This is a genomic window from Cohnella sp. GCM10012308 (genome assembly GCF_042649185.1).
In the GTDB taxonomy this organism is placed as follows: Bacteria; Bacillota; Bacilli; order Paenibacillales; family Paenibacillaceae; genus Cohnella.
Genome location: NZ_JBHRYU010000004.1, coordinates 57672 through 173014, shown reverse-complemented (window position 1 = coordinate 173014; position 115343 = coordinate 57672). Strand labels below are relative to the sequence as shown.

The 115343-nt window shown below is 60.2% G+C and carries 90 protein-coding genes, 1 pseudogene and 1 riboswitch (2 of these 92 cut by a window edge); of the genes and pseudogenes, 54 read left to right on the top strand and 37 right to left on the bottom strand.

What is annotated here, in order from left to right:
* Positions 1-412 carry the beginning of a response regulator gene (locus ACFOTD_RS07605; protein WP_378117335.1) on the bottom strand. Its footprint begins 1196 nt before the window's first position, so only the first 412 of its 1608 coding nucleotides appear in the window; it begins with the start codon at positions 410-412; its stop codon lies off the left edge, out of view.
* 37 nt (positions 413-449) lie between these two features.
* Complete coding sequence (locus ACFOTD_RS07600) at positions 450-2228, bottom strand: histidine kinase (protein WP_378117333.1); 1779 nt, start codon at positions 2226-2228, stop codon at positions 450-452.
* A 149-nt stretch (positions 2229-2377) separates the two neighbouring features.
* Between ACFOTD_RS07600 and ACFOTD_RS07595 the strand changes: the two genes are divergently transcribed.
* Positions 2378-3319 (top strand): ABC transporter permease, encoded by a 942-nt coding sequence (locus ACFOTD_RS07595; RefSeq protein ID WP_378117331.1) that lies wholly within the window; start codon positions 2378-2380, stop codon positions 3317-3319.
* Positions 3320-3335: 16 nt separating this feature from the next.
* Positions 3336-4208 carry a carbohydrate ABC transporter permease gene (locus ACFOTD_RS07590; RefSeq protein ID WP_378117329.1) on the top strand — a complete coding sequence of 291 codons (873 nt, stop codon included), beginning with the start codon at positions 3336-3338 and terminating at the stop codon, positions 4206-4208.
* Between the two features lie 813 nt (positions 4209-5021).
* Here the strand turns inward: ACFOTD_RS07590 and bglX are convergent.
* Entirely contained in the window at positions 5022-7229 is a 2208-nt protein-coding gene (bglX, locus tag ACFOTD_RS07585; protein ID WP_378117327.1) for a beta-glucosidase BglX, read from the bottom strand.
* Positions 7230-7529: 300 nt separating this feature from the next.
* Between bglX and ACFOTD_RS07580 the strand changes: the two genes are divergently transcribed.
* The 7 genes from ACFOTD_RS07580 (at position 7530) to ACFOTD_RS07550 (ending at position 16382) form a co-directional block, all read left to right on the top strand.
* Positions 7530-8507: a LacI family DNA-binding transcriptional regulator gene (locus tag ACFOTD_RS07580; RefSeq protein WP_378117325.1), complete on the top strand. Its 978-nt coding sequence runs from the start codon at positions 7530-7532 to the stop codon at positions 8505-8507.
* Positions 8508-8568: 61 nt separating this feature from the next.
* Complete coding sequence (locus ACFOTD_RS07575) at positions 8569-11364, top strand: glycoside hydrolase family 3 C-terminal domain-containing protein (protein ID WP_378117323.1); 2796 nt, start codon at positions 8569-8571, stop codon at positions 11362-11364.
* A 132-nt stretch (positions 11365-11496) separates the two neighbouring features.
* Entirely contained in the window at positions 11497-12897 is a 1401-nt protein-coding gene (locus ACFOTD_RS07570; RefSeq protein ID WP_378117321.1) for a spore germination protein, read from the top strand.
* A 23-nt stretch (positions 12898-12920) separates the two neighbouring features.
* On the top strand, positions 12921-14120 hold the full coding sequence (locus tag ACFOTD_RS07565) for a Ger(x)C family spore germination protein (RefSeq protein ID WP_378117319.1): 1200 nt from the start codon (positions 12921-12923) through the stop codon (positions 14118-14120).
* A complete protein-coding gene (locus tag ACFOTD_RS07560; RefSeq protein WP_378117317.1) occupies positions 14117-14338 on the top strand; it encodes a hypothetical protein in 222 nt (73 codons plus the stop codon). The genes ACFOTD_RS07565 and ACFOTD_RS07560 overlap by 4 nt, the downstream gene beginning before the upstream one ends.
* Positions 14339-14361: 23 nt before the next feature.
* On the top strand, positions 14362-15462 hold the full coding sequence (locus tag ACFOTD_RS07555; protein WP_378117315.1) for a GerAB/ArcD/ProY family transporter: 1101 nt from the start codon (positions 14362-14364) through the stop codon (positions 15460-15462).
* Between the two features lie 83 nt (positions 15463-15545).
* The gene (locus ACFOTD_RS07550) at positions 15546-16382 is read left to right on the top strand and encodes a DUF2935 domain-containing protein (RefSeq protein ID WP_378117313.1); all 837 of its coding nucleotides are present in this window, start codon (positions 15546-15548) and stop codon (positions 16380-16382) included.
* Between the two features lie 39 nt (positions 16383-16421).
* Here ACFOTD_RS07550 and ACFOTD_RS07545 read toward each other — a convergent pair whose 3' ends face one another.
* The 10 genes from ACFOTD_RS07545 to ACFOTD_RS07500 form a co-directional block, all read right to left on the bottom strand.
* Positions 16422-17768: an LLM class flavin-dependent oxidoreductase gene (locus tag ACFOTD_RS07545; protein WP_378117311.1), complete on the bottom strand. Its 1347-nt coding sequence runs from the start codon at positions 17766-17768 to the stop codon at positions 16422-16424.
* Positions 17769-17798: 30 nt separating this feature from the next.
* The gene (locus tag ACFOTD_RS07540; protein WP_378117309.1) at positions 17799-18674 is read right to left on the bottom strand and encodes an ABC transporter permease; all 876 of its coding nucleotides are present in this window, start codon (positions 18672-18674) and stop codon (positions 17799-17801) included.
* 1 nt (position 18675) lies between these two features.
* Positions 18676-19470 carry an ABC transporter permease gene (locus ACFOTD_RS07535; protein ID WP_378117307.1) on the bottom strand — a complete coding sequence of 265 codons (795 nt, stop codon included), beginning with the start codon at positions 19468-19470 and terminating at the stop codon, positions 18676-18678.
* Between the two features lie 10 nt (positions 19471-19480).
* Entirely contained in the window at positions 19481-20626 is a 1146-nt protein-coding gene (locus ACFOTD_RS07530) for an aliphatic sulfonate ABC transporter substrate-binding protein (protein WP_378117305.1), read from the bottom strand.
* 27 nt (positions 20627-20653) lie between these two features.
* Positions 20654-21418 carry an ABC transporter ATP-binding protein gene (locus tag ACFOTD_RS07525; protein ID WP_378117303.1) on the bottom strand — a complete coding sequence of 255 codons (765 nt, stop codon included), beginning with the start codon at positions 21416-21418 and terminating at the stop codon, positions 20654-20656.
* Positions 21419-21674: 256 nt separating this feature from the next.
* Entirely contained in the window at positions 21675-22289 is a 615-nt protein-coding gene (locus tag ACFOTD_RS07520; protein WP_378117301.1) for a TetR/AcrR family transcriptional regulator, read from the bottom strand.
* Between the two features lie 657 nt (positions 22290-22946).
* Complete coding sequence (locus ACFOTD_RS07515; RefSeq protein WP_378117299.1) at positions 22947-24293, bottom strand: glycoside hydrolase family 5 protein; 1347 nt, start codon at positions 24291-24293, stop codon at positions 22947-22949.
* 58 nt (positions 24294-24351) lie between these two features.
* Positions 24352-25197 (bottom strand): carbohydrate ABC transporter permease, encoded by an 846-nt coding sequence (locus ACFOTD_RS07510; RefSeq protein ID WP_378117297.1) that lies wholly within the window; start codon positions 25195-25197, stop codon positions 24352-24354.
* 17 nt (positions 25198-25214) lie between these two features.
* Positions 25215-26102: a carbohydrate ABC transporter permease gene (locus tag ACFOTD_RS07505; RefSeq protein ID WP_378117295.1), complete on the bottom strand. Its 888-nt coding sequence runs from the start codon at positions 26100-26102 to the stop codon at positions 25215-25217.
* A gap of 72 nt (positions 26103-26174) precedes the next feature.
* Entirely contained in the window at positions 26175-27467 is a 1293-nt protein-coding gene (locus ACFOTD_RS07500; RefSeq protein ID WP_378117293.1) for an ABC transporter substrate-binding protein, read from the bottom strand.
* A 274-nt stretch (positions 27468-27741) separates the two neighbouring features.
* Here ACFOTD_RS07500 and ACFOTD_RS07495 point away from each other — a divergent pair, with 274 nt between their 5' ends.
* The 6 genes from ACFOTD_RS07495 to lepB all read left to right on the top strand — a co-directional run bounded on the left by ACFOTD_RS07495 (position 27742) and on the right by lepB (position 33581).
* Entirely contained in the window at positions 27742-29268 is a 1527-nt protein-coding gene (locus ACFOTD_RS07495; protein WP_378117291.1) for a sensor histidine kinase, read from the top strand.
* 94 nt (positions 29269-29362) lie between these two features.
* Positions 29363-30082, top strand: a complete 720-nt coding sequence (locus ACFOTD_RS07490; RefSeq protein ID WP_378117289.1) for a response regulator — start codon at positions 29363-29365, stop codon at positions 30080-30082.
* A 914-nt stretch (positions 30083-30996) separates the two neighbouring features.
* Positions 30997-31482, top strand: a complete 486-nt coding sequence (locus tag ACFOTD_RS07485) for a hypothetical protein (RefSeq protein ID WP_378117287.1) — start codon at positions 30997-30999, stop codon at positions 31480-31482.
* Positions 31483-31530: 48 nt separating this feature from the next.
* Positions 31531-32298 carry a hypothetical protein gene (locus ACFOTD_RS07480; protein ID WP_378117285.1) on the top strand — a complete coding sequence of 256 codons (768 nt, stop codon included), beginning with the start codon at positions 31531-31533 and terminating at the stop codon, positions 32296-32298.
* Between the two features lie 92 nt (positions 32299-32390).
* Entirely contained in the window at positions 32391-32984 is a 594-nt protein-coding gene (locus tag ACFOTD_RS07475; protein ID WP_378117283.1) for a hypothetical protein, read from the top strand.
* Between the two features lie 24 nt (positions 32985-33008).
* Complete coding sequence (gene lepB / locus ACFOTD_RS07470; RefSeq protein ID WP_378117281.1) at positions 33009-33581, top strand: signal peptidase I; 573 nt, start codon at positions 33009-33011, stop codon at positions 33579-33581.
* A 36-nt stretch (positions 33582-33617) separates the two neighbouring features.
* On the opposite strand, the gene ACFOTD_RS07465 is transcribed toward lepB, so the two are convergent.
* The gene (locus ACFOTD_RS07465) at positions 33618-34265 is read right to left on the bottom strand and encodes a response regulator (protein WP_378117279.1); all 648 of its coding nucleotides are present in this window, start codon (positions 34263-34265) and stop codon (positions 33618-33620) included.
* Positions 34266-34411: 146 nt separating this feature from the next.
* On the opposite strand from ACFOTD_RS07465, the gene ACFOTD_RS07460 reads away from it, so the two are divergent.
* Genes ACFOTD_RS07460 through ACFOTD_RS07450 form a run of 3 tightly spaced genes read left to right on the top strand, consistent with a single transcriptional unit; the run spans position 34412 to position 37494 of the window.
* Positions 34412-35971, top strand: a complete 1560-nt coding sequence (locus ACFOTD_RS07460) for a sensor histidine kinase (protein WP_378117277.1) — start codon at positions 34412-34414, stop codon at positions 35969-35971.
* A complete protein-coding gene (locus ACFOTD_RS07455) occupies positions 35964-36392 on the top strand; it encodes a response regulator (protein WP_378117275.1) in 429 nt (142 codons plus the stop codon). Before ACFOTD_RS07460 ends, ACFOTD_RS07455 begins: the two co-directional genes overlap by 8 nt.
* The gene (locus ACFOTD_RS07450; RefSeq protein ID WP_378117274.1) at positions 36379-37494 is read left to right on the top strand and encodes an HD-GYP domain-containing protein; all 1116 of its coding nucleotides are present in this window, start codon (positions 36379-36381) and stop codon (positions 37492-37494) included. The genes ACFOTD_RS07455 and ACFOTD_RS07450 overlap by 14 nt, the downstream gene beginning before the upstream one ends.
* 329 nt (positions 37495-37823) lie before the next feature.
* Here the strand turns inward: ACFOTD_RS07450 and ACFOTD_RS07445 are convergent, their stop codons facing one another.
* Complete coding sequence (locus ACFOTD_RS07445) at positions 37824-38708, bottom strand: LysR family transcriptional regulator (protein WP_378117272.1); 885 nt, start codon at positions 38706-38708, stop codon at positions 37824-37826.
* A 136-nt stretch (positions 38709-38844) separates the two neighbouring features.
* On the opposite strand from ACFOTD_RS07445, the gene ACFOTD_RS07440 reads away from it, so the two are divergent.
* Complete coding sequence (locus ACFOTD_RS07440) at positions 38845-40077, top strand: MFS transporter (protein WP_378117270.1); 1233 nt, start codon at positions 38845-38847, stop codon at positions 40075-40077.
* A 309-nt stretch (positions 40078-40386) separates the two neighbouring features.
* Here the strand turns inward: ACFOTD_RS07440 and ACFOTD_RS07435 are convergent, their stop codons facing one another.
* A complete protein-coding gene (locus ACFOTD_RS07435; protein WP_378117268.1) occupies positions 40387-41088 on the bottom strand; it encodes a glycosyltransferase family 2 protein in 702 nt (233 codons plus the stop codon).
* 155 nt (positions 41089-41243) lie between these two features.
* Positions 41244-41324, top strand: a riboswitch (cyclic di-GMP riboswitch).
* A gap of 225 nt (positions 41325-41549) precedes the next feature.
* Here ACFOTD_RS07435 and ACFOTD_RS07430 point away from each other — a divergent pair.
* Positions 41550-43715 (top strand): putative bifunctional diguanylate cyclase/phosphodiesterase, encoded by a 2166-nt coding sequence (locus ACFOTD_RS07430; protein WP_378117266.1) that lies wholly within the window; start codon positions 41550-41552, stop codon positions 43713-43715.
* Positions 43716-44214: 499 nt separating this feature from the next.
* Here ACFOTD_RS07430 and ACFOTD_RS07425 read toward each other — a convergent pair whose 3' ends face one another.
* Positions 44215-44841 (bottom strand): TetR/AcrR family transcriptional regulator, encoded by a 627-nt coding sequence (locus tag ACFOTD_RS07425; protein WP_378117264.1) that lies wholly within the window; start codon positions 44839-44841, stop codon positions 44215-44217.
* A 121-nt stretch (positions 44842-44962) separates the two neighbouring features.
* On the opposite strand from ACFOTD_RS07425, the gene ACFOTD_RS07420 reads away from it, so the two are divergent.
* From ACFOTD_RS07420 to hmpA, 5 genes are all read left to right on the top strand, one after another.
* Positions 44963-45532, top strand: a complete 570-nt coding sequence (locus tag ACFOTD_RS07420) for a cysteine hydrolase family protein (RefSeq protein ID WP_378117263.1) — start codon at positions 44963-44965, stop codon at positions 45530-45532.
* A gap of 52 nt (positions 45533-45584) precedes the next feature.
* Positions 45585-46808 carry a multidrug efflux MFS transporter gene (locus ACFOTD_RS07415; RefSeq protein ID WP_378117261.1) on the top strand — a complete coding sequence of 408 codons (1224 nt, stop codon included), beginning with the start codon at positions 45585-45587 and terminating at the stop codon, positions 46806-46808.
* A 401-nt stretch (positions 46809-47209) separates the two neighbouring features.
* The gene (locus tag ACFOTD_RS07410; protein ID WP_378117259.1) at positions 47210-48238 is read left to right on the top strand and encodes an ROK family transcriptional regulator; all 1029 of its coding nucleotides are present in this window, start codon (positions 47210-47212) and stop codon (positions 48236-48238) included.
* Between the two features lie 78 nt (positions 48239-48316).
* Positions 48317-49519 (top strand): MFS transporter, encoded by a 1203-nt coding sequence (locus ACFOTD_RS07405; protein WP_378117257.1) that lies wholly within the window; start codon positions 48317-48319, stop codon positions 49517-49519.
* Positions 49520-49642: 123 nt separating this feature from the next.
* Entirely contained in the window at positions 49643-50893 is a 1251-nt protein-coding gene (gene hmpA / locus ACFOTD_RS07400; protein WP_378117255.1) for an NO-inducible flavohemoprotein, read from the top strand.
* Positions 50894-50916: 23 nt separating this feature from the next.
* Here hmpA and ACFOTD_RS07395 read toward each other — a convergent pair whose 3' ends face one another.
* Both ACFOTD_RS07395 and ACFOTD_RS07390 read right to left on the bottom strand, forming a co-directional pair.
* On the bottom strand, positions 50917-51423 hold the full coding sequence (locus ACFOTD_RS07395) for a Crp/Fnr family transcriptional regulator (protein WP_378117253.1): 507 nt from the start codon (positions 51421-51423) through the stop codon (positions 50917-50919).
* 73 nt (positions 51424-51496) lie between these two features.
* Positions 51497-51961 (bottom strand): hypothetical protein, encoded by a 465-nt coding sequence (locus ACFOTD_RS07390; RefSeq protein ID WP_378117251.1) that lies wholly within the window; start codon positions 51959-51961, stop codon positions 51497-51499.
* A gap of 195 nt (positions 51962-52156) precedes the next feature.
* Here ACFOTD_RS07390 and ACFOTD_RS07385 point away from each other — a divergent pair, with 195 nt between their 5' ends.
* The 8 genes from ACFOTD_RS07385 to ACFOTD_RS07350 all read left to right on the top strand — a co-directional run bounded on the left by ACFOTD_RS07385 (position 52157) and on the right by ACFOTD_RS07350 (position 61088).
* Complete coding sequence (locus ACFOTD_RS07385; RefSeq protein ID WP_378117249.1) at positions 52157-52648, top strand: pyridoxamine 5'-phosphate oxidase family protein; 492 nt, start codon at positions 52157-52159, stop codon at positions 52646-52648.
* A 203-nt stretch (positions 52649-52851) separates the two neighbouring features.
* Complete coding sequence (locus ACFOTD_RS07380) at positions 52852-53619, top strand: DeoR/GlpR family DNA-binding transcription regulator (protein ID WP_378117247.1); 768 nt, start codon at positions 52852-52854, stop codon at positions 53617-53619.
* Between the two features lie 203 nt (positions 53620-53822).
* Complete coding sequence (locus tag ACFOTD_RS07375; protein ID WP_378117245.1) at positions 53823-54680, top strand: DMT family transporter; 858 nt, start codon at positions 53823-53825, stop codon at positions 54678-54680.
* A 20-nt stretch (positions 54681-54700) separates the two neighbouring features.
* Complete coding sequence (locus tag ACFOTD_RS07370; protein ID WP_378117243.1) at positions 54701-55522, top strand: alkaline phosphatase family protein; 822 nt, start codon at positions 54701-54703, stop codon at positions 55520-55522.
* Between the two features lie 87 nt (positions 55523-55609).
* Positions 55610-56548, top strand: coding sequence for a metallophosphoesterase family protein (locus ACFOTD_RS07365; protein ID WP_378117241.1), 939 nt, complete (start codon positions 55610-55612; stop codon positions 56546-56548).
* A gap of 37 nt (positions 56549-56585) precedes the next feature.
* Positions 56586-57827, top strand: a complete 1242-nt coding sequence (locus tag ACFOTD_RS07360) for an MFS transporter (protein ID WP_378117570.1) — start codon at positions 56586-56588, stop codon at positions 57825-57827.
* Positions 57802-59310, top strand: coding sequence for a CehA/McbA family metallohydrolase (locus tag ACFOTD_RS07355; protein ID WP_378117239.1), 1509 nt, complete (start codon positions 57802-57804; stop codon positions 59308-59310). Before ACFOTD_RS07360 ends, ACFOTD_RS07355 begins: the two co-directional genes overlap by 26 nt.
* 116 nt (positions 59311-59426) lie before the next feature.
* The gene (locus ACFOTD_RS07350) at positions 59427-61088 is read left to right on the top strand and encodes a DUF4091 domain-containing protein (protein ID WP_378117237.1); all 1662 of its coding nucleotides are present in this window, start codon (positions 59427-59429) and stop codon (positions 61086-61088) included.
* 972 nt (positions 61089-62060) lie between these two features.
* On the opposite strand, the gene ACFOTD_RS07345 is transcribed toward ACFOTD_RS07350, so the two are convergent.
* From ACFOTD_RS07345 to ACFOTD_RS07325, 5 genes are all read right to left on the bottom strand, one after another.
* The gene (locus ACFOTD_RS07345; RefSeq protein WP_378117235.1) at positions 62061-63686 is read right to left on the bottom strand and encodes a response regulator; all 1626 of its coding nucleotides are present in this window, start codon (positions 63684-63686) and stop codon (positions 62061-62063) included.
* A gap of 30 nt (positions 63687-63716) precedes the next feature.
* A complete protein-coding gene (locus ACFOTD_RS07340) occupies positions 63717-65465 on the bottom strand; it encodes a sensor histidine kinase (protein WP_378117233.1) in 1749 nt (582 codons plus the stop codon).
* 104 nt (positions 65466-65569) lie between these two features.
* Entirely contained in the window at positions 65570-67114 is a 1545-nt protein-coding gene (locus ACFOTD_RS07335) for an ABC transporter substrate-binding protein (RefSeq protein WP_378117231.1), read from the bottom strand.
* Positions 67115-67188: 74 nt separating this feature from the next.
* The gene (locus tag ACFOTD_RS07330; RefSeq protein ID WP_378117230.1) at positions 67189-68079 is read right to left on the bottom strand and encodes a carbohydrate ABC transporter permease; all 891 of its coding nucleotides are present in this window, start codon (positions 68077-68079) and stop codon (positions 67189-67191) included.
* A 21-nt stretch (positions 68080-68100) separates the two neighbouring features.
* Positions 68101-69027, bottom strand: a complete 927-nt coding sequence (locus ACFOTD_RS07325; RefSeq protein ID WP_378117228.1) for an ABC transporter permease — start codon at positions 69025-69027, stop codon at positions 68101-68103.
* A gap of 302 nt (positions 69028-69329) precedes the next feature.
* On the opposite strand from ACFOTD_RS07325, the gene ACFOTD_RS07320 reads away from it, so the two are divergent.
* The 4 genes from ACFOTD_RS07320 to ACFOTD_RS07305 all read left to right on the top strand — a co-directional run bounded on the left by ACFOTD_RS07320 (position 69330) and on the right by ACFOTD_RS07305 (position 74772).
* Positions 69330-70328 carry a metallophosphoesterase family protein gene (locus ACFOTD_RS07320; RefSeq protein ID WP_378117226.1) on the top strand — a complete coding sequence of 333 codons (999 nt, stop codon included), beginning with the start codon at positions 69330-69332 and terminating at the stop codon, positions 70326-70328.
* Complete coding sequence (locus ACFOTD_RS07315) at positions 70325-71593, top strand: Gfo/Idh/MocA family protein (protein ID WP_378117224.1); 1269 nt, start codon at positions 70325-70327, stop codon at positions 71591-71593. Before ACFOTD_RS07320 ends, ACFOTD_RS07315 begins: the two co-directional genes overlap by 4 nt.
* Before the next feature lie 13 nt (positions 71594-71606).
* A complete protein-coding gene (locus ACFOTD_RS07310; protein WP_378117222.1) occupies positions 71607-72872 on the top strand; it encodes an alpha-L-fucosidase in 1266 nt (421 codons plus the stop codon).
* 124 nt (positions 72873-72996) lie between these two features.
* Positions 72997-74772 (top strand): glycoside hydrolase family 35 protein, encoded by a 1776-nt coding sequence (locus ACFOTD_RS07305; protein WP_378117568.1) that lies wholly within the window; start codon positions 72997-72999, stop codon positions 74770-74772.
* A 187-nt stretch (positions 74773-74959) separates the two neighbouring features.
* Here the strand turns inward: ACFOTD_RS07305 and ACFOTD_RS07300 are convergent, their stop codons facing one another.
* The 5 genes from ACFOTD_RS07300 to ACFOTD_RS07280 form a co-directional block, all read right to left on the bottom strand.
* Positions 74960-75898 (bottom strand): ABC transporter substrate-binding protein, encoded by a 939-nt coding sequence (locus ACFOTD_RS07300; RefSeq protein ID WP_378117220.1) that lies wholly within the window; start codon positions 75896-75898, stop codon positions 74960-74962.
* Positions 75899-76005: 107 nt separating this feature from the next.
* Positions 76006-76833 (bottom strand): AraC family transcriptional regulator, encoded by an 828-nt coding sequence (locus ACFOTD_RS07295; RefSeq protein ID WP_378117218.1) that lies wholly within the window; start codon positions 76831-76833, stop codon positions 76006-76008.
* A gap of 58 nt (positions 76834-76891) precedes the next feature.
* Positions 76892-77803: a sigma-70 family RNA polymerase sigma factor gene (locus ACFOTD_RS07290; RefSeq protein ID WP_378117216.1), complete on the bottom strand. Its 912-nt coding sequence runs from the start codon at positions 77801-77803 to the stop codon at positions 76892-76894.
* Between the two features lie 505 nt (positions 77804-78308).
* A complete protein-coding gene (locus ACFOTD_RS07285; protein ID WP_378117214.1) occupies positions 78309-78773 on the bottom strand; it encodes a carboxymuconolactone decarboxylase family protein in 465 nt (154 codons plus the stop codon).
* 469 nt (positions 78774-79242) lie between these two features.
* The gene (locus ACFOTD_RS07280) at positions 79243-83835 is read right to left on the bottom strand and encodes an RCC1 domain-containing protein (protein ID WP_378117212.1); all 4593 of its coding nucleotides are present in this window, start codon (positions 83833-83835) and stop codon (positions 79243-79245) included.
* 342 nt (positions 83836-84177) lie between these two features.
* Here ACFOTD_RS07280 and ACFOTD_RS07275 point away from each other — a divergent pair, with 342 nt between their 5' ends.
* From ACFOTD_RS07275 to ACFOTD_RS07235, 9 genes and pseudogenes are all read left to right on the top strand, one after another.
* Positions 84178-85206 (top strand): SDR family oxidoreductase, encoded by a 1029-nt coding sequence (locus ACFOTD_RS07275; protein WP_378117210.1) that lies wholly within the window; start codon positions 84178-84180, stop codon positions 85204-85206.
* A 135-nt stretch (positions 85207-85341) separates the two neighbouring features.
* Positions 85342-85791 carry an Rrf2 family transcriptional regulator gene (locus ACFOTD_RS07270; protein WP_378117208.1) on the top strand — a complete coding sequence of 150 codons (450 nt, stop codon included), beginning with the start codon at positions 85342-85344 and terminating at the stop codon, positions 85789-85791.
* 73 nt (positions 85792-85864) lie between these two features.
* A pseudogene (locus ACFOTD_RS07265) lies at positions 85865-86440 on the top strand (NAD(P)-dependent oxidoreductase); the annotation flags it as partial.
* Positions 86441-86638: 198 nt separating this feature from the next.
* Positions 86639-88450 carry a sensor histidine kinase gene (locus tag ACFOTD_RS07260; RefSeq protein ID WP_378117206.1) on the top strand — a complete coding sequence of 604 codons (1812 nt, stop codon included), beginning with the start codon at positions 86639-86641 and terminating at the stop codon, positions 88448-88450.
* Positions 88447-89589 carry a response regulator gene (locus ACFOTD_RS07255; protein ID WP_378117204.1) on the top strand — a complete coding sequence of 381 codons (1143 nt, stop codon included), beginning with the start codon at positions 88447-88449 and terminating at the stop codon, positions 89587-89589. The genes ACFOTD_RS07260 and ACFOTD_RS07255 overlap by 4 nt, the downstream gene beginning before the upstream one ends.
* Positions 89590-89768: 179 nt before the next feature.
* Positions 89769-91901 (top strand): hemoblobin-interacting domain-containing protein, encoded by a 2133-nt coding sequence (locus ACFOTD_RS07250; protein WP_378117202.1) that lies wholly within the window; start codon positions 89769-89771, stop codon positions 91899-91901.
* A 20-nt stretch (positions 91902-91921) separates the two neighbouring features.
* On the top strand, positions 91922-93607 hold the full coding sequence (locus ACFOTD_RS07245; protein ID WP_378117200.1) for an S-layer homology domain-containing protein: 1686 nt from the start codon (positions 91922-91924) through the stop codon (positions 93605-93607).
* A gap of 246 nt (positions 93608-93853) precedes the next feature.
* Complete coding sequence (locus ACFOTD_RS07240; RefSeq protein WP_378117198.1) at positions 93854-97003, top strand: S-layer homology domain-containing protein; 3150 nt, start codon at positions 93854-93856, stop codon at positions 97001-97003.
* Position 97004: 1 nt separating this feature from the next.
* Positions 97005-97883, top strand: a complete 879-nt coding sequence (locus tag ACFOTD_RS07235) for a GNAT family N-acetyltransferase (protein ID WP_378117196.1) — start codon at positions 97005-97007, stop codon at positions 97881-97883.
* Positions 97884-98314: 431 nt separating this feature from the next.
* On the opposite strand, the gene ACFOTD_RS07230 is transcribed toward ACFOTD_RS07235, so the two are convergent.
* Positions 98315-98932: a TetR/AcrR family transcriptional regulator gene (locus ACFOTD_RS07230; protein ID WP_378117194.1), complete on the bottom strand. Its 618-nt coding sequence runs from the start codon at positions 98930-98932 to the stop codon at positions 98315-98317.
* 177 nt (positions 98933-99109) lie between these two features.
* Here ACFOTD_RS07230 and ACFOTD_RS07225 point away from each other — a divergent pair, with 177 nt between their 5' ends.
* The 3 genes from ACFOTD_RS07225 (at position 99110) to ACFOTD_RS07215 (ending at position 102236) form a co-directional block, all read left to right on the top strand.
* Positions 99110-100291 carry a YhgE/Pip domain-containing protein gene (locus tag ACFOTD_RS07225; RefSeq protein WP_378117192.1) on the top strand — a complete coding sequence of 394 codons (1182 nt, stop codon included), beginning with the start codon at positions 99110-99112 and terminating at the stop codon, positions 100289-100291.
* A 275-nt stretch (positions 100292-100566) separates the two neighbouring features.
* Positions 100567-101100: a GNAT family N-acetyltransferase gene (locus tag ACFOTD_RS07220; RefSeq protein ID WP_378117190.1), complete on the top strand. Its 534-nt coding sequence runs from the start codon at positions 100567-100569 to the stop codon at positions 101098-101100.
* Between the two features lie 107 nt (positions 101101-101207).
* On the top strand, positions 101208-102236 hold the full coding sequence (locus tag ACFOTD_RS07215) for a M14 family zinc carboxypeptidase (RefSeq protein WP_378117188.1): 1029 nt from the start codon (positions 101208-101210) through the stop codon (positions 102234-102236).
* 115 nt (positions 102237-102351) lie between these two features.
* Here ACFOTD_RS07215 and ACFOTD_RS07210 read toward each other — a convergent pair whose 3' ends face one another.
* Together ACFOTD_RS07210 and ACFOTD_RS07205 are read right to left on the bottom strand one after the other, a co-directional pair.
* Positions 102352-103191 carry an anti-sigma factor gene (locus ACFOTD_RS07210; protein ID WP_378117186.1) on the bottom strand — a complete coding sequence of 280 codons (840 nt, stop codon included), beginning with the start codon at positions 103189-103191 and terminating at the stop codon, positions 102352-102354.
* Positions 103175-103765 (bottom strand): RNA polymerase sigma factor, encoded by a 591-nt coding sequence (locus tag ACFOTD_RS07205; protein WP_378117184.1) that lies wholly within the window; start codon positions 103763-103765, stop codon positions 103175-103177. Before ACFOTD_RS07205 ends, ACFOTD_RS07210 begins: the two co-directional genes overlap by 17 nt.
* 179 nt (positions 103766-103944) lie before the next feature.
* Here ACFOTD_RS07205 and ACFOTD_RS07200 point away from each other — a divergent pair, with 179 nt between their 5' ends.
* From ACFOTD_RS07200 to ACFOTD_RS07185, 4 genes are all read left to right on the top strand, one after another.
* The gene (locus ACFOTD_RS07200; RefSeq protein WP_378117183.1) at positions 103945-105564 is read left to right on the top strand and encodes a copper amine oxidase N-terminal domain-containing protein; all 1620 of its coding nucleotides are present in this window, start codon (positions 103945-103947) and stop codon (positions 105562-105564) included.
* A gap of 184 nt (positions 105565-105748) precedes the next feature.
* Complete coding sequence (locus tag ACFOTD_RS07195) at positions 105749-106132, top strand: RidA family protein (RefSeq protein WP_271754497.1); 384 nt, start codon at positions 105749-105751, stop codon at positions 106130-106132.
* 190 nt (positions 106133-106322) lie between these two features.
* Entirely contained in the window at positions 106323-106679 is a 357-nt protein-coding gene (locus ACFOTD_RS07190; protein ID WP_378117180.1) for an ArsR/SmtB family transcription factor, read from the top strand.
* A gap of 37 nt (positions 106680-106716) precedes the next feature.
* The gene (locus tag ACFOTD_RS07185) at positions 106717-107232 is read left to right on the top strand and encodes an SRPBCC domain-containing protein (protein WP_378117178.1); all 516 of its coding nucleotides are present in this window, start codon (positions 106717-106719) and stop codon (positions 107230-107232) included.
* Between the two features lie 130 nt (positions 107233-107362).
* Here ACFOTD_RS07185 and ACFOTD_RS07180 read toward each other — a convergent pair whose 3' ends face one another.
* Positions 107363-108406: a YheC/YheD family endospore coat-associated protein gene (locus tag ACFOTD_RS07180; RefSeq protein ID WP_378117176.1), complete on the bottom strand. Its 1044-nt coding sequence runs from the start codon at positions 108404-108406 to the stop codon at positions 107363-107365.
* 191 nt (positions 108407-108597) lie between these two features.
* On the opposite strand from ACFOTD_RS07180, the gene ACFOTD_RS07175 reads away from it, so the two are divergent.
* Positions 108598-109833: an exosporium glycoprotein BclB-related protein gene (locus ACFOTD_RS07175; RefSeq protein WP_378117174.1), complete on the top strand. Its 1236-nt coding sequence runs from the start codon at positions 108598-108600 to the stop codon at positions 109831-109833.
* 79 nt (positions 109834-109912) lie between these two features.
* Here the strand turns inward: ACFOTD_RS07175 and ACFOTD_RS07170 are convergent, their stop codons facing one another.
* The 4 genes from ACFOTD_RS07170 to ACFOTD_RS07155 all read right to left on the bottom strand — a co-directional run.
* Positions 109913-110464 (bottom strand): hypothetical protein, encoded by a 552-nt coding sequence (locus ACFOTD_RS07170; RefSeq protein WP_378117172.1) that lies wholly within the window; start codon positions 110462-110464, stop codon positions 109913-109915.
* Positions 110465-110625: 161 nt separating this feature from the next.
* Positions 110626-111543: an aldo/keto reductase gene (locus tag ACFOTD_RS07165; protein ID WP_378117170.1), complete on the bottom strand. Its 918-nt coding sequence runs from the start codon at positions 111541-111543 to the stop codon at positions 110626-110628.
* A 128-nt stretch (positions 111544-111671) separates the two neighbouring features.
* Positions 111672-114728, bottom strand: a complete 3057-nt coding sequence (locus ACFOTD_RS07160; protein ID WP_378117168.1) for a glycoside hydrolase family 2 TIM barrel-domain containing protein — start codon at positions 114726-114728, stop codon at positions 111672-111674.
* Between the two features lie 330 nt (positions 114729-115058).
* Positions 115059-115343: the final stretch of a carbohydrate ABC transporter permease gene (locus ACFOTD_RS07155; protein ID WP_378117166.1), read on the bottom strand. The gene runs 537 nt beyond the window's last position; only the last 285 of its 822 coding nucleotides appear in the window; the start codon falls outside the window, past its right edge; its stop codon occupies positions 115059-115061.

Genomic DNA, 115343 nt, shown 5'->3' with positions numbered 1-115343 from the left:
CGAACTGCGTCCGCTCCAGCGAGCTGACGCGCTCCCACTCGGCGTTCAGCTGCTCGATCGCCGCGCGGACGGCGCCGAACAGCTCCTCGTCGGTCGGCGGCTTGAGCAGGTAGTCGACCGCATGGTTGCGGACGGCTTCCTTGGCATAATCGAAGTCCGCATGGCCGGACAGGATGATGCACTTGATCCGCTTGTCGTACTCCCTAATCTTCCCGATGAGCTCGACGCCGGTCATTTCGGGCATGATAATGTCCGAGATGACGATGTCGATCGGGTGGGTATCGATAATCTGGAGCGCCTCGCGCGCGGAATACGCCTTGTGGACCTGCTCGATGCCGAGCGTGTGCCAGGGCTTGTGCATGGACAGATTGTCCACCCAGTGCGCTTCGTCGTCTACGATGAGCAATTGCATATGAAAGCACTCCTTGTCCGGTTCCGTAGGTTATGAGTCATGACGCTGGCTTCGGCATCTCCCAGACGATCTCCGAGCGGACGCCGCCGAGTTCGGATCGGGAGAAATGAAGGCTCGAACGCTTGCCGAAGCAGTGGGTAATGCGCTGGTTCGTATTCCACAGGCCTGCGCCCATGTCTTCCTCGAGCGGGCCCGTCAGCCTTTGATTCAACAGGGCTTGCCGCTCCGGGTCCATGCCCGGTCCGTCGTCGTCGACGAAGATCCGGCAGAGGCCGTCCGATATTTCGCCGCGGATGCGGATCTCGCCCGAGTCGTACGACTTGCCGACGCCGTGGATGACGGCATTTTCGACAAGGGGCTGGAGCATCAAGCGCGGGACCTGCTGGGCCAGCATTACCTCGGGCACGTCGATCGTGTAGTGAATCCGGCCGTTGCGCAGCTTCTGGATGTCCAGATAGTTCACGATGAGCTTCATTTCCTCCGCGAGGCTCGCCGTTTCTTTTTCCATCCGCGTGATGTATCGGTAATAGGCACTGAGGTTGTACCCCATCGCGACGACGGCGTCGTTCTCCTTCATCTGCGCCATGTTAATCATGTAGCCGAGGCAGTTGTACAGGAAATGCGGGTTGATCTGCGCCTGCAGCTGCTTCATCGTCGCTTCCTGGGCGCGCATCCGCTCCTGCAGCACGTTCTCGATGAGACCCTCGATCTGCCGCGACATATCGTTGAACCGGTAGAACAGGAACGTGAACTCGCCGTTCGCCTTGGCGTCGATGCGCGCCGAGAAGTCGCCCCGCTGCACCCTTTTGAGGCCGCCGATGAGCTTCACGATCGGACGCTGCACGTCCCTGTAGAGCAGGACGGAGATAAAGGTGCCGAACAGGAACAAAAGCAGCATCGACAGGTAAAAAAGGTTGCGGCTGGACGAGATCGGCCCGAGCACCTGATCGAGCGGCGCGATGTCGACGAGATAGCCGCCGAGCAGCGGGGACTTCACGAGGCTGACCAGATAGCTGTCTCCGTCCAAGCGGACCGTCTGCTGCATCGTGTCGCCCAGGCTCAGCCCGTCCAGGTAAGATCGGACCTCCGTGACAAGCTTGGCGGACGACGTACGATTGGGGATCGGGGCGCGGCCCTTATAGTAGAACAACGGATCCCCCTGACCGCCTTCCTTGTACGTGTCCAGCATATTCTGTATGTTTTCCCGGCCGAAGCTCGCTTGTACGACCAGATTGCTGCCGGTCAGCTTGTTCTGCTGTCCGAACGAGTCCGTATAAAGCCAACGGAAAGCCTTCGCTTGCCCCGAAGCCGGCGCCCGATCGTCGTAGATCCAATTGCCCGACAGGTTGCTCTCCAGATACGCTTCGTCGTACGGGGCGTCCGTGCTCGAGTTGGTCACGGCTTCCTTGTGCACCTGCGAATACACCGTGAATTCGACCGGCCAGATCGTCACGATGCCGGACTGCAGCTCCATTTTTTCCTGCAGCATGTACTTCGTCTGCATCCGGTCGTATTGGTCGTCCCAAACGCCGAGACCGTTGAACTTCTGGACGTTCGGATCCCGCGAGAACGTGAAGACGAAGTCCATCGTCTGATTGATCCGCGAGTCGATCTGGCTCGAGAGGAACGACAGCTGACTGATGTTCGAAGCCCGCATCTCCGTGCCAATGACGCGGTTCGCGACGTTGTTGGCGTAGGCGAACACGATGCCGATCGGTATGAACAGGGCGACGATAAGTCCCGTGTACTTGGCGAACATGCTCATTTTAAGCGGCCCGCCCTTCATCGAAGGGGCGCCTTCCATATTCCAGCGCATACGCGCGTTCCTCCCTCTGCTCCAATTGCTTAACAAAACCCTATCGATCCTAACAATGTCTTATAGTTGTAAGGCCTTTCCGGTTGCTACTATGGCTTAACAAGGGTTCGCTCTGTGCCCATTACTCGATATGCAAACGGGGGAGAGCTATGGAAGCAAATACATCCAAGTCCGCGGCGCGCGAGCTCAAGGACAGAAAACGCGGCTACAAGCAGCCGTGGACGCTTCACCTCATGGTGTTGCCCGCCGCCTTGATCGTACTTATCTTTTCCTACATCCCGATGACCGGGAACATCATGGCGTTTCAGGACTACAAGGCCAGGCTCGGGTTCGCCCACTCGCCGTGGGTCGGATTCAAGCATTTCCACTATATGTTCACCAATGATTACTTCGTTAAAATCATCGGCAACACGCTGCTGTTCGCCTGCTCGAAGGTCGTCCTGAACCTCATCGTGCCTTTCCTGTTCGCGCTGCTGCTGAACGAGGTGCGCAAAATGGGGCTCAAGCGTTCGATCCAGACGTTCGTCTACCTGCCGCACTTCCTGTCCTGGGTCACGCTGTCCGGCATCCTGATCGACCTGCTGGGCCAGACCGGGATCGTCAATCAACTGCTCACGCAGTTGTTCGGCATCCAGCCTATATTCTTCCTCGGAGACGGTACCTGGTTCCGGATCACGATTATCGTGAGCGACGTCTGGAAAGAGTTCGGCTTCAATACGATCATCTTCCTCGCGGCGCTGTCCAGCATCAATCCGTCGCTGTACGAGGCGGCCGAAGTCGACGGTGCTTCCCGCTGGAAGCAGACGCTCAACATTACGATTCCGTCGCTGCTGCCGATCCTTATCGTCGTCGCGACGCTGGCGATGGGCAACGTCCTGAACGCCAACTTCGACCAGGTGTTCAACCTGTACAGCCCGATGATCTACCAGCAAGGCGATATCATCGACACGTTCGTCTACCGCGAAGGCCTCCTCGGCGGACAATTCAGCTTCGCGACGGCCGTCGGCTTCTTCAAGTCGGTGATCAGCCTCATCCTGATCGTGTTCTCGTACAGGCTTGCCTACAAGTTCGCAGGCTACCGGATTTTCTAGAAAGGAGTGAAGCCTCGTGTATCATAAAACGCTATCTTACCGCGTATTCAGCGCATTCAACAATACGGTGCTCCTCGTGATCGCCGTCCTCTGCCTCCTGCCGATGTTCCACCTGCTGATGGTGTCCCTGAGCTCCAGCGCCGCGGCCAACGCGGGGCTGGTCACGCTCTGGCCCAAGGGGCTGACGTTCGACGCGTACGAGAAGACGTTCCGCAACGCCAACTTCCTCAAGTCGCTCTGGATCTCCATCGAGCGGACGGTGCTCGGCACGGCGCTCGGCATGCTCGTCAACGCGATCGCCGCGTACGCGCTGTCCAAGGACACGCGAGTGTTCCGCGCGCGCAACGCGTATCTGTGGTTTTTCGTCGTCACGATGCTGTTCCCGGGCGGGCTCATCCCGAGTTATATTTTGATCCTGAAGCTGCATCTGATCAATAACCTGTTCGCGCTCATCCTGCCGGGCATGGTCGCCGTCTACAACATCATCCTGCTCCTCAACTTCTTCCGCTCCGTACCCAAGGAGCTCGAGGAAGCCGCATTCATCGACGGCGCGGGCCATGTGCGGACGTTCTGGTCCGTCTACCTGCCAGTGTCCCTGCCGTCGCTGGCGACCGTATCCCTCTTCACGATGGTCGGCCACTGGAACGCTTACTTCGACGGCCTCATCTACATGAAGGACGCCGCCAAGCTGCCGCTCGCGAGCTTCATGCAGACGATCATCGTGCAGGCGGACATGACCAAGTTCGATCCGGCCGCGATCGAAGGCCTGTCCCAGCGCACGCTGCGGGCGTCCCAGATCTTCATCGGCGCGCTGCCGATCCTGATCGTGTACCCGTTCCTGCAGCGCTACTTCGTCAAAGGCATCGTCATCGGCGCCGTCAAAGAGTAACAGGCAGTAAATGCGCGTCCGGCTGAGCCTGGCGCGCTTTTTTGCGTGCAGCCACGAGTGTGCGACGGTCCTCCGCGGAAGCGGGGGCTTCGATTGCCGCCTCGGCGCGCCGTTGCACGGAAAAACCGTGTAACTCCGCAGCAATCATCGTCCGGGCACGCCGTTGCACGGAAAAACCGTGTAACTCGGCAGAATCCATCGTCCGGGAGTGCCGTTGCACGGAAAAACCGTGTAACTCCGTAGCAACCGTCGCTCGGGAGCGCCGTTGCACGGAAAAACCGTGTAACTCCGTAGCAACCGTCGCTCGGGAGCGCCGTTGTACGGAAAAACCGTGTAACTCCGCAGAAACCATCGTCCGGGAGTGCCGTTGCACGGAAAAACCGTGTAACTCCGCGTAATGCTGCCCGATAATCGCAAAAAGGCATCAACGCCACATCAATGGCGCTCCCGGCTGTAGCGATAGGCGCAAATGGGCGCTAACGCCTTCTCCGAAGCGCTCAGGAAGGTACCGATAAGAGCCAAAAGGCACTAACGCCGCCTCCACGGCGCTCATGAAGGGGGCGATCATCGCATAAAGGCACTAACGCGGACTGTGATGTCACTATCTTCTCCGCAGAACCGCCACCCGAAGCGCCTTTATGCAGGTAAACACGCCTAACTCCAGCGCTGGTGAGGGAGCGCAGTTGTGAGCGTATGACGAGGATTGCTTTGCCGTCCTAGCCAGCCCGAAACTCGCGGCCCGAAACTTCAGCGTAGCCCATTACTTCTGCAAAGGAAAGCCCTCAGGAGCGCGCTCCGAGGGCTTTCCTTTATTTACTTGACGAGCTTGAACGGCAGCGACGCGACGTCGCGGCTGTTCGGGCCGACCATCGCGAGGAACGCGCCGGCGTCGCTGGCGAGCGTCAGGTCCGCGTGGTAATACCGCAGCTGGCTCTCGCTCAGCTCGAACGCGACCTCGGCGCTCTCGCCGGGCTGCAGCTCGATCTGGCGGAAGCCCTTGAGCTCCTTGACCGGCCGGACGATCTCGCCCGCGATGTCGCGGACGTAGAGCTGGACGGTCTCGATGCCGGCCACCGCACCGACGTTGGTGACGCGCAAGCTGACCGTGATCGGCGCATCCGGCGTAATTACGTCCGCGGACAGCGCGGCTTCGCCGTATTCGAACGCGGCATAGCCCAGGCCGTAGCCGAACGGCAGCAGCGGCTCGTTCGGGATGTCCAGGTACTGGGACACGTAGCGGACCTGCGCGTCCGGCGCGCCTTGAGGACGCCCCGTATTAAAGGCGTTGTAATACACCGGCACCTGGCCGACACTGTGCGGGAACGACATCGTCAGGCGGCCAGACGGATTGGCGTCGCCGTAGAGCAGGTCGGCCACCGCCGTGCCGCCTTCGGAGCCGGGGAACCATGCTTCCAGCACGGCATCCGCTTCGTCGATGACGCCGTGCAGGTCGAGCGGCCGTCCGTTGAACAGCACGGCCACGACCGGCTTGCCGAACGTCTTGACGCGGCGGATCAGCGCGAGTTGCGCCTCCGGCAGGCGGATGTCCGCCCGGCAGCCGGCTTCGCCGCTCATGTCGGAGTGCTCGCCGAGCGCGAGCACGATGACGTCGGCGTCCCCCGCGGCGGCCGCGACTTCAAGCAGCTGCGCCTCGGTCGAGTCGGTCTCGATGCCGCAGCCTTCGGCGACGGTCACCGCGCCCGGCGTCGCCGCCTTGGCGCGGATCGCTTCGGACACGCGGACGACCGCGTCCTGCGATCCGGTCCACGACCAAGGCCCGAGCAGGTCGCCGTTGCGGGCGAACGGACCGATGACCGCCACCTTGCGCGCAGGCGAGAGCGGCAGGACGCCGTCGTTTTTCAGCAGCACGCAAGACTTGTGCGCCAGCTCCAGCGCAGCCGCGCGGTGCTCGTCGCTGAATACGACTTCTTGCTCGCGCTCGGGATCGGCCGCCCGGTACGGATTTTCGAACAAGCCGAGCTTATCCTTGAGCTGCAGGATGCGCATGACCGCTTCGTCGATCAGCGCCGCGTCCAATTCGCCGGCTTCGATGAGCTCGGACAGATGCTTGGCGTAGCACGACGTCATCATCTCGATGTCTACGCCGGCCTTCATCGCCTTCAGCGCGGCTTCGCGCTCATCCTCGGCGATGCCGTGGGCGATCAGCTCCTTGACCGCGCCCCAGTCGGAGATGAGTATGCCGTCAAAGCCCCATTCCTCCCGCAGCAGCTTCCGCATGAGCGGCACGTTGCCGGTGGCCGGAACGCCGTCGACCGTGTTGAACGACGTCATCACCATCTCGCAGCCTTCGTCGAGCGCGGCCTTGTACGCCGGCAGGTAGAACTCGCGAAGCTGGCGCTCCGACAGGTCGACGGTGTTGTAGTCGCGTCCGGCTTCGGCTGCGCCGTAGGCGGCGAAGTGCTTGACGCAGGCCGCGACCCGGTCCAGATCGCCCGACAAGTCGTCGCCCTGGAACCCGCGGACGAACGCTCTCGCGAACAGCGCGTTCAAATACGGGTCTTCGCCCGTCGACTCCATCACCCGGCCCCAGCGGGGGTCGCGCACGAGGTCCACCATCGGGGCGTACGTGACGTGAACGCCGGATACAGACGCTTCCTTGGCGGCGATCTCCGCGCTGCGCTCCGCGAGCGCGAGGTCCCACGAGCAGCCGATGGCGAGCGGCACGGGGAAGATCGTCTTGAAGCCGTGCACGATGTCGGCCATCATGAGGAGCGGAATGCCGAGTCGATTGCGCTCGAGATGCTTGCGCTGGACGTTGATCGTCTCCTGCGCGCCGGCCATGCCGAGCACGGACCCGGCGTTATGAACGGTATCCTCGCCGATGCCGAGCGAGGCCATCGGGCCGGTGATCAGGCCGGCCTCCGAGGCGCCCTCGAAGAAGGGAACGGCGAGCTGGATCAGCTGGGCGATCTTCTCGTCCAGGGTCATCCGTTCAAGGTAAACGTGCAGGGGCAGCTTTTCTTGGGACGACGAGGACAAAGGAGCTTTAGGATCGGACATGACGTATATAACCCTCTTTCTGAAATGATAACGGTTTATCGAAACGTTTCTACGGATAGTATAATTCTGCTTTCGGCAGGCGTCAAACCCTATATTTTCTGTTGCTTAAGGGGCGCGTTTCAGATAAATTTAGAGAATAGCGAGCAGAAGAGGGCATGCGCGTTTCGGTTTCTGCCTTTTTTTGAATGAATTGAAACGTTTCGCGAAGTTTACTTCTACCATGTAGAACTATTGTAAAACACGCTTTCTACAACGCACGGCTTCAGCAAATCACGGCTTCGAGGAAAGGAGAGGAGCAGGTTGGTCAGCATCAAGGATATTGCTAGCACGGCAGGGGTATCGATCTCCACGGTGTCGTACGCGCTGAACGGCAGCGACCGGATTACGAAGGAAACCGCGGATCGCATCCAGGCCATCGCGGACGAGCTTGGCTACGTACCGAACCGGGCCGCCCGCATGCTGAAGAAACGGGAGACGATGCTCGTCGGCGTCTTCCTGACGGATTTCAGCGGCCATTTCTACGGGGACTTGCTGTTCGGTCTTAAAGAAGAGCTGAATCGCAGAGACTACGACTTGATCGTCTGCAGCGGCCGCCGGTCGCACCGGATGATCCCGGAGCGGGCGTTCGACGGGGCGATCATCCTCGACGCGACGTTCGCCGACGAAGAGCTGCTGGGCTACGCGGCCCGCGGGCACAAGCTGGTCGTCCTCGACCGGGAGCTCGATCACCCCAACGTCAATCAGGTGCTGCTCGACAATAAGGCCGGCGCGACGCTGGCCGTGGAGCATCTGCTCGGTCGGGGACTAAGACGGATTTGCGCCGTAGGCGGGCCCGAGTCGGCCTTCGACGCGCAGCAGCGGATGCGGGCGGTCAGGCAGGCGGTCGAGCGCGTGCCGGAGGCGAGTCTCGAGGAACTCCCGGGCGCCTTCGACAAGGCGTCCGGCTATGCCGCGGGCCCGCGGATCGCAGAGGCCGCCGGCGAGGGAGCGGTCGGCGTTTTCTGTCTGAACGACGAGATGGCGATCGGTCTATGCGACTACTTGAGGACGCAGACCGCTCTGCAGATCGGACAAGACGTACATGTGGTCGGCTACGACAATATCGAACTCGCGCAGTACATGCAACCCCGGTTGGCCACGATTGACTACTCCAAACGCAAGTGGGGAGCGCTAGCCGCCGAACAGCTGCTCAAAATGATCGAGGGCCGGCCGGTCGAGCAGGAACGGATCTACGTACGGCTGGTCGAAGGCGAATCGGTCGGAAAACATACGAGTTGAAAAACGCGACCCGCGGGCGGGCGATTCCGGCTCTGCGATTCCATCCTGAGGAGGATACAATATGACGACATCGATGATCGGCGTTCCGTTGGAAGGCTTCGCGGCGTTCAGCCGTACGGTAGCCGCGGAAGGCGCCGTGCTGCTGAAGAACGAGGGCGAGGCGCTGCCCCTGCGTCAAGGGGATAACGTCTCCGTGTTCGGGAGAATTCAAGTGAACTATTACCGCAGCGGCACGGGCTCCGGCGGCAGCGTCCACGTGGCGTATACGACGAACCTGCTTGACGGCCTTCGCGGCAAAGAAAACGTCGCTGTCAACGAGTCGCTCGCGGCCGTCTACGAGCGGTGGATCGAGCAGAACCCGTTCGACAACGGCGGCGGCGGCTGGGCGGCGGAGCCTTGGCATCAGCGCGAGATGCCGCTGACGGACGAGCTGGTGGCCGAAGCCAGGGGCGTCTCGAACAAGGCGATCGTCGTTATCGGGCGTACGGCCGGCGAGGATCAGGACAATGCGGACAAGCCGGGCAGCTACCTGCTTACGGACGAGGAGCGGGCGTTGCTCAGGCAGGTGACGGCGCGCTTCGAGCAGACGATCGTCGTGCTGAACGTCTCCAACATCGTCGACATGAGCTGGCTCGACGACGCGGCGTACGTTCATCCGATCGCCGGCGTCATCTATGCCTGGCACGGCGGCATGGAGGGCGGCAACGCGATCGCCGACGTGCTGGCCGGCGACGTGACGCCGAGCGGCAAGCTGACGGATACGATCGCTTATGCGCTCGAGGACTATCCGTCCACCCGCAACTACGGCAACGAGCTCGCGAACCTTTACCAAGAGGATATCTACGTCGGCTACCGGTACTTCGAGACGTTCCGCCCGGACCGCGTGCAGTTCGAGTTCGGCTACGGACTGTCGTATACGACGTTCGGCCTCGCGGCGGAGGACGCCCGGTTGATCGACGCCGACGGCGAAGCCGTCATCGCCGTCGACGTCGTCGTGACGAATACAGGGACCGTTTACGCCGGCAAAGAGGTCGTTCAGCTGTACGTCGAGGCGCCGCAAGGCGCGCTAGGGCGTCCGGCCAGAGCGCTCGCGGCCTTTGCCAAGACCGGACTGCTGCAGCCGGGAGCGTCGCAGCGGCTTACCGTCAGCTTCCCCGTCCGCGCGATGGCCGCTTACGACGATGCGGGCGCGACGGGGCATGCCTCCGCTTACGTGCTTGAGGCGGGGACCTATCGCTTCTACGCGGGGACCAGCGTGAAAAAGGCGGCTGCCGTCGCCTTCGAGGGGCAAGACGGCTACGTCGTCGACGCGCTTCAGGTCGTGCAGCAGCTCGAGGAAGCGATGGCGCCGATCGCGAGCCTCTCGCGGATGAAGCCGGGGGCATGCCGGGCGGACGGCTCGTACGAGCTCGCGTACGAAGACGCGCCGCGGCGCAAGATTTCGCTGGCGGACCGCATCGAGAGCCGGCTCCCGCAAGAGATCGCGCAGACCGGAGACCGCGGCTTCAAGCTGAAGGACGTCCGCGACGACAAGGTCGGCCTGGAAGCCTTTATCGCGCAGCTCGGCGACGAAGATCTGGCCGCGCTCGTCCGGGGCGAAGGCATGAGCAGCCCGCTCGTCACGCCGGGGACGGCTTCGGCCTTCGGCGGGGTGACCGACAGCCTGCTCGGCTACGGCATCCCGGTCGCAAGCACGTCGGACGGGCCGTCCGGCATTCGCATGGACAGCGGCCACAAGGCGACGCAGGTGTCGATCGGGACGCTGCTCGCGGCGACCTGGAACGCGGCGCTCGTCGAGCAGCTGTACGTCATGGAAGGCCAAGAGCTCGTACGCAACGAGATCGACACGCTGCTCGGACCGGGTCTCAATATCCGGCGGAGCCCGCTCAACGGGCGCAACTTCGAGTACTTTTCCGAGGATCCGCTCATCTCCGGCGCCTTCGCCGCAGCCTGCGTGCGCGGTATTATGAAGGGCGGCTCGAACGCCACGCTCAAGCACTTCGCCTGCAACAACCAGGAGAAGCACCGCAGCAAGGTCGACGCCGTCGTATCGGAGCGCGCGCTGCGCGAAATCTACCTCAAGGGGTTCGAGATCGCCGTCCGGGAAGGCGGCGCCAACTCGGTCATGACGTCTTACAATCCGGTTAACGGGCACTGGGCGGCTTCGAACTACGATCTGAACACGACGATCCTGCGCGGCGAGTGGGGCTTCCAAGGGATCGTCATGACGGACTGGTGGGCCGTCATGAACGACGCGGCGCAAGGCGGCACGCCCGATCGCAAGTACACGAACTGGATGGTGCGCGCGCAGAACGATCTGTACATGGTCGTCAGCAACTACGGAGCGGAGACCAACGCCTACGGAGACAACACGATCGAATCGCTGGCCGACGGCACGCTCACGCGGGGCGAGCTCCAGCGATCCGCCGCGAACATCCTCCGCTTCATTCTGCGCGCGCCGGTCAGCGCCAGGGATAAGGTCACTCAGGAGACAGTCGAGGCTTTTCAGGCGCTGACCGCCCCTGCCGCGGAGCAAGCGCAGAGCGCCCGGACGGTGGCGGACGGCGCGCAGATCGTGCCGGACGCCGCAGGCGCGACCTTCCTTCGCGTGGAGCAAGCGGGCGTCTACCGGCTGTTCGCAAGCGCCATGTCCGCCGAATCCGAGCTCGCTCAGAGCGCGAGCAACCTGACGCTGAACGGCAAGCCGCTCGCCACCGTACAGACCAACGGTACCGGCGGCGCGTGGGTAACGCTCAAGCTGGCGAAGGTCGAGCTGGCAGCAGGCCTGTACGAGCTGCGGCTGGAAGCCGTCAAGCCGGGCCTTGAGCTCGGCTGGATCGAATTCAAAAAAATATGATTGCTTGACGACTGAGGCGCCCGCGAGGGTGCCTTTATCGCGTCGTCAGCCGCCGTGTCTTTAGCATCTGGCAAAAACATGAATAAAAGCGGGTCCGGTGGAGGAAGCTACTACCAAAAAAAGGAGTTCGCCATGGAACTGGCACAATGGCTGAACGAACGTCTGAAGGACCGTCGCGACATCGTTTCTCAGCGGATCGATCAGGGCAAGTTCGCCTGCACCGTCTATTACATGGCAGAAGCCATCGATCTCGAGATGCTGCAGACGCATGTGCTGCGGACGTTGATCGCGCCTTACGCGGGCAGCGATCAAGCGAGGTTGAGTGACATTCTGGAGCACAGGTCTTATTTTCCGACGCCCTACTCGCTGACGCGTTTGCCCGAGGCGGCGCTGGAAGGGCTGCTGAACGGGCAGGTCGTGCTCTGCATCGACGGCGAGACGGCCGGCGTCCTGTTTCCGTTTAAAAAAACGGCTTCGCGGTCCGTTACCGTCTCGGAAAACGAGAAAACGATCCGAGGGCCCAAGGAATCGTTCATCGAGGACATATGGACGAATCTGTCGCTGATCCGGCAGCGTATCAAAAGCGACAATCTGATCACGGAGACGTTCACGATCGGCACCGAGTCCCATACGACCGTCATGCTGCTCTACATGAAGGGCCGCTGCGACGACGAATTGGCCGGAACGATCCGCTCGAAGCTGCAAGGGCTGAAGACGGACAGGCTGCCCGGCAGCAGTTTCCTGGAGGAAGCGCTCGACGACCGGCTGGCGTCCCCTTTTCCGAAGATGTTGAATACGGAAAGACCGGACGTGGTCGTCTCCTCTCTCTATGAGGGAAGAATCGCGCTGTTGACGGACGGCTCTCCGAGCAATCTGGTCGCGCCGGCGACGCTGCTATCCTTCATGCAGTCCGCGGAAGACTACTATCAGCGCTATTTTTACAGCAGCTGGGTGCGCGTGCTTCGCTACGTTTTTTTCGGGCTGAGCCTGATTCTGCCGTCCGCGTACGTCGCCATTACAACGTTCCATCCGGAGATGCTCCCGTACAACCTGCTGATCTCCATCGCCTCGAGCCGCGATATCGTGCCGTTCCCCGCCATCGTGGAGGCGCTCATCATGGAGGTGACGTTCGAGGTCATGCGCGAGGCGGGCCAGCGCATCCCGACGACCATCGGGCAGACGATCTCTATCGTGGGGGCGATCGTCATCGGCGACGCGGCGGTCCAGGCGGGGATCGTCAGCGCGCCGATGGTCATCATCGTTGCGTTGACGGGAATTTCCTCGTTTATCGTGCCGCACTTCTCGATGACGCTGACGGTTCGCTTTCTGCGGTTCGTCCTGGTATTTATCTCCGCGCTGTTCGGGTTGTTGGGGCTTTTAATCGGCGTCTTTTTTATCTATATTCATCTGTTGTCCATGGACTCCTTCGGCACGCCTTACCTATCCCCGTTCATCCCGTTCAAGCCGGAGCAGATGAGGGACGCCGCCGGACGCTTCCCATGGACCAAGTGGCTGGGCGGCAAACGAACCTGAGCGGGAGGAAACGGGGAATAGCGATGAGGAAACGGCGGGTAGCCCGATATACGGCGCTGAAGCTGCTTGCGGCACTCGCGTTTCTGGCGGGAACGACCGGCTGCTGGTCCAAGCAGGAGCTGAACGACCGTACCTTCGTCACGACACTGATGGTCGATCTGACCGAGCAGGGCGAAACGGAGATCACCACCATGTTCATTCTGCCGAACCGCATCTCCGTCGGGCTGGGCGCCGCACCGGGCAGCCAGAAGCCTTACGTCGCGATTTCCGGGAAAGGGCGGGACATCGCGGAGGCGTTCCAGCAGATCCAAAAAGATCTGCCGCGAAACGTCGCCTGGGGCCAGATGCGGGCCGTCATCGTGGGCGACCGTTACGCCAGAGCGGGACTGGCGCCGCTGTTCGATTATTTTATCCGTGCGACGGACTTCCGGCTTCGCGTCTACCTGTTCTACTTTAACGGCGAGGCGCGCAATCTATCCCGCCTCACGCCTGTATTCGAGCGTTTCCCCACCGAGATCTGGCGGGAGTCCGCGCATACGAAGCGGATCCCGCCGGTGAACCTCCGCGATCTGCTCTCCGCGCAGTGGAACAACTTGGGGGACGGTTATATTCCCGAATTGAGCCTGCACGAGCTTGAATTGCTAACCGAGCACAAGTCCGTGGCGTGGTCCGGGGTCGGCGGCGCGGCGCTGATGAAGGACGGTGCGGTCGTCGACAGGTTTACGCCGGAGGAGGCAGCGGGCATCTCGCTTCTAAAAAATAATACGCCGGAGATGGTCGTCGCTTCGGAGCTGCCGGAAGGCGGGTTCTTCAGCGTCAAGCTGCTGCGCGTCCAGCAGAAGACGCGGGCGATACGACGCGGCGGCAAGGTCGTCATCCAGGTATCTATCCGCGGCCATGCCGATCTGGTGTCCGTCCAGGCGAAGGTGGATCTGTCCTCGCAGGACGGCTTGAGAACGCTCGAACGGGCGCTGAACAAACGGATTCTGCAGCTGGCCCAATCCGCGGCCGACAAGGCGCAGGAAGAGCGGGCAGATGCCTATCAGTGGAGCGAATATCTACGGTACAAGTATCCGTCTTTGTGGCCGAAGGAGCCCGATCATCTGCGGGAAGAGCTGTTCTTGCGCATGAAGCCGGACATTCATGTGGACATCGTGCTGCGAAGCACGGGGATCAGCCGATCTCCCATGCTAAAGGCGCAGGCGGGAGGACTGGAGAAATGATGCTGCTGATGCTGGGGTTCGGGATTCTCTTGGGCTACCAGACGTTTCTGCTGCGTCGGGAGAACGCCGGCCGGCGAGAACGCGTTTTCGCCTTTGCCGTGACGGGACTGGTATTCGTCTTTGCGGCGTTGGCGATGCACTGGCCGGAAGGGGTGAACCCGAACAGGGCGATCCGGTTAGTCTTCGGGCCGATACAGCGCTGGATCGAAGCCAAGTAATCGGATGAGGGAGGCGGGATGCGTTGAAGCAGCGAGGTACGGTGACAGGGCTCCAGTTAGGCTCGCTTGTTTTCGTATTCGTCTTTTCCACGACAATCGCTTTCCTGCTCTCGTCGTTGGCGGCGCATGCCTCTTTTGACGGGGGAATCTGCATCTGGCTGGCCGCCGTCGCGGGAACGGCGCTTGCGGCCGCAAGTCTGCGCTTCGCGATGCGCCGGCCCGCGGAGTTCGTCGGCGTCTACGGAGCGACCATCGTGGGCAAGGCTGTTCATACCGCGATTCTACTCCTGACCGCTTTTTTCTTTTTATATCTGTCGGCCCATATCATACGTGAATTCACGGATTTCTTCGTCCCGACTTATCTGCGCGGCACGCCGCCTGTCGCCGTCTCCATTCTGGTCATGTCGGCGGCGGCCTCCATCGCCCAGAGCGGCGTCGCGGTTGCTTTTCGGTTCGCTCAGGGCTGCTTCATCTTGATCGGAGCGTTGTTTCTGATCAAGCCGCTCTTTTTTACGCCGTCGCTGTCTTCGCCGATGTGGCACGAGTTCACCCGGATCCACGATTGGAAGTCGCTATGGGGCCAGACGTTCGGGCTGATTCCCTGGTACGGCGAGCTGATCCTGCTTGCCTACATCGTGCCGCAATTAAAGACCGGCCGGCAGGCGCGGAGGGCGTTGTGGCTCGGCTCGATGGCCGGCACGTACATCCTGTTCGCGGAATTCGTCCTCATGATGCTGTTCCTGGGGCCGAAATTGTCGGCTACGCTCGTATATCCCGCGCTAGAGCTGAGCGGATTTCTGCATCTGGGCGACTTCGTGCACAACATGGACGCCATTATCGTCTCGATCTGGTTCTCGGGACTATTCATCAAGCTCAGTATCCTGTTCGCTATCGGAACGCTGCTGACCTCCCAGGCGCTCGCGCTGCCCAACTACAAGCCGATCACCTTCCCGCTGGCCGCCTTCGTCGTGGCGATGTCGGTCGTCCTAGCCAGGAATCCGGTTCAACTGGCGGATTATTTCGATAGCAGTTGGGCGACCTTCGCCTTGCTTGTCGAAGGCATGTTCTTTCTCTATCCGCTCGTCTCCTGGCTCAAAGGTCGCCGCCGCAAGCAGGGGGCGTGACGACTCAGCCCTGACTCGTCTATCGGATTGCCTGCGTTCATACACTGGTGAGAGCAAAACCTACGCGAGGAGGGCGCTCATCAATGCTGCTAGACGGGGCCGTGTCGATCAAGGAAGAGCATTTGTTCTGGCTCGAGGTGTTGGAGGATCATGCTCATTTCTTAAGGGACTACCTGTCGCCGGAAGAAAAGAGATGGTGGAGGGAGGCCGAGCGCTTCTTCCAGCCGTTCCGCGAGGCGATCTCGCAGGCGGAGGCGCTGCCGTCCTTCGAGCCCGCCGAGGCTCCGGCGATGCGGGCGTTCGCGGAGAGCGTCTATCCGCTCGCGGACGCGTACTGCCGGCTGGAAGGGCATATGCAGCATCTGCGGCTGTTCAATCAAGTGAATCTGAATCTGTCGCCGTCCTATTTTAACGGCACGATCGGCGAGAACCAGGAGTACCTGCGGCAGCTCTCCTATTGGGCGCGGGGGATGCCGGCACCGGCCTTGGGCTTGACCCAGCTGCTCGATCTTTGGATCGAGGATCAGCTGGGGCACGCGGTGCTGCTGCATGGGGTGCTGGACCCCGTCGAGCAGGCGTTGGGCGCGCAGTCGGACAAGTTCGCCACCGTCTTTTCCTCGTATATGGTCAAAAATCGCGCCATGCAAAGCTACGAACGCTTCACGGCGCCCGGGTTCCCGGCGGAGACGCGCTTTGCGGCAGAGGTGCTGGGGACGGTGCAAGAATTCTACGCGTTCGTGCAGCGGATCGTGGCCGAATACGTCGGCACCGAGCTGCTGTCCAAAGCCACGCTCCGGTTCCTCGAGCACCATTTCCCGGAGTCGTGCTACTTCATGCGCAAGCTCGCCGTCTTCGTGCCCGGGGCGCCTTCCTTCGCCGAATGTCCGTTGAGAAGGCTGTCCCGGGTGGGCGGGGCTTGAATATTGCCATGCAGGTATACGGCAATACGCCGCAAGCTATCAAGCTTGCGCGGCAGCGGACTTGAAATGGCCGATCGCCGGCCTTGGCAGGCCAAGGTGTTCGCGAAGCGTCGAACCCTCGTATTCATTACGGAACAGCCCCCTGCGCTGGAGGATGGGCACGACATGGTCGACGAAGTCGTCGAGGTCGCCCGGCAGGACGGGCGGCATGATATTGAAGCCGTCGCACCCGTATTGCAGGAACCATTCTCCGATCATATCGGCCAGCCGCTCCGGCGTACCGACGAACTGCAAGTGACCTCGCGCGCCGAGCAGCCTGCGGCCGAGTTCGAGCACGGACAGATTCTCGCTGTGCGCCAGGTCCATAATAAGCTGCACGCGGCTCTTCATGCCGTTGGACATCCCGACCGGATCGGGAATCTCGGGCAGCGGTCCGTCGACCGGATAGCCGATCAGATCGAACTGCAGCATGGCGGACAAGAAGCCCGTCGCCTCTTCCGGGCGGATGAGATCGAGCAGCTCGCGTTCCTTCCGGCGCGCTTCGTCTTCGGTCGAGCCCAGGATCGGCGACAGTCCCGGCATGATTTTCAGGCTGTCCTCCGACCTGCCGTACGCCGCCAGCTTCGCCTTCACGCTCTTGTAGAAGGCCTGCGCGCTCGCGAGCGTCGGCTGTGCGGTGAAAATGACCTCGCCGATGCGCGCCGCGAAGTTCTGCCCGGGCTCAGACGATCCGGCCTGGATCAGCACCGGGTATCCTTGCGGCGGGCGCGGGACGTTAAGCGGGCCGCGGGAGAAATGCCATTTGCCCCGGAAGTCGCTGGCATGCAGCTTGGACGTATCCGCGAACACGCCGGACTCCCGGTCCATGACAAGCGCGTCGTCCTCCCAGCTGTCCCACAGGCCGGTCACGACATCGACGAATTCCTGCGCCATCTCGTAACGGAGACCGTGCTCGGGATGCTTGTCGCGGCCGTAGTTGAGCGCCTCCGCGTCCGTCTGCGACGTGACGATGTTCCAGCCGGCCCGGCCGCCGCTGATGCGATCGAGCGTAGCGAATTTGCGCGCCGTGTTGTAAGGCTCGTTGTACGTCGTCGACATCGTGGCCGTCAAGCCGATCTTGTCCGTGACCATCGAGAGGGCCGACAGGAGCGCGATCGGATCCATCATGCCCGCCGCGGCCGCGCCAGGGTAGATCAGGTGCAGCAGGTCGGCGAAGAAGATCATGTCCAGCTTGCCGCTCTCCGCCTTTTTCGCCATCCGAACGTAGTTGTCGATATCGAACATCTGCTCCACGCCGGAATTCGGGTGGCGCCAGCCTGCGTGATGATGGCCGGTAAAGTATAGAAACGCGCCCAGATGAAGTTGTCCTCTGCTCTGAATCGCCATTGCGGTCACTTCCCATTCATGAGTATGTGGTCAGCCCTTGTGCGTATGCCGCCAGCGCAGCCAGCGTTTCTCCAGCAGCCGCACGCCCGAGTCGCACAGCTTGCCGACGAGCGCGAACAGCAGGATGCCGACGAAAACGATATCCGTCTGCGCGTACACCCGCGCGTCCTGGATCATGTAGCCGACGCCGGCGCTGGCGCCCATCATCTCGGCCACCGCCAGCATCAGCCAGGCGACGCCGGACGAGAGCCGCACGCCAAGGAGGATGTTCGGCAACGCAGCCGGCAATACAAGCTTCGTAAGCAGCTGGATCCGGGAGAATCGCAGCGTGCGTGCGACCTCGTACAGCTTGAAGTCCGCGCTGCGCACGCCCAGGAAGGTATGAAAGTAAAGCGGGAAAAACGACCCGAGGCCGATAAGCAGCCACTTGGACAGCTCGCCGACGCCGAACCATAAGATGAACAGCGGGATGACGGCCAGCAGCGGCACGGTGCGGATCATCTGAATCGTCGGGTCCAGCGCGCGTTCCGCCCATTTACCGAGCCCGGTGAACAAGCCGAGCAAGAGGCCGGTCGCGCCGCCAAGCAGGAAGCCGCCGCCTGCCCGGATCAGACTGACCCGCAGGTGCGTCTCCAGCTCGCCGGTGGCGGCGAGGCGGCCGAAGGCTGCCGCGATCGTCGACGGAGCCGGAAGCATGGAGGCGGATACCCAGCCGAGATCGGCCGCGAGCTCCCAGACGGCGAGCACCGCGAGCGGCAGCAGCCAGCCATGCGTCCAGCGGGGCAGGCGAGCGCGGGCGCGTCCGCGAAGCGGGGTCGATTCGCGAAGCGAGGTCGATTCGGGGACGGCTTCGGCAGCCGCGCCCGCGACCACGACCGGAGCAGCTTGAAGGGAAGGTTCCGCCATCTTAATCCGCTCCTCTCATCGTGTGCTGCCAGCGCAGCAGGCGCCGTTCCAGCAGCTTGACGATCTCGTCCGTGACCTTGCCGACCGCCGCGAACACGATAATGCCGACGAAGACGACGGAGGTCAGCGAGAACGACCGCGCGTCGTTGATAATATAGCCGAGCCCCGAGCTCGAGCCCATCAGCTCGGCGACGACCAGTCCAAGCCAGCTGACAGCGACCGACAGGCGCACGCCGAGGAACAGCGACGGCAGGGATGCGGGAATAATCAGTCTCGTCACCGTCTCCCAGCGGGAAAACTGAAGGACGCGTGCGACGTCGATCAGGTTCCGGTCAACCGAGCGGACGCCGAGGAATGCGTTGACGTACAACGGGAAAAACGCGCCTTTGGCGATCAGCAGGAGCTTGGACGTCTCGCCGAAGCCGAACCACAAGATAAACAAAGGGGCTACGGCAAGGTGAGGCAGCGTCCGCAGCAACTGCAGCGAAGGATCTAGCAGCCGCTCCGCCCGGAGCGAGAAGCCCACCCATACGCCGGCCGCGAGGCCGAGCGCGCCTCCGATGAGGAATCCGAGCATGGCGCGCCCGGTCGAGATCGCCAGGTTATGCTGAAGCTCGCCGGATGCGATCATCCGGCCGAACTCGCGCGCGATCTCGGCGGGCGGCGGCACGAGCACCGCGTTGACGAGCCCGTAGGCGGCGGACAGCTGCCAGACGGCGAGCACCGTCAGCGGCAGCAGCGCGCCGACGAGCGCGTTCGTCATCCGGCCGGACAGCCGGTATCTCGTTCCCTGCATCGTTGGCACCTCACTTTTGGCTGTCTTGCTGGATTTGCTTGAGCGCTTCCTCGATATACGTGTTGTCGATCACGTCTGCGACCTTCACTTGCTTGCGGATCGTGCCGAGCTCGAACTGGAAGTCCGCCGTCTTCTGCTGCTCCGCGGCGACCGCGTCCGATACCGGAATATTGATATACGTGCTGCGCGCCTGTATGCCCTTGACGACGTCCACCGGGATGCTGCGCTCCTTCGCGTAGCGGTCGTAAGCTTCGTCCTTGTTGCCGGCTTCCCACAGCCGCGCTTGCTCCAGCACCTTTAGATACAGCGTCACGAGCTCGGGGTACTTCTTCGCGAATTCGCCGCGCACGAGCTGATAGGAAGGGGACAGCACGCCTGCGCTCTCGCCGTCGGCGAGCACCCGCGCCTTGCCTGTCAGCGTATTGAGCGTGATGTAGGGATCCCATACGGCCCAGGCGTCGACCTTGCCGCCTTCGAACGAAGGCTGCGTCTCGTCCGGCTGCAGTTGAATGACCGACAGGTCGGACTCCTTCAAGCCTTCGTTCGCCAGCACGCGATAGAGGAAGTTATAGGCGTTGCTACCCTTGGTCACCGCGACCTTCTTGCCCTTCAGATCCGCGATCGTCTGGATGGCGCTGTCCTTGGGCACGATGATCGCCACGTTGTTCTTGCCCTCGAGCACCTGGGATACGATCTTGAAGTCGACGCCTGCCGCCTGCGCCGCGATCGGAGGCATATTGCCCATGCCCGCAAAGTCCAGGTGGTTCGACGCCATCGCCTCGACCATCGGCGGACCGCTCTGGAATTCGATCCATTCGACCTTCGCGCCGACCTCGGCGAAGGCGTTCTCGAACCATTTCTCTTCCTGCGCCTTGCCGAACAGGCCGCCCTTGCCCTGCACGCCGAGGCGGACCGTCAAGCCGTCATAGGACGTCGTTTTCGCCGGGTCCGCCGTAGAAGAGGCGGATTCGGCTGCGGATGGCGAGGCCGAATCCGAGTTGCTGCCGGCAGTTGCCGCTTGCGATGCGCTCGCGCTGCTTGCAGCGGGGCTGGCGTTACCGTTGCCGCTTTTGGCACCGCAGCCCGCCACGATGAATACCAATATCAGTGCCAGTAGCGTTAGCGCGCCGGACATTCCCGATTTTTTTCTGTTCATGTGTTTGAACTCCCTCTTTCATTCATTTTAGATGCCTGCGCCGAGCTGGATTCCCGGTGCCTCTACCTTTTCGAATTCGCTGAGCACCCGCGTCCGCAGCTCCTGGAACGAAGCGCCCGTTCGCTTGCGCGGATAGGGCAGGTCAATGCCGATTACGCTGTGGATGTGGCCTGGCCGCGGGTTCATGACGACGACGCGCTGGCCGAGGAATACGGCCTCGTCCAGGTCATGCGTCACCAGCAGCATCGTGGTGCGGCTGGTCTGCCAGATATCCAGCAGCGCCTCCTGCATGTGCGAGCGGGTAAACGCGTCCAGCGCACCGAACGGCTCGTCGAGCAGCAGCACGTCGGGCTTGCGAAGCAGCGCTCTCGCGATGGCGACGCGCTGGGCCATGCCGCCGGACAGCTCGCGGGGATAAGCTTTCTCGAAGCCCTTGAGCCGGACGAGCTCGATCAACCGGTCGACCTCCTTGCGGATCGCGGGATCGCGCAGGGAAAGGTTGGCCGCGATGTTGCGCTCGACGTTCAGCCAGGGGAACAGCCGGGGCTCCTGAAAAATCACGCCCTTTTCGACGCTCGGCCCCTTGATGGCCTTGCCGTTCAGGGTAACTGTGCCGCTATAAGCCGTGTCGAGCCCGGCGATGATCTTGAGCAAGGTGCTCTTGCCGCAGCCGCTCGGACCGATGAAGGTCACGAATTGCCCTTGTTCGACCTGCAGCCGGATCTGATGCAGCGCGACGATGTCCCCGGTAGGAGACGGAAACGTTTTGTTCAATCCCTCGATCGCCAGCATGCTGTCAGCTCCTTTGATTTTAATGCATTGAACCTACCCGATTACTTGGTTTTTGACATATAAAAAAAGAAAACTGAAAGTCCGGCGCATGATACGAAAACATAGGCTCATACCGTACGCGCCATAGCGGACTTCAATCTCCAGTTGGTCTGGTCGATTCATTCCGATGCACAAACCGAATATCTATTCGGGTTGTGGCTATTTTATCAACAGAGTCTGAGCGGTGTCAATACGTAATTTCAAGCGGAGCATGGCATTACGCATCTCGTGCGGCACTCCCGGCGAGAAATAGCCGTACGACGCCTTCCGCCCGTATGCCGACAGGCACCTCTACGCCAGGCGCCCGCTGCAGCGTCAGGCCCTGGATCAAGCTGACAAAATAAAGCGCCAGCTCCGTCGGGTCGCCAGGCACGACGCTGCCTTCCCGCTGGCCTTGGGCGACGATCTCCGCGACGGGACCGAGATTCGCCGTAAACCGCCCGGTGACCTCGCGGCGGAGCTGGTCGGTGGAGGTCTCGGACATTCTCGCCGTATGGATGAGCAGCGTGTAGGCCCAGCTGTTGCCGAGCGCGAGCCAGGCTTCGCTGATCGCGCGCAGCTTGTCCGCGGCGGGGAGCTGCCGTCCGGCGATCTCCGACACGAACGCGCCGTATCCGGTCTGCCCGCGCCGCAACAGCTCAGCGAAAATCTCGTCCTTGGATTTAAAGTAATGGTATACGTTGCCGACGCTCACGCCGGCGGCGGCGGCAATATCGCCGATGCTCACGGAGCCGATCCCTTTGACCGCCATGATCTCGATGGCCGACTCAAGAATATGGGCGAGGCGTTTTTCGCGCATTTGCTGGTCTTTTTCCACGTTTCTCGGTGACATGCTCATTCCTCCCGGCTTTATTATAGCGCCCTTCGGGCGATTTGCCAGCATCGAGGCGGGTCCGGGTGGCGCAAAGGCGCGGGAAGGGTGCGAGAAGGGCTCGAAGGGCACGAAAGGGACGTGAGAAGGACGCGAGAAGGGTTCGAAGGGGCGCGAAAGGGACGTGAGAAGGATGCGAGAAGGGTGCGAGGTGGACGCGAAAAGGCACGAGAAGATCGCGAGAGGGGCACGGGAACTCGGAACGCCAAAAAAGCGCCCCGCAGGGCGCTTTGCAGCAAAGAGGCCGCGGTTTACTTCTAGATCCGGACGGCGGCATTCCGTGGACAGGTAAGCGCGCTTGCGGCGTGAGGTCGACAGCCGACACGCGCCGCCGCACGGCGTGCCGGCGCTTTTCGGATGTTTTGCTGGCCGAAAAGCCTGCATTTGTACATGTATTTTCTGCCGACTGACGACGCTTGATGAAATGCCTGCAAATGTGCAGGTATATTCAAAGCACAGGCCGGAAATCCGGCAAATGGGGGAAAATACCTGCACTTTTGCATCTTTTTATCTCGAAAGGATAGAAATCGGGGGAAAAAGATGTATATCTGCAGGCATTAAGGCGAAAGAACGATCGGCCGGCGCGTCATTCTCCGATCGCGAGCCGGGGCAGCCCCATCAAACGCCCGTATACTTGCGCACCAGCACCGCCAATTCCTCGCAATAGTCGCAATGCTCCCAGCGGAACGACTCCGGCAGCCGGTAGACGGCTTCCCACGGCAGGTCCTCGAGGAACGGCTTCAGGTTCTGCTCGACGCAGACCGCCTGCATGATCGTGCGCATCCGGAATTGCAGCGGATAGCGCGCCTCCGCCGAGATTGGCTTGAAGTAAGTCTGCGCCATGTAGTCGACCAGCGCTTCGCCCTTTGCCTGCTCCTCGTGCTGGTTCCATACCTGCTTGATCTTGGCCGTGAGCAGCCGCCAAGGCGTATCTTCGCGCGGATACGCGATGCCCATGACGGCGGCGTCCTTGTACGTCCACAGCGCCCAGGAGACGTCGTGCGTCTCGCACAGCTCCAGCATGTCCTCGATGATGCTCACCTGGAAGTCGATCTCCTCCGGATTCAAGACCAGGCCGAGCTCGCCGCACCAGACGGGCTTCTTGTACTTGTCGCGGACGGCGAGCAGCTTGGCGAACGCTTCCGCGAAAATCTGCCTGCGCCTTGCGCGGGCCATCTCCGGGCTCAGCACGGCCGGCTCGTCGACGAACGGATAGAAGTGAAATTCGTACGCGACCTGCGGGTCGTCGACGGGATCGAGCATCGAGAAGTCGGTCGTAAACGCATTGCCCTCGATAAAGATGATGTGATGCGGGTCGTGACGGCGAATCTCGGCGATCACTTTGTCGTAGAATTCGTTGAACACGACGGCATCCTTCACCAGAGAAGGCTCGTTCACGATATCGTAGGCACCGACCCAGGCCCGGTCCCGGTAGCGCTTCGCGATGTGTCCCCACAAGCCGATCACGGTGTCGCGGAGAGCGCCGTATTCCCAGAACAGCGGCAGGCCGCTCGACGTATCGCAGTGCCAGTCGGGGTTCTGCCCGCCGGGTACGGAGTGCAGGTCGAGGATCGCGTAGATGCCGAACCTTTCGCACAGGTCCACGACATGGTCCAGATAGACGAAGCCTTCCTCCTTGTAGACGCCGGGCCGCTGATCGTCGATGAAGTATTTGTAGTTGAAAGGAAGACGCAGCGAGTTCACGCCGAGGCTCTTCAGGAAAGCGAAGTCGCGCTCGTCCACGAATTCCAGCAGGAAGCGGTCGAAAAACGTCGACGCGCGCTCGGCGCCGTAGACGTCGGCGAACGCTTGTTTGATCATCGTGTCGGTGCCCGGCAGCCCGATCATGAAGTGCTCCAGGTTCATCCACGAACCGAGCCCGAATCCGCGCAGCAGCACCTTTTCGCCGTTTGCCGTGAAGTCCTCGCCGCGTACCTGCAAGTAATCTTTCAAATGATCGCTCATATTTGTATGCTCCTTCTGCTTTTGCTGAGCTTTTGCTTTGCTTTGATTTGCCGTAACGCTAGTTTTTCATTCCCGTCGTCGCGACGCCCTTCGTGAAGAAGCGCTCGCCGGCGAGGAAGACGGCGACCATCGGGGCCGTTGCGAGCACCGTGCCCGCCATGAGCAGGCCGTAGTCCGTCGTATGCTCCGTCTGGAATGCCTTGAGCCCGAGCTGCAGCGTCTTGAGCCCGTCGTCCTGGATGTAGATCAAGGGCGCCAGATAATCGTTCCACATGAACGTAAAGGTGAAGATCGCCAGCGTCGACACGGCCGCCTTGGAGAGGGGCATGACGATCCGCCAGTAGATCCGCCACTCGCTGAAGCCGTCCACGCGCGCCGCCTCGTTCAGCTCGCCCGGCAGCGACAGGAAAAATTGCCGCAGCAAAAAGATGCCGAACGCGCTGAAGAGCTGGATGAGCACGTAGCCGGTATGCGTGTTGTACAGGCCGAGCTTGCTCACGATGGAGAACTGCGGCACCATGATCGAATGCCAAGGCATCATCAGATTGGTCATGAACAGGATAAAGAGGGCGCTTTTAAAAGGAACCTTGAGCTTGGCGAACGCGTAAGCCGCCATGGAGCAGATGAGCACCTGCAGCACGGTGATGAGGACCGACAGCTTCAGCGTGTTCAGGAAGTAGCGGCCGAACGGAATCGTCGTCCACACTTCCTTGTAGTTGTTCAGGTACAGGGAGCTGGGGATCCAGTTCATCGGATTGCGGAACAGGTCCACGTCCGTCCGCAGCGAGGTCGAGATCATCCACAGAAAAGGGAACAGCGCCGCGATCGAGCAGACGGCCAGCGCGAGCAGCAGGAGACCGTAGAACACCTTGTCCCTTCTCTTTGTCCCGAGGGCGTTCAGCATCGTTTTTCTCCCCCTTTCTAGTAGGTGACCCATTTTTTCTCGAGCCGGAATTGGACGATGGACACGACCATGATGATCAGGAACAGCACCGCGGACATCGCCGCCGCGTAGCCCATCCGGTAGTGGACGAACGCTTCCTGGTAGATTCGGAACACGAGCACGTTGGTCGAACGCCCCGGTCCGCCATCGGTCATGACCGACACGAGGTCGAACACCTGGAACGAGTTGATGACGGTCAGCACGAGCACCATGAACAGCGTCGGCGACAGGCTGGGCAGCGTCACGTAGAGGAACCGCTTGAAGGCGCCTGCGCCGTCGAGCTTGGCGGATTCGTACAGGTACTCGGGAATGCCCTGGATACCCGCGAGCAGGATGATCATGTAGTAGCCGAAGCTTTTCCACACGGCCACAATCACCACTGCGATGAGCGCCCACTGCGAGGACATGAGCCACTCGGGGGGATGCGCGATGCCGAAGGCCTTCAGCACCTGGTTGACCGGCCCGCGGATCGGGTTCAGCAGCAGCCCCCAGACGATCGCGACGGACACCATGGAAGTGATCTGCGGGAAGTAGAAGGCCATGCGCAAATACCTGCGCAGGTGGAGAACGGCGTTCAGGGCCATAGCCGAGAACAGGGCGAACGCCGCCGTGAGCGGCACGAACAGGAGGGTATAGATCAGATTGTTCTTGAGAGAGACGGCGAAGTAGTCGTCCTGCAGCAGCTTCCTGTAGTTGTCCCAGCCGGTGAAGTTCGGTTTAAGGTTGAAGCCCCCGTAGTCGGTGAAGCTCATGAAGAGGCCGTAGAGCAGGGGGATAAAAATAAACGCGGCGAACAGGACGAGGGCCGGCAGAATGAATAGCGTCCCCGTCGCGTAGGCTTTGAGGGGTTGCAGACGTCTGTTCATCGGCTTAACGCTCCCTTCATCGGAGAGCGGCTGCCTGCGCTCGCGCGTCCGACAGCCGCTCTGCTAACTCTTTTACTTGTCGAGAATCGGCTGGCGCTGGGCCATGAACGTCTCGATCGTCTTCTTGGCGTCCTGCTCGTGGAACAGGAACAGGTCGCGCTGCTCGCCGAACACGCCGTTTACTTCGTCGATCTGCGGGATCGGCTGATTTTCGACGATAGTCTTGGCTTCGAAGAAGGCGGCGCTGCCCTTCAGGCCTGTCGCGGTGAGGAAGGCTTCCTTGGTCTTGTCGTTCGAGTAGGCCGGCAGGACGCTCGAGTCCGCGATGATGGAGCCGCCTTGCTCGCCGGTGGCGAACTGCACGAATTTGAAGGCCGCGTCCTGGTTTTTGCTGCGAGGATTGATGCCCATGAAGGTGCTGACGCCGCCGACGGTCGTCGGCTCGTTCAGGCCCGCCGGCTGAGGCAGCAGGGTCATGTCGTAGTCGATATCCGTCTTGCCGGCCGCGATGTCCGCCTTCAGCATGTTCACGGTCCATTCCCCGTTGACCAGCATGGCGACGTTGCCGCTCTCGAACTGCTTGATCCAGTCCACGCTCTCGGCCTTCATCTGCTTGTAGCTCATATGGGACTGATCCTTTTCGTAAATGCGATCCAGATAATCGAGCCAGTCGGCGACGTCGTCCAGGTTGTCGTCCAGGATCGTGCTGCCCTTCTGCAGCGCGCCCAGCGGCGCGGTAATCCAGTCGGCGAAGTAGCCGCCCCACTGCTTGTCCGCACCCTCGCCCTTGGTCAAGGTTTTGGCCAGCTCCGCGTATTCGTCCCAGTTCAAGTTGTCCGGATAAGGAATGCCGGCCTTGTCAAAGAGTCCTTTGTTATAGAAAAGCGCCCACTGGGAGGTGCGGTACGGCAGCGCGTAATACTTGCCGTCCGTCAGCACGTTGGTGACATCCTGATAGCTGGGGCCGTAGGCGCCGATGTCCATATTCGCCTGCTTGATGCGGTCCGTGAGATCGACGAGCTGGTTTTTGGAAGCGTACAGCCCGAGGCCGGCCGTGCCGTTCATGCTGTATACGTCCATCTCGGAGCCGCCGGACAGGTTGGTCATAATCTTGGTGTTATACTCGTCCGCGTTGTTGCTGTAGGTGTTCATCTTGACTTCGATGTCGCCGTTCTGGGCGTTGAAAGCGTCCACAATCTTTTGCATGTAATCGGCTTCGTCCGTCCAGGTGTAATACTCCAACGTGACCTTCTCTTGATTGGCCTCGCCGCTGGCCGCGTCATTACCGTTGGAGCCGCAGCCTGCGGCGCCTACCGCGAGCGCGGCGACCAGCAGCAGTCCGGCCTTGCTTTTCTGTATCTTCACGTGAACCCCTCCCGCTTGTTATTTGGTGATGTCTCCATACTAGCCCGATCGCCCCGGACGCATAAGGTTGATCTTTTATCCGCCGCCCGCGGACAGGCTTCCTGCCTGCGAGACCGCGCCCGGCCGGAGACGGAACCGCTCAGGCAGCGATTTGAGCAGGCGGGGGCGAGGGGGCGGGGGGATAAAACTTCAACCTTTCCGCATGGCGCGGAAGTGTTTACAATAGATCAAATTGGACAAAAATAACGCAGGCAAACGTAAAGGATGGAGCGTCATGTTCATCTTCTTCATGTTCATCCTCTTTATTGCGATCGCGGTTTTCTGCCTGACCCAGCAGAAATACACGAAGGCGACCCTGCTCATGCTGGGCATGGGGCTTTCTTTCCTGCTGGTCGTCAGCGCGATCATGACCTATATGTCCAAGGACGCTTACTACTACTATAGCCTGTACGGCTATTTCGGCATCAGCCGCGGCGTACAGAACCAATTGATGTTTTTGCCGGTCTCCAGGTACTTCCTGATTCGCATCCTGAATCTGTTCACGATGGCGTTCTTGTATACGGGGCTGTGCTCCGCGATTTACTTTGCGTTCAACGTGTCCCCGCGGATCGGGCGGCGGATCTTGCCGCTGCTCGCCATCCCGTGCGCCGTGCAGGTCGCGCTGTACGATCCGTCTTTTTATACTGGCCTGTATTATCGGCTTTATCCCGCGCACATGACCGCCCGGGGCTTCGTATCGGCCTATGAAGCGGTCCATCATGTCACCTTCGCAGTCAATACGCTGTATATCGCGGCGGGCATTTTCCTCATGGCTTACGCCTGGTTCGATGCGCCCAAGGTCCGGCAAATCCGAAGCAACATCGGGATGATCCTGATCAGCTACGTTTCGCTGCAGGTCACCTATTACTACGTGAACTTCTGGGCGCCGGACATCCTGATCACGGTGTCGAAGGCGGCCCGGTTCATCCGGTTCAAGCCCGTCAATTTGGTCGGCAAGCCGTCGATGTACGCGCTGCTCCCTTATATCGCGGGCTTTTGCTTGTTTATCAGCCTGTACGGCATCTACAAATACGCGCGCATCCAGAACCGCATCCGCAATCAGGAGACGGTCATCTCCCGCAATATCGACTCGGCTGTGCTGACCTCGCGGGTGTTCAGTCACTATATGAAAAACGAGCTGCTCGCCATCATGGCGCAGACGGAGTTTCTAGAGGCGATGGTGGACACGTCGCCGGACGTCGTGCAGGAGGTCCGCGTCATCGAGGAACGGTGCCGGAGCATCTATGATAGACTGGATGTCGTGCATCAGAAGACGTTGAAGTCCAAAATGGAGCTGGAGCCGGTCGACCTGCAAGAGCTCGTGGCCGATACGCTGGGCGAGATGAAGCTCGCGCTCAAGCAGATTAACGTGACCTATACGCAGGGGCCGCAGCAGCTGACCATCATGGCGGACCGTTACTATTTTTCGCAGGCGCTTGAAAATATATTGTCCAATGCGGCCGATGCGTTGACGCACGTGCCGGAGAACTCGAGACGGATCGAGATCGAGATTCAGCGCAAAAACAAGTGGGTGGAGCTGATCGTCCGGGACAACGGCACCGGCATCGAGGCGGCGCAGCTCGAGCAGATTTTCCAGCCCTTTTTCTCCTCGAAGCCGACGGCGACGAATTGGGGAATGGGCCTGTCGCTCTGCCATGCCATCGTCACCACGCACGGCGGCAAGATTGCCGCGGACAGCAAGCCGGGAGAGGGGAGCGCGTTCCGCATCGTCATGCCGTTGCTCCGCACTTCCAATCGGTAGGGGAAAGCAGGCATCATGAGCGATAGGGAGGAAGCAGGCATCATGAGCGATAGGGGAAAGCAGGCATCATGAGCGATAGGGGGAAGCAGGCATCATGAGCGAACCGATCATCAAGGTGCTCATCGTAGAAGATGACAATCTGATCGCCAAGCGCTATCAGATGATCCTGTCCAAGGATCCGCAGATCGAATGCGTCGGGCGGGCGGCCAGCGGCTACGAAGGGACGATGCTCGCGGCGCTCTACCGGCCGGATATCATCCTCATGGACATCGAGCTGGAGGACAAGCAGGCAGGCATGCGGGCGACGTCGGAGATTCTGGCGTACATGCCGGAGATCAAGGTCGTCATGCTGACCGTGTGCGAGACCGACGACGCGGTGTTCCGCGCCTTCGAGCTGGGCGTCACCAACTATTTGCTCAAAAACATGCCGGCCGACGCCATCCTGAGCGCCGTCAAGGACGCCTACTACGACATGCCCTCGCTGCATGCCAACATCGCAGGCAAGATTACGCGCGAGTTCAAGCGCATCAAGACGGCCGAAGACAGCCTGCTGCGCAATTTTCATATCCTCACCATGCTCACGCCGACCGAGCTCGAGGTGCTCGACCTGCTGCTCAAGGATTACAACCGCCAGGAGATCTGCAAGATGCGCCACGTCGAGCCCTCGACGCTCAAGTCGCAGGTGCACAGCATCCTGAAGAAATTCGGCAAGGACAGCGTGCAGGAGGTGACCGCCGTCCTGCGCGAGCTGCACATCCCCGAGATTCTCGCGCAGCGGAAGGGGAGCCTGCCGGTGCGGCCGGGTGCGGAGTGAGGGCGATAGGCAAGAGCTGAGAGGACGGAGAGACGAGAGGGCGAAGCGCGAGAAGCGAGAAGACGGAGAGGCGAGAGGCGAGAAGACGGAGAGACGGAGAGACGGAGAGCCGAGAGGCGAGAGGACGCAGAGCCATCATGTTCGGGCGCGGAGCGACGCGTACGACGGAGAGCCGTCCCGCAAGTCCGATTAAGGACTGCGGGACGTTTTTTTGTTTGTGCGGTTACGTGCGGCTCGAGATGTCGGGAGTACCGTAGAACAGCAGTCCGTAAGTGTCGCCTGTTGTTCCCAGGTAGGAACAAACTCGGCCGGCCTTGCCTATGGGCGCCTGGGTGTTCCTAAGCAGGAACAAACTCGGCCGGCCTCGCGCGCTGGGCGTCTCGATGTTCCCAAGTAGGAACAAACTCGGCCGGCCCTCGCGCTGGACGTCTTGGTGCTCCTGAGCAGGAACAAACGCGGCCGAATTTGCGCGCTGGACGTCTCGGTGTTCCTGAGCAGGAACAAACGCGGCCGAATTTGCGCGCTGGGCGTCTCGGTGTTCCTGAATAGGAACAACCTCGGCCGGCCTTCGCGCTGGACGTCTCGGTGTTCCTGAGCAGGAACAAACGCGGCCGAATTTGCGCGCTGGGCGTCTCGGTGTTCCTGAATAGGAACAAACTCGGCTGGCCTTGCGCAAGGGCGCCTCGGTGTTCCCAAGTAGGAACAAACTCGGCCGGCCTTGCGAGGGAACGCCTCCTTACCGCTGACCAGCACCGCAACAAACCCACGGCACACGCGGCTTATGGTACTAAAGTCTACCATTCCACACCCTCTAAAGATCACCTGACGATTACTCTTACGAGTGAGGCGCTCGATATCCCAGCCCCTTACAATGAATTTAGCAAGACGGCGCCACAAGCTGAGGAGGGCATCCCGTGAAACGCAATCGCTGGAAATGGATCGTCGCTTCGGCGGGAATCTCCCTATCGCTGGCGGCGGGCAGCATTCACGCGGTATCCGACGAAGGACGTCCGGTGCTGAAATGGTATCAAGCGATGTCGCAGCAGACGAAGAAGGCGATCGCCGACGAAGCCGAGACGCAAACGGCGCAGGCGGCGGAACGCGCGGAGAACGCGGCGGAGCGATTGGCGGCGCAGGCGGAAGCGACGCTTACGCAAGCGGCCGAGACCAGCGGCGAGAAGGCCGATTCTGGAATCTGCTCGGCAGCAGAGGCTTATGCGAGCCAAATAAATGCGGCAGCGTCCGATCTGGGCGAGCGCGTGCTGCGCGATCGGTTCGATTCTTACGTAGCTGAGGAGACGGCCGAGAAGAGCGAAGCGCTCGAGTCGTTCGCGGCGGACACGATCGCGGAGATGACGGACGAGCTGGATGACAAGGGCGATGCAGCAAACGGGAATTAAGCAAGAACACATAAATCGATAAAAACAAAACAGAGGAGACGATAAACAATGAAACGAATCAAGAGCAAAGTAGCAGTCGGCGCAATCGTAGTCGGAATGGTCGCATCCATGGGAACCGCATTCGCGGCGACGGACGCAGGCTCGCAGCTGCAAAGCTGGTACTCCACGGCTTCCACGGCAGTAAAGGCTACTGTATCCGGCGACTTCGCCAGCTACTACAGCACCCAGAAGACCGCGCATGCGGCCACGGTCAACGGCATCAAGACGGGAGCGCAAGAAGACATCCGCGATGCAGGCAACGCGAAGACTTCCTCCGTCCAACAATCGATCAACGGCCAAGTCACGCAATATACGAACCAAATCAACTCGGCGCAAGGCGCGATCGCAAGCAGCATGCCGGGCGAGTACGACGCCTTCGTATCGACGACGAACGGCACGACCAACACGGGCGTCGCTGCAATCGGCACCGAGGACAAGAAAACGTTGAACAACGCGATCAAGAACCACAAGAATACGTACCTGAACCGCCTGGACACGAATGTCACGGCTACGAAGACCCAAGCGGTCAACACGCTGAACGCCAAGATCGCTTCGACCAAGTCCGAGCTTCAAGCGCTTCTCGCCGGCGAGCAAACGGATGCGACGGCAGAAGTGAAAGCCAACCTCGACAGCAAGCTTGCGGCGCTCGAAGCCGAGCTGACGACGTTGACGGAAGCAGGCGTCTCCGAAGCGAAGACCGCTATCGATACGAAGGGCGACCAGCTGCTGAACGACAGCCTGAACGACCTGGACGCGATCGTACAAGGCATCCAATAATACCGCGCCGCAGCGCGTAGAACGAAGGAAGCCCCGATGCGGGGCTTCCGGTTCTTTGCCGAAACGCACTTGGGAACGAAAGGAGAAGCGCGATGAGAAGCAGAAGACTAGAAAAGTCCAAAACCTACGGCATTCGGAAGAAGGTCGCAGTTGTAATTGTTTCTTTAACGGTCGCCGCAGCGGCGACGACGGGCATGGCTTATGCGGATACGGATATCGCGGGCACGCTCTCGGCCTGGTTCGGCAAAAAGACGGATATCGCCATGCAGAGCCTGGCGCAATCGGTGACGTCCGAGACCGACAAGCAAAAGGCGCGGTTAAAGGAAGAATTAAAGCTGCGACTCGAAGCCTCCTCGCTGGAACTGGACGCTTATACGGACGAGCAGAAGAGGCTATATGCGCAGGCCATCGAGCAATATGCGGACACGCTGATCGCAGGCATGAACATCGACAACGCGCAGGACCGCGAGCAGATTCAGCTCAAGCTGCTGGCAATCGCGGACAGCGCCAAGGCAGCGATGGACGCGCTGTCCGAGAGCTACGTGCCGCCGGCAGAATCCTATGTGCCGCCGGCCCCCCGGCCGTCCGGGGAAGCGCCGTCCGATGCGCAGGATGAACCGGCAGCTGCTCATACGCCGCAAATGCAAGGCTCCCCGTCCGTCGCGGACGCGGTCTACGACTCTTAATTTTCAAGGCGGTGTCTTCCGGATATGACAGAAGAAGCGGCAGTTCTGCAGACCCGCGCATCCCGGGCTTCGGCGGCCAAAAAGAAGAGCGGCGTATGGGGCTGGGTCAGATTCGCGCTGCTGCTCGCCGTTGCGATGATCGTCCTGCACAATCTTACCGGACTGACGCGCGTATCCGGCCATTCGATGGATCCGACGCTGCAGAACGGGAGCGTGCTCCTCATCAATAAGCTCTCGTTGTTCCTCGGCGCGCCCCAATACGGGGATGTCGTGATCGTCAAGGACGATCGTCTCGGTTATACCATCGTGAAGCGGGTCATCGCGGTGGGCGGGGATCGGGTCGCGATTAGAGACGGCGTTACTTACGTCAACGACGTACCTCTCGTGGAGCTGTATACATACGGTACATCGGAGGATATGGCGGAACAGACCGTCGGGATGGATGATCTGTTCCTCGCGGGGGATAACCGCACCCCGGGGGCCAGCCTCGATAGCCGGGACCCCAAGCTGGGTACGGTCCATACAAGCGAAATTAAAGGATATGCGCTGATGTCGCTGGTTCCGTTCCACAAGATCAGCAAGCCGCTGAAGCTGTAGGCTGACGGTTGCGCGGCTTGCTGTCTACCGGATTCTCTACACGAAAGCGGGCTCGAACCGGACCAGCCCTTTGGTCAGCGCGTACAACGCAACTTGCGTGCGGTCGGCGAGATTCAGCTTGCACAAAATCTGGCTGACGTGCTTTTTTACCGTGAACTCTGTAATGTACAGATCTCTGGCAATGTCCTTATTCGAACACCCCCGCCCGAGCGCGATCAGCACCTCGAGCTCCTTGGGCGTCAGTTCGGCGAAAGCCCGCTCCTCGGCCGTCGGACCGCTGTCCATCAGACAATCCATGAACATCGGATCGTAATATTTGCGTCCGCGCGCGACGACGTCGACTGCATACAGCAAATCTTCCGGAAGCGCTTCCTTGAGACAGATGCCTTCGACGCCGAGCGACTGCGCCGTCTGCAGCTCGCCGCGCGTGGCGGAAGAGGTCAGAATGAGATATTTGCACGAATAGCCGAGATCGCCTGCCTGCCGGATGAACTCCAGTCCGCTGACGCCACCGAGATTCAAGTCGACGATCGCAAGCTGGGGCTGCGTCCTTTCCATGACGGCCAGCGCTTCCTGCACGGTCGATGCCTCCCCGACGACGTCGACCTTGCCGTCCGTCGTCACGATTCCCCGGATGCCCTGGCGAACGAGCGGATGATCGTCCAGGATCATCAAATTAAGCATATGAATTTCCCCCATCCAACGGATGCGAATACTTGTGCTATAATCAATCTAGTTATTTAAGCCTACTCATACACTTGTTACCATTGTAGCTTAATAGAGACTATTTGACTATAAACAATCGGAATTTTCTGGGAGTAAATTTAATCATGTCGGTATATGGGAAATTAGGGATCTACCTCGCGCTAGGCATCAGGTGGACCCTGTTTGCGATCGGTCTGATCTTATACGCCGGCCAGGCCGAATCCGGCAGCGCGGCCATGATCGGCGCTGCCGTGCTCCTGCAGGCGCTCGGCGGCTGCCTGTGGCTCGGCAAGCCCAAGAGTCGCGTGGCGGCCGCCGCCGTATGCGCAGATCTCCTTTTTCAGCCGATTTTGTTGCATGCCGCGGGAGGCTTGTCCGGGCCGTTCGTCTTTTATAGCCTGTCAGGCCTCGCGCTGCTTAAGCCGCTTATGCGCTGGACTGCGTTTTACGCGGCGACGCTGCTCTATCTGATCGCGCTTCCCGTGCCGCTCGCACTGCTTGGCGGGACGACGGCGAACGAATACGCGTCGGCTCGGCCGGCTTATTTCACCTATATCCTCCTCTTCTATGCGTCGGCGATTATCGTTCATGCCGTGCGCAAGGGCTGGACCGCCCATCTGCGAAAATTAACCGCAATCTATGCCTCCGGCCGGTCTGCGGTCACGGATGCGGGACCATGGGCCGCGGCCCGCCATGCCGAAGATCTGCTCAAGCGGCTGCTTGGCAGGCAGGGCGTATGGCTGTGCGTCGGCGCATCCGTCGGCAGCGATCCGGATCCGAGCTGGATCCATGCGTATTACGCGAATACGATCGCCCAGGATCCGCCCGCCGCCGACAAGGCATACGCAGAGATCGTCACGCCGCTCGGAGAGACGTCCTCGACGTATGTCCGCACGCTTCGCGACCGGCGCGGCGACGCATACGGGTGGCTCCTGATCGAGGCGGAGCAGGAGGGGCTCTCGGTGCTTCACAAGGTGTATATCCAGCTGGCGATGATGAAGTTCGAAGCCGACTACGACCTGAACCTGCGGCTCGGGACTTTGCGCGACCATGCGATCGCCGCGGAGCGGAGCGCCGTCGCCCAGAAGATTCACGACGGCATCGCGCAGGAGCTGTTTTTTTGCTCGGTGCAGCTGTACCAGCTGAGAAGCGCGCTTCAGAAGGACGATGCAGGCCAAGCGCTTGGTCTGGTGACGGCGATCGAGAAGAAGGTCAAGGATAGCCATCGCGACATCCGCGGATTGATCGAGGAGCTGAAGGGCGAGAAGCGGAGGTTCAACCTGCTGGACGCCGTCGAGAAGATGCTGCGGCGGATCACGGACCGGACGGGGGTGACGCTCGTCTTCGAGAACGCCGGCAGAGCGCCTCAGGAGCGGATCGAGCTCGAGGAGACGATCTATCATTTTATCGAGGAAGCCGCGAACAACGTGATCAAGCATGCCGAAGCCGGCAGGCTCCGGGTCCGGCTGGAAGTGACGAGCGTCCAGTGGACGATCCTCGTCGAGGACGACGGCAAGGGATTCCGGCAGGATGCCGAATCGGCGGCTGCGGGCAAGCACGGCCTGCGGGGCATGGCAAGCCGCATCAAGGGGTTGAACGGCACGTTCTCGATCGAAGCGGGCGATCCGGCGGGAACGACGATTATGGCCGCGATTCCGCGGGAGAGGAGCATGGCGCATGCATAGCGTCGTGATCGCGGACGACCGCGACAGCGCGCGGAAAGGGCTGTATATGCTGCTGAACGGCAGCGGCATTTATCGCGTGATCGGGCAGGCAGCCAATGGAGACGAGGCGCTCGCGCTGGCCGTGGAACTGCGCCCGTCGCTGATGGTTACGGATTTGAAAATGCCGGGCCTGCCCGTCATCGAGGTCGCCAAACGTCTGAAGGATGGCGATCCTGCGATTAAAGTCGTCGTTCTGACGGCTTACGACGATTGCGAGGATATTTATCTGGCCGCCGGGGCGGGCGTGGACGGCTACCTGATGAAGGATACGGATCCCGAGGAAATTCTGGCGATTATCGAACAAGTCATGGCAGGGCGCGTCTTTTTTCAAACAAAAGAGAATGCGTTCGGCGCCGGGAGGGATGCGCGTGAGACTCCATAGACTGGTCATGCTGCCGGTTCACCGGCTAATCCTGGCTTTAGCCGGATGCATGAAATCCTTGGCGGCACTGGCAGGATTCGCGGACGCCGTCGTCCGGGGAGACGGCGAGTCGATGACTTACGCGGTCGTATCGGGATGTCTCGCCGTTCTGGCTTGGAGCGCGTATTATGGCTTGGGTCTCGGCGGGCGGGACGGCAAGGCCGTCAGGCTTATCTCGCTGCTGCTCGTCACGCTGCTGGCGGTCGCTGCCGCCGCATATGCCCCGCCTTGGCCCGGACCGTCCTGGGTGCCGCTTGTCTTGCTGCCCGTCGTTGCGAGCTTGCTGACGGGCGCGAAGGCATACGCCGGCTGCATGATCGTCTATTTGCCTTCGTTCGCCGCCGCGGCTTACCTGGGGTGGCCCGGCGGCGGGCTGGAAACCGGCGATGACGTCCTGTCCGCCGTCTCGCGCATATCGCTTGCCATGGGAAGCGTCGTCCTCGGCGCGATCGTTCTGACGGCGCGCCGCCAGCGCGATCGGCAGTCGGAAGCGCGGGCTCTGCGGCAGCAGCGGCAGCAGCTGGTCAACATGCTGCAATGCTTCATTTCCGTCGGAGAGCGCAAGACGCAGACCTCGCGCGCGGAGATTGAACGGATGAGCGCGCTCATGAAGGCGCTCTATGCGGAATGCGGCTGCGAGGGCGATCGGGACTGGGAGATCGAGCTGCTGTCGCTGATGCACTTCGTCAGCCGGGTGAAGCTGCCGGACTATATGTTCGAAAAGGAAGGCAAGCTGTCCGAGTTTGAGCTCGAGATCGTCAAGGAGCATTGCTTCATGGCCAAAGAGCTGTGCGAGGGCGTGCCGGGCTTCGCCGGGATCCAGACGGCCTTCCTTTACCATCACGAGCGGGTGGACGGCACCGGCTATCCTTACCGCCTCAAGGAGGACCGGATCCCGATGCTTTCCCAGATGCTAGGACTCGCGGAGGTGTTCCTGGCGATGACGACGGAGCGCTCCTATAGACGGGCGATGTCCCGAACGGAGGCCTACGAGGAGATCCGCAAGCTTTCGGGCACCGCTTTCCGGCCCGACCTGGTGGAGGCGCTCGGTAGGACGCTATAGTTGCTTTTCTTGGCGAGGGGTCATTGCTGGTAGAGAACTACGGTCGCGCATACGTGGACTCACGATCCGTTATCTACTCAGAAACCAATTCTATCGGCAAGATGGCGGACATACGGTACGTTAACGCGGCTGAAACCGGGGATTTCCAGACATCTGCGTACGAATAACAGATTCGCTGTCCGATGCGTGGCGTGTTAGGCGCTTACTTGGACGAATAGCGTATTCTGGGTCCCATCGGCGCGCCTGCAGCAGGGTCCTGGATATCTCTCCCGCATACTTGAATCAATCAACGATCGCTCTCGCCGGAGCGGTCGTTTTTTTGCGTTCGGCTACAGCTTCCCGAAAAACTGGATCGCGAACTGCCGAAAATGCACGGCGGCTTCGGACAGATAATGCTTTTTGTTCCAGGCGATGCCGAACGTCCGCCGGCAGATCGGCTCCTTAATCTTCACCTGGACGGTGTCCGGGCTCGAGGCCCGGTTGCCGAGCGAGAGCGGCAGGGTGAAGGTGATCCCGAGCCCCATCTCGACGAGCGTCTGGATCGCGCTCACTTCTTCGAGCTCGAAGGCGACATGCGGCTCGAAGCCGGCCTGACGGCAGAAGCTGTCCGTAATCTCCCGGAAGTTGGACCTTGGCGACAGCGCGATAAAAGGCTCGTCGGACGCCTCGGCGAGCGCGATGCGCTCCCGTCCGGCGAACCGGTGCCGCTTGGGCACGGTCAGGCACAGCTCCTCTTCCGCTAGCGTCAGCCACTCGATATCCGGACCTGCGATGGGCGTCGAGGAGATGCAGAAGTCGATGTCGGCATTCGCCAGCTTCGTCTTCATCTCAAGCACGGAGCCGAGCTGATGCTGGATGATGCGGACGTGCGGATGCGCGGTCAGAAAGTCCTTGAGCAGCGTCGGCAGCACATAAGGCAGGGTCACCGAGATCGAGACGACGCCGTGGTCGGGGCCAGCCATGTCCGCCAGCTCGCGCTCGCCCTCCTCCAGTTCGAGAAACGCCTGCTCGACGCGTCTTAGGTACGTTTTGCCGAACGCATTGAGCTTGACCTGCCGGCCCTGGCGCACGAACAGCGGCACGCCGAGCCGCTTCTCGAGCCGCCCGATCGCATTGCTCAGCGAGGGCTGGGAGACGCTCAGCTCCTTGGCGGCCTTCGTAATATGCTCGAGCCTCGCCACGGCCTGAAAATACTTGAGCTGCAAAAACTCCACCGAATCATCACGCTCCTTATATAGCTTTCATGTGATTAATCTATCATAAAATTAGTATTATACATGATGAATCTGCCGGGATTATAATGTTTGCACACTAGAGAAGCTTTATCAGGAGATTGGAGAGCGTTCCGCTGTGATCAAAGAGAAAATCTGGACGAGGGATTTTGTCGTCGTTTGTTTGAGCAGCTTTTTTATGTTTTTGACGTTTTATATATTGGCCACGGCCTTCCCGCTATACGTGAAGGACAGCATGCACGGCAATCAGCAGCAGATGGGCCTTGCGATTACGATCTATGTCGTCGGAGGCGTGCTGGGCAGGCCATTGTCCGGCATGTGGGCCGACCGGTTCGGCAAAAAGCGGATGACGGTGATCGGCTTGGCTATTTTTCTGGCCGCTTGTATCGCTTATTTCGGCGCAAAAGGGATGCTGCTGTTCCTCGCGGTGCGTCTTGTGCACGGGGTCAGCTATGCCGTGGCCTCGACCGCTTCGAGCGCGGCCGCCACTTCGCTCATTCCCCGTACCCGGCAGGGGGAGGGCGTCGGTTACTATAGCATGTTCATGAGCATCGCGATGGCGATCGGACCGGCGCTCGGCCTATGGCTGTGGAAGGACAAAAACGTCAACGTCCTGCTGCTCGCGGTATGCGTCATCGCGGCGTTGTCGCTCGCGTTCGCGCTGTGGATGCGGGTGACGGGAACCAAGCCGGAGCTGGCGCGGCCCGCCGCTACTGTGGCGGCGGATGCCGGACCGAAGAAGGGGAGCCTTCAATGGAGCGACGTGATCGAGCCGAAGGCGTTGCCGATCTCGATCGTCGGGTTCGTCGTATCGTTCGCGTACAGCTCGCTGTCCGGTTTCTTCGCGGCCTTTACCGAGGAGATTCACCAGACGCATGTTACGGCTTTGTTTTTTGTCGTGTTCGCGGTGATGATCGTCGCTTCCCGTCCCGTCATCGGGCGCGTGTTCGACAGGTACAAGGAGCATTACCTGTATTATCCCGGTATCGCGTTGTTCGCGATCGGGATGATTATACTCGGCCAGGCGCACTCCGCCGCGGCCGTGCTGCTGACCGGCGCCGCGATGGGCATCGGTTACGGGGCGCTCCTGCCCTGCTTCCAGACGCTGGCGATCAAGCTGGCGCCCGAGCACCGGAGAGGCAGCGCGACAGGCACGTTTTTCCTCATGTTCGATCTCGGCTACGGCGTAGGCTCCTACTTCATGGGCATGATCGCTTCCGTCTCGGACTATCGCATGATGTACGCGGGCGCGGGATCGATCGCGTTGTTGTCGGTATTGTTCTACGTCGTGCTGCACCACCGCCGGCGCACGGCGCTGCCCGCGCCGGAAGCGCAGGCAAAGACGGCGTAATACGCCGGCACCACAGGGAAAAACGGCATAATGCGCCGGTACCCGGCATTGAATCAGGCCATCCCGGAAGGGATGGCCTGATTTGCTGAACAGGATCGTCGCGCACCTGTGACTGTCCGGGCAAATAAGAATGCGCCGCATCGTTATATCCCCGCAACCGCGTCTGTCCGGGCAAATAAGAATGCGTCGCATCGTTATATCCCCGCAACCGCGTCTGTCCGGGCAAATAAGAATGCGCCGCATCGCTATTATCCCCGCAACAACGTCCGCCGGGGCGGTTAAGGTTTTACCGCAATCCGCCGCCAACGCTCAAGCCTTCCGGATCGCGTAGGAACGATACCGGTCCGTCACCGCGACGGGCGTGCTTCCTTTCAGATAGTAACGGTCTTTCACCTTCCACGTATGCGTCCTTTTGTCCTTGCGGCGGACATAGACATAGTTGTAAGGCGAGGTCGCGTACACTTTATGCCCCTTTCTCTGGCAGCTTCGCAGGAACCGCACGTCCTCGCCCAAGGAAATATCGGCGAACCGCACGTCTTTCAGCACGCGCCGGCGGAACAGGATCGTGCCCCCTTGAACGAAGTTCATGAAGCGATGCCGCTCGGCGGGAGAACGGACGATCAGCCGGCGGTTCGCGGCGAGGTAGACGAGGCAGGCGTGCTTGCCGACGACTGAGCTGCCGGTCCGCAGGAGCGCCTGTACCTGTTCGTTCAGATAATAAGGGGAATAGTAGTCGTCATGATCGAACTTCGCGATTAACGGATACTTGGCTCTGGAGATGCCGCAGTTGAGGCATTGGCCCAGAGAAATTCTCTCGGGGACTCTGTAGACGGCGACGTCCGGGCAGCGGGCCGCTTGCCGGCGCAGCGCCTTCATATCGACACCGTCTTTGTTGACGATGACGATCATTTGCTTGTGCCTATAACGCTGCCGCATATAATTGTCCAGCACGTTGGCAAAAAAATCGGGACGGTTCGTGCAGGCTACGATGGATACTCCGGGTTTGCTCAAAGCTGCTCCCCTCCGTTCATACCACATCATATGAGAAAAATCCGCGCTGCGTATTGTCATCCGCCTATCATGGAGAAAGCGGAATTTTTTCTTTTATAGGAAAAAAGTTCTATGTATTTGGGGGCAAAGATGATAGTATATAACCAGTTGAATAGGTATGAAAAAGGCAAACTCGCCGAAAGGCGAGGACGCAAAGCTACGGGCCTAAGGGAAACTACGGTCGCCGGGCTGCCAAGGAAAATCTACCGTACAAAAGGTTATTTCCGTGGGAAATAGCTTTTTGTTTTACGCTTTTTGCAAATCGATTACCTAATACGTATTTCCTCGAGTGTATCGCCGCCCAATTCTAGTCATCGTGAGGGATTACTATGTTAAGTTCTGGACGCTTGCCTTTATTTTTGCTGGGCGGATTCGCTGCTGCCATCGGATGCTGGTATTTAATTTACTGGGATGACGAATGGATGCGCGTCTTGGGCTCCAACATTTTGCAGATTACGGCAGGCGTCATCGGCGCTTGTTGGACGCTGGGGACCGGCTTGCGATCGGTCGGCAAGCGCCGGAGCTTCTGGCTGCTGCTCGGCGTCGGCTTGATGTTCAACACGCTGTCCAATTTTCAGCTTCTCTACAAGCAGCTGGCCTCTACGGCTACCGACTATTCCGTCTTTTCCTACATTTGCTGGCTGATCGCTTATTGGTTTTTCCTCGCTGCCTTGTTCGGCAAGTTCAGGCTTGTCCACGGCCATTCGGCCAGGGGCGGATATATATTCAATATCGTCGTATTTACGGTTACGGCAACCTGCGCCAGCATCCACTTCGTTATCAATCCGATCATCTCCATCGCCGACGAATCTCCGTTTGTCACAGTGCTCTCCGTCGTCTATCCCTTAGCGTCGTTGAGCATCTTTCTGATCACCCTCATTCTCTACTACTCCCTGCTTCAGCAGGGAGCGCTGAACAGCTCGATGCTGTATGTCGTCTGGGGCATGCTGTGTCAGGTGGTGGGCGATATCGGCTACGCATATCTTGCTGAGCAGCAGGAGCAGCATTCCGGCCAATTCGTGGACGTGCTCTGGGTGCTGGCATTGCTCCTGATCGGCCTGGGCGGCCGCTATGCGGGAGGGGGGCAGGACGACCCGACGCAGGAGAGCGAGCCCGAAGCGCAGATTAAGGAATCTGTCTTCCCGTATGCAAGCATCGCCGTGCTTGTCATTCTCTTCGTCCTCAGCAGCCACTGGGACTTCAACGCGCTCAGCTTCGGCCTGCTGCTTCTTTTCCTGCTGATCGTAGGGCGTCAGCTCCGCATGATGCGCGTCCTGAACAAGCTGATGGGCGAATACCGCTATCTGGCTTACCACGATCCGCTCACGGGACTGAGGAACCGCATCGGCTTCAAACAGGACCTGGAGCGGATCATCGGAAAAACCGAGGAGCGGGCGGGCCTGCTGCTGATCGATCTCGACAGGTTCAAGGTAATCAACGATACGCTCGGGCATCAAGCGGGGGACCGCATCCTGGTTCAGACGGCCGAGCGGCTCAGACGCTCCGTCGGCGCCCGTTCGCCGCTATACAGGCTTGGCGGCGACGAATTCGTCGTCATTCTGACCGATGCCGCGAATTCCTGGTGCGCTGCCGCCGCCGACCGGATTCTGGGGCAATTTCGCGAGCCGTTTCGTTTCGAGGATATCGAAATTATCGTAACGCCCAGCATCGGCATCAGCATTTATCCGGATAACGGTTGTACGAGCGACGACCTGCTGAAATATGCCGACGCGGCCATGTATCTGGCGAAGGAGAGCGGCAAAAACAGCTTCCGCTTCTACGATACGGAGCTGCACGCGATCATGGCCCGCAAGATGAAGCTGGAAAACGAGCTGAGATGGGCGATCGAGCGCCGGCAGTTCAGGCTGCATTACCAGCCGAAGGTCAACCTGCGGACCAAGCGCATCATCGGCATGGAGGCGCTGCTTCGCTGGGAGCATCCGGAGCTCGGCGTCGTTTCCCCTGCGGAGTTCATCCCCATCGCCGAAGAGACCGGCCAGATCGTCGTCATCGGAGACTGGGTGCTGGAGCAGGCATGCGCGCAGAACAAAGCCTGGCAGAACAAAGGATACCCGGCGCTCAGCGTGTCGGTTAACGTATCGGTCCGTCAGTTCCAGCATCGCGAGTACCTGATGTCGGTCCGCAGCATTCTCAGACGCACGGGCTTGTCCGCCGCGTATCTCGAGCTCGAGATCACGGAGAGCATTATGCAAAACGTGAAGGAGAGCACGGACGTGCTGCATGCGCTCAGAAAAATGGGGATCAGCACCTCGATCGACGATTTCGGCACGGGATATTCGTCGCTGTTCATTATCCCGAAGCTGCCGATCGATACGATCAAGATCGACAAGTCCTTCATCGACGATATCGACGACCGCGTTCAGCTGTCCATGCTCAAGACGATCATCGACCTGGGGCTCAGCCTTAACCTGGGCGTCGTCGCGGAAGGCATCGAGTCCGAGCATCAACGGCAGGTACTGATGGAGCATGGCTGCCCGGTGGGACAGGGGTATCTTTATTCCAGGCCGGTGAGCCCGGAGGCGTTCGAGGAGATGCTGGCTGTCTCAGAGGTACCGGAGTCAAAATAGCGGACATACGCAAGAGCGCTCTCCGACCGTCGGAGGAGCGCTTTTTTTTGGAAGATTCGCATGTATAAATTGGGCGGCAATTCACGGACAATGAAGCGCACGATGCCCGTACCGGCGTTTTTGGAGTACGGTCGTTTAAAAAGCCTGCAATTGCACATGCATTTTCTGCCGACGAGCTATACTTGATGAAATGCCTGCAAATATGCAGGAAAATGCAAGGCGCAAGTCCGAAACTCGGCTGATGAAGGAAATTAACTGCTTTTTTGCATTTATCGTGTGTGAAGAGGTCGATATCGGCATAAAAAGATGTATATTTGCAGGCATTGCGGTGAAAGATCGAAGCGAGCGACGACCGTGGGTCCATTGGAAAGGATATCGGACGAAGCATCGACAGGTATTCCCCGCAAATCAAGCTTCGGCTATCCGCCAACCTTAAAAAGAGACCGTCAGGGCGACTTTCGACTATCCCTGGCGTTTCTTCTTGTACGCTCGCGCCCAGTCAACCCTCTTCCGGGAAAAAAGTCAGGCACAACTGCTCGACGATCTCCTCCGAAGTTAGCCCGCGGACGTCGCGCTGCGCGGAGTAGGATTCGCTGCTGAGCGCCACAAGCAGCATGTCCGCCCTGAAAACGGCGGTCGCTTGCGCGGCGGCGTTGCTCTGCGCGGAACCGCGCATCTCCTCGAACTGCGCGACCAGAATCTCATGCAGCTGCCCATATAACGGGCTTAGCGCTCTCGGCCTGGCGCGGTTTGCGGGCGGCGACTCCTCGATGCCTGCCAGCAGCTGGTTTTTTTTCTCGCGGAAACCGACGAACAGGCTCACGATGCCGCGCAGCCGCAAGCTCGGCGAACCGGCGCGATGCGTCTCTAGATAAGCTTCGATATCGTCGAAAAGCAGGACAATGTTGTCCTTCATCAGGTCGAGGCACAGCTCGCTTTTGTTGCGGTACCGGCGATAGAGCGTGCCCGGGCCGATCTGGGCTTCGGTCGCGATCTGATTCATGCTGACCTGGCCGGCGCCGTGCCGGTCGAACAGCCGGAGCGCCGCATCCAGAATGCGCTGGCGGTTCTCGGCGGCATCGCGCCTCTCCGGGCGCGGAACGGCATCCTGTTCTTTATCAACCATGTGGGACTCCCCCTTCACCTGCATGCAAATCCGGGCTCGCTTGACAGCGGAGAGGTCTCCGCTTAATATCAAGTGGAGAGGTCTCCGGTTAATATTATCATGGTGCGGGAGAGTGTTCAATATGGATCTAAAATCCGGCAAGACGGCGCTGCTCGTCATGGATATGCAACAGTCGATCGTCGCGAGATACGCGATGGATGAGGAGCGGTGGCTGCCGTTCCAGACGGCCGTTCGCGCGGCGCGCGAGCACGGCGTTCAGGTCATTTACATCCGGCTCGCCTTCCGCGAAGGGTATCCCGAGGTTCATCCGGGCAACAAAATGTTCGCTGGGATCGCGCAATACGGCGGCGCGACGGTTGCGGACGCGGGCACGCAGATTCTAGATGAGGTTCGGCCCGAGCCTGGCGAGCCGGTAGTCACCAAGATTCGAGTCAGCGCGTTCGCTGGTAGCGGACTCGACGTCCTGCTCCGCGCACGCGGGATCGACTCGCTGGTCCTGTGCGGCGTCTCGACGAGCGGCGTCGTGCTGTCGACGCTGCGGGAAGCGGCAGACAGGGATTTTACCCTGACCGTACTGTCGGATGCCTGCCTCGATGCCGATCCCGAGGTGCATCGCGTGCTCACCGAGAAGGTGTTTCCGCGCCAGGCGGAAGTGCTGACCGTGGGTGAATGGGCAAGCAGGCTGCTCTAACGAAGCTCGGTGCCGGCATCCGGTCTCGCAGTGGAAAGAAGGCTAAGTAGTTATGCCGATATGGAAAAGAAACTTGTTCGTATGCTGGTTCGGGATGTTCGTCACGGGCATCGGCATGAGTCAGCTTGCACCGGTGCTGCCGCTATTTATCCAGCATCTCGGCGTCCAAGACAAAGCATACGTTTCTCAACTGTCCGGACTTGCATTCGGGATAACGTTTATCGTCTCGGCGATCTTCTCGCCGATATGGGGGCATGCGGCGGACCGGTTCGGCCGCAAGCCGATGCTGCTGCGCGCGAGCCTCGGCATGGCGATCGTCATCGGTTGCATGGGGTTCGCGCATAACGTATACGTGCTGATCGGGCTCCGGCTGCTGCAAGGTATTATTACGGGCTACGGAACGGCCTGCACGACGATGATTGCCACGCAGACGGACAAAGAAAATGCGGGCTATGCGCTTGCAACGCTCTCTACGGCGAGTATCGCGGGATCGCTGCTCGGTCCGACGATCGGCGGATTCATCGGAGAGAACTTCGGGATGCGCGACGTGTTTTTTTTCACGGGCGCGCTGCTGTTCGTCGCTTTTGTCGCGACCGCGTTGTTCGTGCGGGAATCGTTCGAGCGCGAGGACAAGGGGGTGCTGAGGTTCAAGGAAATCTGGCGCCTCGTTCCCGAGAAAAGTCTCACGCTCGTTCTGTTCGCCACCTTTTTCGTGCTAACGATCGCCCTGTACTCAGTGGAGCCGATTCTCACCGTGTATATCACGCATCTATCCAGCGGCGCCGGCCATGTCGCGCTGATCGCGGGCATTACGTTCTCGGCGTCGGGACTCGCCAACATTTTCGCAGCTCCGCGTCTAGGCAGGTTGTCCGACCGGATCGGCGCGCACAAGGTCATGCTGGCATCGATCGCCATCGCAGGCTTGCTGTTCATTCCTCAAGCGTTCGTGACCGCGCCGTGGCAGCTCATGATCCTGCGTTTTTTGCTGGGACTGACGTCCGCTGGGCTCACGCCTTCGGTCAATATATTGCTCAAAAAGATCACGCCTCAGCAGATCACCGGCCGGGTATTCGGCTTCTCCATGGCGGCGGGTTACCTCGGCGTATTTGCCGGCTCCGTGCTGGGCGGCCAGGTCGCGGCGTGGTTCGGGCTCCGGTACGTGTTCAGCTTGACCGGCGCGCTGCTGCTGGCGAACGCCGTATGGGTGTACGCGAAGGTGTATCGCAAACTGGCGGTTCGTCCAAGCGAAGCGGCAGTCGTCGTTGCGGCGAAATAAGGCCGCGGCGAATCGCTGCCGCGCAACGTAATTTTGCCCTATGCATGCCACGGCGTCGAAATAAGAATGTGGCGCATCGCTACTATGCCGGATAGACGGGAATGGTCGGAAATAACGATGTTCCGCATCGTTATTTGGTCCAAATCGCGCCACGGCGCTGAAATAAGAATGTGACACATCGCTATTATGCCGGATAGACGGGAGCGGGCGGAAATAACGATGTCCCGCATCGTTATTTCGTTCCAATCCGCGCGTCAGCGCCGGAATCAGCGTATCGAGACAAGAGGGGAACCTACAGCCCCTCTTTTTTTGCTGTTCAAAGCGCGCCGCATCTGTTAAACTTGCGAAAACTACTTATTAAAGTGTTTTAATAAGTCTTCGCAGCGAAAGGCGGTGTCCCCGTGAAGGAACGAATCGCGACGCCCAAGGACCGCAGCAGATTAATCTACAGCGGCATACGCGCCGCGCTGCTGACGCACGGCAGCATGACCAAGGTAGAGCTCAGCCATATGCTGGGCATCAGCTTCCCGACGATCAGCAAGTTTCTGTCCGACATGGAAAAGGAAGGGGAGCTGGTTGCGGCGGGACTCGACGAGTCGAGCGGCGGACGCCGGGCGCAGCGGTATGCGTACAATCCGGAGCATATGCTGGGACTCGCCCTTTTTTTGGAGAAGAACGAGACGCATTACTCGATCTTCAATTGTCTGGGCGAAGTCAAGGAACAGGGAACGACGTCCAGCCTGCTCGAAGGCGATGCAGAGACCTTGGCGGCGTACATGGAGCAGATCCTTGCCCGGCAGCCTCGCATCCGTGCCGTGGCCGTCGGGGTCCCCGGATCGGTCAACAACGGACGAATCATATTTATTCCGTGCTACGAGGCTTTCCATGATTTCGATCTGAAAGGATTCCTGGAGGCGCGCTTCCACATTCCGGTCGTCGTTGAAAACGACATGAACGCGGCCGTCCTGGGCTTCAACGAAAAGAAGGGCGATCACGTCAATCCGTCGATCGTCTACCTGTATCTCGGCCAGAACGGACCGGGCGCCGGCATTCTCGTGAACGGGGACATCGTGCGCGGGAGCACCTTTTTCGCCGGAGAGGTGTCCTTCCTGCCGCAATACGATGACCGGAACTTCACGCAGGCGCTGGATCGCGCCCATGCGTCCCCGGCGGGACGGATGAATGAAAGGGAGCTGGATGCCGTCAGCCGGATGGTCGCCTCCTGCACGGCGATTCTGAACCCGCATACGATCGTATTTTGCCGGGACGAGGTGAGCGAGACGGTGCTGGACCGGATTGCGACGCGCAGTGCCGCTTACGTGCCGCCGGCGCATCTGCCCCGCCTGACCGCGAGCGACTGGCGGCAGGATTATCTGGACGGCCTGCGCAGCCTCGGGCTCCATCGGATGATCTCCGGCGCGAGCGTATGATTGCGACTTAAAGACTTCCAGCATACAGACTTCCAAATTACAGATTTCTGCATACGGATTTAAAGGAGCAAGCAAGCGATGGCAACCTTCTTTTTATTGATTATTTATCTGGCGTTTATCAGCTTGGGCTTGCCCGATTCGCTGCTAGGTGCGTCGTGGCCGGTCATGCACGCGGACATGAACGCGCCGCTCGGGACCGCAGGCGTCCTCTATATGAACGTCGCCGCGGGCACCATCGTATCCAGCCTGGCGAGCGGAGCCGTCTTGAGGCGTTTCGGCACGGGAAAAGTCGCGGCGATCAGCTGCGTCATGACCGCGGGAGCCCTGTTTGGCTTTTCCCAGTCGCCCTCGCTGATCTGGCTCGTTCTCTTCGCCATTCCGCTCGGACTCGGCGGCGGCTCCGTCGATGCCGGGCTCAACAACTACGTGGCCGAGCATTACGAAGCCCGGCACATGAGCTGGCTGCACTGCTTCTGGGGCGTCGGCGCCACGCTGGGACCGATGATTATGGCGAGTTTTATCGGGGGAACGGGCTCGGGCTCCTGGAGAGACGGCTATCTCACCGTGGCGGGGATCCAGTTCGTCCTTGTCGTCATTTTGTTCGCGTCGCTGCCTCTATGGGACCGCGTCGCGCGGAGCCGCGCGAGCGCGTCCGCCCGGCATGCGCCGGACGAGTCAGCCCTGCCGGGCGGCGACGCCGAGACCGGACCGATCAAGCCCCTGCAGGTCAAAGGCGTCAAGCTGGCGCTCGTCTCTTTCTTGTTCTACTGCGGCGTCGAATCGACCGCCGGCCTGTGGGGCAGCAGTTATCTCGTCAGCGTCAAAGGGTTGTCCGCCGCGACCGCCGCGCAATGGGTGTCGATGTTCTATATGGGCATCACGATCGGCCGGCTGATCACCGGATTCGTCACCTTCAAGCTGGCCAACCGCGCGCTCATCCGCTACGGGCAGGCGACGGCGCTGGCCGGCGCCCTGCTGCTGGTCCTCCCGCTGCCGTCGGGCTTTTCCTTCGCCGGCTTGATGATTATCGGCTTGGGCCTCGCCCCGATCTATCCGTGCATGCTGCACGAGACGCCGGTGAGGTTCGGCAAGCGGCACGCCCCGTCCATCATGGGCTACCAGATGGCCGTGGCGTATACGGGCAGCACGCTCATGCCGCCGCTGCTCGGGTTTCTCGCCTCGCATTCGACGATCGGCATATTCCCGTATTATCTCGCACTCTCGGCCGCCGCGATGTTCTTGTTTTCGGAACGATTGAACGCTTACCTGAGAAAGGCCTGACAGGCCCCGGGCCTCTTCTTCACACATCCTTGCGAATTGGTGTGATCGAGATCACACTGACGCGGCTCCCCGCTTTTATATACTTGGTTCATCCCAAGTCCATGAGAGCGAGGAGAACCGATCATGCTGAGTTCCCGTACGATAGAGATCATCAAGTCCACGGTGCCCGTGCTCGAGCAGCACGGCACGACGATCACCAAGCATTTTTACAAGACGATGTTCGCTGCGCATCCGGAGCTGCTCAACCTGTTTAATCATGCCAACCAGAGCCAAGGCAGGCAGCAGACGGCGCTCGCCAACGTCGTCTACGCCGCAGCCCTGCATATCGACAAGCTGGAATCGATCCTGCCGGTCGTCAAGCAGATCGCGCACAAGCACCGCAGCCTCGGCGTGACGGCCGATCAGTATCCGATCGTCGGCAAGTATCTGCTGGGCGCGATCAAGGACGTGCTCGGCGATGCGGCGACGGACGATATTCTGCAGGCGTGGGCGGAAGCTTACGGCATCATCGCGAACGTCTTCATTCAAGTCGAGGAAGGCATGTACGAGCAAGCTGAAAAGCAGGACGGCGGCTGGGCGGGCTTCAGAGCGTTCCGCGTCGCGCGCAAGGCGGCGGAGAGCGACGTCGTCACGTCGTTCTATCTGGTGCCGGCGGACGGCGGGGCGGTCGCATCCTTCGAGGCGGGGCAGTATATCAGCGTGCAGCTGGACATTCCGGGCGAGGCGAACAAGCATATTCGCCAATACAGCCTGTCGGATGCGCCGGGCAAGCCGTATTACCGGATCTCGGTAAAACGGGAGGACGCGCTCCCCGGCAAGCCTTCCGGCAAAGTGTCTTCCTACCTGCACGAGCAGGTTGGAGAAGGAGATGTATTGCATTTGTCCGCGCCGGCAGGCGAGTTCGTGCTGGATCGGGCGGATACCCGGCCGCTCGTGCTCATCAGCGGCGGCGTAGGGCTGACGCCGATGGTAAGCATGCTGAAGGCCGCGGCGGAAGCGCAGCCCGGACGAGAGATCGCGTTCATCCACGCGGCGCGAAGCGGTGACGCGCATGCGCTGCGTCAGGAAGCGGAGGAAGTCGCGGCTAGCAGTCCGCGCGTGTCCGCGCACTGGTGCTACAGCCGTCCGTCGGCATCGGACCGGGAGACGGGAGCTTTTCACAAGGAAGGCTACGTCGATCTGTCCTGGCTGCAGCGGGTCGTTCCGACGACGGAGGCGAGCTTCTACTTTTGCGGACCGACCCCTTTCATGAAGACGGTGTATGCCGCGCTGCGGACGTGGGGAATCGCCGAGGAGCGGGTCCGCTTCGAGTTTTTCGGACCGTCCGGCAGCTTGCAGGAGACGGAAACGAAGACGGAGGCGACTCAAGCCTGAGGCAAGGCAGTCTCCACGCGGATTTACGGCAGCGGCTGCTGTTTGCGCAGCAGCCGGTTGACCGTCTCGCGGCGCAGCCCGACGAACTGGCCGATCTCTTCTTGCGTCAGCACGTCGGTGAGCGGCGCCGGCCCGATATAAGTCTCGAACCAGGCGGCGAGCTTGTTAAGCTTTTCGGCGGGAGAGGTCTCGGTCAGATGGTCGAACCGCTGCTGCAGCAGACTTAACCGATCCTGCAGCAGCAGCGCCACGTTCCGGTATCGCGTCGGGTCCTGTGCCAGCTCCTGATACCACTCGGCGGCCGGCAGCACGTCGATCTCGCTGGTGGAGAGCGCGACGGCCGTGCCGAAGTATGGCTTGGGGCTGATGAGCGAGTGGTGGGGGATCGTTTCTCCGGGCACGATGACGTTGACCAAATACTGCGAGCCGTCCGGATGAAGGCGAACGATCTTGAGCAGTCCGCTATTCAGATGATACAGGGGCCCCGATTCTCCTTGCCGAAACAAAATCTCGCCTTTATGCAAAATCAAGCATGCCGCCTCCGTTCAAGGGGGATATAAAAAAGCGAATGCGCCGCAGTAAGGGCGATTCGCTTTTTTGGTGTTAGCCGGACTCCGCCTGGCTGGCGCGCCGGGTCTGCACAGGGATGATACGCTCCACATGATGGGCAATCCACAGCGTGAGCACCAGCCCGATCAGGGAGACGCAGACGGACGCCGGAATGACCCAGATGTAGTCCGTATGCACGAAAAACGGGATCAGCGACACGGCGAGAATCGGCGGCGCATTCCATTTAAACCGGTTGATGAGGTAAATGACGACGAGCAAGTCGATCAACAAGGACAGCGCGCCGGGATACACGTAAGATAACGTCGTGCCGATCAAGACGGCAACAATGGCGCCGAAGGAGACTTTGCCCAGTTTGCCCGGAGAAAACGGATGCGCGATAAAAAGCAGGCTAAAAGCGCCGAGCGTCGGGAAAAATAAAGCGTGCATGGCTGGCATGTGCGACGAGAGCCAGTAAACGCCGGCGATATATAAGCAAATTGCGACAGCCTTGAGATTCAAAACGGTTCAACCTCTTCCTTTGTTCTTACCTGATCTACTTCCATGGACTTACCGAAGAATTATTTTACGCCTCAACCTTTCCGTGCGTCAATGCTTTACAGAAGATGGTTGACCAATTGGTTGAAGGGGCGGCGATTCGGTTTAAATATACGGAGAGCGCAAAAAAAAGCCCAATCCAAACGATGAGGTGAGGACATGCCAAATATTCATACGGCCAGCCAGGAAGCGATCGACAAGGTGAGAGACCTGATCAAGGGGATCGATACCGCCATGCTCACGACGGTGACGCCCGAAGGTCTGGTGTCGCGCCCGCTCAAGACGCAAGAAGTGGAATTCGACGGAGATCTCTGGTTCCTGACGTCCAAGGATACCGACAAATACGAGGAACTGCTGGAGGATCCGCGCGTAAACGTCGCTTACGTAGGCAAATCGTACGTGTCCGTGCGCGGCGAAGCCCAACTGGTGAGCGATCCGGCCAAGATCCGCGAGTTCTGGAACGTCGCCTACGAGAAGCTGCTCGATACGACGTACGACGATCCGAATCTGGTGTTGATCAAGGTCAGGGCCGAGACGGCCGAATATTGGGAAACGGGCAGCAAGATGAAGATGGTCACGCATCTGTTCCAACGGCTGACCGGTCACGACAGACCGGACTCGGATCTGAACAAGACCGTGGATTTGCACTGAGCGGACGAACCGGGGCTGTCTTGCCCGCAGTCGCATAATGTCGCGATAAAAAGAGCTAAAAGAGCTGTCCCGTCATTTATGACTGCGGGACGGCTCTTTCTATAGAAACAGGTGCAGGGATTCGTGTAGAATGGGGGGGATTGCTTCAATTCCGCAGATCGGCATACGATCATGCAGAAGTGAAGCCGAAAGGAGAGGATCGGTTGTTCGCGCAACAGAGACACCAAGCCATCGTCGACAAGCTGGCTCGCGACCGGTCGGTCCGCGCTTCCGAATTGATGGACCTGTTCGGCGTGTCCTTCGAGACGGTCAGGCGCGATCTGGAATATCTCGAGAACGAGGGCTGCCTGCAACGCGTTCATGGGGGCGCGATCGCGCGGGAATTGGATTACAGCTCGGAGATTCCGTTGCCGATCCGGGAATCGATCTACCAGGAGGAGAAGACGGAGCTTGCTCTGATCGCGGCTCGCTTCGTGTCGGAGGGCATGTCGATCGCCCTTGACGCGAGCACGACGAATCTGACCCTGGCGAAGGTGCTTAAGGCCAAGTTCAAGCGGCTGACGGTGCTGACCAATTCGCTGCCGATCGTTCAGGAGCTCATCGCCGTCCCGGACTACACGCTCGTCTTAATCGGCGGCGTCATCCGCCAGCAGGAGCAGAGCGTCGTCGGCGATCTCGCCGAAGAGTTCGCGTCGCGGTTCCACGCGGATTTGTTCTTCATGAGCTTGAGCGGCGTGACGCTGGCCGAGGGGATAACGGACAACGGCATGGGCGAGGTGCAGGTGAAAAAAATTATGTTTGCCAATGCCAAGCGAACGATCGCGCTGGGAGACAGCAGCAAGTTCGGCCAGCTCTCCTTGATCAAGGTGTGCGCCTGCTCGGAGGTCGAGCGATTCGTGACCGATTCGAGAGTCGACCGGGAGCTGGCGGAGCAGTTCAGGCAGAGCGGGCTGGAATTGATATACGAGTAAGATTCGCATAGGAGACGCTATCCGGGCAACGCGGATAGCGTCTTTTTTTGCGCTTCGTTGGGCCGGCCCTGCCGGCTGTTTCCCTAGCCTGGTATGTTTATTGTTGTGGGTTTGTGTGTGGTATGTGGTTTTATTATTTGAATGTGTGCGTTTGTGTGTTATCATGTGTGGAAAAGAAAGCGAGGAGGAGGTGACGTTCAACGATGACGATCGCTTTTATATTTGTAATGTGCTCCGGACTCGCCCATGCCCTGTGGAATCTGTTCGCCAAGCAAAGCGAGGATAAAGCGGTTTTCCTGTGGGCGATCTACGCGCCGGCCACTGTTCTCCTGTTGCCGTCGCTGATCGCGGAACTGGCGCAAGCGCGCTATGCCGCAAGCGAGTGGCTGCTGCTTGGAGCTTCTCTGGGCATGCAGGCGCTATATGCAGTGCTGCTGTCTCTGACTTACAAGGCGGGGGACCTGTCGCAGGTCTATCCGCTCATGAGAGGGATGCCTACGCTGCTCGTCCCGCTCGCGGGCGCGCTGTTGCTCGGCGAGCGCATGCCGCCCTGGGGATGGATCGGTATCGGATGCATGCTCGTCGGATTCCTGGTCATGATCGGACGCTCCCCGGGTGGCGACACGGGCAGGGAATTCCGGAAGCCGATCGCGCTGGCGGTGTGCGTAGGCCTATGCATCGCCTCATACACGCTGATCGACAAGATCAACCTGCAGCATATCTCTCCGCTGGCATTGCTGGAAGTGACCAATATCGGCTTCTTGCTGGGTCTGACGCCCGCCGCCTGCAGGCGCGGCCGCCTTCGCCGCACCCTCAGGAACCGATGGCGAACGCTGTGGTTGGGGGCAGTGCTCTCTCCTGGATCCTATCTGCTCTTCCTGCTGGCTGCGGGCAGGGCGGATGTGTCGGCCATCTCCCCGGTACGCGAGGTCGGCATCGTGTTCGGCACGCTGTTCGGCCTGTTCATTCTAAAGGAGCGGCAAGGCGTTCGCCGCGTCACGGCTTCTGCGGCAGTGGCCGCCGGGATCATCCTGGTCGCATCGTCCGCGCACGGATCGTAAAAGACGGGGGAGGAATAACGATGGAGAAAATCAACCGAGTCTTTATTATCGGATGGGACGGCGCAGGGACTTTCGTACAGGGAGCGAAGACGCCGAACCTGAATCGCTATGTATCCAAGGGCACGTTCACGTTCGGGGCGCAGACCGAGTCGCCGTCGATCAGCGCGGAGTGCTGGGGATCGCTCATGCATGGCGTGTCTCCTGCCAAGCACGGCTTGACCAACGAGAAGGCGGATAAGGAAACGTATCCGGCCGACTCGCCGTATCCATCGATTTTCCGGGTCGCGCGGGAGGCTTGGCCCGAGGCGAAGCTGGCGGCGTTCAGCGCTTGGCGGCCGATCAACGCGGGCATCGTCGAGGATGCGATCGGCGTGCACAAAGTCTCGATGAACGACGCCGAGCTGGTGCAAGCCGCAGCGGGTTACATTCGGGACAATCCCGACCTGAAGCTGCTCTATATCGAGCTCGATCTGCCGGATGCGGCAGGGCACCAGCATGGTTACAATACGCCCGGTCAGATCGCGGCGATCGAGGAGACCGATGCGAACACGGGCATTATCCTGCGCGCGATCGAGGAAGCGGGTCTGTCTGGCGACAGCCTGCTCATCTTCGTCACCGACCACGGCGGCGGCGGCGCGGACAAGTACGGCCACGGCAGCGATCACCCGATGGACAAGACGATCTACTGGGGCTGCTTCGGTCCCGGAATAGCCGCGGGCGCCGAGCTTCGGACGGCCGTCTCGATCAAGGACACGGCGGCCGTCGTCGTTCACGCGCTCGGGCTCGCAGCGCCTGAGGCTTGGGAAGCGAAGCTGCCGCAGGGATTGTTCTCGCCGCGATGACGGTGCACAGAACTTGGCCGGATGCGCGATGGGTCGTGAGCGCCGGTACGGACGGAGACCAAGAAGTTATGCCAGGGGGAAGCCGAAGTGACAAGCCGACTGCGTTATAGAGAAGACGGAACGTTTAAGATCGTGCAATTTACCGATTTGCACTGGCAGAACGGGGAGGCTGACGACAAGCGGACGGAAGCGCTTATGCGTCTCGTGCTGCAAGCGGAAGCGCCGGATCTCATCGTCTTCACGGGAGATCTCGTATACAGCGAGCATTGTGAAGATCCTAGGCGGGCCCTGCGCGAGGCGGTTCTGGCCGCAGAAGAGAGCGGCATCCCGTGGACGGCCGTGCTCGGCAATCACGATGCCGAGGCGAACGTGACGCGGGCGCAGATGCTGGATGCGCTCCTGGCGCGCGAAAATGGCCTGGCGAGCCATACGCCGGGCATCAGCGGGTTCGGCAATTATGTCTTGACGGTAGCGGCCCCGGACGGGACCGACGCCGCAGCGCTCTATTTCCTGGACAGCGGCGATTACGCCCCGCTCCCCCAAGTCGAGGGCTACGGCTGGATCCGCAAGGATCAGATCGATTGGTACGCGGCCGAATCCCGCAAGCTCGCCGCGCTGAATGGCGGGAACCCGCTGCCGGCGCTCGCCTTCTTCCATATCCCGCTCCCGGAATACGCAGCCGTGTGGGAACGCAGCGTCTGCTACGGGAGCAAGCATGAGGACGTATGCAGTCCGCAGCTCAACTCGGGTTTTTTCGCGGCGATGACGGAGATGGGGGACGTCATGGGCACGTTCGTAGGCCACGATCACATCAACGACTATTGGGGGGAGCTGCACGGCATTCGCCTCGCCTATGGCCGCGCCACCGGTTATCATACGTACGGCAAGGAAGGATTCCCCCGCGGGGCGCGGGTCATCCGGCTGACCCGGGGAGAACGCGGCTTCGAGTCGTGGCTCCGCCTGGACGACGGCAGCGTGGACATGCAGCAGGCCGAGCACCGTCCCGAATGTCAGGAAGCGCGATGATGCCGCCGCCGTACCGGGACCGTGCCGCGTGAACTTCATGGGCAAGAACGACGGGGAGCGGACGATCGCCGCGGTCGGGCTCGTGACCGCCGCCGCCTTATTGGGAGATTCGATGGTCTACATGGTGCTGCCCGTCTATTGGAGAGAGGCGGGGCTCGATTCGTTGTGGCAAGTCGGCGCGCTGCTGGCCGTGAACCGCCTCGTCCGGCTGCCGCTCAACCCCTTGATCGGCTGGCTGTACAGGCATATGTCGCTGAAAATGGGACTGTACGTCGCCGTGCTGCTCGGCGCCGCGACGACGATCGGCTACGGCGTCGGCCGCGGATTCGCCGTTTGGCTCGCGCTTCGAGCCGTCTGGGGCATCGCCTGGTCGCTGCTGCGGATCGGCGGCTATCTGACGGTCATCGAGACCTCCGACGCTTCGAACCGCGGCCGGTTGATGGGGCGATACAACGGTGTCTGGCGGCTCGGCAGCCTGGCCGGAGTCCTGGTCGGCGGTCTGCTCGTCCCGCAGATCGGCCTGCGGCCTGTCGGGATCGCGTTCGGCGCGCTGGCGCTGGTCGGACTCCCGCTCGTGGCCGCCGCGGTCCGGACGAAGGCGTCCGGGGATGCGCGGGCCGGCCTTCGCCATTCGGCGAGCCATCCGGAGGGGCCGCTGTGGACGATTCCGGTGACGAAGATCGTGCTCTGCGGACTCGTCGTCGCGTTGGCGCAGGCCGTCTTCGGAGCGACGCTGACGTATGTCATCGATAAGAACTACGCGACGGCCGCTTCGTTCGCCGGGCTCGCGGCCGGGAGCACGGCGATCGGCGGTGCGCTCACCGCCTTGCGCTGCGCATGGGAGCCGTTCTTGGCCAGCTGGATCGGGCGCCGTACGGACGGCCCGGGGGGCAGGCTGCCTTGGCTCCTGCTGTCGCTTCTGGGGGCAGCGGCCGCCTATGCGTTCATCCCTTGGGAGATGCCGCTCGTTTGTTGGGTCGCGGCCGTCCTCCTCGCGATGGCGACCGCCACGACGCTCGGCACGATCATGGACGCCATGGCGGCGGATGCCGTCCGGACCGGGTCCGCCGCCAAGGTGATGACGGCGTACTCGGTGTCGACCGACCTGGGGGCGGCGATCGGTCCCGTCGTCGTCTTCGGTGCAGTCGGCGCGCAGTATGGGCTGGAGGCAACTTATATCCTGTGCGCGATGCTGTTCATTGCGGTCGGCATGGCGTACGGAAAACCATTCATGGTACGAAGGAGAGCGGCAGATGAAATCGAATCGGATCGTTTGTGACCCGGCTCCGGAACGGACCTCGTTCCGAGTCGAAGAGCGCGCGGAGTGGCTCCAGTTTTCGTTTGAGTTCGACCGCCACGAAAGCTGGATTTTTATGAACGTCTGGGATTCGGAGGGCCGGATCCGGTTCTCTTATCTGGACGTCAACCGTGTCGGAGCGGTGACCATTCACCGGAACCCTCTGCGCACGAGCGAGCTGGCCATCCCCGGCGACATTCCGTCCGGAGAGTGGCATATCGAGTTCGTGCGGGGCAAGCCCAAGACGCTCTCCCTGACATGGAGGACGGGCAGCGGAGCGTTGCCTGAGGCGGCCGAAGGCCCGACTGAAGAAGAATGGGACGTTTGGTCCGACGGACATACCGAACATTCGGCTGGCGGCAGCGATGGCGGCGCCTACGTGCTGAACCGCTACGATTGGACCGAGAGCCGAGAAGGAGGGCGCCGCTGGTACAGGGGAGACTTTCACACGCACACGGCGTTGTCGGACGGCGAGATGACGGCCGGACAGCTGACTGGGCAGGCAGCTGTCCGCGGCCTCGATTTCTTCGCGATTACCGACCATAATATTATGCCTTACCGATGGCCGAAGAGCGGCGTGCGCGTCATCCCGGGCATCGAGATCACCTCGTTCGGCCGGGGCGACTGGAACGCGATCGGTCTGGACCGCTGGCCGGACTGGCGGCATGCGTCGCTGGACGGCGGAATCGGCACGCAGGAGGGCATGGACAGACTCATGGCCGAAGCCGGGAGGCGGGGGGCACTACGTTCGCTAAACCATCCGCTGACCGTTCCATGGGCGTGGATGTTCGCGGATACGCCGCTCTCCGAGCTGGATGCGCTGGAGATCGTCAATACGCCGACGGACGGCGCCAACACCGAGAAGATGCTCGTCGTCTGGAGCGCGGCCTGGAATGAAGGCGTTAGGCTCACAGGATTGGGCGGGTCGGACGTGCACGGCGCGCCGAAGGAAGGCGATGCGGATGCTCCGCATGGGGAGAGGATCGGCCTGCCGGCCACCTACGTCGAAGCGGAGACGCTGTCGGCATCGGCGATCGTGAACGCAGCCCGGGCCGGGCGGGCATACGTATCGCTCGGACCCGTGCTCGGAATCGAAGTCGCCGCGGGAAGGCGCCCGCTGCAGCTGGGCGGCGATACGACGGAGGCGGTGGACGAGTCGGAGGACGGGAAGGTTCGCGTCCGGCTGGCCGTAAGCGGCCTGGACGCGGGGGCGGTGAACGTCATCGAAAACGGCGGCCTTCGGTCGTCGCTCCCGATCGAAGCGCCGGATCAGACTTTCCAGATTGAGCTCGACTGGAGAGGCGAGGCCTACCGGTGGGCACGCCTTGAGATCCGCGATCCGGAAGGTGCGCTGCAAGCATTCACGAACCCTATATTCTACGGCAATCGCGACGCCGGCGTGCGGACATGGCGGGAACTGCTGGAGCGGGCAGGCTTCGAGATGCCGGTGAACGCACGGCATTAACCTGAAGAACGTATTGCATTAAACTGAAAAACGTATTGCTTTAAACTGTTGAATGTACGGCTGTATACTGTTGAATGCACGGCTCTAAACTGAAACGAAAGGCGGCTTAACGCCCTATGAGTCATAATTCGCTTCAAACCCGATGCTTAAGCTCGCTATCGAAAGTGTTCGCGGACGAGGAGCTCCGAGACGCCCGCGTCGGCCGGGGATCCGCGCTCCGGAAGGAACGATTCTCCTACCAGGTGGCTTACCGTTCGGACGCGCTGCTGAAGCCGTTGTCGACCAGCGTCATCTCCGATCTGGCGCCGCGCATCTCCGTCCGGGCCGTCGGACTCGTCCCTTCGGAGTTGCCATGCCATGCAGATCATGACGATGATGTGCTGCGGACGACGCCGGGGCTGTATCCCGACCCGCTATACCCTACTCGCGCCGGGAACGGCTTCGCTGCGCTGCCCGGTCAATGGCGCTCGCTCTGGGTGACGGTCGATATCGATGAGTCGGTCGATCCGGGCACGTACCCGATCGAGATTCGCTTCATGCAAGAAAATGGCGAAGTCGCGGGGAACGAGACGTTCGAGCTGGAGGTTGTCGCGGCATCGCTTCCGTCTCAACGACTCATCCATACCGAATGGTTCCACGTCGATTGCATCGCTTCCTACTACCGGGAGGACGTTTGGAGCGAGAGGCTATGGGAGCTGCTCGGCAAGTATATCCGGACCGCCGTCCGGAACGGCATCAATATGCTGCTGACGCCGTTATTCACGCCTCCGCTCGACACCGAGATCGGCGGCGAGCGAGCGACGGTGCAGCTGGTCGACGTCGAGCGGACCGGGGACGGCTACCGATTCGCCTTCGACAAGCTGCGGCGCTGGGTGGAGCTCTGTCTGTCGAGCGGCGTCGAGTACTTCGAATTTTCCCACCTCTTCACGCAGTGGGGGGCGAAGCACGCGCCCAAGATCATGGGCACGGAAAACGGAACCTACAAGCGGCTGTTCGGCTGGGAGACGGATGCGGGCGGGGCGGCGTACCGAGGCTTCCTGGACGCGTTCCTCCCGGAGCTGGTCGCCTTTATCGATCAGCACGGTCTGAAGGAGCGCAGCTACTTCCACATCTCCGACGAGCCGTCCATGGCGGCGCTGGAAGACTACCGGGCGGCGAGCGAGATGATTCGCGGCCATCTGGCGGGCTTCCCGGTCATCGACGCGCTGTCCGACTACGACTTTTACGCGACGGGCGCGGTCGACATCCCGATTCCGGCGAGCGATCACGTGAAGCCGTTCATCGAGCAGGGCGTGGAGCCGCTGTGGACGTATTACTGCGTTTCGCAGAACAAGAAGGTGGCGAACCGATTTTTCCACATGCCGTCCTACCGCAACCGCATACTCGGCATCCAGCTCTACAAATTCAATGCGGCCGGCTTCCTGCATTGGGGCTATAACTTCTGGAACTCGCAATTTTCCAAGTACCCGATCGACCCGTACAAGGTGACGGACGCGGGATGTGCCTTCCCGTCCGGCGACGCGTTCGTCGTCTATCCCGGCGAGGACGGACCGCTCGAATCGCTCCGGCTTGTCGTGCTGCACGAAGCCCTGCAGGATCTCAGGGCGCTGCGGCTGCTGGAGTCGAAGATCGGCAAGGAAGAGACGCTGCGGCTCGTCGAGGAAGGCTTGACGCAGGCAATCACGTTCGATGACTACCCGCGGGACGCGGACTGGCTGCTGTCGCTGCGGGAGCGGGTCAACGAGCGGATCAAGTCGAGCTTATCCGGACGCGCGTAGGCGACGGGATGCGGATACATACTCGCGCCAGCTTGCGAGTCCGTCGGGGCGATCGCCTCTCGTAGGGAAGGTGATGAAGTCAGGCGCGTGCCCAGCGGAGCAATCGCCTCTCGTAGAGAAGGCGATGTAGCCAAGCGCACGCCCAGCGTGGCCATCGCCTCTCATATAGAAGGCGATGAGGCCAAGCGCGTGCCTAGCGGAGCAATCGCCTCTCGTATAGAAGGCGATGAGGCCAAACGCGCGCCCAGCGTGGCAATCGCCTCTCGTATAGAAGGCGATGAGGCCAAACGCGCGCCCAGCGTGGCAATCGCCTCTCGTAGAGAAGGCGATGAAGCAAAGCGCGTGCCCAGCGTGGCCATCGCCTCTCATATAGAAGGCGATGAGGCCAAGCGCGTGCCCAGCGTGGCAATCGCCTCTCGTAGAGAAGGCGATGAGGCCAAACGCGTGCCCAGCGTGGCAATCGCCTCTCGTATAGAAGGCGATGAAGTCAGGCGCGTGCCCGGCGTGGCAATCGCCTCTCGTAGAGAAGGCGATGAGCCCAAACGCGTACCCAGCGTGGCAATCGCCTCTCGTAGAGAAGGCGATGAGGCCAAACGCGTGCCCAGCGTGACAATCGCCTCTCGTAGAGAAGGCGATGAAGCAAAGCGCGTGCCCAGCGTGGCCATCGCCTCTCGTAGAGAAGGCGATGAGGCCAAACGCGTGCCCAGCGGAGCAATCGCCTCTCGTATAGAAGGCGATGTAGCCAAGCGCACGCCCAGCGTGGCCATCGCCTCTAATATAGAAGGCGATGAGGCCAAACGCGTGCCCAGCGGGACAATCGCCTCTCGTATAGAAGGCGATGAAGCCAAACGCGTGCCCGGCGGAACGATCGCCTCTCGTAGTGAGACGACCCGGGTTGCGCGGCGAAAAAAAGGACCATGGAGCCATTCTCCACGGTCCTTTTTCTGCCTATCGGCCAACCATTCACGACGCTCATGTCCCGTTATCCGACGCAAACCCCGCTTGCTTGCGGAACTGCTGCGGGTTGGCGTGATACACCTTCCGGAACATCCGGGAAAAGTATGAGAAGTTGTTGTACCCGAGCGTCCGGGCGATCTCGGAGATCGGGAGCGCGGAGCGGGAGATGAGCTCCCTCGCCATCCGCATGCGTTCGCCGAGCAGGTAGTCGGTGATGCTGAGGCCCGTCTCCTTCTTGAAAAGTCGGGACAAGTACGCCGGGTTCAAGTGAACGTATTCGGCCAGCATCTCGCGGGTGACGTTCTCGCCCAGATGATCGGCAATGTAGGCGCGAAGACGCTGGACGACCGACTCGTTCTGGAACAGGCTGCGGTGAATGGCGCCGATCCACTCCGAGCCGTACTTTTCCATCTGCTCCAGCGTCCGCGGAGGCGAGGCGCCTTGCACGAGGCCGTCGCCGCCCTGCAGCAGCTGGCTGGCCGACAGCCCCTTCTTCTGCAGATGGTAATGAATCATCTGCTGGAATCCCTGGTAGAACGCCTGGAGGGCGTCCGCCCCGAACCGCCGATCCGCCCCCAGCTCCCGAAGGCTGCCGCGCAGCTCCCGGATCAGCTCGTCGGCCTTGCCGAGCTCGAGCAGCTGCGACCATACGGCGAAGTCGGGCAGCGGCGGCCGCAGGCCGGACGCCGGTTCATGCGGCAGCTCGGACAGCCGGTTGAGCTGGTTGGCTTCGCTCAGGTTGTTGAACTCCATGGCGAGGAGCGCCTTGTACATGGCGGCGAGCTCGTGCGGCGCCGTCGGCTCTCCGATGTAGCACGATAGCTGGCAGTTCAAGTACTGCCGGCAGGCCGCAATATATTCCTGGCAGGCGCCGCCGATCCGGCCCGAAGACAGCTGGGCTTCTTCGTCGGGCGAGAGGAAAAGGAGGGCGATCGTCACGCCCTGCTTCGTCTGGACGACCTCGCCCCGGGCGTCGGCAATCAGCATCTCCAGGGCCGATTGGCGAACGGCGTACTCCATGACTTCCTCGTCCCGCGTGGTTAGCTCCCGCATCCAATTTTCCACGCTGACCAGAATCGGCAGCAGCCGGTCGCCCTCGCGCAGCTGAACGCCGTATTCGGCAGCCGTCGCCGCCGCGGACGACGCGTCGATGACGACGCGCTGCGCCAGCAGGTCGTACCAGAAGCGCTCGCTCAGCAGCATTTTTTTGCGGTTCCACAGCTCGTAGTACGGCTTGTAGCTCTCGTTGCGAATCCGCTCGTTCCGGCGGCTCTCCACCGTCTCCATCGCGCGCCGGACGGTCGCCTCCAAGGCGGGGAATTCGACCGGCTTCATCATATAGTCGAAGCTGCTCAATTGAATGGCCCGCTGCATGAAGCGGAAGTCCCCGTGGGCCGTCAGGAAGATCGTCTCCGTATCCGGCGAATGCTCGTTCACCCATTCCAGCAGGTCGAGCCCGGTTCCCTTCGGCATCTCGATATCGCAGATCATGATATCGATCGTCTGCGCTTCGAAGCGGCTTATGGCTTGCTTCATATTATAGGCTTCGTAAACGGCCGCGACGCCGAGCGATTCCCAGTCGATCGCGTCCTTCATTCCCAGTACGGCATACATCTCATCGTCGACAATCAATACGTTCACGGTCAAATCCCCCCATTGATCGGTCGCTTCTTAGGCGTGCAAAAGGCTGGCGGAGGAATCGGACAGCTCGGCGGGAACCGTCAGCTCGATCAGCGCCCCGCCTTCCGCGGCGTTCCCGCACGACAGCTTCGCCTCGGGCCCGTACAGCAGCTGCAGGCGATGGTAGCAGTTCCAGATGCCGAGATGATTGCCGTCGGACCTGCGGAAGTAATCCCCGCTTCGCATGGCGTTCAGCACATCCTCCGGGAATCCGCAGCCGTTGTCGGCGATTCGGATGAGGCAGCGCCGGCCGCCTTCGGCGAGCGTCGCCTGAATCTCGATATGAAAGGGCTCCTCCATGAAGTCGAAGCCGTATTTGATCGCGTTTTCGATAAAGGGCTGCACGATCAGCGGCGGAAGCCGGACTTCGCGCGCTTCTTCCTCCAAGCCGATCCGGAACGTGATCCTGCCGGGGAAGCGAAGCTGCTGAATGCGCAAGTAGCTGTCCATATGATCGAGCTCCTCGGACAGCGTCACGAACGGCTGGTTCGTCTGCGTCGTGAACCGGAAGTACTTGACCAGATTGAGACACATCGATTGGATGATCTCGTAGTTTTTTAACTGCGCCAGGTTGTAGACGACGTTGATGCTGTTGAGCAGGAAGTGGGGGTTGATCTGGAGCTGCAGATGCTTCAGCTCGGCCTTGTGCGTCCGGATCTGTTCCTCGTAGACGTGAATCTTCAGATCCTGGATCTCATTGGCCATGCCGTTAAATGCGTCGTTCAAGGCGTTGAATTCCCTTGAGCCGGTATTGCCCAGCCGGATCTTCCAATCCCCGCGCGTCAGCGTACGCATGCCCTTGAGCAAGCCGTTCATCGGCTTGATGATGATATTGTTCAAGTAGAGCAGGTAGAGCAAGAGCAGGGCGACGGCAAAGAAAGGCAGCCAGGCGATGAACTTGCGGAACCAGGACAGGTTCTGCAGCATCCGCTCTTCGGGAATGAACGCGGCCAGCCCGACGTCCGTCGTAGCGACCGGGTTGCTGACCGCAATATAGGTTCCATGCGTTCCTCGAATCCGTTGGTAGTCCTGCCGGGAGTCGACGACGGGAACATCTTCGAGACGTTCGGCGTCGAACGTGCCCGAGATGAGCCGGCCCTGCCGGTCCGCGAAAGCGGCGAAGCCGCCCCCGCCGAGCTGGATCAGCTCGAGCGGCACCATCAGATGATCGAGACGCGCCCAGCCGCCCAAATATACGCCGTAGCCGGTATCCACGAGGCGGACCAGGCTGTCGACGTCGCCGCAGCGCAGCTCCTTCCATCCGGAGAAGCTCGGATCGCCGGGCTTCGCGGAAGCGAGCATCCCGTTCAGGCACGACTCTATCGCAGCCGTCTCCTCGTAAGAGCCGGTGTTGTAATTCGTTGCAATGAGGTCCCGGTATGCGGCATGGTAAGCGAATTGGATGTCCACGCCGCTGTTAAAGCGAATGTATTGCTGCAGGCTGTTCCGGATCCGCACCTTGGCCAGCGTATATTCGGTGGAGTCGTCGATCAACCCGTCCAGCGACAAAATGTCGGAGTTGTAGGAAGCCAGGTCGTATAAATATTTCGATTCGTTGCCCAGAACGGCCTGAATCTGGTTGGCGTAGAGGGTGATCATGTTCTTGTTGGCCTCGGCCGCCTGCCCGCGCAGCGCGTCGGAGGCCGTATGATTGCTGTATAGCAGCAGGCAGACGAGAGGCAGCGCGATCGCGGCGAAGCCGACGGTCAACATCGAGCGAAGCGATCGTTTCGGATTCATCTTCAACCCCCGGGCGTTTTCTAGTCATTATGGCACAACTCCCCGCGGGGGGACAGGAAAGAGAAAGGGAAATGGAGCTGGGGCGCGCCCCAGCTCCTGCCATCTTATTTGCCTTGCGACTTCGCCCACTCGTCCATCTGGCGCTGCTCTTCGGCGAGCACCTTCTGGAACCCTGCCGCATCCCGCTTCGCCTTGTACTTGGCGACCGTGGCGTCGACATCGACCGCGCCCGAGTTCAGCACGTTGATGAATTCTTTGTCGACGTTCTCAAGCGCCGCCTTCTCCGACTTGACCGGCGTCGGATCGAAGGTGAAGCCGAGGGCGAGCGATTTTTCGGAGCTTCCGTTGAACTTTTCGAATTGCGCCCACTTGTCCGGATCCTCGTTGGCCCACAGGTACGAGTTGAACTGATTGCCGAACATCCAGCCGCCCGGCGTCGGGTAACCCGAGTTCTGTCCGTCCACGCCTTCCGGATAATCGATGACGTTATCCGATTTTTTGACGTAGTGCTTGCCTTCGATGCCCCAATCCAGCATATTGAGCAGCTTCGAATCGGTATACAGCAGGTTCAGGAACATCATCGCCCGGTCCGCATCGCCGGAGGTGCGGGAGATGGCGAGCATGGCGCCTTGCGCTTCCCCGGTCGTCGTATACGGCACGGCCGTCTCGACTTGAACGAGCGGGATGCCGAGCTGAACGGACATCTCTTTGTCCTTGCCCGGCTTAAGCGACTGGCCGATAGCGAATGCCTTGCCGGCCTTGATCAGGTTCTGGGCCTGGTCGCTGTCGTTCGAGGTGACGACGTCCTTGTCGAACCACCCGTTTTGGTTCCACTGCCGCATCCGTTTGAAGAAGTCGATGTACTTAGAATCGGTGAGCCTGTCGATGACCTTCAGTTCCTTGCTGTCGCGAGGCAGATCGCCGTCGTAGTTGGCGGCTCCCCAGGTCTGCGAGAATTTGTTGCCGGCGATCGGGATGATGCCCGGCTCCTTCTCCTTGATTGTCTTGAACATCGCTTCCATGTCTTCGAGCGTCTTGACGCCTTCGATATTGAACTGATACTTGTCGACGAGCGACTTGTTCAGCAGGAAGCCGAAGCCTTGGGCGAATTCCTTTTTGGTCGGGAGCGCGAACAGCTTGCCGTTGATCTTGGCGCCCTTCAGGAAGTCGTCGCCGAGCACGCCGGGGATGTCCTTGCCGTTCTTCTCCATCAGATCGGACAGCTCGAGGAATTGACCCTTCGATACGTCGATGGCGTAGTTGTACCAGTTCGCCGTGAAGATCAGGTCGAACTGCTCGCCGGAGATTTTCATCAGATTCGTCTTGTCGAGCCAGGAACCCCAGTCGATCGGCTTCAGTTCGATCGTGGCGTTGATCTTCTCCGTCAAGTACTTGCTCATCTCGTCTTGAACGAGCTGCAGGTCGGCAGGGGCCGAACCGGGATAGACAAGCGTCAGCTTGTACGGTTTCAGATTCGCCGCCGTATCGTTTCCGCTAGCGGAAGCGGATGCGGTGGAACCCGCGCTGGAGCCGGCCGAAGCCGACGGCGAATTCGCCGCGGCGTTGCCGTTGCCGGAATTGTTGCCGCACGCGGACAGGAGCAGCGCTCCTCCCGCAAGGAGGGTGATGACTGCTTGCGATTTTTTCATCTGTGTCCCATTCCCTTCTCTACCTTCTAGTATTAAGCATCTATAAATCTTTGACAACGGCAGGTCGCTGGGAATTACCCTTTGACCGCGCCGCTGGTAATGCCGCTGATGTAGTACCGCTGGAAGAACGGATACGCGACCAAGAGAGGCGCGATGCCGATCATGGCGAGTGCCATGCGAATGGTCTCGGTCGGCATCTTGGACAGCAGTTCTCCCGCATTGCTCGAGGAGCTCGATTTTTCGATCAGAAACTGGACGTTCAGCAGCATCTTGGTCATCAGATACTGGATGTTCATGAGTCCGGCCTTGTCGATGAACAGCATGCAGTTGTACCAATCGTTCCAGTAGGACAGCAGATTGAAGAGGGCGATCGTCGCGACGATCGGCGCCGACAGCGGCACGATCAGCTTCAGGAAGATCTTCCATTCGCTCGCCCCGTCGATGGTGCCCGATTCGACGATCGATTCCGGTATCGTGTTGGCGAAAAAGCTGCGCATCAGCAGGACGTTGAACGCGCTCAGCAGCAGGTTCGGGACGATCATGGACATCAGCGTGTTTTTCATGCCGAACATCGTGACGTAGGTGATATACCAAGGCGCCATGCCGCCGCTGAACAGCATCGTGAAGAACAGGAAGAAGCTCAGCGTCCGCTTCAGCGGCAGCCCCGGGCGCGACAGCGGGTAGGCGAACAGGGCCGTGATCAGCACGCTCAGAATCGTGCCGATAAACGTACAGACAATGGTGACGCCGTAGGACCGGGCAATTTGCGAGAAGTCGTTGAACAGGAAGTTATAGGCGGCAAAGTTGATCTTGCTCGGGAACAAGGAGTAGCCGTGCTTGGCGATCGACTGCTCGTCGGTGATCGATACGAGGAAGACGAGTACGAACGGCAAGAGCGACGCGACGGCGAATAATACGAAGAACAAGTGTATGAATGGATTGCGCAAGCGGCTGGCAATCGGCATGCGGCATCGTGCCTCCTCTCGTTAGAATAGGGCGTCTTGCTTGCTGACTCGGCGGACGAGCAGGTTGGCGCCGAGGATCAGGAAGAAGCAGACGACGGACTGGTACAAGCCGGCCGCGGCGGACATTCCGATATCTCCGAACCCGACCATCGCCCGGTAGACGAAGGTGTCGATCGTGTTGGTCGTCGGCAGCAGCGGTCCCGAGTTCATCGGCACCTGGTAGAACAGGCCGAAGTCCGAGCGCATGATGGAGCTGATGGCGAGCAGCGTCATGACGACGATGACCGGCGAGATGAGCGGCAGCGTGATCCGGGTCATCTGCCTCCACTTGCTGGCTCCGTCGATCGTCGCCGCTTCGTAATACTCCTTGTCGATGCCGATGATGGCGGCAAAGTAGATGATGGACAAGTAACCTACGTTTTTCCAGGCGTTGACGATTACGAGAACGTAAGGCCAGTAGCGGGACTCGGTATACCAGGAGATCGCGTCCGTGCCGAACCACTTGACGATCTGCCGGTTCACGAGGCCGCTGTCCGTGTTGAGGAAGCTGTATACCAGGTACGCGACCACGACCATCGAGATGATGTGGGGGAGCAGGAAGGTGCTCTGGTAGAAACGGGCGACGAACTTGTCCTTGATCTCGTTGATGAGCAGCGCGGTCAGCAGCGCCAGGATCAGATTGAAGACGATGAACGCGACGTTGTAAGCGATCGTATTGCGCGTGATCAGGAAAGCGTCCGGGGAATTGAACAGAAACTTGAAGTTGTCGAAGCCGACGAAGGGGCTGCCCCAGATGCCCTGTACGTAGTTCAAGTTTTTGAAGGCAAGAATTACGCCGTACATCGGAATATAGTTGTTGACGATCAAGTAGACGACGCCGGGCAGCGTCATGAGCAGCAGAGCTTTGTACTTCTTGATCTGCCTCCATAGCGTTCGTGCCCGGGACACGGGCACGGCTCGGCGGAGATCCGCTTGGGTCGGGGCCGAATCTATCGTTGGTAGCGCTGCCAAATGGCTCATCCTTTCTGTGCTTCCGTTGCGGTGACTCGATTATAGCAAGGGGCCGATCGGCGTCACTACTAGGATGGTGACTTGATCTTGGCACGCTCGTGACTTGTTGCGCGATCGGCGGAACCGCGTATTGACGCGGCGGAAAGGGGCTCATATGCTAATGGCGTAACCAAGGCCGGCGGACCGGGAACGGCCGTCGGAAGCGCGGTTAAGCGATTGCGGAGGTGGCTTTTACACATATGAAATCGATGCGGTTCAAAGCGGACGGGACGTTCCGGATCGTGCAATTCACCGATCCCGAGTTCGCACATCTGGACGAGGAAGAAGCGCGGATGACCGGGATGATGCTTGAGATCATCGAAGCGGAGAAGCCGGATCTGGTCGTCTATACGGGCGACGTGATCGCTTCGGCCGGCCATGCCGATCCGGCGTCCGCGTTCCGTCGCGCCTGCGAGGTGCCGGAACGGACGAAGACAGCCTGGGCGGCGGTCTTCGGGAACCACGACTCGGAGGGGGCGGTCACGCGGGAACAGCTGCATGCCATCCAGCTGACGTATCCGCGCAATGCGGCCAAGCCGGACGCGCCTGGCGTGCATGGGGCCGGCAACTACGTCCTGACGATAGAGGGGAGGGCGCAAAGAGCCGCGGCGGCCTTGTACTTCCTCGATTCCGGCAGCTATTCGCCGCTCGAATACAGCCGGATGGGCTTCTACGACTGGATTCGCCGCGACCAGATCGATTGGTACGCGAGAGCGTCCCATCGGCTCGCCTGCGACAACGGCGGCGTTCCGCTGCCCGCGCTCGCGTTCTTCCATGTCCCGCTGCCCGAATACAACGACGTATGGGACTTCGGCGTCTGCTACGGGGAGCGCAATGCCGACTTCTGCTGCGCGCCGTGGATCAACTCGGGCATGTTCGCGGCGATGATCGAGCAGGGCGACGTCATGGGAACGTTCGTCGGGCACGACCATGGTCACGATTATTGGGGCGAGTGGCACGGCATCCGGCTCTGCTACGGACGAACGACCCGCAACGCCTATCTCGGTAAGCCCTTCCTCCCGGGCGCGCGGGTCATCGAGCTCCGCGAGGGCGAGCGGAGCTTCGACACATGGATTCGGCTCGCCGACGGCTCGGTGTTGAAGGCGCAGCCGAGACACGAACCGACGGGCCGGACGCCGCAGATCGGCGCGATGGGGACGGACAAGTATAAAAGAGCAGGGAGTGAGCCCGCAGGATGAACGGCAAGGTAACGGTCGCCCTGATCGGAGCGGGGCTGCGAGGGATTTATTATGCGTCGTACGCGATCGATCATCCGGCGGAGATGCAAGTCGTCGCGGTCGCGGAGCCGAACGCCGCGCGGAAGCATCAGATCGCGCAGGCGCACGGCATCGCGCCGGAGCTGTGCTTCGACAGCGCGGACGAGCTGCTGGCAGGTCCGAAGCTGGCGGACGCCGTGCTGATCTGCACGCAGGACAAGCAGCATTACGAGCAGGCGATGAAGGCGCTGGCTGCGGGATATCATGTCCTGCTGGAGAAGCCGATGTCGCCCGATGCGGGGGAGTGCCTGAGGCTCGGAGAGGTTGCAGCGAGCGCCGGACGGATCTTCTCGATCTGCCACGTGCTGCGGTATACCGACTTTTTCTCCACGATCAAAGCATTGCTGGACGAGGGACGGATCGGCACGCTGACGAACATCGTGCACAACGAGAATGTAGGCTACTGGCACCAGGCGCACAGCTTCGTGCGTGGCAACTGGAGCCGGACGGCGGACGCCAGTCCGATGATTCTGGCGAAGGCCTGTCACGATCTCGACATCCTGCTCTGGCTGGCCGGGACGGACTGCGTGCGCGTCTCTTCCTTCGGCTCGCTCGGCCACTTCCGACCCGAGCATGCGCCGGCCGGCGCGCCGCAGCGCTGCCTGGACGGCTGTCCGGCCGCGGACGAATGTCTCTACTACGCGCCCAAGCTGTATCTGACGGACAACACGGATTGGCCGACCTCCGCCGTCAGCGATGATCCGGGCTACGATGCACGGCATCGCGCGCTGCTCGAAGGCCCTTACGGGCGCTGCGTTTATCGCTGCGACAACGACGTCGTCGACCGTCAGGTCGTTAACCTGGAATTCGCAGGCGGCGCGACTGCCGCCTTCACGATGAGCGCCTTCACGCGGGACATCGGGCGCAGCATCAAGCTGATGGGGACGAAGGGCGAGATCCGGGGCACGATGGAGGAGGACGCGATCGAAGTGCTGCACTTCGGCACGGGGAAAACGGAGCGAATCGCCTGGGGCGGCTCCGGCGGTCACGTCGGCCACGGCGGCGGGGACGAGCGATTGATGCAGGACTTCGTCAGGCTGGTCGGCGAAGGCGGAGGATCGCGCGGCGGCCGCACCTCGGCGGAGCAGTCGGTTCAGAGCCACCTGATGGCCTTCGCGGCGGAGAAGTCGCGAACGGAAGGAAGCGTGGTCGAGCTGGCCGCGTTCGTTAAAGGATTGCAGGGATGAGGGGGATGATCGGATGAACGCAATAGAGCCGCACGCGGCCGGAAAATACGAAGGCCCGCTGCCAAGCGAAGCGCAGCTGGCCTGGCAGGACATGGAGATGGGCATGTTCTGCCACTTCGGCATGAACACGTTCTGCGATCAAGAGTGGGGAGAGGGCGCCGACCCGGCGGAAAAGTTCCTGCCGACGGCGCTCGACGCGCGTCAATGGGTGCGAACGGCGAAGCAGGCCGGCATGAAGTACTTCGTCCTGACGGCCAAGCATCACGACGGCTTCTGCCTGTGGCCGACGGCGACGACGGACTACTCCGTCGCTTCGAGCCCGTGGCGGGACGGCCGGGGCGACGTCGTGCGGGAATGCGCGGAGGCATGCCGGGAGGAAGGCGTCGGCTTCGGCCTGTATCTGTCCCCGTGGGACCGGCACGAGCCGTGCTACGCGGACCCGGCGGCCTACGACGATTTTTATGCCGCTCAGTTGACTGAGCTGCTGACCGGGTACGGCCCATTGGTCGAAGTATGGTTCGACGGCGCCGGCTCCGAGGGACGCGCGTACGATTGGGCGCGCATTATGAAGCTGGTCCGCGAATATCAGCCGGAAGCGATGGTGTTCAATATGGGCGCCCCGACGATCCGCTGGGTGGGCAACGAAGACGGCGTCGCGCCGTACCCTTGCTGGAATACGGCCGAGGCGGCGCGGCTGAGCATGTTCACGGACGCCGGGGCCGATTGGCTGGAGGATACGCCGCGGTGGATTCCGGCCGAATGCGACGTGCCGATCCGCAGGAGACAGTGGTTCTGGCATCCGGATGCCGAAGACAAGCTGCTCGCGCTCGACGAGCTGATGGACATCTACTATCGTTCGGTCGGGCGCGGATGCAACCTGCTGCTCAACATATCGCCCGACGATCGGGGGCTTCTGCCGGAGGCGGACGTTCGCCGCGTGCTCGAGCTCGCCGACGAAGTGCGGCGGCGGTTCGCGCATCCGGCAGGGCAGACGGAGGGCGAGGGGGACGAGCTGACCGTATGGCTGGACCGGGAGACGGCGCTCTCGCATCTCGTGCTGATGGAGGACATCCGGCACGGGGAGCGCATCCGCGCGTATGCGGCCGAGGCGCTGGCGGACGGGCGATGGACGGAGATCGCCCGCGGCACCGCGGTCGGTCACAAGAAGATTGACCGGCTGCCGCAGGTGAAGGCGGAGGCCGTCCGCCTGCATGTGCTTGCGAGCGAAGGCACGCCGATTGTACGGGCGATGCGCGTATATGCCGAGGGGAGGGAGTAGGCCGATGAAAGCTTCAAACGAGGCAGCATTTGTTAACGCTGCGGTATCCGCGCGAACTTCAGCGTCTACGCAGGCCGAGCCTGCTGCGAAGTCGCGCGCGTTCGAGGTGCAAGGCGATCAGTTCATGCTGGACGGCGAGCCGATTCGGATTCTGTCGGGCGCGATTCATTACTTCCGCACCGTGCCGGAATATTGGGAGGACCGGCTGCTGAAGCTGAAGGCGCTCGGCCTCAACACGGTGGAGACGTACGTGCCCTGGAACCTGCACGAGCCGCGCCCCGGCGAGTTCGAATTCGCCGGCATCGCCGACGTCTCCGCCTTCGTCCGCCTGGCCGGAAGCTTGGGACTGCACGTCATCGTCCGGCCGAGCCCTTACATCTGCGCAGAGTGGGAGTTCGGCGGACTGCCGGCATGGCTGCTGGCGGAGCCGGGCATGCGGCTGCGCTGCTACAACGAGCCATACTTGCGGCGCGTTGACGCCTATTACGATCGGCTGCTGCCAATGCTGCGCCCGCTGCTGTGCACGAACGGCGGGCCGATCGTCGCGCTGCAGATCGAGAACGAATACGGAAGCTACGGCAACGACACCGCATACCTCGCCTACTTGCGGGATGCGATGCGCGCCAGAGGTATGGACGTGCTGCTGTTCACGTCCGACGGCGAAGCCGACTTCATGCTGCAAGGCGGCATGGTGCCGGAAGCGCTGGCGACGGTCAACTTCGGCTCCCGGTCGGAGGAGGCCTTCAAGCAGCTGCGGCGCTATCAGCCCGCCGGCCCGCTCATGGTGATGGAATTCTGGAACGGCTGGTTCGATCACTGGGGAGAAGCGCATCATGTCCGGGATGCGGACAATCTGGCGCAGGAGCTGGACGCGATCCTGCGGCAAGGGGCCTCCTTGAACTTTTACATGTTTCACGGCGGCACGAACTTCGGCTTCTGGAGCGGGGCGAACCATGGCGACGCTTATGCGCCGACCGTCACGAGCTACGATTACGACGCGCTGCTGTCCGAATCCGGCCGTCCCACCGTCAAGTACGAGGCGGTCCGGCGCGTGCTGGCCAAGCATATGAAGCTGCCGGACGAGCCCCTGCCTGCCCCGATCCCCAGCCGGGATTACGGCGAGCTCGTCTTGGCCGAGCAGGCCTCGCTGTCCGGGTCGCTGGATGCGCTGTCCGCGCCGGTTAAGCGGACGACGCCCGAGCCGATGGAGAACGTCGGGCAGTCGAACGGCTTCATCCTGTACTCGACGCGGGTATCGGGCCCGCGCCCGGACAACGAGCTCGTCATTCAAGAGGTGCGCGACCGGGCGCTGGTATTCGTGGACGGGCGCTGCCTGGGCGTCGTCGAACGGGCGGACAGCGGCAGGTCGCATCCGCCGATCCGCTTCGACATTCCGCCTGAAGGCGTCCGGCTCGACATTTTGGTGGAGAACATGGGGCGCATCAATTACGGGCCGCTGATGCGCGATCCGAAGGGCGTCACCGAGGGCATCCGGCTGGGCAACCAGTTTTTGTACCACTGGGAGCTGCGCGCCTTGCCGCTGGACGATCTGTCGGGACTGGACTTCGCGCCATGGACGCAAGCGGCGCCGGAGGCCGGCGGACAGGCCGATTCGGCGGTTAAGCTCACGGAAGGCGATCCCGTCTTCTACCGCGGCACGCTGAAGGTCGCGGAACCGGCCGATACGTTCTTGGCGCTGGACGGATGGACGAAGGGCGTCGTATTCGTGAACGGCTTCAATCTCGGGAGATATTGGAGCCTTGGGCCGCAGCGCCGGTTGTATATCCCCGGACCTTTGCTCCGTAAAGGAGACAATGAGATCGTCGTATTCGAGCTGCACGGGGTGAACCGTCCTGTCGTCCGGTTCATGGACGAGCCGGACGTCGGAGACAGAGGCTGACCCGTCGAAACGCGAGAGTGATCATACTATTGGGAGCCGCGCAAGTGGAAGCTGATCCGCGGTAACCTGGGCTTCGCCTCGTGCCCCGACCGATGTATCTGCTGCTGGTTGTTGCCGTCATCGTAAAAGCGCGTATCGTTTTCCGCTGAAGGAAAACGATACGCGCTTTATTCGCGTTTTCGCCCGGCTATTCGGCTTTCGTATCCTGGAACAGCTGTTCCATGTACGCGAGGCCTTTGAACTGTCCCATCGCGAGCGGTCCCAGAATCTCCGTGTCGACAACGAACATTTTTTTGTTTTTGACGGCGGACAGCGAATTCCACACGGGATCCTTCTCCAACTGCTCGAGCGTGATCTCGCTGGTATTCGTATAGTCTTTGCCGATGAACAGGTATTCCGGATCGAGCTCGCTGATGCCCTCGAGCGTGATGTCCCCTACGTTGGACAGGCCGTCGAACGGCTTGAAGCCGAGCTTTTCGTAATACAGCGCCAGCCGCGAGCCGCTCCAGTAGGTGAACGATTTTTGCCAGGGCATGACGAACAAGGCGGTTTTCCCCTTGGCCCCCGCTTGCTCGACGACGGCGGCGGCTTCCGTTTGTTTGGCGGTAAACTTTTCGATATACGCCTCGGCTTCTGTCTTCTCTCCAATCGCATCTGCGACGCCCCGGATCGTCTCTTGCCAGTTCAACGTGGCGTTGACGGTGACCGTCTTGGCGATTTTGGACAGCTGCTCGATTTGGTCAGCTTCCGCGCTGGAGGCGATGATGAGATCGGGGTTCAAGGCGGCGATTTTCTCCAGGTCGAGCTCATCGCCCAGATCGGCGACATGTCCGTCTGCGAGAAAGGGTTCATAAACCGTGAAGTCCTTCAGCGATTTTAAGTTAACGACGCCGATCAAGTCTTCGCCCTTGCCTAAAGCAAACAGATGATCCGCGTAGGGGAAATAGGTGACGACAATTTTAGCCGGGCTCGTTTGCGATGCCGTCGGGTCGGGCGACGCAGACTCAGTCGCGCTTCCGTTGTTCGTTTGATTGAGGTTGTTCCCGTTGCCGCATCCGGCCAGCAAGACCGCGCACAAGAGTGCCAGGCCGAGCAGGACGGGCCAACGTTTTCTGATCGTATGCATTTGCTCTTCTCTTCTCCCCTGAGAATGATTTTCATTACCAAGAGAATATAGCAGAGAAGAAGCGGACATGGGAATAGAGGATTCTCAAAAAGGATATGGATTATTGCCTAAATTCGCCGGGCTTGACTCGGGGCTCTGCCGAAGTGTTTTTTGTACAGCCGGCTGAAATAAAGGGCGTCTTCGTAGCCCACGCTGGCGGCGATCTGCTTGATGCCCGCATCGCTCATCGTCAGCAGCTCCTGCGCGCGCTTCATCCGGTGCTGGATCAAATAATCGATCGGGAACACGCCGGTATGCTTATGAAATAGATAGGAAAACGACTTGGCGGACAAACCGTGCCGCTCGGCCAGCGCTGCTACGCTCAGCGATTGCATATAGTGCGAGTGGATGTAATTCCGGGCTTGTTCGATGATCTCGCGGTTGTCGTCGTTGTGCCGGTTGAGGCTCGAGGATAGCGTTTCGTGCAGGAGCATCTGGAACAAGTAACCGGTTCTGATGGCCGCGAGACTCCCCGATGCGTAAAACGACTCGCGAAGCTGGTTCAGCAGCTCGGCCATGGCAGGCGTAATGCCCGGATCCAGCTCGAAGGGCTTGTGAACCGCTGCAGAAGAGGGGTCTGGCTGCCCGGCCTCGTGCAGCGTATAGCGAACGAGAAAATATTCGAGCTCCGACGCCTCCGTCCGCATGGTCAGCGACATGCCTTCGCCTCCGTGAAGCACTTTCCCGGTTTGCAGTTCGTAGGAGGTGCCGTCAAAAATAAAGATCCCGCTTCCTCGGATGCCGAAAACGAAGCCGGGGCTTGGCGTGGGAAACGCTTGGGTATGGGACCGGAAGGTCGTATTCGGCGGAATCGCTGCGCGGAACACGCCGACGACCTTGATTAAGCTTCCGGCATATCGCTCGGCAATGGCGTTGATATCTAACAGACGGATCACCCGATTCTTCGACTGAGTTCTTGGACTAAGTGTCTACAGGCAGGTGATGGGCATCGCGTCAGCGCGAGATGCGCGTCAGCTTCTCGGGATTCGACACCATATAGATGGCGCGAATCCCGCCGAGGCCGTCGGGCTCGATCGCGAAGGCGACCGGCGTCAGGCGATCCCGCTCCAGCAGGAGCCCCGGCTGGCCGCTGATCCGCACGTGCCGCCAGCGGCCGTCGAGGGAGCCCTTCCCGGCGATGCCGGCGAAGAAGGCAGCGATGCGAGCGGAGCCCTCGATCGGGTTGATCGCCGCGCGCACGATGCCGCCGCCGTCGCTCAGCAGCACGGCATCCTCCGCGAGCAGGTGGATGAATGCGTCAGGACGTCCGGAGGCGAGCGCCTCCTCGAAGGAGCGGACGAAGCGGTCCATCGCGGGATCCGCCGATTCCTCTTGCTCCGCAGCCGGGAGATGACCGATCTTGGCGGCGGCCCGGCTGAAGATTTTGCGGCAAGCAGCCTCGGTTTTGTCCAGCAATGCGGCGATCTCGGCGTATTCGTAGCCGAACGACTCGCGCAGCACGAATACGGCCCGTTCGGGCGGCGAGCACGTCTGCAGCAGCACGAGCAAGGCATAGCCGAGCCGTTCCTGCCGGAGCATGTGCGCGAGCGGCTGGTCGGCGTCGTCCATTTCGATAACGGGCTCGGGCAGCCAAGGGCCCGGGTAGCTCTCCCGGCGGCGCGGAGCGGCCTTCATCATGTTGAGCGCGCGGTTGGTCGTCATTTTGACGAGATACGCCTTCGGGTGTTCGATCTCGCCGCCGCCGTTCAGCCGGCTGACGGCGACGAACACGTCCTGCACCGCATCCTCCGCCTCGCTCATCGAGCCGAGCATCCGGTAGGCGATCGAAGTCAGCAGCGGCTTATAATCGCGGTAGAGCCGTTCGACATCTTGGATCGCATCGCTGGTGTTCAAGCTGGTATTCAAGGGTGCCGCCTCCGTTTCTTGTTGCCTTCCCTTATCCTTATATGTTGCCTTCATTTTATCCAACTTCATCCTGCGACGCCAACAAGCCACCCGACCGGGTGGCTTAGTCTGAATGAGGCGGCTATGGGAGCCTAGGACGAGCGTGTTGTCACAAATGGCGCGTGCGGTTGGCGATAGCCGTCGTGGGCCGTCGATCTTGCGGCGAGAGGGGCGATAGGGACCGTGGATCCGCTATTTACGCCAAAATGGGCTACAGCGGCTCGATTCGGACTAAGGATTCGCTATTTCACGCAAAGTACAGTATTATGGCCCGTCAAAGCGAAGATAACGGAACAACGGTCCGACAGATACGCAAATCCGCGTTGAGGTCCGAGATAACGGAACCAGGGTCCGCTCGCCCAGCGCGAAGCGCCTGAGCGAGCGCGCTCTGTCCCCACGTCCCCCACGTCCCCCGCCGTCGCTCTGCATGACTCGCCTTTATGCTCCGCTACCCGTGCACAGCTCCTTAGGCCTGCGTCGTCTGCTTGTCGAAGCAGCCCGGGAACATGCCTGTCGCGATCGCGATGCGGTTCCAGCTGCTGATCGCGTTGACCGCCATGACGATGGCGATGTACTCGCTCTCGCTGAAGTGCCGGCGCGCTTCGTCGTAGATATCCTGCGGCACGCCGGCGTCGGCGATGCGCACGACCGCTTCCGTCAGCGCAAGCGCGGCGCGCTCCTTCTCGGTGAACTGCGGCGCCTCGTGCCATACGGCGACCAGGTTGATGCGGCGTTCGGATTCGCCCATCTTACGAAGGTCGGTCGTATGCATGTCGAGGCAGAAAGCGCAGCCGTTGATCTGCGAGGCCCGAATCTTGATCAGCTCGTAGAGCACCGGATCGAGTCCCATCTTCTTGACCGATTCCTCCAGCTTCAGCAGCGCCTGAAATGCAGCGGGATTAACCGCCTGATGGTTCATTCGCAATTGCATGTCGATTCCTCCGTTTGGCTCGTATTTGTCGTTCCTGCTATCTAAGACAACGGAGCGGCCGGATTTGTGACAGCTTGCGAAAGTTTTCGGTATCAAGCCGCGGATCGCATGTAAAATTGCGGATCGACGCTCCCAGCATCACTTACGACGTACTCGCAACGTACTCGGCCATCCCGAGGCCGATGTCCAGGTGTCGAACCTGTCGAACAAAACCGTCATCGCGCTCGATCTGTCCTTCAGTTGCTGCGATGTATACGGCAGTCTGGTATTAGGATCTGGGCATCGGCTTTTCGGATACCGCCAAGATTGCTTTTTCGGACGGTACGGTGTGGAAGAGAAAACAATGAGATTGGTCTAAACCAAACAAACGGCAGCCTCGGGCTGCCGTTTGGCGTGTTCCAGCGCTTCGTTGCGCATAGGAGGACCGTCCCCGGCGGGACGGCCGCTCTTTGCGCCGACTTGAATGTCTTTATTGTACAACCGGTACCGCAATATCGTTCGAAGGCGCCGAGATGTTGCCTACAGCATCGACTGCGTAGATAACGTACGTATCGGCCGGCAGCTTGCCAATCTCGAAGCTGGCCAGATAATACCCGTATGGAATGACGATCTTGCGCTCGCCCGCCGCTGCCAGTAATCCGGCCAAGTCGACCACCGTATATGCCTTTGGCACCAGGTAGAGATTCCCCTCTTCGCTGGAAGATGCGTTCACGCTCGATGCGCTCGCAGAAAAGCTGACGATATAAGGCGGTTCAGCATCCACTCTAAACGACAGGTATTGTTTATAAACGGCGCTCGCGTTATCCGCGTCGACAATGGTGATTACCAGTAGGTAATTGCCGCCCTCAGAGATCGTAGTTCCTGGCGAATAGGCAGCTTGGACGCCCGTTCCCGTATTTTTGAGTGTTGCCGTACTGACCGTATGCTCGGCGTCCACCCAAGCAGGGGAGACCGTCCGGTATGTGCCGCCGCTCTTCACACCGGAGATGACCACTGGCCCTGGCGCCGCAGGATCCGGGAGCAGATTCAGGCCGATGGGGCCGTTCGGAGACAGCCGGTAGCCCGCAGAGCCGTCGCCGAGCAGTCCGTCTGAAGAGTTGCCCCAGGTCCAGATATCGCCGTTCGCCGTCAAGGCAACCGTCGTGCTTCCTTCTCCGCCCGTAATGGAAAGAATATCCGTCGGAGCAGCGCCTATTTTTTGAGGCGTCGTTACTCCGTCGTCATAGTGGCCGTAGCCTAATTGCCCGCCCTGGTTGCTTCCCCATGCGTAGAGATTGCCGTTCACATCGATGGCAAAAGAATGGTAATTGCCCGCCCCGATGATTTGGATATCGGACAACCCTTCAACTTTTTTGGCCGTCAGGACCTTGGTGTTGGTCCCGTCTCCGACTTGTCCCATCTGGTTGAAGCCCCAAGCATAGACCTCTCCATCCTCGCTTAGCGCGAGGGTGTGCTGGTTACCGTTCTTAATGTCTACGATCTTCGGCAAGCCTTGAACCTGAAGAGGCTCGGCCCGAGGCGTTGTCGTGCCATCGCCCAACTGCCCGTTATCATTGTCTCCCCACGCCCAGACGGTTCCGTCCGACTTCAAGGCGACGCCTACGTTCGACCATTCGTCCTGAATCGCGATGACATGATCCAGTCCAAGCACTTGTGCAATGGAGGAGAAGTCGTAATACGAGCCCACCTTCCAAACCGTCCCGTCGCTCTTTATCGCATAGATGGAAGAGCCTTGCGAGCTGATCCTCACGACATGATCGATGCCTGCCAACTGCGCAGGCGCGTAACGATTGTAGCCCCATGCCCAAAGATGTCCGTCCGACGTCAATGCCGTCGTATGGCCTTCGCCCGCTTGAACGGCAACGATATTGGCAGGCAAGCCCGGTACCAAGAAGATGCTAGGTTGAACCGCCGTGGAGCCGTTGCCGATCTGCCCGGCATAGTTGTAACCCCACGTATAGACGCGGCCGTTCGTATCCAATACGGCGATATGAGCCTGGCTCTCGGAGATCTGGTCTTGGGGCCGCAGCGCGATCGGATCGACCGTATAGGAAGTCTCGGCCGAAAAGACGATCGAGTGGCCATCCGCGTTGACCGACTTGATCTTCAGCTTATGGGCGCCCGGCGTCAGCGCGTTCACGACGATCGTCGCGGTCGCTGCGGTTGCGGTGCCTGAGCCGATGGCGGTATCTCCGTCGTAGACAGTAATCTCATTCAAGCCTTCGATTAGATTGCCAACAGCGACAACCGGCATATAATTGGCGAGCGAGCCGTCGACTGCGATCGTCGGAATCGGCAGCACTCTCGCGTCCATAAAGACGGCGGTTGCATTGGTCAACGCGCCGACGGCCATATCGATATCCGCTTGCGTCGAGCTTGCGGCGTTCAGCGTGACCGTGGCGGCTGCGATCGCGCTCTCGAACGTGTCGTGCGCCTCCTGGGATACGTTGTATTCGTCCGAGCCCACCTCGTAGGCCGACAGCGTAGCCTCAGCTTCGCCTTTGGCGAGCTCAAGAGCTGATGTATCAATTTTAATAAACGCGTCAGTGAATTCAGAACCTGCCGCCTCCAGCCTATCGATTGCGTCGTCCACATTGGTTTGCGTCGAATAAACCGAATTCCTTGTTTCGATCGCGTCGTTGATGGCTTGTTGGTAAACGTCATACGCTTCTTGCATTACATTGCCGGCAGCTGCTCCGACGGGATGCATACTCTGCAATGCCTCGGCATTTTTGATGGCGTCTGTCAGCTCGGACATAGCGACCGAGACAAAGGCCTCGTTGAAAGTGGCGGTTGCTTCAGCGAGCGTCTCAATGGCCGCATTCACTTTCGCTTGTGTGGAGCTTGTCGCATTCTTCACGAGGACAGCCGCTTGGATGGCCTGGTTATAGGCGTCGTGCGCCGCTTGCGCTACATTGCCGTTCGCTTCGCCCACGGTGTGGGCGTCAAGCACCTTATTCGCGTCGGCGATGGCCGCGTCTAAGCTGACGAAGTCGATCACGACGATTGCGTTGTTGAAAGCGATTGTTGCCTTGGTCAGTGTGGCGACGGCTGCATCCACTTGCGCCTGCGTCGAGCTGGCAGAGCCGAGAACGACAGTAGCCTCCTCGATCGAGCTTCCGTACGCATCAAATGCAGCTTGGGATACATTCTCTGCTGCCTCTCCCACTACGCGAGCGTGCAGCAACTTGGTTGTTTCCCTGACAGCATCGGCCAACGCAGTCGTGTCTATGCTGACTATGGAGGAGATGAAGGCTGTTGTCGCTTTCTCCAGCGCCGCGATTGCCGCGTCCACCTGCGGTTGCGTCGAGCTGGCAGCTTTGCGGACGGCGGTTGCATCCGCTATTGCATCCGCGTAAGCATCATGCGCCGCTTGAGGCACGTTACCGCTGGCAGCGCCCACATGACGGTCATCAAGCACCTTCTGGGCATTTACGATAGCTGCATCCAAACCGAGGAGATTAATGACAACAATCGTATTGTTAAAGGCGATCTTCGCTTTTGCCAATGCTGCGATTGCCGCGTCCACCTGCGGTTGCGTCGAGTTCAAGCTTTCCTTTACCGCGGTCGCATCCGCGATAGCAACCGAAAAAGCATCATGTGACGCTTTAGAAACATCGCCTGCTGCGGCACCCGTTTTATGAGCGGACAGCAGCGCAGTTGCTTCGCCGATCGCTTCAGTCAATGCCGTCTTGATGACAGGGACGGGAGTTGGAGTAGCAGAAGGTGCCGCTGTCGGGGAAGCCGTCGGTGCCGGCGTCTTTGTCGTTTGGGCCGGTGTCTCGAAGGTAGAGCCCGGCGTATTGATCGTCGCCGCGACGATCGTTCCTTTTCCCAGCAGCTTGACGACCGAATCCAGCACGAGGGAGTTGATCGTCGCTCCCTGATTCAGGTTCAGCGACATTCCTGACGCTGCAGACGTCGCATTGAAATTGGAGATGCTGCCTTCAGGGACATCGATTTGAATCTGCTTGGCGCTAACGCTGACCGTCTCGAACGAGCCGAGCAGCTTGACTTGCGAACCGGCCGGCAACGAGGAGCTTATGTTGACGTTGCTGAAGCCGGAGCCGGTAGAGCCGGCGTTATTTACGATGGCCGGAGAGTTAAGGATGACAAGCGCCGTAGTCGTCGAGCCCTCGGACACGATACGAACCATGCCGGTGCCAGATTGCTTGTCGATAATGATATCGACGAGTATGGAGTTGTTAAAATGGATACTGTTCTCGCCGCCGCCCTGCACCGTGACGGTACCGGTGACCTTGACGTTTTCCAGGAAGGCGTCGCCGTCTCCGATCCCGGCCCCCAGCAGCAAGTCGCCGTTAATCGTCATGTTCTGCAGCGTTACGCCAGACGCAAGGATGGCGACGTTTTTATTTACCGTCTCCATGCCTGTCGCAGGGCCATAAACGCCAGCCTTATCGTAGGCGACCGTCTGCGACGCCTTTGCCCGATCCAATGTAACGACAGCTTCTGCGCGGGTGATCGGCGCTTCCGGCTTAAAGAGATTGTCCGCGCCGTAGCCGTTCATGATTTTCGCCGCAGCGACGGCGCCGACAGCGCCTTTGCTCCAGCTGGCGATCTTGCCGGCATCGGAGAATCCCTCCGCTCCCGCGTTGTCTGCGGACTCCAGCTTCAGCAGTCTGCTGACGACGACGGCAACCTCTTGCCGGCTGATCGGCTTGGCCGTGCCAATCGTGTTGTCCGCATAGCCGGCGATGTAGCCCGCCTTGATGGCGACTGCGACTTCACCATAAGCCCAGTTGTTCGCGGATAGATCCTTGAATGAAATCTCCGCTTTTTCCGTCAATCCGAACGAGCGATTGACCAGCGTGATGAACTCCGCCCGCGTGATCGGGCTATCCGGCTTGAAGTTCCCGTCTTGATATCCTTGGACCAGCCCTTGGCCGATCCATTGGGAGATGGTATTTTCGGCCCAATGGCCTTGAACATCCGAGGCTGAGGACGCGACAGCAGCGTTAGCCGCGCGGCCTCCAATGGAGTAGGTCGAAAGGATGAGACAAGCCATGACAATCAAAGAGATAAAGCGATTGAATTTACGCAAAGTAGCCCTCCTACAGGGTTGAGTATTGGGTATTCAGATGCTTGAATTTTCATTGTACCAACCCGGAATGATGGCTAAATGACAAACTTCGGCAAAATCAAATAAAGAGGTGGACGAGGCGTTCAAGAACTTGCCCAAAGGCGCACCATTGAAGCGTGTTGCCCGGTACGGCGACGGTCAAATTTAAACTGTTGAGTGACCTCGGCCGTCAGGATTGTGACCAAGGCGGACGGTCCGCCCGGTTTTTCGGGCGCTCGGCGACAGGACCGGCCTTCCCGGCGGCGAATATAGCTATAGACAGGTGTTATCGTTCTCTATTCCACTTCGCGGAGGTGCTTTTTGATGAAAGCGTTATTTATCGGCGGCACGGGTACGATCAGCGCGGCGATCACGAGAGAGCTGGCGTCGCAAGGCTGCGAGCTGTATCTGCTGAACAGAGGCACGCGCAACGGGGAGCTGCCCTCTAACGTCAAGACGCTCGAGGCTGACATCAACGACGAAGCGCGCGTGGCGGAACTGATCCGCGACTTGTCGTTCGACGTGGTGGCGGAATTCATCGCTTTCGTGCCTGCTCAATTGGAGCGGGATTACCGGCTGTTCGCGGGGAAAACCAAACAATTCATGTTCATCAGCTCCGCCTCCGCCTACCAAAAGCCGCTGTCCGACTACCGGATTACGGAGAGCACGCCGCTCGCCAATCCATATTGGGAATATTCGAGAAACAAGATTGCCTGCGAGGAATATCTGATGAAGCAGTATCGCGAGCAATCCTTCCCGATCACGATCGTGCGGCCAAGCCACACGTACGACGAGCGCTCGATACCGCTGGGCGTGCACGGCAGCAAGGGCTCGTGGCAGGTGGCCAAGCGGATGCTCGAAGGCAAGCCCGTCCTCATTCACGGCGACGGCACCTCCTTGTGGACGATGACGCACAACGAGGATTTTGCCAAGGGATTTATCGGCCTGATGGGCAATCTGCATGCGATTGGGGAATCGGTGCAGATTACGTCGGACGAATCGCTGACCTGGAACCAGATCTACGCGGCGATCGCGGACGCGCTCGGGGTGGAGCTGCGGGCCGTGCACGCGCCTTCCGAATTTTTGGCGGCGTGCAGCCGCGAAGACTTTACGGGCGGGCTGATCGGCGACAAGGCCAACACCGTCGTCTTCGACAATGCCAAGCTGAAGCGGCTGGTCCCTGGCTTCACGGCCGGGATCCGCTTCGATCAAGGGATCAAGCGGACCTTGGCGCATATCCTTGCGCATCCGGAGCTGCAGCGGGAAGATCCGGCATTCGACGGATGGTGCGACAAGGTCATCGAGGCGTTGGACGAAGCGGCTGCGGCTGTTAGAAAGTCGCTCGCGGAATAGCGAATCGTGCCGATGGGGAGCCGATATCGAAATGATAACGTATCGGCCCCCCTTTTTTGCGGAAACCTAAATTACCTTGCCTTGACATCCGACACGGGTTGTAACTATAATTATTACAACGAAAGGGTGTTGCTTATGCAAATCAGCAGCAGATTTTCCATCGGCGTACACATTTTGTCCTTGCTGGCGATTCGGCCGCAGGACCACCATACGTCGGAGTGGCTGGCCGGCAGTGTCGGGACGAATCCCGTCGTCATCCGCCGGGTGCTCGGTCAACTGAAGAAGGCGAGGCTCGCCAACGTCAAGGCGGGCAGCGGCGGCGCCACGCTGGCGAAGGAACTGGACGAGATCACGCTGCTCGACGTTTATCGCGCGGTTGATGTGGTTGAAGAGGACCATTTGTTTCATATGCACGAGCAGCCGAATCCGGCTTGTCCGGTAGGCGCCAACATCGAGCAGGTGCTGCGCCTGATGATGGTCAAGGCGCAAGCGGCGATGGAGGGCGTGCTGGCCGCCGTGACGATGCGAGAGCTCGTCGACGTGCTGGCCCTGGAGATCGAAGAAAAGCGTGCCGCTAACGGCTAAGCGCTTTTCTTTGTCAGAGTTGTATCTGATTTGGTTACAACAAGTCTCTGATGCATAGGCAACACATCCAGCGCGGGGGCATACGGTGACGGCCATCGTCCGCAGCGCAGCCAAGGTGGCTGACAAGGGCTGGGCGGTGCTGGAGAAGGACGTGTTCGATCTGCAGGCAAGCGACCTGCAAGCGTTCGACGCGGTCGTGAACGCGTTCGGAGCCCCGCTCGATCAGGCGCATCTGCATGCGGAAGCGGGCCGGGCGCTGATCGCGGCGCTGCAGGGAGCGCCGGATACCCGCCTCATCGTCGTTGGCGGCGCGGGCAGCCTTTTCGTCGACGAGGCCAAGACGCTTCGCGTCGTCGATACGCCAGATTTCCCCGAGATGTTTAAGGCGACCGCCTCGAGCCAGGCGCAAAATCTGCAGGACCTGCAAGCCGCGGTCAGCATCCGCTGGACGTTCGTCAGCCCGTCCGCGTTTTTCGACCCGGCAGGCAAGCGCACCGGCGCTTACCGCAAGGGAGGGGACCAACTCCTATTCAACGCGAAGGGCGACAGCTACGTAAGCTACGCGGACTATGCGATCGCGATCGTAGACGAGATCGAGCAGCCTGCGCATGAGGGCGAGCGCTTTACTGTCGTGGGCGAAGCAGAATAAGCAAGCCGGAATGTCGGCGCCTCATTTCCTTTAAAGGGAATACGGCGCCGTCTGCTTTGGTCGAAATTTGTTATTTCTCAATCGGAAAAGGGGTGTATACTGGAGAAGCGGATTTTTCGACTGGCTGCCGCTGACGACGAATCTCGCATCTTCGAACGAATATTCAGCCCCCCGGCGGCACGAGGAGTCTCCTCTTCTATGAACTTCAATTTATACTTGTCCGCTTTGCTGATCGCGTCTGCCTGCTGCTCCGCGGTGGTCGTCTACCTGTGCTGGAAAAGAAGGGAACTGCCCATCGCGCTTAGCTACGGCTTGTGCATTCTGAGCACGGCGTTTTACACGTTCGGCTATGCTTCGGAGCTTGTCAGCTCGTCGCTCGAGACCATCCGCTTCTGGCTGCGAATCGAATACATCGGCATCCCGTTCGGCACCGTATTTTGGTTCGTCATGGTCCTTCAATATACGGGGAGGCAGGCTTACATACGCAAATGGACCGTCGCCGCCGCAATGGTCATCCCCGTCATCACTTTTATCGCCCACAATACGAACGAATGGCATCATCTCTTCTACAAAAGCCTCACGCTCGATTACTCCGAGGGCTTCCCGCTGGCCCGGATCGTCAGGGGACCGTTGTACTACGTCCACGTGATATACGCTTACGCGCTCATCCTCGTCGGAGTCGTTCTTCTCCTCCGAATGCTTTTCAAGTCCGCGCCTTCCATGAAAAAGCATGTCGTTCTCATGCTCATCGGATCGCTTGCGCCCTACAGCTCTACGCTTGTTTATCTTAGCGGCGTATTGCCCACGCCCTTCGATATCTCTCCCTTCGGCTTCATCCTCTCGAACGTCTTTTTCCTGTTCGGCATCTACCAGTTCAACCTGCTCCGCCTCGCGCCGATGGCGCTGCAGAAGGTATTCGAATCCATGCAGGACGCAGTCGTCCTGCTGGACCTGGAGGACAACATTACCGGCTTCAACCAGGCGGCGGGGCGCACGATTCAAGGCTTGGGCCGCAAAAACGGCGTCGGACAACCGGCTTCGGCCGTTTTCGCAGCCAATCCCGAGCTTCTCCGCAGGATCGACTTGGCGTCTGCCTCCGAGAACAAGGAACTGTTGAGGGACGAAGCGGCAGACCGTTATTACAGCGTGCAAGTGTCGCTCGTTGCCGATTTCCGATCCCGACCTGCGGGCAAAATGCTGCTGCTGCGAGACGTAACGGACGCGGTACGCTCGGAGGAGCGTCTGCTCGAGAATGCCAGGCAGCTGCGCGAGCTGAACGCCTTCAAGGATCAAATGTTCAACGTAGTGGCGCATGATATCCGGGATCCGATGGCCGTGCTCCTGAATCTGACCGAGCTGCTGGAGGAGGAGGCATCTGTCTGCGGGGAGGATCACGAGGAGATCGTACAAGAGATGAGCCGGCAGGTGCACAGCACCTTCGCGCTCGTCGAGAGCTTGATCGAGTGGTTCCGCAGTCAACGGGGCGGCATGGTATTCGTACCGATCGTTCAGAGCCTGTCTCATTCCGTGCAGCGCAATGTCCGGCTTCTGCAAGGCCGCAGCGACGGCAAGGGCATTCGGATCGTATCCGACATCGAGCAGGACGCGTTCGTATTCGCGGACAAGGAGATGCTCGACCTGGTGCTGCGCAACCTGCTGTCCAACGCCATCAAGTTCACCGAGCTTGGCGGCGACATCCGGGTGCGGGCTTCGCTGTCGGGCGCCGTCTTCACCGTTAGCGTCAGCGATTCGGGCATAGGCATTCCCGAAGATCGGCTGTATACGCTGCTGCGAGAGGATCATGTCGTCTCTACGGAAGGGACGGCTGGCGAGCGGGGCGTCGGACTGGGACTTGCGCTCTGCAAGGAGTTCGCGCGCCTGAACGGAGGCGAGTTCTGGTTCGACAGCACGCCGGAGCAGGGCAGCACCTTTTACTTCACCGTACCCGCCGCGCAAGCGGATGTTGCGCATGGCGGCGATCTGATGGCGGCGAGGAGGGGGATCGGATGAAAGTCCTGGTGATAGACGACGAAAAAGCGATGCATCTGATCATGAAGCGCATGTTGGCCAAAATCGGCGGGGTGGAAGTCGTCGGCAGCTTCGCGGATACGGCATCGGCAGAAGCCTACTTAAAGAGCGCTGCGGTAGACCTGATTTTTATAGATATCAATATGCCGAAGGAGAGCGGGATGGCCTTCGCCCAGCGGCTGAGAGAGAGCGGCAGAGAGGTCAAGCTCGTCTTTGTGACGTCTCATACTGAATTTGCGCTGTCCGCATTCGATGTGTACGCCTACGACTTCATGGTCAAGCCTGTCGTTCAGGAGCGGCTGCAGCATACGGTCCGAAGGGCATTGGCTGAAGCGGGCGGCGGTCAGGGCGGCACGGGAAGTCGGGAAGTTCCCGGGCCACCGGTGCAGATCAACTGCCTCGGACGAATGGAGATTCGCGGGGCGGTCCGCGAACTGGTCAAGTGGAAATCCAGCAAGAGCGCGGAGTTGTGCGCCTACCTAGTGCTGCATCGCGGGAGCCTCGTCTCCCGGGCCCGACTGGTCGAAGACATCTTCGTCGGCATGCCCCGCAAAAATGCGGAGATCTACCTCAACACGACGGCTTACCAGCTTCGCAAGCTGCTTGAGGCGATCGGCATGAAGGGGAGCTTGCATTCGGATGCCAATCACTATGCATTAAATCTCACGCTGGCGGAGGTCGATCTGCACCGCTTCGAGGCAGGCTGCCGCGAGATGGCGGCCGTGGATGCGTCCAGTCTGGAGCGGGCGATCGAGCTGGAACGGACGTATACCGGTCATCTGTTCGGGGACCTCGCCTACCCGTGGGCATGGAGCGAGGTCGAGCGCATATCCCAGATGTATGCTTCGTTTGCCCGCAGGCTCGGCCAAGCACTGTTGGACAAGGGGGATGCGCAATCCGCGATCCGCCTGCTGGCGAAGCTCATGGCTCACAACGAGCTGGACGAAGACACGGTCAAGCTCTACATGAAGGCGCTGGCTTCGCAGCACAACCGCGATGCGCTGGTCCGACTGTTCACGAAGTATTCGGACATGCTGCAAGAAGAGCTGGGCGTCTGGCCGTCGGCCGAGGTGAACAAGCTGTACGGACAGCTGCTGACGCAGTTGGAGTCCGACAATTAAAGGCGGCAGACAAATATACCCTTGAAGACTCGTTCCCGCCAAGAATGAGTCTTTTTTCATATGCTTCAGGCTGGAATGGACTTTCGTCGAAGTTTGTCATTTTGCCGTCATTGACGTCGTTTATACTAAAATCTGGGCAAAAAGAATCATTAAAAACCTATAGGAGTGACCAAAAAAGAATGAAAAAAGTTTCAGTTTTTCTGATGCTGGCGTTATTGGTCTTCGCAGGATTTTCATACGCGCCTACTGCGAGTGCGAATCCGGAGCCACTCGACATCGTGCCGCCTGCGTTCGTAGGCGCTCAGAACCAAGGATACCAAGTATACTTGTACTTCGATGAAAATATCAGCCCGGTGCTTCCTGCAGATGCCGACCCTAACGATGAATCTCAGTATGAGGCGTGGTTGGATGCACTCCCGGGCCAAATTCAAATCGCACAGGACGGAGAGCACTTTGCTCCGCTGTTAAATGGCATTGCTTACACGTACCTGGGGAGCAACTACCTCCAAATTTACTATGAACAAGATCAACAGGTTATTTCCGGACCGAATACGAAAATCAAACTCGCAGCCGGACTGCTTCAAGATGAGACAGGGAATATCGCGCCTGAGATGATTCTGTCCGTCAGCGCGCCCGCCATTCAAAGCGTAACGGCCAGCAACGGCAATCGCGACATTACGGTCAAGTTCAACGGAGATGTCTATAGAACCCCATTCACCGATTCCGATCGTGACATTGCAACTATCGTGACTAGCAAAGGAAGCTATCTGGATCTTGGCGCCTCGGACAAGGCTACGCTGCAGGGAGATACGCTCACCCTTGAACTGGCAAAACCGTTATATGGCGAAACGAGCCAAATCCTCATTCGAGGCGGCACCGTTCAGGACGCAAACGGGAATTATAACACGTATGACGAAGCAACGCCTTATATTCAATTGTCCGATTCGCAAGACGATGCTACGCCTCCCAAGCTTGTCAACTATGTGTTTTCTAACGATTATCAGGATTTGACGCTGATCTTCGATGAAGACGTGCAAGTGACGGATGAGGATGCGTTGAGAGAAAGCTTAAATTGGTTTGATAGCAACCACTGGGGTTGGTACCGACTCCCTGAAGAGGCTGATATCATAGTATCCGGCTCATTGGTAACGATCCATAACGACCAACCGACGGATAGGAGCATCTACCGCGCCTATTCCCTGAGAGGCATCGCAGACCTAGCAGGCAATGCTGCTGAAGAATTCATATACACAAAGGAATTCTACTTCGAGGGCAATAACGAGATCCGGTTGGATGATTATAATGCGCATTTCAGCATGGACGGCCGCTTCCTCAACCTTTATTTCAGCGCCGATTACGATGCGCCCGAACTCGACGACGAAGCATCCGCCGTCGAGGCATTGAAGGGTAAAATCCAGATCTCCAGAGATAACTGTGCAACCTTCACCTCGCTGTCCGCAGAGGATAAGTTATTCGTTAAGTACAATCGCATCAGCGTTATTTTCAAAGACGCTGTCAAGACCGGCAGCATCCAACTGAAAATTGCCGAGGGCGAATTGACCGACCGTCATCATTATTCATCAAATGAAGACATCAACATAACCATCGCTTATAACGGCCCGGATCTTGCCGGCTATCTGTTCAGCAACGCAGACAGCGCGCTTACGTTCAACGATAATAAAGAATGGCGGAAGAACGTCAACGCTGTGACGGTCTATGACGATTATTCTGAGACAGGGCGCGTGCTCGCCGCTTCGGAATATGACCTGACGGCCGGGAAGCTGACGATTCGAAAGGGCGTCATCGCTAGAGACAGGTATTATTACGTCACGGTCGAGGCACAAGGCTACAGCGCCAGAATCTATGAAGGCTATTCGTTGAACTCCACCGACGTTTTCTATATGACGTCTCCGGCCCTGAGTACGATCGGCGGCGTGACGGCTAAGGTGTTCATCTACAATCAAGCCAACGATAAGTACAATCAAGAATATAATGGTCCTAGTCTAAAATCTAGTGGAAACCCAAGCAATAGCACGGGTACGCAATCCGTCGTGTTTGAATTGTTCGACGGCGATACGCCTGTCAGCATTGCGGCTACGGAACTGGCAGTAGGTACGGGCACTTATACCGCCAAGTTCAACGTATCGAACGCAGCGGCCAAAAATTACACAGTCAAGGCGTTCGTCGTGAGCAGCTTTGACAGCGACACCTTGAACCTGGGGATTAACCTGGGTACGGTCAAGACGCAGTCCGAGATCGACGACGCGATGATTCAGAACAGCCAAGCTACAAACAATAATAATCATCCATGAGGAAGCAGGGGAGACAAGGTTTGAAAACGCGCATGCTTCGTATATTCATGATACTGACGCTGTGCCTGGCCTTCGTGCCGGCAGCAGCGGCTTACGCCGAGAGCTCGGTCGTCTCGCTGCAGGATGTGGCGGATGTGACGGCTGGCGGACAAGTCGATATTAAAGGCGCCGCCTCGCTGGATGAGGTCATCGTCAAGGTGCTGCGTCCTGACAGCAGCGTCGTGTACTTCAATATCGTCCCGGTGACAGCCAATCAATACGCGTCTCCGTTTACGATCGGATCAGGCGAACCGGGAGGCACGTATACGGTGGTCGTCGGTCAAGGCAGCGATGTGGCCAGCAAGACTTTTAAGTTGACGGCGGGGACAATCACTCCGTCTCCAGGCGGGACGGTATCGACGCCGACGCCTCCCCCTACGTCGAATAAGGTCATCACGCCGGTAGGCGGCGCCGAACCGGTCGTCGTCGACACGAGCAAGAACAAGACCTCGACGACAGAGGTTGGCGGACGCTCGACGACCGTCGTCACGCAAGATGGCGCGTCGCTCGCGGACGCGCTGAAGAAGGCCGCGCAGCAGGACAACAAGGGCGCTGCGCCTGTCGTGTATATTGCTTATGAAGGCAAGCAAGGCGATGCCGTGCAGTTCAATCTGCCGTTCTCCGCGTTGAAGGACGCTGCCTCTTCGGGCGCGATTGTATCGCTGCAAACTGGCGAAGGCGAATACTCGCTGCCGCTCGGCGTGCTCAACTTCGACGCGATCGCAGCGAATCTAGGCGCATCGGCGCAGGACATCAACATTCAGATTAACATCGTCCCTTCTGCCGATGACATCAACGCCAAGATTAAGGCTAGCGCGGCCGGCATCGGCGCCTCGCAGCAGGGTGGCGCAATCGAGTTTTCAATCGTTGCGTCCGGCGGAGGCAAGACCTCCGAGCTGAATGAATTCGGCTCGACCTATGTATCGCGCACGGTCGTTGCATCGGGCACGATCGACGCTTCGCACGCGACCGTCGCGCTGTACGATCCGCAGACAGGCGCACTGACCTTCGTGCCCGCGCAATTCACGAAGCAGTCGGACGGCACTTCTAAGATTACGTTCAAGCGCAACGGCAATAGCATTTACACCATGCTGACGGCTACCAAGGCCTTTTCCGATCTGACCGCGCCTTGGGCCAAAGCAGACGTAGAGTTGCTGGCCTCCAAACTCGTCGTGAACGGCGTATCCGATACGCAATTCGCGCCGAACAGCAGCATCACGCGCGCAGAGTTCGCGGCGCTGCTCGTCCGCGCGCTGGGTCTCACGCCTGAAGCAACTGGCGTGGCCGGCTTCAAGGATGTCGCGTCGGGCGCATGGTATGCAGGCGCAACGGGCGCGGCCGTAAAGGCGAAGCTGATCGAAGGCTTCGAAGACGGCAGCTTCAAGCCTGGCGCCACGATCACCCGCGAGCAGATGGCGGTCATGATCTCGAGAGCAATCGCGTATGCGAAGGGCTCCGTGCCTTCGTCCTCGGAAGCCTCGCTGAGCAGCTTCAAGGACAGCGCTGCGATCGGCAGCTGGGCGCGCGCGTCCGTAGCGCAAACCGTCGATGCCGGCATCATCACCGGTATGACGAGCGACACGTTCGTGCCTGCGGCGCAGGCAAGCCGCGCGCAAGCGGCCGTCATGCTCAAGCGGTTCATGCAATATGCGGATCTGATCGACTGATCGCGCAGCATTCCAAACGGAGAACCGTCAGGATCTTATCCGGCGGTTCTTCTGTCTTTGCAAGGGGCGTCTGAGCTCTGGAAGTCGGGCGGAAGCGTTAGAGGATGGAAGCGCGTCATTATTTGTTATCGTTCAGTCATTGACGAAGATTATATTGACCTTTAGGCTTATGAATGGCCGAGACGACGCTTCGGCTCGAATCGCATTCGCAGCATCAGGACTATTCATCAAGAGGATGGGATCATATTGGCGACGAATTGGAAAGCAGCATTATTGGCAAGCTTGATCGCCACATCGGCATTCGGAGCGAGGAACGTGCTCGCCGCTCCTCTTGCTGCCGTGGAGCAGGCTTCATTAAAAGATATCGGTTCGGTGTCGGCCGATCGGCAGGCAGCTATCCGGGAAGCGGTCTCGCTTGGACTGATCAGCGGCTATCCGAACGGAGAATTCAAGCCGGAAGAGTCGCTCACGCGAACGCAATTGGCCGTGCTGCTCGCTAAAGCGCTGCATCTGCCGTTGGATACGAATGCAGAATCAAGCTTTAAGGATGTTGCCTCAGACAGTTGGAGCGCGAGTTATATTGAGGCCGTGAGCAAGGCCGGCTTGATGAACGGAACGGATTCCGGCTTCGATCCGAACCGCAAGGTTACCCGCCAGGAGCTGGCTTCCGTATTCGTGCGCGCCGTCAACGGCCTCAACACGACAGGAGGGCTCGAGACGGACCCCGCGCTTGCCTCCGAAGCAAGCGGTTGGGCGGCGGCATCCGTGCAAGCCGCGCTCCGGCTTGGTTTGATGACCCCGGAGGACGATGGCTTCCAACCGAAGCAGGCGGTAGCGAGGGCGGATATCGCGCAGTTCCTGATAGATATTTTTGCGGAAAAAGAGCTAAGCGCAGTGGTAACGAAGGTAGACGGCGACGTGATTATTGCGGACGGTAAGCCGCTGCTGGTATCGGACGGGCTGAAGCAACTTTTGCTGAATGAAGGGAATAAAGAGGCGCTATTGGGCGCCACGCTTCGGTTCAAATCAGCCGTTCGTAGCGTAAACGCGCTATCGGAGCTGGAGATCGTCGCCACAGGTACGGCAGGGACTCCGGTTAAGTTAGATACGACAGGAATGCCCGTCGGAGGTGCGCTGAAGGTATCGGGCGATCATGTAGCGATCAGCGGAGGAACGATTAAAAATCTGATCCTTCAAAATCAAGCGGCTAACGTGTCCGTCGACGCTAGCGTCGATCGTCTGGAGCTGACGGGTCAGGCGGCGACGCTGTCCGGTAAAGGCGCCTATCGCGAGATTCAGATTACCGATCCAAAAGCTAAACTGACCATCGGCAACGATGTGCGGATCGACCGGCTGGTCTTGCCGGACGGTGCCGCGCTGGCAGACATCTTCACGAATCCGAGCCAGGTTCAGACGCAGATCGGCAGTATCGTTTCGGCAAGCGGCGTTCCGGTAACCAAGCCATCGGCACCCGTATCCTACAATCCGCCGACGGCTGTGGACAAGAGCGCGTTGGGCGCTGCGATCGCCGACGCTTCGGGTTTTGCCGATGCGGCGGTGGCGGGCGAAGCGGAGGGCCAGTACCCGCAGAGCGCGATTGACGCGCTGAAGGAAGCGGTCGAAGCTGCCGGCGCAGTAAATGCCGATGCCGCGGCGACGCAGACGCAGATCGACAACGCGGCGGCGGCCTTGCGAGGCGCGCTTCTTACATTCAAGGGTGCTGTCGTGCATATCAGCACCGCGCTGCTAGGCGCAGCGATCGCCGACGCTTCGGAGCTTGCCCATACGGCGGCTGCAGGCGATGCCGAAGGTCAATACCCGCAGAGCGCGATCGATGCGCTGAAGGATGCGATCGAGGCGGCCGGCGCGGCGAAGGCGGACGTTCAGGCGACGCAGCCGCAGATCGACGGCGCCTTGATGACCTTGCGCACGGCGACTAACGTATTCAAGAACGCTGTCGTCCATGTCGGAACCGCATTGCTCGACGCTGCGATCGCCGACGCTTCGGGCTATATTGATGCAGCTGTGGCTGGCGAAGCGGAAGGCCAATATCCGCAGGGCGCGATCGACGCGCTGAATGACGCGATCGAGGCGGCGGGAGTCGTGATGGCCGATATAGGGGCAACGCAGTCTGAGATCGACAGCGCAGCCTTTACGCTGCGAGAAGCGATCGATGCTTTCAACGACACAGTCGTCCATATCGATCTGACGCAGCTGGATGCGGCGATCGCAGACGCTTCGGATCTGGCCGATGCGGCGGTCGTTGGCGATGCGGAAGGCCAGTATCCGCAGTGCGTGATCGACGCGCTGAATGACGCGATTGAGGCTGCAAGCGCCTTAAGGAACGATGTCGCGGCGACACAAGCGGGAATCGACAACGCCGAATCCACGCTGCAGGACGCCATCGATGCGTTTAACGATGCTGTCGTCCATATCGATCTGACGCAGCTGGATGCGGCGATCGCCGAGGCTTCGAACCTAGCCGATACGGCGGTGGTCGGCACCTTGGAAGGCCAATACCCGCAGAGCGCGATCGACGCGCTGAATGACGCGATCGAGGCTGCGGAAGAAGCGAAGGCGAAAGTCGGAGTAACACAGTCTGAGATCGACAGCGCGACCGGGGCATTGCAGGATGCCATTACGGCGTTTCAGGACGCTGACTCGCAATCGCTGAAGGCCTCTTTGAGTGAACGTCCATTTTATCTCAACAGCGGCAGAACAGGCACGGATGGCGACACGGTTCTGTCCACCGACATTTTCGAGCAATATAATAAGCGCAGTATTAAAAATTATTTGCAAATTAAACGCGGCGCGGTACCCGAGACGATTGAATACGATACCTTCAATAAACAGTTTACCGTAACTGAGAGCGGACACGGCGTTGTTGGAACCATCTCCGTCGAATCCACGTCCCCGCTTGTGGAGCTCACTCCGGGTGCTTCCGGGATTACCGTTCACCCGTTAGACGCCGCCACCGAGAGCACGGAGGCTGCTCTTGTGTTTCATGTCAAGCAGGGTAACGAGGAGGTCAGCCAGGTGACGCTGCCGATCGTCATGGACGAGACGGCTCCGACGTTGAGCAGCAGTGTCTACGGCAACGATCAGTTCACGCTGACGGCAAACGAATTGTTGACGACGACACCAATAGTGGGATATAGCTTGCAGGTACAGTTTTCGCAGAGCGGCAATGCCGTCGATTTCGTGCCATTGACTGCGGATACTCATTATTCCTTCAACTACGAAGATAAGCGCATTATCGTTACGTTGACAGCTGCGGCCAAACCCAGTTTTGTGCTTCAGCCGTCCAGCAAGTTCAAGATTACCGCGACTGGCATTACGGATAATGCCGGGAACGATCTTTCCGTCGATTCAACCATAGACGTACCGCAATACTGAGATGGATGCTCTGGAGATTGAGGCGATTCAGGACGCAGTGCCCGGTGTTTATACAGGCTTGATCCCCCCTGAACTAAGCCATGTGTTGCAACGGCGGCTTCCGGTTTCGTTTCTGGCGTTGGGAGCCCGTCGGGGAGCCGAGCCGGTCGGATTGGCAATTGCCGAGCGGCGTGAGGCATCCGATACGGCGGGCTTGCTCGCGCTGACCGTAACGGAGCCGGAGCGCCGCCAGGGCGTGGGGCGCATGCTTTTCGGCGAGCTCGAAAGGGTGCTGAAGCAGACAGGAACACGGTCAATCGGAGCCGAGTTTATCGGCGGTATCGACCCGGACACGACAGAGGCTGCTTTTCTGGCGGCATGCGGATTCGAAAAACCGCGACGCGGCATCCATATCTGGGGCGGCTCGACCGGGCTTCACCCGGAGATGCCGTGGGTTCATCGATTACGGCTGCCGGATGTATTTGCGGTCAGTCCCTTCAGGACGTTGACGAAGCAGGAGTATGAGGAAGTACGGCAAGGAGAGGGCGTTTGGTATACGCCAGACTATTCGCCGCTTGCGGATGAAGAACTGATCGACAAGGAACGCAGCCTGCTGCTGCGCTATGGAGGTGCGGTCGTCGGATGGATGATTTTTGAGCCGTTCGATACTCGGACGCTGCTGTTCAAAACGATGTTCGTGCATCCCCGTCATCAGCGCATGGGACGCGGCATCGCGCTGGCGGCCGAGGCGTGCAGACGCTTGGTCCGCGATCCGGCTTTCTCGGAGTGGCTCCTGTTCGTAGAAGGACGCAACGCGGATATGGTCCGTTTTTTGCACAGGCATGTTGCCTGCCCCGGCGTTCAAAAAGAAGTGCTTTGGAGAACGGTCAAGCGTCTTTGACCGTTCTTTTTGCTGCTTTTCTGCTTTAACCGCCAGCTATTTCGCTCCAGCGGGGCGTTTCCGCCCACATAAGGATGCGCCACATCGCTATCCTGTCACACCGGCGCATTTTCCATACTTATACCCATCCCAATCGGCGCCCGGGCATCAGGATAAGTGGACCGTGCGTCCGCTATTTTCGCAAAAGTGTGCATTTAAGGGGGCGTTGCGGACCGTGGATGCGTTATTCCTCCTGAAAGCTGCCCCCAAGCTGCGAATTCACGCAAATAACGGATGCTGTGTCCGGGACCGCGGCGAAAACGTAAAATAGGCACGAATAACGGATTCTGTGTCCGATAAGGACCGGAGCGGCCGCAAGAAAGGCGCACACGGAGCCCGATAAACGTAACAGGTTGCGCAGAACAGTCACACCGCGTTTTCACACCGCGCTTTTATTCCACCAACTCCGGCTTCTTCCGAATGCCGCTCGAAACGAGCGGGCCGTAGCTCATTAGGTTGACCATCATCTTGGCCATCTGCCTGGGCGCGAGCTGGCGGCCGGTGTCCAGCCAGTGCGTGACGATGCCGAAGTTGGCGGAGGCGATGTAGGAGACGAGGTAGTCGAGCGGTACGGCCCGATCTTCAGGCGACAAGGTCCCCAGCTTGGCCTGAATCCGGGTGGCGAACAACTCCCGCAGCTGTCGGGCGAAGGACAAGTCGCCTTGCTGGCCGAGCATGATGCGCAGAAATTCCCCATGCCGGGCGATTTCCTCGAAGATGGCGATGCTGACCGGATAAGGCTCCTCCTTGTCGATGTATCGGATCGCTTCCGTAATATCGAGCTTCTCGACGCAGCCGCGCACGCGGGTGAATACGTCGTCCTTCAGCTGCTGCAGCATGTGTCCCACATCCCGGTAATGCAAATAAAACGTGCCGCGGTTGACATCCGCACGGTCGGCGACGTCGGTGACCGTGATCGCATCGGCGTTTTTTTCTTGCAGCAGCGTCATGAGCGCATCGTAGAGCAGCTGCCTGGTTCGCGCTTTTCGTCTGTCCAACTTTTCCGTCATCGCGACTCCCCCGTTCTTTTTTTGCGTTAATCAACAGCTTGTCGTCGATCTGCCGATTAATGAACATCGCGTCCTTACATTGACGATTGAACGTCGCTCTCTCTTTATTATAATGAACGTAGTGAACATTAATCAACATGGTGTTCAATAAAGTGTACAAGAGGAGCGGATCGAGAGATGGCGATATTCAAACAAAAAATCGTATGGATCGGAACGTTGATCGTCCTGATCGTACTGGTCGTATTCGGAGCTGCGATGATGGGCTCGGTGCTCGGAGCCAAGCCGAAGGAGGTGCCGGTGGCGCTTGTCGTGCTTGACCAACCGGCCGAGCTGCCGGGCGGCGGGACGCTTGCTGTAGGGGAGATGCTAAAGGAGAAGCTGACGTCGAATGCGCAGCTGCCGATCGCCTGGACGGTCGTCGGTTCCGAGGCCGAAGCGCGCAAGGGGCTGGACGATCGGCAATATTACGGCGCCATGATCGTGCCGGCGGATCTTAGCTCGGGCGTCGCCTCTTTGGCCAGCGCCGCGCCGAAGCCGGCAACGGTTAAGATCATTGCGAACGAAGGCTGGAATACGCAGGCTGCCACCGTCGTAAAGCAGGGGCTCGCCCAGGCGATGCGGCTCGCCGGCGCGGAGCTGTCGAAGACGACGCTCGAGCAAATCGGCGCGCAAACGCAGCAAGTGTCCGTGACGACTGCGTCGGCGCTGCTCTCTCCTATTGTCGTACAGGAAGAGACGATGCATGCGGTAGGCGTCAATAACGCGTCCGGCAACGCGCCGGGTCTGCTCACGCAGATCATGTGGATGGGCAGCCTGGTATCGGCGCTGATTTTATTCTTTGCAGGCGGCGCAGCCATAAAGGCGGGATCGCGCCGGCCGGCCGCGATCGTCTGGCAGCCCGTCGCGGGCATCGTGCTTACCGGACTTGCTTCGGCCTTCCTCGTCTGGGAAGCGTCCTCCTGGTACGGCATGGAGCTCGCTGAGGCGACGCAAACCTGGTTGTTCCTGTGGCTCGCCGGCGCAGCCTTCTACATGATTCAAGCCGCGCTGCTCAACTGGATCGGAATGCCGGCGATGGCGATCCTGGTCCTGCTGATGTTCTTCTCGATGCCGATGCTGAACATGGCGCCGGAGTTCCTGTCGACGGCATCGCACGACTGGATCTACGCCTGGACGCCGCTGCGTTTCGCAGCCGTCGGGCTGCGGGAGGTTATGTATTTCGGCGGCATGGACGCTGTGTCCTCGAATGCCGCCGTCCTATGGAGCGTCGGAGGCGGCTTCCTGCTGCTGCTGATCGGTTCCGGCTGGAAGCGGATGAAGCCCAAGACCCAAGAGCTTCCGACGCCGGAAGCGGCCTGATCCTTCTTTACAACGGCTGAAGAACGTTTTATTCTGAATTCATATTGTATTCGGAAGGGGAATTCATCCCTTATGCCAGTTTCCTTGTAACGGACGAAGCGCGCGCAAAAATCTCGTGATTTCATAGACGGGATACGTGCGTCTTCATGAGTCGCTGCAAGGGACTTCGAGACAAGTATGCGAACGATACTTGCGGAGTGCCTTTCTTAAGGCGCTCCGCTTTTTTTGATTCTGATTCAGCCGAAAACAACGATAACCGACGAGGTGCTTCCCAAATGACACGTTCCTTTACGATAGATACCGATTCGATCCGCCTCCGCGCGTTCGCGCCGCAGGATCTGGACGCGATGCGCGCGCTTACCATGCAGACGGAAATTACCGACCTCCTGCCCGATTGGGCGATGACCGAGGCACAGCTGACAGATTTCCTGTCGTTCATCATCGGCAGCTACGCCCGCTTCGACCCGGAAGACGTGCGTATCCTGCTCGCGATCGAGCACAAGGACGACGAACGGTTGATCGGCTGGTGCGGCGTATTTCCGAACGATCTGCTGGATCCCGCGGAGCGCGAGGTGGCATATGCCGTTTCCAAGGACTATCGCAACCGCGGTTATGCTACAAGTGCTGTCCAAGCGATGCTGGCATGGATATTCCGGCATACCCGTCTCGAACGGGTAGCTGCCATCGTGAAGCCCATGAACGATGCATCTCGCAGCGTGTTGCTGAAGGCGGGGGTCAGTACCATCGATCGCCGAAGACTTCCCAACGGCCAAGAATATGACTGCTTCGAGGCGCACAGCCATCGCTGAATTGTTCAAAAACGATGCGGAAAATGGAAAGCGTCTTCGCCGGCGCTCCTGCATAATACAAAGGAACAAAACAGCGCTTACGACAACGGTCGCAGGAGGAATCGATCTTGGAGGCATCGTTCTGGAAAGGGAAGCTGACGCACATCGAGGACGCGATGGCGAATCTGAGCCTTGGCACAGCGAGCGTGCTGACCGAGTCGGCGGGAGGCCGCAGCGTCTATCTGGCCGAGTACGGCGGCAAGCAGGATTTCGGCAGGCAGGCGAACTACGGCTCGGCCTGCGGCGCGCGCGATCCGTCGAAGTATGCGAGCAAAGGCGAGGACGCAAAGCCCGTGCTTCTTATCGTCGGCGGCGTGCATGGCGGAGAGCTTGAAGGCATCGTCGGCGTGATGAATCTGATCCGTCTGCTCGAGACCGGCGAGGATTACCGGGGGCGGCGGTACGATTTCCTTTATGAAAATGCCGGCCGTTTCCGTCTCCTGCTCATTCCCTGCATGAATCCCGACGGCCGGGCGCGTCTGCCCGTCGATTCGCTGATCGGCGTGCCGTACGAGCAGTTCGTTTATTATATGCAAGGCTCCTGGAAGGACGGCTCTCTCTGCCGGTGGCCGGATTGCAAGGCGGTTCATCCGATCAAGGAAGCTTCTGCGTTCCTCGGCTCCTACTTTAACGATGACGGCGTCAACATGATGCACGACAATTTCTTCGCTCCAATGGCGAAAGAGTCGGCTGCGCTGCTCGGGCTGGCGGACCGCGAGGCGGTCGACTTCCACATGTCGCTCCACGGGGGCGCCGACACGGCCGTGCATTTTCCATGGATTCCGTATCTGCCGGTCGACGTCAAGCGCAGGCAGCAGGACTTTAACCTTCGGATGGCGGAAGCGCATCGCGTACGGGGACTGCCGTTCGACGTTGTCGAACAGATGGTGCAGGACGGGGAGACGTACCCCTATCCGTCGTTCAACCTGACTACGGCGGTCCACCATGCATGCGGGGGGCTCAGCATGACGTACGAATCCAACATGGGCATCGACGGGCCGGGACTCCGCTTTACGCCGGACGAGATTCTCGACTGTCACTTCCTGCTGTTCGAGCAAATGTTCCGGTTTGCGCTCGAGGAGCGGGCGAAGTCCTAACCAAGCAACAATCGCAAGGAAGCCGCCAGGCGCTGGCGGCTTCTTTGCGTTGTTGATGTCGGTGCAAGCGTAATCCGGACCTGCATTCTCTTAAGACACGAAGAGAAGCGGACTCTCAGGCACTAAGCGAAGCGGCCAGGACGATCTCTCCGCGCGGCTGGTCGCCGAACGCATCCGGCTCGAGCGTGATCGCCACCGTATCGTAGCCGCCGTTTTTCAGCGTGTAATAAAGGGCGCCGGTTCCCTGATCGGATAAGAAGGTGCCTGCGCTGAATTTCTCCTGGCCTTTGATCAGCCAAACTTGGTAGGCTTCGTTGCCCTGGAGCTTCGGCAGCTGTTCCGCCTGCACGAGCAGATGGGTGCCATTCTTGTCGATGACGATGGTGGCGAGGCCCGTCGCCACGATGTCCGCCGCAGCCGGATTCAGCTTGACGGCTTGGTTGACCTTCAACTCTTGAACCGGCGCGCTGCCGGCATCCGCGAGCTCGCCCCGCAGGTCGCTGACCTGTCCCCGCAGCTGGGCGGCGTACAGCAAGAGCGCGAGCAATGCCGCGACGAGCCCGGTCGTCACGAGTTTCATATATGCTGGTGTACGTCTCGCCGTTGTCGTGAAGAGGGGGGCGCTCGGAGTCGGATCTGTCTGCTGCGACGGAGGCTGTATCGATCGTCGCGCCTCGACTTGCGACTCGGGAGTCGACGCCGCCGGCTCTGTGCCTGCCGAGACATTCTCTTCGAGCACGTTGGCCAGGATTCTTTTCTTCATCCCTTCCGGAACGGGCTGAGGCTCCGCCGCCGCCGGCAGCAGGCCGACGATGTCCGCGAGCTCATGGCGCTGCTCCCGACACGACGCGCACGAGGACAGATGAGCCTCGAAGCGCAAGGCCTCCTCCTCCGTGAGGCCGCCCAGCACGTACAGCTCCAGCAGGTCGCAGGTACGATCATGAGGTTGTGTCATAGGGGGTTCGCCTCCTTTCCAAATCTCCGAGCCGGTCCTTAAGCTGCTTCATCGCCAGGCGCACCCGGCTCTTGACCGTGCCCAACGGAATGCCTTGCCGTTCGGACACCTCATGCTGCGAATAGCCTTGATAATAAATGAGGTCCAGCACCTGCTGCTGGTCGGGGTTAAGCGTCGCTAGCGCATTTTTTAACTGCTCGCCCGTCCATTTGATATCGTATTCTTCTTCGGGACCGACAGCCGTATCAGGCATCCGCGCGAACTGTTCGGCATCCGCCGTCTGGCTTGTCGTGCGATTCTGCCGCTTGCGAAGCTGATCGATCGCGATATTGCGGGTCACCGCGAAAATCCAGGTCGTCAGCTTGCCCAGCGAAGCGTCGTAGCGCTCCGGTTGATTCCATATTCGCATAAATAATTCCTGCACGACTTCTTCGGCCAACATCGCGTCTTGGGCAAACCGGTAAGCGAAGGCGTACACCGCCTTCTCGTACCTGTCGTAGAGCACTTCGAGCGCCGAGGCGTCTCGTCCGGCGATGCGCCGCATCATCTCTATATCTGACGCGATATCGTTCATCGAGGAGCTCCTTTCCTGAACTCCCATTCATTATAAAGGTTCGAAATTGAAATTACAGCGGATCACTTTTTTAAAAAAAATAGGCCCGGGCGGTGATCCGAACTTAAGCGGCGTCCGTTACACCTTGCAGAACCGTCAAGCAAGCCGGCGGCCACCTCACCGTAAAAGGAGTGTTCCTCATGAACGGACTACGCGTCAAAATCACAGGTTTGCTCTTATCGCTATTGCTGCTGGTGCCCGCTTTCGCGAGCGCGCATACAGTCAATACGAAGGGACCGACGCCCGACTTGCGCTCGGCGCTCGGCCAACTGCTCGGCGAGCATGCGCTGCTCGCGATCGCCGCGATGCAAAAGGGGTACGACGGCGCTCCTGACTTCGCGCAAGCGGCGGGCGCGTTGAATCAAAATACCGACGATCTGTCCGCCGCGGTCGCCTCCGTATACGGCGCCGACGCCGGCGCGGCGTTCAAAAAAGTATGGTCCTCGCACATCGGCTACTTCGTCGACTATGTCAAAGCGACGTCGGCCAAGGATGAAGCGGGCCGCGCCAAGGCCGTCGCCGATCTGGAATCGTACCGAATGGCGCAAGCCAAGTTTTTCGCCGGCGCCAATCCGAAGTACTTCGACGAGAAGACGATCGCGGACGGCCTTAAGATGCACATCGACCATCTGCTCGCCGCATTCAACGATTATGTGGGCAAAAACTACGCGGCTGCGTATGACGATGCCAAGACGGCTTATGCGCACATGTACATGACCGGCGATGCGCTGGCAGGAGGCATCGCGGCGCAGTTCCCGGCGAAGTTCACGGATGCCGTCGCCTCCAATCCCGCATCCGACCTGCGCTCGGCGCTGGAGCAAAAGCTTGGCGAGCATGCGCTGCTGGCGATCCTCGCGATGCAGAAGGGGATCGACGGCGCGCCCGACTTCGCAGCGGCCGCCGCTTCGCTTAGCCGCAACACCGACGAGCTGTCCGCCGCCGTTGCCTCCGTATACGGCGCGGCTGCCGGCGAAGCCTTCAAGAAGGTCTGGTCCTCGCACATCGGCTACTTCGTGGACTATGTGACGGCAACCGGCGCGAAGGACGAGGCCGGCAAAAAGACGGCGGTCGCCGAGCTGGAAGCGTACCGGATGGCGCAAGCCAAGTTTTTTGCGGAAGCCAATCCCGCGAACTTCAGCCAGCAAGCGATCGCCGACAGCCTGAAGATGCATATCGATCACCTGCTGAATGCGTTTGACGCTTATGTGGCCAAAGACTACGCCGGCGTCTATAACGACGCCCGCACGGCTTATGCCCATATGTTCCCGACCGGCGCCGTTCTCGCCGCGGGCATCGCGGCTCAATTTCCCGAGAAGTTCCACACGGCCGCGCCTGCTCCGGAGGTCATGAAGGTCTGGTTTAAGGTGGGCTCCGATCAATTGATCATCGACGACAAGGAAACGACGATGAACACGAAGCCGTATATGGACAACGGAACCAACTATATCCCGCTGCGCTATCTCGCCGAAGGCATCGGTGCCAAGGTGACCTGGGATCGTGCCGCTCAGTCCGTATGGATCGACGCGGGCGACGCCAAGGCGCAGTTCTGGGTCGGCAAAAAGTACATGGAATTGAACGGCAAGCGCATGGAAATCGGGTATCCGGTCATGCTGAAGGACAATCGCGTGCAGGTGCCGGTGCGCTTCATCGCCGAGCTGTTCGGCTGGGACGTTGCCTGGAACGCCAAGGACTGGTCGATCACGCTGACGAAGACCATGGAGACGAATGCGTCGGCCGATATGGCGGGCATGCATCACTGAAGACCGAGAAGCGGGGGAGCGATCCCTCGCTTCTTTTTTACGCAAGGGGTCGATTGCGGGCAGGTTGCGCGAAGCGCGCCGGACATATAGGATGGAAAGGAGAAGATGCGCCGCTTCCCGAGCGGAACGTCCGCAGGCAGCCGAAGGCGCTCACTTAACGAGGTATCGAGGAGGCATTCCACCAATGAACCAAGCCGTATCCACCGCCCAAGCGCCAGCCGCGATCGGGCCTTACTCCCAAGCCGTGCTCGCAGGAGGCTTCCTGTTCGCATCGGGTCAGATCCCGCTCGACCCGGCTACCGGCGCGATCGTCGAGGGCGGCATCGAAGCGCAGACGCATCGCGTGCTGCAAAACCTGAAGGCTGTCGTCGAAGAAGCCGGTCTCTCGCTCGGCGACGTCGTGAAGACGACGATCTTCCTGGACAGCATGGACGATTTTGCGAAGGTCAACGAGATCTATGCGAGCTACTTCGACGGCGGCGTGCTGCCTGCCCGCGCGACCGTTCAGGTCGGCAAGCTGCCGAAAAACGCGCTCGTCGAAATCGACTGCATCGCGCATCGCGGTTGAGCGGTAGCCGGTGTTTCTGACAGCTAAGACCGTTCTCCATGAAGCCGCCGCAAAAGGCGGCTTTTATTATATTTTAAATATTCCTTTACAGGAATATTCCTTATAGTGTATATTGTGTTCATCGGGAAAATAACCTGATGGCGAAGGAGATGAAACGCCGGGACGATCACACATTGAAGAGGTGAACGACATGTCGGGGAATCAACCGGGCATGGACATGGCGGCGCTGGGCGCGCTTGCCGAGCCGAACCGCATGCAGATCGTCGAGCTTCTGCGCGACGGCCCCCTCACGGTAGGGGAGATTGCCGACAGGCTGGGGATGCGGCAGCCCCAAGCCTCCAAGCATCTGAAGGTGCTCGGGGACAATGGAATCGTAGAAGCGAGGGCCGACGCCAACCGGCGGATTTATAGGCTGCGCCCCGAACCGTTTCGGGCGCTGGATACATGGCTAGGCTCCTTCCGCCGTCTCATGGAAGAGCGGTTCGACAAGCTGGACGACTACTTGCGGGAGTTGCAGGAGAAGGAACGAACGGAAGGGCCTCAGTAAGATCCAAATACGAATTTTAACCGAGGAGGAATTTATGATGTCTAACAATGCCATGGTGTCGAGAGTAGAGGGAGATCGGGTACTGGTGCTGGAGCGCGTATTCGACGCGCCGCGCGAGCTCGTGTTCAAAATGTTCAAGGAAGCCGAGCATCTGAAGCGCTGGTGGGGACCGCGAGGCTGGGAAGTGCCGGTATGTACCGTCGATTTTCGTCCGGGCGGCGTGTGGCACTACTGCATGAAGTGCGAAGACCCGAATCAAGGCCAGTTTTACGGCATGGAGTCGTGGGGGAAGGGCGTGTACAAGGAGATCGTCGAAGGGGAAAAAATCGTGTACGTCGACTACTTCTCCGATGCCGAGGGCGGTACTAACGAGGCGCTGCCGTCTACCGAAGTCACGATGGAATTCATCGATGCGGGCGGCAAGACGAAGCTGGTCAGCAGCAGCCTGTACGCGTCCGCCGAAGCGCTTAAGACTGTCATGGACATGGGCATGCTGCAAGGAATCACCGAGACGTGGGATCGTCTCGAGGAGCGCCTGAACGCGGTCAAGTAAATTTGCAAATTGAAGCTTGGCGAGCAAGACGGGATGAAGCAGAATGATTTTCTGCCTCATCCCGTTTGTGTTTTGAGTCGAGGTTTACCCGTTTGAGCCGGTTATTGACGCATCGCGGCGCCAACAACGCCTATCGACGCAGTCCCGCCAGATAACGCGCGTAGGCCATTGGCCTCCGATAGATACGTCTGGCGATCTCCTTATCTTCAAGCTCATTATAGAGTACCTTGTCCGGTTTGCCGTTCATCTCGATCAGCCAAGGCCGATGCTGCGGATCCAGCAGGAAGTCGACGCTCATCTCTCCGAGCGGGCCTAACCGGGCTTCGACTTCGGCGGCGGCGCGAATGCCGACGTCATGCAGCGCGTGCAAGATGCGGTCGCTCATCCAAGCAGGGAATGACCGTCGCAGCAGCTCCGTCGCGTCGCAAACGTCCTCGCAAACCGACGTATTGAAACAATCCGAATAGGCGATGCGCGAGACGAGCGTCGATGGCGCCCATTTTCCGTCCCCGTTTTTCTGCAAGAGCGCACGAATGTCAAAATGTCGGCCGTCTACCGTGGACGTCTGGATGCCTTGCTGAATAAGATAGGGCTTAGAACCGAGGAGGCCGGCAATCATCCGTATGCCTTCTCTCAACGATCTGGCGATATACTGCGGCGCAAGATGGTGCTCGCCGACGTGCACTTCGCCGCGCTCCGTGTATTCGACCCGGTACACGCCGTTGCCGCGCGCGCCATAAAAAGGCTTCAGATATAGCAGCGGGTGAAGGCCGAGCATTTCTTGCAGGGCCGTCGGCGAATAAAGGCGGCTGTCGGGGATCAGCGATCCGACCTCGGATGGCTTAAGCCACCCGTAAAGCGCCCACTTGTCGAAATAATTGACGCGGTTGAAGCAGATGCCTCCGTTCATATGCTCCTCCAGACGGAGAATGAGGTCGGGGCGATCGTTAAAAATCCGGTTATAGACCGCGTCCGGAAACGGAAATGAGTATTCCTCGCAGCGGTCTTGGTCGTACAATAGGCCGGCGATGCGCAGACGTTTCCAGTCGATGTCGTCGGGACAGAAGGCGAATAACTCCGTCTCCGGCTGATGCTGGCGTCCGTAGGCGCGCAAAATGCGCAGCCGTTCGGCCCTGTCCGGGATTAATATCCCGACAAACGGGCGAGCAGTCAAATGTACCCCCTCCTGTCCCACTGCTAATGTTAATTGATGCACGAGGCGGCTTGCCCGCATGGGACAACGGCATATCTGGCAGGAAAAGGGCGTATATATGGATAGGATCGGCGTCTTGCGGACGAACCGGCCTGGACCGTATGGACCGGGTAAGCGGTTCGCCGTCAAATCAGGGATAGGCGGGTGAGCGTATGGGAAGACAACCAGGGCCGCCGGGACCTCCGGGACCGCAAGGACCGCAAGGACCGCAAGGACCGCAGGGACCACAGGGGCCGCAAGGGCTTCAAGGCGCAAACGGGCTAACAGGGCTGACCGGGGCTACGGGCGCTACGGGAGCTGCCGGCGCAAACGGGCTCATTGGGCCGGTAGGACCGGCAGGACCGGCGGGCGCAACGGGAGCGACGGGCGATCCGGGTGATCCGGGGGCGACGGGGCCAACGGGTGCAACCGGAGCTACGGGTGCCGGCGTTACAGGAGCGACTGGCCCGACGGGGCCGACGGGACCGACAGGTCCGACGGGCGATCCGGGCGTGGCTGGTGCCGCAGGCGCAACGGGAGCGACAGGCGAAGCCGGCGCATTGGGCGCGACGGGAGCGACAGGCGAACCTGGTATAACCGGGGCAACAGGTGCAACGGGCGATGCAGGCGCTTTGGGAGCAACCGGCGCTACGGGGGCAACGGGTGCTACAGGGGCTACGGGGTCAACCGGCGACACGGGCGCAACCGGTACCACGGGCGCAACCGGTACCACGGGGGCGACGGGTTTAATAGGCGCAACCGGGGACACAGGAGCAACGGGAACAACGGGAGCCACAGGTACAACAGGCGCTACCGGCACAACGGGAACGACCGGGGCCACAGGCGTAACGGGGGTCACGGGTACAACGGGCGTGACGGGAGCGACTGGCGCAGGCGCGATCATCCCCTTTGCCTCCGGCCTGCCGGTAGCCTTGACGACGATCGTGGGCGGCTTGGTCGGCACGTCCGGCATGGTCGGCTTTGGCAGCTCGGGCGACGGCGTGAGCATCGTCGGCGGCGTCATCGATCTGACCGGCGCAGCGGGTACGCTGCTGAACTTCGCCTTCTCCGTCCCGCGGGCAGGCACTATTACTTCGCTTGCGGCCTATTTCAGCACGACGCTGGCGCTGTCCTTGGTAGGCTCGACCGTGACCATAACGGCCCAGCTGTACAGCTCAACGACGCCTAACAATACGTTCACCGCAGTTCCCGGCGCCACTGTCACGCTGGCGCCGCCGCTTACCGGCATCCTGGCCCTCGGTACCATCTCGAGCGGCCTCACGACCGGGCTCTCGATCCCGGTCACTCCAAGCACGCGCTTGCTGCTGGTCTTTTCGGCGACCGCTACGGGGCTCAGCCTGATCAACACCGCCGCAGGGTATGCGAGCGGCGGCCTGGGCATCAGTTAACGCTCAACGCAAAAAAAGGCGGACGCCGTTATGCGGCAGTCCGCCTTTTTGCCGGAACGGGGAAACGCCTCTTCCCGGCTTATCCCCGTCGATGTTTCCCGCTTTTTCTTTTCGAACCCCACTTGTTAATCGCTTTGCCGTCCGCGCCAACCGCATGCTGCTGCCGCGTCCCCCGGCTCTCGATCGCCGCGTTCGTACCGCCCGCGCTGTAGGTGCCGGCGCCGCTCGCGATCTGCGTGGCCGAAGCGTTCTGCAGCCGCTTCGCCAGCTTCACGATTTGCTCGTTAATGACGACGACAACCTCCTTGCCGCGACGCTCTGTACGCAAATGCGACTGCGGATACAAGGGGCCGCGATGCCGGCCGTTTTTCCGGCCGTCCTTGTTAACGGCCGTGCCCTCGGCGCCGACGCTCTGCTGCTGCCGCGTATACGGCGATTTGATAGCTGCGTTGCTGCCGGCCGCGCCGCTGTGTCCGGCGCCGCTAGCGATCTGCGTCGTGTTAGGCGCGTTGGTGAATTGCCGGTTGATGACGAACACGAGGCGGTCCAACTGCGAGAGCGGCGCCTTCGTGACGATCCTCCGCTTGCCCTTTTGGATGATTACCGTGATACGATCGTCCCTCTTGTACATCGATGCCAGCCCCGTTTCTCATATGGTGTGAATTATGAGTATGCGGCGAAAAAGAAGCCGGTCAGGGACAAGCGCACGTCGGGCACCAATTGGACGAAGGCGGGAGCGGGCGCGCCAAAAGCCCCGATCCGTCAGGACCGGGGCCGCATGCAAGGCAACGTTTAAGGCAGAATATTGCCGGCAGCGCGGTAAATATCGTACCACTCTTCGCGCGTCAGATGAATGTCGCTTGCCTTGACGCAGTCGCGGATGCGCTCGATGTTCATGGTGCCGGTGACCGGCTGCATGCGCGCCGGGTGGCGGAGCAGCCAGGCGATCGCGATCGTCGTGTTGCTGACCTCGTATTTCTTGGCGATCTCGTCGATCTTCGCGTTCAGCTCGGGGAACTCTTCGTTGTCGAGGAATACGCCCTTGAAGAATCCGTACTGGAACGGCGACCAAGGCTGAACGGTAATGTCGTTCAGGCGGCAATAATCCAGGATGCTGCCGTCGCGGTCAATTGCGGATTCGTTTTCCATGTTCACGTTGACGCCGTTCGAGATCATGTTGGCGTTCGTGATGCTGAGCTGCAACTGGTTCGCCACGAGCGGCTGCTTGACATGCTTTTTCAGCAGCTCGATCTGCATTGGCTTCTGGTTGGACACGCCGAAGTGGCGGACCTTGCCGGAGATCTCCAGCTTATCGAACGCTTCGGCGACTTCCTCGGGCTCGACCAGCGCGTCGGGGCGATGGAGCAGCAGGATGTCCAGGTAGTCGGTATTCAGGCGTTTCAGGATGCCGTCGACCGAGTTTAAGATATGTTCCTTGGAAAAGTCGAACGCGCCCTTGCGGATACCGCATTTGGACTGCAGAATGATCTTCTCGCGAATGTCGTCGTTCATATGAATGGCATCGGCGAAAATCTCCTCGCAGGCGCCTCCGCCATAGATGTCGGCATGATCGAAAAAGTTCGCGCCAACCTCGAGCGAAGCCTGAACGAAACGCTCGGCCTCCGCCTTCTCCAGAGAATTGATGCGCATACAGCCTACCGCGACTACGGGTACCTCGAGCGAGCTTGTCCCCAATTGAATCGTTCTCACTTCGAATGCCTCCTGCCTATGTTTAGGTATCGTTTACGGCACTATCATAACGCTTTCGCGCGAAGAGCGCCAGACGAACACGCGTTTACAAAAGCTGGGCTGCAAAATCCCGCGTCACGTGAGATGTTCTATAAGAACGAATGGATGCCGCGCAGGCGAACCATGCCCAGCAACTGCCCGACGGTCAGCGTCGCTTCGGGCTCGAAGCGGTCGCCTAAGACATAGTTCAACAACTCGCCGAACAAATATGCGGACTCGGGCCGTTTGAAGTCGGCCGGCGTCCGCCAGGCCAGCGTGGATACGAGCAGGCGGCCGGACCCGACGCGCGCTTCGAAGACGGCGGCAAGGCGCTTGATGCGGTTGAAGTTGTCCACGATCTCGACGATCGGACGGATGCCCGGCGTCGCGTCCAGACAGATGGCCGGCGTGCCGTTCAGCAGGTGGTACCATTGCCAGTCCGAGCGGCCATCGTGCGGGAAGCGTCCCAGCGCCGGGTGATCGCCGATAATCGCGCCCATCGTGCCGCCGGCCTGCTCCGAGAACATCAGATAATTCCAGAAGACGGGTAGGTACTTGGTCATAACGGCGTCGTACAGCTCCGATTCGCCGGCGAGCAGCAGCACGCGGCCTCCGGCGACCAGATGCTGGAGCACGTTGGCCGTCAGGCGTTCGACGACCGCGAGGCGGACGCCGCGACGGGCGGGATAGACGCGCGGATCGAAGCGCGCATTGGGCTCGTGGATCGCGCCGTACAGCACGGATTTCAGGGCCGGCGCGCTGGTCCATACCGCCTCTGCATCGCCGTGAGCGGCCCGGGGGAACGCCCAGAACGACCAGGCATTGCGAATCTCAGCATCGCTTTCAGCCGATCCGATGCCCGCCCACCATGCCTCGAGCACAAGCTCGGCGGCATCTGCGTCCGCGTGGCAGCCGACCTGAACGATGCCGGCCTCGGTCACTTCCCCGGCGTTTAGGCCTGCCACGGTCAGTTCCCCTTCCGCAAGCGTCAGCCCGCCCGAGGACAATCGCCATGCTACGCGTCCTTCCAATACGGGCGCCTCGCCGTAATGGGAGACGGACAATCGGACGGACACGCGCTCGCCCGCGAAAAGCGTTCGCGTGGCGCAGGACATCAGCAGTACCGTCGGTCCGTTGAAATCCAGCACGCGCTCCGGCTCGATCGTTCCTTTGCTGTCCCAGAACGCGTCTAGCAGTCCGGTCGTCGCATGGCCTTGCCCGGGAAAGTCGCGAATGTCCAGCAGCTGCACGCCCGCCGCGTCCGGCGTACGCCTCGCCCGCTCCATCGCTTCCTTGAGCGCCCGGGCCTGATGGATGCCGGTTGCATCAATGAACGCGGGCACGCGGTTCGAGAGTCCTTTTTCCTCGATCGTCTCCTCGATCGTCTCCAGCCAAGTCGGCCGGAGGACGCCCGTATACTTGGACTTCTCCGCCGGGCGCGCGTACATCGCGAACTGCGCATGCTCGTGTCCGATGATCGGCTTGGCGCTCAGCCTGGCGACGGCGGAAAAGTCGCGGTCGGTGGCGGGCATCGCAATCTCCTCGGTCTTGAGCGGCGCGTGCCAGTTGAACGACGGGATGAAGAACTCGCCCTCGCGGTCCTGCTCCGGCAGCTGCCCGAAGCCGGTATTGTCCGTCGCCAGCCGCGTCGGATCGAGCTCGCGCGCCAGCCTCACCAGCTCGTTCAGCCGCGGATGGCCGTTGTCTTCGATGAGCTCGTTGCCCATCGCGAACAGGACAAAGGACGGATGCGCGTTCAGCTGTGCGTAAATGCGCCTAAGCTCCGCTTCGAGGAAGGCGTCCACGTCGGCTGGCGGCTCGGCCCCGCGCGGCTGATAGTGCGCCGACCAATGCGGCAGCTCCGCCTGCACGAGCATGCCCGCCTCGTCGGCGGCTTCCCAGAACGGTTCGGGGGCAGTCCACCCGTGCAGCCGCACATGATTAAAGCCGTATGACTTCGCGATGCGGAATTGGCGCTCGTAATGAGCCTTATCCCAGACCGGGTACCCGGTCAGAGGGAAAATGCAGCAATCGACGTAGCCGCGCAGCCAGACGGGGCGTCCGTTCAGCAGCAGCCGTTTGCCGTCGGCTGCGAGCCGCCGCAGGCCGGGACGCCTTACCGTCCGGTCCAGCGTCTCGCCGTTTCGGACCAGCTCGAACGCGGCTTCATAAAGCTGTGGACGGGCGTCGCTCCAAAGGGCGGGCGCGTCGCCGATCTCGCAGATCAGCTCGGCGAAGAAGCTTGCAGGCGCGCCATTCGCACCGTTCGTACCGCTCGCGCTACCATCTCCACTCGCGCCACCATCGCCGCCCTCGTCGTCGCTGCAAAGCTCGCCGTAACCGCCGTGGATGCTGCTCTCGGGAGCGAGCGTCGCCGCCGCCCGGAACGTCCCGCCGTCCGGCGCGCGGAACGTCGCGACGACGGCGTCGCCCGCCGCGATCTCGCCGTCGGCTCTCACGCGGCAGCGGAAGAGGCACGCCTCCGGATCGGGCGCGATCGAGACAGCCTCGATTCGCGCGGGGGAGAGCCGTTCGAGCCGCACGCCGCCCGTAATGCCGCCCCAGGCAGTGGCCGTATGTCGCGTATGGATATGGCTGTCCGCGAGCGGCAGCCGCATCCGGTTGTCCACGCGGATGGCGAGCGCGTTGTCGCCTTGCCGGACAAGTCCTTCCAGCAGGTGCGTATGCGGTGCGGACAGGCTGTCTTGCCTGCCCGCATAGGCGCCGTTGACCCACACCTCCGTCGTCCAGCGCGCGCCCGCAATCGTCAACGCCCAGGCTGCAGCGGACAATCGATCCGCACCTTCGTCCGCACCGCCGCCCGCACCGCGGCCCCTAGCGTTCGCCACGCCGCCAGCCTCCGCGCCACTCGCTTCCCCAACGACCTCCGCCGCAGTCCCGGCCCGGTCCGCCGGCCCCCCGTGCCCGACGCAAAACGTCGTCCGATACCAAGCCGCTCCCTCGTACTCGCGCACCTTCGTCCACGTATCGATCTGCCCGTAAGGCGGCTCGTCCCCGTAGCCCTGCTCCTCCCAGGAGCCGGGCACCCGGATGACGCCTTCGCCGAAGGCGCCGTCCGGGGGTGGCGCATCCGCATACCGGTCGTCCCGATCGAGCAAGAATCGCCATTCCCCGTCTAGTTGCATATGTCGTTCGTACATTCGCATCGCGGCTACACTCCGTTCCACTGAGTAACTTTAAGTAACCTCCGCGCTTTCGGCATTCCGAGAATTGTGTCGCGGAGCCGATCGGCTGGTTTTAAGTGCATTTTTACATCTGTTTTGAGCCGAGTCCGACCGGCCGTTCAGTATAGCTGCAAATGTGCAGTTATTCGATCCGGTACGCTCTCTTGGGATGACCTTCGAGCTCGGATTAGCTGCATTTACGCAATTATCCGCGGCAAGAAGAGGCCATCCGACGCGATTAAATGCACAAATGCAGTTATCGCCGGCCAGCCTCAACATGCAGCACCCTACGTCAAAGAGGCTGCCGATCCATCAGCCCTTGACCGCTCCCGCGGTCAATCCCTTCATGAACGTTTTCGACCCCAGAATGAACAGGATCAGCACCGGCACGGTCGTCAGCGAGAGTGCGAGCATCCGCGCCGCGTAGTCGGTGCGGTGGACGATACCGAGGTTCGAGATGAAGATCGGCAGCGTATACCACTCCGATTTGTTGATCGTCACGAGCGGGAGCAGGTAGTTATTCCACGACCACAGGAAGACGAGCGTGGCGAGCGTCGCGAGACCCGGCTTCATGATCGGCAGCACGATTCGGGCGAA

Bases quoted from the DNA above. Each gene is read 5' to 3' on its own strand.
- ACFOTD_RS07575 (WP_378117323.1), top strand. From the start codon at position 8,569: ATGACGACATCGATGATCGGCGTTCCGTTGGAAGGCTTCGCGGCGTTC.
- ACFOTD_RS07505 (WP_378117295.1), bottom strand. From the start codon at position 26,102: ATGAACAGACGTCTGCAACCCCTCAAAGCCTACGCGACGGGGACGCTA.
- ACFOTD_RS07350 (WP_378117237.1), top strand. From the start codon at position 59,427: ATGAGTCATAATTCGCTTCAAACCCGATGCTTAAGCTCGCTATCGAAA.
- ACFOTD_RS07480 (WP_378117285.1), top strand. From the start codon at position 31,531: ATGAAACGAATCAAGAGCAAAGTAGCAGTCGGCGCAATCGTAGTCGGA.
- ACFOTD_RS07315 (WP_378117224.1), top strand. From the start codon at position 70,325: ATGAACGGCAAGGTAACGGTCGCCCTGATCGGAGCGGGGCTGCGAGGG.
- ACFOTD_RS07550 (WP_378117313.1), top strand. From the start codon at position 15,546: ATGCTGCTAGACGGGGCCGTGTCGATCAAGGAAGAGCATTTGTTCTGG.
- ACFOTD_RS07270 (WP_378117208.1), top strand. From the start codon at position 85,342: ATGCAAATCAGCAGCAGATTTTCCATCGGCGTACACATTTTGTCCTTG.
- ACFOTD_RS07460 (WP_378117277.1), top strand. From the start codon at position 34,412: ATGTCGGTATATGGGAAATTAGGGATCTACCTCGCGCTAGGCATCAGG.
- ACFOTD_RS07545 (WP_378117311.1), bottom strand. From the start codon at position 17,768: ATGGCGATTCAGAGCAGAGGACAACTTCATCTGGGCGCGTTTCTATAC.
- ACFOTD_RS07415 (WP_378117261.1), top strand. From the start codon at position 45,585: ATGCCGATATGGAAAAGAAACTTGTTCGTATGCTGGTTCGGGATGTTC.
- ACFOTD_RS07175 (WP_378117174.1), top strand. From the start codon at position 108,598: ATGGGAAGACAACCAGGGCCGCCGGGACCTCCGGGACCGCAAGGACCG.
- ACFOTD_RS07530 (WP_378117305.1), bottom strand. From the start codon at position 20,626: ATGAACAGAAAAAAATCGGGAATGTCCGGCGCGCTAACGCTACTGGCA.
- ACFOTD_RS07525 (WP_378117303.1), bottom strand. From the start codon at position 21,418: ATGCTGGCGATCGAGGGATTGAACAAAACGTTTCCGTCTCCTACCGGG.
- ACFOTD_RS07535 (WP_378117307.1), bottom strand. From the start codon at position 19,470: ATGCAGGGAACGAGATACCGGCTGTCCGGCCGGATGACGAACGCGCTC.
- ACFOTD_RS07310 (WP_378117222.1), top strand. From the start codon at position 71,607: ATGAACGCAATAGAGCCGCACGCGGCCGGAAAATACGAAGGCCCGCTG.
- ACFOTD_RS07405 (WP_378117257.1), top strand. From the start codon at position 48,317: ATGGCAACCTTCTTTTTATTGATTATTTATCTGGCGTTTATCAGCTTG.
- ACFOTD_RS07305 (WP_378117568.1), top strand. From the start codon at position 72,997: ATGCTGGACGGCGAGCCGATTCGGATTCTGTCGGGCGCGATTCATTAC.
- ACFOTD_RS07235 (WP_378117196.1), top strand. From the start codon at position 97,005: ATGGATGCTCTGGAGATTGAGGCGATTCAGGACGCAGTGCCCGGTGTT.
- ACFOTD_RS07255 (WP_378117204.1), top strand. From the start codon at position 88,447: ATGAAAGTCCTGGTGATAGACGACGAAAAAGCGATGCATCTGATCATG.
- ACFOTD_RS07385 (WP_378117249.1), top strand. From the start codon at position 52,157: ATGCCAAATATTCATACGGCCAGCCAGGAAGCGATCGACAAGGTGAGA.
- ACFOTD_RS07250 (WP_378117202.1), top strand. From the start codon at position 89,769: ATGAAAAAAGTTTCAGTTTTTCTGATGCTGGCGTTATTGGTCTTCGCA.
- ACFOTD_RS07220 (WP_378117190.1), top strand. From the start codon at position 100,567: ATGACACGTTCCTTTACGATAGATACCGATTCGATCCGCCTCCGCGCG.
- ACFOTD_RS07210 (WP_378117186.1), bottom strand. From the start codon at position 103,191: ATGACACAACCTCATGATCGTACCTGCGACCTGCTGGAGCTGTACGTG.
- ACFOTD_RS07285 (WP_378117214.1), bottom strand. From the start codon at position 78,773: ATGCAATTGCGAATGAACCATCAGGCGGTTAATCCCGCTGCATTTCAG.
- ACFOTD_RS07465 (WP_378117279.1), bottom strand. From the start codon at position 34,265: ATGCTTAATTTGATGATCCTGGACGATCATCCGCTCGTTCGCCAGGGC.
- ACFOTD_RS07595 (WP_378117331.1), top strand. From the start codon at position 2,378: ATGGAAGCAAATACATCCAAGTCCGCGGCGCGCGAGCTCAAGGACAGA.
- ACFOTD_RS07515 (WP_378117299.1), bottom strand. From the start codon at position 24,293: ATGAGCGATCATTTGAAAGATTACTTGCAGGTACGCGGCGAGGACTTC.
- ACFOTD_RS07490 (WP_378117289.1), top strand. From the start codon at position 29,363: ATGAGCGAACCGATCATCAAGGTGCTCATCGTAGAAGATGACAATCTG.
- ACFOTD_RS07355 (WP_378117239.1), top strand. From the start codon at position 57,802: ATGAAATCGAATCGGATCGTTTGTGACCCGGCTCCGGAACGGACCTCG.
- ACFOTD_RS07510 (WP_378117297.1), bottom strand. From the start codon at position 25,197: ATGCTGAACGCCCTCGGGACAAAGAGAAGGGACAAGGTGTTCTACGGT.
- ACFOTD_RS07540 (WP_378117309.1), bottom strand. From the start codon at position 18,674: ATGGCGGAACCTTCCCTTCAAGCTGCTCCGGTCGTGGTCGCGGGCGCG.
- ACFOTD_RS07360 (WP_378117570.1), top strand. From the start codon at position 56,586: ATGGGCAAGAACGACGGGGAGCGGACGATCGCCGCGGTCGGGCTCGTG.
- ACFOTD_RS07320 (WP_378117226.1), top strand. From the start codon at position 69,330: ATGAAATCGATGCGGTTCAAAGCGGACGGGACGTTCCGGATCGTGCAA.
- ACFOTD_RS07330 (WP_378117230.1), bottom strand. From the start codon at position 68,079: ATGCCGATTGCCAGCCGCTTGCGCAATCCATTCATACACTTGTTCTTC.
- ACFOTD_RS07190 (WP_378117180.1), top strand. From the start codon at position 106,323: ATGTCGGGGAATCAACCGGGCATGGACATGGCGGCGCTGGGCGCGCTT.
- ACFOTD_RS07570 (WP_378117321.1), top strand. From the start codon at position 11,497: ATGGAACTGGCACAATGGCTGAACGAACGTCTGAAGGACCGTCGCGAC.
- ACFOTD_RS07205 (WP_378117184.1), bottom strand. From the start codon at position 103,765: ATGAACGATATCGCGTCAGATATAGAGATGATGCGGCGCATCGCCGGA.
- bglX (WP_378117327.1), bottom strand. From the start codon at position 7,229: ATGTCCGATCCTAAAGCTCCTTTGTCCTCGTCGTCCCAAGAAAAGCTG.
- ACFOTD_RS07225 (WP_378117192.1), top strand. From the start codon at position 99,110: ATGGCGATATTCAAACAAAAAATCGTATGGATCGGAACGTTGATCGTC.
- ACFOTD_RS07160 (WP_378117168.1), bottom strand. From the start codon at position 114,728: ATGCGAATGTACGAACGACATATGCAACTAGACGGGGAATGGCGATTC.
- ACFOTD_RS07370 (WP_378117243.1), top strand. From the start codon at position 54,701: ATGGAGAAAATCAACCGAGTCTTTATTATCGGATGGGACGGCGCAGGG.
- ACFOTD_RS07475 (WP_378117283.1), top strand. From the start codon at position 32,391: ATGAGAAGCAGAAGACTAGAAAAGTCCAAAACCTACGGCATTCGGAAG.
- ACFOTD_RS07335 (WP_378117231.1), bottom strand. From the start codon at position 67,114: ATGAAAAAATCGCAAGCAGTCATCACCCTCCTTGCGGGAGGAGCGCTG.
- ACFOTD_RS07455 (WP_378117275.1), top strand. From the start codon at position 35,964: ATGCATAGCGTCGTGATCGCGGACGACCGCGACAGCGCGCGGAAAGGG.
- ACFOTD_RS07375 (WP_378117245.1), top strand. From the start codon at position 53,823: ATGACGATCGCTTTTATATTTGTAATGTGCTCCGGACTCGCCCATGCC.
- ACFOTD_RS07275 (WP_378117210.1), top strand. From the start codon at position 84,178: ATGAAAGCGTTATTTATCGGCGGCACGGGTACGATCAGCGCGGCGATC.
- ACFOTD_RS07495 (WP_378117291.1), top strand. From the start codon at position 27,742: ATGTTCATCTTCTTCATGTTCATCCTCTTTATTGCGATCGCGGTTTTC.
- ACFOTD_RS07230 (WP_378117194.1), bottom strand. From the start codon at position 98,932: ATGACGGAAAAGTTGGACAGACGAAAAGCGCGAACCAGGCAGCTGCTC.
- ACFOTD_RS07195 (WP_271754497.1), top strand. From the start codon at position 105,749: ATGAACCAAGCCGTATCCACCGCCCAAGCGCCAGCCGCGATCGGGCCT.
- ACFOTD_RS07300 (WP_378117220.1), bottom strand. From the start codon at position 75,898: ATGCATACGATCAGAAAACGTTGGCCCGTCCTGCTCGGCCTGGCACTC.
- ACFOTD_RS07260 (WP_378117206.1), top strand. From the start codon at position 86,639: ATGAACTTCAATTTATACTTGTCCGCTTTGCTGATCGCGTCTGCCTGC.
- lepB (WP_378117281.1), top strand. From the start codon at position 33,009: ATGACAGAAGAAGCGGCAGTTCTGCAGACCCGCGCATCCCGGGCTTCG.
- ACFOTD_RS07560 (WP_378117317.1), top strand. From the start codon at position 14,117: ATGATGCTGCTGATGCTGGGGTTCGGGATTCTCTTGGGCTACCAGACG.
- ACFOTD_RS07420 (WP_378117263.1), top strand. From the start codon at position 44,963: ATGGATCTAAAATCCGGCAAGACGGCGCTGCTCGTCATGGATATGCAA.
- ACFOTD_RS07425 (WP_378117264.1), bottom strand. From the start codon at position 44,841: ATGGTTGATAAAGAACAGGATGCCGTTCCGCGCCCGGAGAGGCGCGAT.
- ACFOTD_RS07600 (WP_378117333.1), bottom strand. From the start codon at position 2,228: ATGCGCTGGAATATGGAAGGCGCCCCTTCGATGAAGGGCGGGCCGCTT.
- ACFOTD_RS07520 (WP_378117301.1), bottom strand. From the start codon at position 22,289: ATGTCACCGAGAAACGTGGAAAAAGACCAGCAAATGCGCGAAAAACGC.
- ACFOTD_RS07565 (WP_378117319.1), top strand. From the start codon at position 12,921: ATGAGGAAACGGCGGGTAGCCCGATATACGGCGCTGAAGCTGCTTGCG.
- ACFOTD_RS07170 (WP_378117172.1), bottom strand. From the start codon at position 110,464: ATGTACAAGAGGGACGATCGTATCACGGTAATCATCCAAAAGGGCAAG.
- hmpA (WP_378117255.1), top strand. From the start codon at position 49,643: ATGCTGAGTTCCCGTACGATAGAGATCATCAAGTCCACGGTGCCCGTG.
- ACFOTD_RS07340 (WP_378117233.1), bottom strand. From the start codon at position 65,465: ATGAATCCGAAACGATCGCTTCGCTCGATGTTGACCGTCGGCTTCGCC.
- ACFOTD_RS07430 (WP_378117266.1), top strand. From the start codon at position 41,550: ATGCGCGTCTTGGGCTCCAACATTTTGCAGATTACGGCAGGCGTCATC.
- ACFOTD_RS07185 (WP_378117178.1), top strand. From the start codon at position 106,717: ATGTCTAACAATGCCATGGTGTCGAGAGTAGAGGGAGATCGGGTACTG.
- ACFOTD_RS07200 (WP_378117183.1), top strand. From the start codon at position 103,945: ATGAACGGACTACGCGTCAAAATCACAGGTTTGCTCTTATCGCTATTG.